Raw genomic sequence first — 115,343 nt, 5'->3', positions numbered from 1 at the left:
GCACATACAGTTCACCGCGGTCGCGCAGCACGAACACCGGCACCTCACCGGCCATGCGCCGGGTCGGAGAGCCCTCGGGCAGGTCGGCCACCTCGCCGAGATCGGTCCACTCGTCGGGTGCGATGTGCGGGACCGCGTCGGCGTGATTGACACTGGTGGCCTGGTGGAACGACAGGTGCCCGCCGAGTATGCCGCCTGCCACGGTCAGGCCCAGTCCGGTCCATCCCGCCGCTGTGCCCGCGACTTCGCGCCCCGTCGCCCGCCAGCGCAGCGACAGCAGGTAGCTGGTCAGAGCGGCGGTGCCGGCGAGCGCGTGCACCAGACCGGTGCGTTGTTGTTCCTCGTGGCCCTGGGCGAAATCCGCCGCCCCGGCCACGGCCGCGGGCACACCGGCCAGCAGACCGAGCTTGATCAAAAGCTGGCTCACCCGCCGTTCGCCCACGCCGCGTCCGGGCAGCGCGTCGACGACACCGGCACACGCGAACGCGCCCATCGGGGCTTGCACCACGGCGGGGTGCACCGGGTGACCGAGCCACACGCCGTGCAACGCGTCCTTCAGCCGCCGACCCCGGAGGGTCCGCGAGACAGCGTCACGCAGCATGCCGGCCGGTTTGTCCAGCCACGTCCATTCGGCGATCCGGTCCATGGCCGAGAGTGAGCGCATGACCGCGGGATTACCCGTCCCAGGGGCGACCAAACTCGACGGTCGTGCCGGAGCGCAGCGACAGCTCGTGCAGCAGTGTCGCCAGGCCACCGGGGGCGCGTCCCCTGGTGCGACCGCTGGTCAGTACCGGGCACTCGTTGGGTTGCCGCGTGATCCGGCCTGCCCGCCGCAACCGCGACCACAACCCGTGGTCCTCGCCGGTGTAGAGGGGCGGAAACCCGTCGGCCTCGACGAACGCGTCGGCGCGTACGCCGAGGTTGGCGCCGTAGACGTGGCGGTGCTGATCGACCGTGATCTTTTCCGCGACCAGCGCTTCGTAACTCGGCCGTGCCCGTACGGCCGACCCGCTCCACCAGCGGATGACCGCCCGACCTGCCACCGCGTGCACCCCACTCCGGGCGTAGCGGACGTGCTGGACCGCCCATCGGGTGGGGACGACGGTGTCGGCGTCGGTGTGCAGGATCCAGGTCCGCTCCGGAGCCGGCGACCGCAGAGCCTGTAGGGCGTGTGCGGTACCTCGGTTGCGCAGCTCGCCGAGCCCGCAGGGAACCGAGTTGGTCAGCACCTCGAAGCGGTCGAAACGGTCCGCGAAGGACAGCGCCAGCCGCGCGGTGGTGTCGCTGCACCGGTCGGCCACCACACACACGCAGGTGCGCACGACACCGACCTCCGTGCTGAGACACCGCAGCGCAGCCGCGAGGCTGTGCAGGCATCCCGGCAGCAGTGCCTGCTCGTCGTGGGCGGGAACCACGATGGTGACCGCCTCGATGCGCCGCGTCACGCTCGCCTCAGCACGTCGATGAGGAAGTCCGGTTCGGTGTGACGAACGAGCACGTCGAGGTCGGGGTGGTCCCGAAGCCGCTGATGAGCGCTGTCGCCGTTGGACGGCGCGTCAGGAGCCTGTGGCCGCCAGTGCACCGCCAGGAGATCCCCGGCGGGACGCAGCGCTCGCACCGAGGCGGCGAGGACGGCGGCGGCATCGTCCTCGGCAAGGTAGTAGAGGACCTCGCTGAGCACGACCAGTTCCGCCGAGTCGCACTCGGACGGGAACTGGTCGGGCAGCCGCCTGCGGCGCACCTCGACGTGGTCCTGGTCCGCGACCCGGTGGCGGGCGCGCGCGGTCGCGGTTCTCGAGGCGTCGGAGGCGGCGAGCCGACCGCAGCGCCCGGCGAGCGCGGCGGTGAGTTCGCCCGTGCCGCAGGCCGGCTCGATCGCCGAGGCGTAGCGCGGTCTGGGCAGGCACGCCAGCGCCACGGCGCGTTTGCGCCACTCGTACCAGGAGCTCGCCGTCCGCCACGGGTCCGGGTCGCCCTGGTAGAGCTGTTCGAAGCGACTGGACGGCGTGCTCACGGATGCTCCTGAAACAGCACCTCGACGCCGCGTCCGAAGTGGGCCAGCGCCTCCGGTGGAAGCACGGCGCCGCCGACGCCGGGCGGCGGGACGCGCTGGGAGACGAACTCTTCCAGCGCGGCGTTCTTGCTGGCCTGCTGTGCGGGGGAGAGCCGGTGCAGCACGGCACGTCGCCACGGGATCACCTCCTCGTTCGGGCGCATCCAGTGCCACATCCAGATCGGATACGACCACATCCGGCTTTCAGGCGGCCTCGTCCTCGCCGTGGCCCGCCCCGCCGCCTGGTGGTCCGGGTGCGGGTCCAGCGGCCACGGCGCGACGGTCGCCGTGGCGCCGGTGAGCAACGCTCGGAGCTGGTCAGCCAGCGTTGCTTCGTGCGAGACCAGTTCCGAATCCGGCAGGCCGAGCCAGGTCACCGGCACGGCGGGCAGCCCGTGCACGCGCAGCGCCGCGTGCAGTTCGCGGCGCCGGGTTCGTGCCAGCTCCGCGCGGTCGGTCGCGTTCAGCCCCGGGTAAGCGGCCTCGCCGTCAGTGGCCACGACGATCCGGAGCTCGCCGGGCAGTCTCCGCAGCTCCTGGAGCACTCCGCCCAGAGCGAGGCACTCGTCGTCGGGGTGCGCTGCCACCACGACGACTCGGTTACCCAGCTCCGGTATCCCGGGCGGCAGGTCCGAGACGGTGCGCATCCACTCGGATTCCGAGGTCATCGGGCGCGGGTCGTAGGTACTCACGTCGCACGCTCACCCGCCCGTGCCAACAGGATGCTTCTACCGAGATCGGCCAGTTCGCGCTCGGCGTGGTGCTGTCGCACGTAGACCTCCAGATCGGCCAGCCGCCTGGTGAACGCGGCATCGCGGCTCAACGGTCCGGGCCCGGTCACTCGGGGCGCCCGTGCCAGCACCTCGCACGCGGCGCGTTCCGCCGCCGAGCGGCATGTTCCAGCGGTGACCGCTCGGTCCGTCCCGGTTCCGGAGGCGTCCACTGTCTCGGCCGCTGTCGCCAGCGTGCTGTCCGCCGCCTCCACCGCCACGTGCATCGCCGCCAGATGCGCGAGCTGGTGCTCGTCGGGAGTACGTGCGGCCAAGTGCTCCGCGACCCGGTCCACGACACCCGCCGTGCCGCCGAGCCACACCGCCGCCACCCCCATCGCCCCGAGCCGGAAGCCCGGTCGCCCGGTGTAGAAGCCGGGCGGGCCCACGCGGTCCTCCTCCCGCACGGGAACTTCGTGCAGCTCCACGTCCCAGGTACGCGAGTCGGCCATCCCGGCTGCGTGCCAGGTCTCGGGCAGCGGCCGAATCCGCGCATCCGGCAGCGCGATCTTGATGACGACATCGTCCGCCGCGCCGGCGGCGCCGTCCGGCCGTGCCACGACCAGCGCCCTGTCCAGCTGCCCCGCTCCGGAGCAGAACGGGATCGTGCCAGTGAGCACCGGCACACTGTCCGGCCTGTCGGTCAGCACGGCGCCCTTGCCGGAAGCGCGAGACGCCCAAACCCCGTACAACGCCCCCGGATCCGGCTTGGCACCGGACTCGTGCAGGATCGCCACGGCGTCGGCGTGGCCCTCCACCAGACGTCCCAGCGCCAGGTCGGCACGCCCGTAACGGCACAGCACGGACCAGCGGTGGGCCGTGTCACCGCCGCCGGGCAGCGGAACCTCCAGCTCCCCGGCCTCCAGCGCCCCGCGCAGCGCCGCGAAAACGTCGCCCCACCCGCTCGAGGTTCCCTCGGACGTGGTCGGTCGCGCGATCCGCAACACTGGGCACCCCCGTGTGAGCCGATGACGTTGCCGCTTTACATCCCCCGCGCGGCAGGAACGTAAACGCCCGTCGTCTCTCGGAACTGTCCGAGGATCGTTCCGATGGTGGACGGAGCATTCCCACTCCGGTAATCGTCCGTAATGATCGTCGAGCCCCGCGCGGAACCACAGCTCGCGGTGGCCCTCGGTTCTCGGAGTCGGAAACGAGGATCATTCCGAACGGTTTCGTTCCTCGGATGAACGAGAACGGGGGTGTGCCGGTGTGTCGTTTATCCGATTCCCGGGTACCGCACCGAGCAGGAAGTGTTTTCCCGAGAGGAACGGATCGGTGTTTCGCGCGGGGGATCGATTCGGCACACGGAGGTCATGATGAGCGGGGATGCCGGGGTTATGTGGCGGCGAGAGCGTCGTTACGCGGCAGAGGTGCCCGAGGCGGGGCCGGGCACCGAACACCGCGTGACGTTCGGCCGGGAGACGTTGGACGAGCCGACTCCTCCGGCTCCCGAAGAACGCGACACGGTTGCCGAAAACCGTGCACTACCCGCCGGCGAAGGAGTCCTGCCGCGGGCCGCCGCACGATATCGATCTCGGGGAGCCCCGAAACCGGGACGCGGATCTCGTCCCGCGCTCGTGCGTTCGGCTCGGGGGTGACGAAATGACGGGTATCGGGTACACGCTCCTGACCGAGCAGTCCGGACCACGTTCCCTCGTCGAGCACGCGGCCTCGGCCGAACGTACCGGGTTCGACTTCGCGGTGATGAGCGACCACTACTTCCCCTGGTTGCGTCCGCAAGGTCACGCCCCGTACGCGTGGAGTGTGCTGGGGGCGGTGGCTCAGGTGACCAGTGGCATCGAGTTGATGACCTATGTGACGGCTCCGATCATGCGTTATCACCCGGCGGTGGTGGCGCAGAAGGCGGCGACGCTCGGTCTGCTGTCCCGGGATCGCTTTCTGCTCGGCGTCGGTGCGGGTGAGAATCTCAACGAGCACGTGATCGGTCACGGCTGGCCGCCGGTGAACGTGCGGCACGAGATGCTTTCCGAGGCCGTGGGGATCATTTCCGCGTTGTTCGAGGGCGGCAGCGTGGACTACGTCGGACATCATTACCGGGTGGACTCGGCCAAGCTCTGGGACCTGCCCGAGCGGAAGGTGCCCATCGGCACGGCTGTGTCGGGGCCACAATCGGTGCGTCGGTTCGCCGCGGCCTCCGATGCCATGATCGCGGTTACTCCTGAGTCGGGGCTGTGTGAGGACTGGGATCGTGCCTCGGACACGACCGGCGACCGCAAGATCGGGCAGTTGCCGATCTGCTGGGGCCCGGATCGGGATGCGGCAGTGGAGCGGGCGCACGAGCAGTTCAGCTGGTTCGCCGGTGGTTGGAAGGTTAATTCCGAGCTGCCCGTGCCGGATTCGTTCGCCGCGGCGACCAAGTACGTCCGTCCCGAGGACGTGGCCTCGGCGATCCCGTGCGGCCCGGAAGTGGGGCCGATCGTGGAGGCGGTTTCGTCCTTCCGGCAGGCGGGGTTTACCGATGTGGCGCTGGTGCAGATCGGGATGGACAACGATCCGGCGGGCTTTTTCGCCTTCGCCAGGGAAGAGCTGCTGCCCGCGCTACGAGCCGCGGGGCGTTGACGGTTCCCGGAGCGAAAGAGCGGACTCGGCCGGAACGCGGCCGTGGCGGCCAGTGGACTCGCTCGCCCGTGCCACACCCGGTGGTGTGCGTGTTCGTCCCCGTCGTGCCTTCTGTTCCCGAAGCGCGGGCAGGCCCGGGCTCGTGCTTCCCGGTGCCTGTGCATCTCGTGCTTCCCGGTGCCCGCGCACGAGTTCCTCCCCGCGCACAACGTTTCCCTTTTGGCGGCACGGCACTCACCCCGGTCGGCTCGGCCCCGCAAGGTAGAGGGACGCCGTCCTCGGCTTCTCACACCCGGCACGCCGCGCTCGGCGGCTCGCGGTGCACACGGGAAGAGGTGATCGTGAATGCTCTGGGGAAAACGTGAAGACATGATCGTACACGCGGTGGAACCGTTCAACGTAGAACCACCGCGTGCGGCGCTCGCGGCGAGCATCGTTACCGACACCAGCACGTTCTTCGTGCGCAATCACGGTCCGATCCCGGAAACCGAGCCTCGGGAATGGCGCTTGCGGGTGCGGGGCGAGGTGGAGCACTCGCTGGAACTCTCGTTGTCCGAGCTTCGCTCACGTTTTCCCGTGCGCGAGACGGTGGCCACCATCCAGTGCGCGGGTAACCGACGCGATGGGCTGATGCGGGTGCGCGACATCCCGGGCGAACTCCCGTGGGGAGCCGGTGCGGTCTCCACCGCCACGTGGACAGGCGTACGACTCCGGGACGTACTGGCCGCCGCCGGGCCGACGGCCCACGCCGAACACGTCGAGTTCGAGGCACGCGACGTTTCGCATATCGCGTCGCCACCGCAGCGTTTCGGCGGGTCGGTGCCGATGTCCAAGGCGCACGGGGATGAAGTGTTGCTGGTCTGGGAGATGAACGGAGAGCCACTGCCCGCCGTGCACGGCGCTCCGCTTCGGGTGGTGGTGCCTGGTTACATCGGTGCCCGCAGCGTCAAGTGGGTGGATCGCATCACCGTGATGCCGCGTCCTTCGGACAATTTCTTCCAAACCACCGCATACCGACTGCTTCCTGCCGAAGCCGATCCGGGCATTCCCGGGCACGAGATGGGTTTTTCGCTGGGTCCGCTCGCGGTCAATTCCGATGTCCTCGTCCCGTCCGAGGACGAGATTCCCCGCGCGGGGCCGAAAACGATTCGCGGCTACGCCCTGGCGGGAGAGGCCCACGGGCTCGCCAGGGTGGACGTCTCCACAGACGAAGGCCGGAACTGGACTCAGGCGACAATGGAGAAACAGGCTTCCCCCTGGGCATGGCGTCACTGGCATCTGACGCTCGATCTGCCACCCGGACAGGTCCCGATCAGTGCCCGTGCCTGGGACACCAGTGCCACCGTGCAGCCGGAAGCTCCCATCCAGCTCTGGAACCCCAAGGGTTATATGAACAATGCCTGGGCCCACAGATGGCTGTGCGTCCGGCGGTGAACCGGGACATTCCACCTCCGCCGGAAAAGCACGTGGCATACCGCCGGCGAATTCGTGCCCACGGTTCGCTCGACGGTTCCACGCGCTCAAAGTGCCCGGTGATCTCCAAAACGGCCAACGGTCAGGGGGCCACGGGGGAGGGAGTCGGAGCGGCGCGATGTGGTTCGTCCGTACTCGCGAAACGCTTTCCGGGAGGGGCACTCGCCCCTGATCGAGCACTCGCGCCGAAAAACGGCGTCCGGGCCGCTGGCAGGCGGAGCGGTGGCGAAACCGTCTTTCCGTCGTGGTTTCACGGTTCCGACAGCGGGAAATACCTGTTCACGAGACGGTTCAACAGTGCCGGGAGGTAGCGGTGGAGCAGCCGGAGAGTGTCCCCGCACAACAGCAGCAACCGCCGGGCCGCACCGATGAGATGCGGCCGACACCTCGTGACGAGATGCGACATTACCGGGGTAATGGGCTGCTCGACGGTAAGCGTGCCCTGATCGTCGGCGGGGATTCGGGGATCGGTCGTGCGGTGTCGGTGGCATTCGCCAAGGAAGGCGCCGATGTCGCGATCGCCTACCTCGCCGATCTCGAGGACGACGACGCCGAGCACACGGCAGGTCTGGTGCGTGCGCAACAGCGCCGGTGCGTCCTGTACAAGGGCGATATCGCCGAGGAAACCTACTGCGCGGAGTTGCCGGGGCGAACGGTGGATGATCTCGGCGGGTTGGACGTGCTGGTCAACCATGCCGGGGTCCAGTCGTATCGGGAGGACTTCACCACCATCGACACCGCACAGTTCGATCGCACTTTCAAGGTCAACGTCTACGCTCCCTTCTGGCTGATCCGTGCGGCGCTCGCCCATCTCCCGAACGGTGGGGCTGTGATCAACACGGGCTCGGTCAACGGACTGCGCGGCAACAAAGCTCTCATGGACTACTCGGCGAGCAAGGGTGCCGTGCACATCCTGACCAAATCGTTGGCCCAATCGTTGACCAGCAGCGGAATCCGAGTGAACTGTGTGGCTCCGGGGCCGGTGTGGACGCCCTTGATCCCCGCGACGATTCCCGCGGAGAAGGTCGAGGGGTTCGGGGAACAGACGCCGATGGGGCGAAAAGCCGACCCCGACGAGATCGCGCCGTCCTACGTTTTCTTCGCCTCCGATCGGCTCTCCAGCTATTACACCGGCGAGGTGCTCTCGCCCGTCGGAGGGGAAACCCACCCCGGCTGAGCCGCACCGGCACCGTTTCGGGTGCCGATCGCCGGCGGAGCAGTGTGACCGAGTACCGGATGCGTTCGGCAGGGTGGGTACGCGAGGGATGAGCTCGGTCAGCAGGCTGCGGAGTTCTGCCGTTGACGTCTCGTCCAGCAATGCCGAGGGGTGGGCGTGCGGCAGGGGACGGGTACGGGACTGGTAGGAGGTCGGGGTCTTCGACCAGCTCCACGAAGTGCTGCTGGCCGAGCCGCGCGCCGCCGACCGGATCGACTGGCCGTCCGGTGGGAACACCGGGCCTCCGTAACTCGTTGACACGGCGAGACTTAATCGCGACTGCTCATGGGTGAGCAAGGGGCGGCGAGTTTGACCGGTCCTTGATCAGGGTAAGGCGACGGCACGTCCTAGGGCCGTTGAACGGCCCGTGTACCGACTCGGCGAAGGAGAGGCCGACATGAGCATGATGGACAAGCTGAAGGGACTCGTCGGTAAGAGCCCGGACAAGGTCAAGCAGGGGATCGACAAGGCGTCGACCTTCGCCGACCAGAAGACCGGCGGCAAGTACCACGACAAGATCAGCAAGGGGACTGAGCAGGCCCGGAACTTCGTCGACAAGCAGGACCCGCAGTCCCAGAGCGATCAAGAGGGTCGGCAAAGCCCCGGTCAGCAGGGATCCGATCAGAGCGGCGACCAGTCGCAAGGTGGCCAGTCCCGCCAGTAACGGGTTTCGCGGAAGGGCCGGGGAGTTTTACCTCGTCACACCTGTGCGAATTCGGACGAGACCGAAGGCGAAGTCGAGGCCCTGAACCCTCCCCGGCCCTCGCTTCCATCCGAGGCCATCACGTGTCGAGACACGGGGCCTCTCGCCAACCGGCGGACGGATCCGGATAAGCCTCGCATGTCTGGTCGATCTCGATTCCCGTGTCGCTGAGCAGTGCGTCGTCCGGGGCACTGCCAATCGTCGGGGGATCGGCGTCATAGGCGAGCACGCCGGTCTGCTGTGCCCGATCGCCGTAGTGGTGGGCCCAGGACAGCGGTGCTCGAAGTCGCCACTCCGAACTGGATTCGGGCCGCTGAGGCGGCGACATCGCCGCGAACCACGGTCCACCGTCACCGATCGAGAACCCATTTGCCGCAGGCTCCCACCACAGCACGGAGCACGGCCTATTCGCCCACGAAGCACGTCCGCGAGCACTACCGCGTCAACGAGTTCGACCTGTCCGACGGCCTGGTGGGTCACTGTCCGTTCGTCGTAGACACGCGCCCGAACACCCCGCTCGGCCGGCTCCTCGTCACTAGTGAGCTCCACCCAACCGCACTTGGACCCATTACCCGACCAAAGTTGCCTGACTTCCCGCCGGACCAGTTATTCCTGGGAGCCGGGAACCGGCGTGGAAGTCCGTGACGACCTTCTAGCACCGCGTCGAGCGGAGGCCGCCGGTCTCCGGCCCGCGCAGCCGAGAGGGCATTCCCCGATCTCGGTGCTCGCATCTCCGCGTGCCTGTTTCGGAAGTGTGTCGAAGCGGCTTGGCTTTCTCCTCCGGAGAAGCCCTTCACCACGATTAGTGCCGCTCTGCTCGCTGGCCATTGGCACAGGGGCGAAAACGGTCGAGCCCCGAGCGCGGTCTCGAAGGAGTGAGCAGTGTAGCCGAGGTTGGAGATCGATCCACCGGGTCGATCAGGAACGATGCGTCGTGATCGGGCCGGTGGTCGCGGAGCTGCCCGAGGTCGTTCACGTGGTCGGTGCCTTTTTGGGCGACCTGTCCCGCACGAGTGATGCACGCTGCTCGGTGAGCCCTCACCCTGGAGCTCGAAGAGCACGAGCATCACGTTCGGCGGAACTGCCCGGGGCGTGGTGGTGCGTTCTCGGGAAGAAGGAACCGATGACCTCGTCCACGCCTGACGATCCGAACCTCGGTCGTGAGCCGGATTCGACTCCCGGTCCCGATCCGGACTCCACCCCCGCTCTCGACTCCGGTGGCGGGGTGCCTCCGGGAGACACACCTCCGGCGGAGGGAGGGCTTTCGGGTTTGTCACACCAGGAAAAGGGCCCGACCCGTTGGACGCCTGTGGTGACTCTCGTCGCCATCGCCGTCGTGGTGCTGGCGGTCGCGGGTTTCGTGGCCGGGCATCTGCTGGGGTTGTTCTGAGCGTGTCCGGCCGTTTTCGCGTCCCCACCGGCGACCACGCCGACGAGGACCATGAGCAGCCACTGTGGCGAGATACCTGGTCGAGGACTTGGTGGGGCGGGTAGAACCGCGTGTGGAGGCAGGCGCGCTACTTACCGTGGCGAGTACTCGAAGGACTGCCAGCTCCGCCGAACCGGAGCGCGGTAGGACTGTGCGGCCAGGGTGGCGGCACGGGTACGAGCTCAGGTCAAGGGGTGTTCAACGGCTCACACGTTGCTCGAACGGCCGTTGCCGCTATCGATGCGCGTTGTTGTCAGGACACTCGGTAATGAAACGTCATAACAGTCGGCACAGCATCGTCTGAGGCCGAGAGCACTAAAGAAACCCTTTTTGCCAGGTATTTCGATACTTTATCGAACTAAGGTCTTGCCTCTAGGGGTGATCGCTGTCATAGTCCGTGAAACGTTTCATAAAGGGAGGGTCCGATGTCAGCACCGGTGGCAACCGAAGCGGCTCTCGAGCTCGATGACGTCTTCAAGTACTTCGGGAAGGGGGCGTCGCTGTGCTCGGGCTCCTCGTGCGTGGCGGGCGGCTCGGTACGAGGGGGCCTTCGACTCCACGGTGGAGTCGAAGGCCAACGGAGTCTCGGTGACCTGTCAGGGGCCCGTCCCGTTCCTCGGTCTGTCGGTTGCCGAGAACACCTTCACCGGGCGTCGACAGGGATAAGTCGCGGCCCGGCGCTTGTCCGGCAACTCGCCGCCGGCCACACGGGCGGGGAAAAAGCACCGGACCAGATCTTTCCGGCTGTTCGATGACCTGATGGCCGGGAAGATACGCGGTCCCGTATCCACATGTGTTCACTCGGGTTCGGAACGCTGTGCTTATTATTCCTGTATTGCGTAGAAGGTTGTGCGGGTGTGCGCATTTGACCGGGATTAGATTTTCCGTCGAAACAGTTTTTGAGGCCCAATGGTAACCCGCCGTCCGGTGTGGTTCCTCTGGTTTCTTTTGTTGCGAAATCCCTGATCGGCCGTGCTGCGTGCGGTCTGCATGGTGGCTGCGATGGTCCGAATTTTTCGAGGTGGTGGCGATGCGGGTCGTATTTGGACGTTTCAATTCCTCCTGTTCGGCCCGAAGTTCGCGATGAGGGCCGTCTCCCGAGATGATTCGTAAGAAGTGACGAGCGAGAAGGAAATACTGCTCATGGCTGAGATGTCGTCCGAATCGGACGGTGTGTCCCGCAGGAGATTTCTCCAGGCCACGGCCGCCGGTGCCGCGGGTCTGGCTATCAGCGGCACAACGGTTGCTCTCGGTGCCGAAGCCGCGGCGGCCACTGCCGCGGACAGGGGCTCGTTGGGCGGCTTGTCGGTCGCGGGACGGTTCGACCACCCGCTGGGTGTGGACAACCGCACGCCGCTGCTCGCCTGGCGGCTGGAACGGGGAACCCAGCACGCTTACCGGATCCGGGCCGCGAGCAGCACGGCGAAGCTGCCCGAGCCGGATCTGTGGGACACCGGATGGGTGCGGTCCGGCACTTCGACCGGAGTCGCCTATGCCGGTAAGCCCCTCGGCGCGCGGCAGCAGGTCGTCTGGCAGGTGCGGGTCACCGACGCCCAGGGCACGGTCTCGGAGTGGAGCGCTCCGTCCAGGTGGGAGCTCGGGCTGCTGGACCGGTCCGACTGGTCACCCGCCAGTTGGATCGAACATCCCGGCCGCGAGAACACCGATCCACTGCCCGTCTTCGCCCGTGGTTTCACGGTCGACGGCGGCAGGACCGTGGACCGGGCACGGCTCTACCTGGCCGGTCTCGGTGCCTATGACGTCACGCTGAACGGCAGGCGTGTCACCGACGCGGTACACCTGCCCGGCGACTCCAACCCGCAGCGGTCGGTCGAGGTGGGAACCTACGACGTCACCGAGCTGCTGGAAAGCGGGCCGAACGTCCTCGGCGTCCAGCTCGGCAACGGCATCTTCAACGCCGTCGAGGTCACCAATCCGGCCGTGGGGCGAACCGAGGCCTACAACAAATTCACCAGTGAGATCGTGCAGCCGACGACGCTCGCCGCGGCGACCGGAGCCGGTGACACGAGCATCAAGGTGGCCGATGTCGACGGTTTCGACGTCGGGGCCACGGTGAACATCGACACCGGCAACGGCGGCACCCTTCTCGAAAGCCGTGTCATCACGAAGGTGGGCACCGCCGGTGCGGACGGCAGCGGCATAGGTTTCACCGAGCCCCTCGCTCATGAACACGATGCGGGTGGCACCGTCACCCACTCCGGCACCGCCAACGAGACCCGTACCGCGATCACTCCGCGGTTGCTGGCGCGTCTGGAAGTCGGCTACACGGACGGATCCACCGACACGGTCGTCACCGACCGGCAGTGGCGCACGGCGCTCGGCCCGTCGGTCACCGACAACTGGTACGCGGGCACCGACTACGACGCGCGCCGCGAACAGCCCGGTTGGGACGAGCCGGGCGCCGACCTGTCGGCCGCGGCCACACGCAGGAACGGGGAACCGCTCGGCTGGATCGCCGCGGGCATCGCCCCGCCGCCCAACCTGGCGACCGATCTCGCCTGGCGGCAGGGCGATCCGGTCAGGATCGTCGACACCGTCGCTCCGGTGGCCGTCACCGAGCCGAAACCCGGAACCTGGGTGTTCGACTTCGGACAGAACTTCTCCGCACTGTTCGAACTCCGGGTCGACACCTCGGTCCCGGCGGGAACCGTAATCAAGATGCGGCCCGCCGAGTCGCTGAACGACGACGGCACCGTCGACGCGTCCAGCATGGGCAGCGACGAGCACATCTACGACACCTACACCACCGCTGGTGCATCGCAGGGCGAGAAGTGGCGGCCGCAGTTCGTGTACCACGGCTTCCAGTACGTCCAGGTCACCGGACTTCCCTCGGGCCACCGGGCGACGACCGGGATGCTGACCGCGCTGCCGATCCGCGCTTCGATGGACGTCTCCGGCGACGTGTCCACCTCCAGCGACATGGTCAACCGCATCCACCGGATGAGCACCTACTCGATCGCCAGCAACACGCAGTCGATCTTCACCGACTGCCCCAATCGGGAGAAACTGGGCTGGTTGGCCGACGTGCTGCACTCGATCCAGGCCATCGACCGCAACTTCGAGATGTCGGCCTATCTGCCGCACATGCAGCGGGTGATGCGCGAAGCCCAGCTCGCCTCGGGACCCAACGCGGGTATGGTTCCCGCACACGTCCCGGAGTTCCCGGTGTTCGGCGGTGGCTACCGCGACGACATCAACTGGGGCAGTTCGGTGATCGTCTTGCCGTGGTGGCTGTGGCAGCACCACGGTGACACCGCCACGATGGCCGAGTACTACCCGGACATGGTCGGGTACCACGATTTCGTCCGCACGGTTCAGGCCGGTGCGGACGGCGGTACGAACCTGGTCCGTGGCGGGCTGGGTGACTGGGTGGCCGCGGACGACCGCACTCCCAAGTTGCTGACGGGCACCTACGCCTACTACCGGATGACCGACAAGCTGGCGCGGATGGCCGACGCGCTCGGCAAGAGCGCCGACGCGCGGCGCTACAGCGACCTCGCCGCGGACATCAAGGCCGAGTTCAACGCCCGCTTCTTCAACGACACGCTCCGGGCCTACACCAACGAGGGCAACGGTGGCACGGTCGGCACCCAGGCCGACGACGCGCTGGCGCTGGACGCGGGGCTGGTCCCGGACGGGCAGGAGAAGCACGTTCTCGACGACCTGGTCCGGCGGATCCACGCCTACCACCCGTCCGGTGGGGGACCGCACCTCAGCGGCGGAACGATCTCGCTGGGTCCCACTTTCCGCGCGCTGACCGACGGTGGGCGCGCCGACGTGGTCTGGGACGTGCTGCACGAGACCACCAGACCGAGCTACGGGGCCTTCCTGCGGTCCAGTGAGATGAACCCTCACGGCATGACCACCGTTCCGGAGCACTGGCACGCCCCGGAGAACAGTTCGTCGCTGAACCACATGATCCTGCTGCAGATCGACGAGTGGTTCAGCACGGGCTTGGCCGGCATCCGGCGCGCATCCGGCTCCGTCGCCTACGGGAAGGCCGTCGTCAAGCCTCGGCTGGTCGGCACCGAGGAGCACCCGCTGACTCACGTCGAGGGGCACTACGACGGTCCGCGTGGCCGGATCAGCAGCTCCTGGCGCCTGAAAAGCCAGGGAAGTCGGGATTTCGAGCTCGACGTCGTCATCCCGGCCAACTCGGTCGGTGAGATCCACGTTCCGACGATCCGTCCGCAGGCGGTGTGGCTCAACGGTCGTCATGTCCGTGCTTCCAAGGAAGTGAAGTTCGAGTCCTATACGGATGGCTGCGCCGTCTACTCGGTCGGACCGGGTAACTACGGCTTCAGCTCACAACTGCACCAGGGTGGAGGTCACCGATGAACGAGGTATCCAGACGAACCATTCTCGCGGCGACGGCCGGGGCGGGCGTCGCGGCCGCCCTGCCGTGGAGCCTTTCTGGGGGCGGCAAGGCGGCCGCCGCGCAGGGGCCCCACGCGGGGGCCTTCGCCGAGGGGTTCGCCGTCCCGCCCCGTTCGGTGCAGGGCAGGTTCCGCTGGTGGTGGCCGCACGGCCTGGTCGACCCGACGGAGATCGCGCGGGAGATCGATCGGATCGCCGACGCCGGGTTCGGCGGTGTCGAGATCGCGGACGTGCACCACAGTGTCGAGGAGCCGTTGGACCCGGCCGAGCACGGTTGGGGAACCCGACCGTGGGTCGCGGCGGTGGAGGCGGCGCTGGGCAGGGCGGCCGAGCGCGACGTGACCGTCGACATCACGATCGGACCGTCGTGGCCCGCCGCGCTGCCGACCGTGACGCCGCAGAGCACGGCAGCCGTGAGCGAGTTGGCGCACGGGCTCGTGAAGGTCGACGGTGGCAGCTACGAGGGTGAGGTGCCCGGCCCGGCGGTCGAGCCCGCCTCTGGTGTCACCGAACATCGGCTGCACACGGTGCAGGCAGCCCGGCTCGCCGACGGCGCCGCGATGGAGAAGCCGTACCGGTTGGACCCGGCGAGCGTCACCGACCTCATGGACTCCGTGCGCGACGGCCGCGTCGGGTTCACACCCCCGGACGACGGCACCTGGCTGATCATCGCCACCTGGCTGCGCGGCTCGGGGCAGCGCCCGGAAGGCGGCCCGCACACCGAGCCGGCGTCCTATGTCGTCGACCACTTCAGCGCGGCGGGCACGCATGCCGTGATCGATTTCTGGGAAGGGGAGATCCTCAATCCGCGCATCCGGGAACTGATCCGGCGCACCGGCGGGGCGATGTTCGAGGACTCGATCGAGCTGGAAACCGAGGCGACGCTGTGGACTCCGGCGATGCTCGACGAGTTCCGGCGGCGCAAGGGATACGACCTGCGGCCGTATCTGCCGGTCGTGCTGCGGATGCACGAGGACGGCGTGTTCTCCTACGACGGCGTGACCGACCGTCGGGTGTCCGACGATCTCAACGACGTCCGCTCCGAGCTCTACATCGAACACCACCTGCGCCCGCTGCGGGAATGGCTGCACGGGCTCGGGCTCGAACTGCGCATCCAGCCGTACGGTCTGGAGACCGACGCGTTGGCGAGTGCCGCCGTCGTGGACACGCCGGAGGGCGAGTCGTTGGGGTTCAACAACCTCGACGACTTCCGCTCGCTGGCGGGTGGCCGCGACATGGGCGGCAACAAGCTACTCTCCAGCGAGGCCGCCGCCGTCTACGGCGGCTCGTACAGCACCACGTGGGACCACGTCGTGCGCACGGTTTCCCGGGAATACGCCGCGGGCGTCAACCAGGCGGTGCTGCACGGGTTCTCCTACGCCAACGCGCCGGGAGCCCGCTGGCCCGGCTTCGCCGCGTTCACCCCCTACGACGGCGGTGTCGGCTACAGCGAGTCGTGGGGACCACGGCACCCGATCTGGCGCCACGCCCCCGACATCGCGGGATTCATGGCACGTTCGCAGTTCGTGCTGCAGACGGGGACGTCGCGGGTCGACGTCGCCTTCCTCCGCCAGAAGGGCTACGCGGGCACCGGCTTCGGCGCGGCCTGGTTCACCCCCGAGGGCATTCCTCGCGGCTGGACGCACCAGTTCCTCAGCCCGCGCCTGCTCGAACTTCCGTCGGCGCGAGTGGCGGACGGCAGGCTGGCACCGGACGGCCCCGGGTACAAGATGCTCGTGTTCGAGGGCGACGCCTTCAACGGGAAGGTGGAGACGATGCCGCTGGCCACGGCGCGGCGGTTGCTCCAGTTCGCCCGCGAGGGCCTGCCGATCCTCGCGGTCGGTGGTTGGGACTCGCCCACGGTTCCCGGGATTCCCGAACCCGGTGAGAACGAGGAACTCTCCGAGGTCATGGCGCGGTTGCTCGCGCAGCCCTCGGTGCGTCGTGTCGACAGCCGTGCGGGGATCGCGGACGGGGTGGCGGCGCTGGGTCTGCGGCCGGACGTGCGCTACGCCGAGTCCTCTCCACTGCTGCACGCCCGACGCCACGAGGACGACGCCGAGTACTACTACTTCGTCAACGGTTCCGAGGACGAGGCGGTGGATCACGACGTCACCTTCGCCACCACCGTGTGGCCGGTGATTCCGTATCGTCTCGACCTGTGGAACGGCAGCGTCGAGCGGGCTTTGGTCCACGAGGCCGAACGCGGCGCCGTCCGGTCGCGGGTGCGCCTCGAACCCGGCGCCGCCACCGTGATCGTGCTGGCCCGACCGAACTGGCTCGGTGACGGTGTCGCGGCGGGACGCGGCGTGCGGTCCACCGAGGCGGACGCGGTGAAGGAGATCGACGATCGGGTGGTGGTGCGCGCCGCGTCGGGCGGGACGTACCGCTCGACGTTGGCGAACGGCCGGACCGTGTCGACGCGGATCGCCTCGGTGCCGGACGAGATGCCCCTCACGGACTGGACGTTGACCGTCGAGGACTGGCGCCCAGGTGCCTCACCGACCGAGACGGACATCCGCAGGCACGAGAGGGCACTCGATTCCCCGGTGCCGTGGACGGAACTGCCCGGTCTGGCGGACGTGTCCGGAGTGGGGCGGTATTCGGCCACGGTGCATCTCGGACCCGCCTGGACGGGTGGGCACGGCGCGTACCTGCGTCTCGGGGAGGTCACCGACACGTTCCGCGTCTCGGTGAACGGAAACGAGCTGCCGCCCGCCGATCAGCAGACCGCGGTCGTCGACGTGGGCGGTTTCCTGCGGGAGGGGCGCAACACGATCGAGATCGAGACGGCGTCGACGCTGATCAACCGAATGCGCGTCTTCCGTCCGGACGTGTACGGCGTGGTCGACCGTTCCCGTTACGGCCTCGCCGGTCCGGTTCGCCTCGTCCCGTACGGCCAGGCCCGCCTGATGTAGCCGTCATGGCCGCGTGCGCGACGACGGGTCGCGCGGTTTCCGGATCGATCGGATGCGTTTGCTCACCCTGCCTACGCCGGAGTCGAACGCGAGGACGAGGTAGTCCTCGCGTTCGACTATTGTCCGCACGGGAAGGGTGGTGTCACCTCGCTTAACAAGGAATCACTCCGGTGGGCGAGACCAGCGAGCAGGCAGAGCGGAACGAACTCGTTATAGGTATTTGTGCCTCCGCGAATGACGCCGACGGCAACCGGCTCTCGTCGTCGACTTCCCGGTCGACTGGCAGCACTTCTTGCTGAATATATCGACAACCCGCTGCCATACCCGGAATGTGGCGGCGAGATTATCGAATTCTCGGACTCGATGTACCGCACCCCCGTGACGACCTCGGTGCGAGGCTACTTCTGCTGGAGGTTTCGATCAGCCAGGGTAACCCCGGTGCCGGTCTGGATGGTGCCCGCACCTGTGCTTCCTCGATGATCGCAGGTCAATATTCGGCTTACTCGGCAAGATCCGTGACAGTCACCGGACATCCCCGTTCTGGTAACCGTCGCGATCATCGGCCCGGCCGAGTAGACACGTCGGCTTCCGACGCTGGGGACGTGGTTGGCAACGTGCGAACCGTGCTGCGTTCGTTGGTGGAGGATCAACCGTCCCGATCGTGTTTTGTCGATGAGTGCGGCGAGCGCGCTGTGCTCTCGTCGGGGAGAAACCTTCCGGAGTACTGAGTTGCCTCGTGTTGAGTAGCCGATAGTTATAGGCCATGCGCTCGAAACACCCGCCACATTGAAAACGGCTGCGTGTGAGGCCGTTCCAACACGTTGAGATCGGCCGCGTCTCACCCTCACGCCGGTAGCACTCGGCGGTTGATGCTGAGCAGACTCGAAGCCATGGTCAACACCGAAGACGCGTGGAAAACGCTCCAGCAGACCACCGACCTCATCAAGGTCGCGGATACGAAGGCCGCAGCTGTGCTGGCCGCGAATGGTGTGCTCGGCGGTGTACTGGTGCGAGCTCTCTCCGCGCCGAATGATTGGGCGGCCAGGTGGCTCTACGCGGTCCTGCTACTCGTCAGCCTCGGTTTGGCGACCCTGAGCATCGTCGCCGCGCTGTGGGTGTTCACACCTCGGCTGAACACTGGGCACTCACGGTCGCTTCTCCACTTCGACAACATCGCTCGTTGCTCTCCGGCATCGGATGGTTTCGCGCTGGCATACCGGGATCTGCTGGAGGACGGTGAACAACTGCAGCTGTCGCTCACACAGCAGGTGTGGGCGACCAGCCGGATCGCTCGACGCAAGTTCCGCGCCGTCACACCGGCCATCTGGGCCTTCGGCACATCGCTCCTCACCGCGCTGGCGGCAGGCTGGGCAGGGCTGTTCGAGTGATCTTGGGCTTTCCCGGACCACCTCTCGGCGATCAGGAGCTACACACTTGGATGTGAGTGCTGTCAACGACTTCCGGGGCCCACGTGGTTTCCGCTCTCTCGTGCCGAGCGATGCCTGGGCAGCACTGGTACAGCAAGGTGTTCGCAGCACGCACCACGCGCGGGAGCGCGTGCTGCACCAGGGTCAAGCAGGCGGGTGGGTACTGCTGTGCCTGTCCGGTCGGTTGAAGGTCGTGTACTCCGAACCCGACGGCCGCGAGCTCGCGCTCGCCGTCCGCGGTCCCGGTGACGTGATAGGCGAGTTCTCGGGGCGAGACGGAGGTCCGAGGTCGGCCACGGTGCAGGCCATCGAACCCGGCATCACCTACAGGCTCCCCGACGAGCGGTTCGGCGAGCTCCTCCAGCGTTTCGACCTGGGGTCGAAGCTGGACGCTTACATACTGGGCAAAGTGCGTGAGAGCTCCGCGCATTCTTGGCAGCTGGCTCACCGCACCGCCTCGGCGCGTCTCGCCGACTTCCTCGCGGCGCTCATCGACGTCGCGGGGCCTGATCACCCTTGTCCGGCCACCATCGCTATGTCGCAAGAAGAGCTGGCCTCAGGGCTGGGTTTGGCGCGGTCGGCCGTCACACCGGTGCTCGCCGAGTGGAAGGCGGCAGGGCTCGTGCGGATCTCCCGGGGAAAGCTTCACGTGACCGATGTCACCTCGCTTCGTGCTTGTAGCGAGGCCAATGTGTCCAGTTCTGGACAGAACACCGCGAGATGACCGGGCAGCCTCACTTCCGTCAGTCGCACGCGAAGACGCGAAGAAGGAGCACTGGTGGACCGAGAACTCCCCACCGACAACCGCTCGATCGGTGAGCACACCGGCATACTCGCGGTGGACGTTCGTCACTTCAGCAGGCACAACGACGTCCAGCAGAAGATGATCGCAGAGCAGTGGTTGCCCGATGTCCTCGAACAGGCCGCGAGCCGTGCCGGTATCGCGGAACTCTGGCAGGGACGTGGGTTCCGAGCCTTCCGCGGCGACGGCTACCTCCTCGGCTTCTCTCCGGACCTGGTGGCCGCCGTGGTCGACAGGTTCTTCGACTCGCTGCAGGCGGAACTGCGTCGTCGTGCCGCTGAGTTTCGGGCGGCGGAAGTCGAACTCCGACTGCGCACAAGTCTGCATCTCGGCCCCGCGCAGTCGTTCGAAGCGCTGGTGGCCGATTCCTCTGTGGTTGACTCCCCGTCGGGCAAGGTCATGGTCGACACGGGGCGCATGGTCGACGCGGCCCCGGTTCGCTCGTTGCTCGATCACTCGGACTCGAACGTCACGCTCGTGGCGTCCGTGCTCTCCCAAGCCGTCATGGAGCACGTCGTGAGGGCGGGGCGAACCACGCGGCAACCCAGCGAGTTCGTCGAGGCACCGCTGGAGATCGATTCCAAGGATTACACGGGAACGGGGTACTTGCGCGCACCGGTGCTCTCCGGTGAGCTGTTGAGCTCCGGTCTGCTGCACGGGCAACCTACCGACCTGGGGTCCGCGAGTTCCGACGAGCGAGAGACCGATGTCGACGGCGGCGACGTGTCGAACGTGCTCACCGGTACCGCCGGGAAGGCCGTGCAGACCCGCGACGTGCACGGCGGGATTCACGACACTTCGGTGCGCGAGGTCAGCCGTGGTGTCGCGGCCACCGACCACGGTTCGATCTCGATCGGTCGCGATCTCGACCAATCAACGCAGAAGCAGGAGTTCTCGGGTCAGTTCCACACGAGCGGCGACTCGAACTTCGGACTGGCGAGTGGTCGCTGCGGCGAGAACGAGTCGGGGGAAGGGTGAGTGCCGTGGACCAGTACGACGTCGATGCTTTCGCCGTGCTCGACTCGCCCCACCCGCAGGAGGATTCGACTCCTGCCGAGATACCGGTTATGAAAGAGGAGGTTACTTACCGGACGAGTACCTCGGCGTCCGGAGGGGGAGCAGTTGGCATCGGTCGCGATCTCGACCAGTCCTACGGCAAGACCGAGATACGTGACTCCATCGTCTTGCTGAAGGACGGTGCGGAACAGTTCGCCCAGGTGGGGGTGCAGGAGCGCAAAGGGCGTGGTCTCCAGGACCGCGAGGCTCTGCAACGACTGGCGGCGACCTACGTGCCACCGCCGGGGCTGCTCGACGTGCCGATCGACGGTGAGAGCGAAACGGCCTTCGAGACACTGCGCCGACGTCGGGTCCTGCTGATCGGAGCTCAGGAGATCGACTGCGGCCAGTTCGCCGCTGCGCAACGGCTCGGCTACGAGTTGCAGGAGAGGCATTCGGAGCTCGTCGTCCGGGAAGAGCTGAGTGACCCGGATTTTCGGTTGCGGGCCGACGCGTTGTTTGTCGAGCAGGAACCCGCCGTTGTGCTCGTCGACCTCCGCAGGTCGAGCCAGGACGATCTCCTGGAAGTCCAACGCGATTTGGTCGAGCTCACCCAGCAGATCGAGCGCTACCGGAGTTACTTGATCCTGCTCGTACCACCCGACCACATGAGCCGGTTCGAGAAACAGCTCCCCGAACGGATGCACATGCTGGGTAAGCCTTCCTCGGTCGAAGTGTTCGAATGTCACTTGGTGGGGGAGGACGCTCGTGCGCTAGTCGAGCGAACCGAATCGGCTTCGGGTCTGGAGAGTCTGTGGCCGCCGAAGGTCGCGGAACTCGCGGAAGCCGTCTCGAATCGCAGCAAACACGGCGACGATCCGGAACGTGTTTTCCGGGACCTGCTCGACAACGAGCTGCACGGTCGAACTGACGAACTGCGGGCCAAGATTCACCAGCGGCAGGTGACGGGGAACTCAGAGTGGATCGCTCTCCTGCTCGCAGCGTCCGCCCTGGAGAGCGCTTCGACCGAGCACATCGTGGCAGCCTCCGATCGGATGCTCGAGTACAACCGTGCCGAGGTGGAACAATCCGTTCCGCTGCTGCGCTTGAGCCCGTTCACCAGGCTGCGCGGCCTCGACGACGAGAACTTCGACGTCGGAAGTCGGGAGTTCCGACCTCCGGGATTCGGAGCTCAGGTGCTCCGCCACTTCTGGCGGGAGCATCCGGATCTCCGGAAACCGATGTTGGACTGGATCGGGAAGTTGCCCGGCGAGATCCGCGACTTCGAACGCCACGAACTGGAGCTGCTCGTCGACCGGGTCGCTGATCTGGCCGGTGTTGGAGGCGCCGAGCTCCCGCTCAGGCTGGCCCGCAAGTGGTCGATGACCAAGGCGGGCAGGGAATCGGGTGGAGCCCAGACGTCTAACAGCGCCTCGGACCGCTCTCGACGCTCCATCGCGGTGCGCCTGCTGACCACCACGGCCACGGATCTGTTCCTGGGCAAGAGCGTTCGGCAGAGGCTCTGGGCCTGGTCGAGGGAGGGGAGCGCCGATCTTCAGCTGGTGACAGCGGAGGTGTGCGCGGGTATCGGGCACTCGTTCCCGCGAGTGGCGTTGACCCGGCTCAAACACCTGGCGAACGCGGAGAACGGCTTGGTTCGGGAATCAGTGCGGGAGGCTGTTCAACAGATCGGTATCCAACTCGGTGGTTCCCAGTTCCTGCGGTATCTATCGGAGTGGTTCGACGGGGCCTCGCCAGCACGTCTGCGCCTCCTGTCGGAGGCTGTCGCGGAGGTGCTGCGGGAGCAGAACGGTGAGGTCGATGCCCAGCTGGCGACGTCCTTCTGGCAGCGAGCTCTCGGAGCCATGCCTCCGGAGGACAGCCGGACTATCGTCCAAAGCTGGCTCCGAGCAGCATCCGCGGTTTCCCCAGCTCAACGGGATTCCATGGTGGAATCGCTCGTCCAGGCCACCAGCTGCGACTCGATCAGGATCGCGCAAGTGGAACACGCCAGCCGGATCGAGCGCGCCTCGCTCGACCTGAGTTCTCTCAGAGACGACTCGTTGACCTCGGTGGTGCACCAGCTTTGGACACGGCTGGACGAAGTGGACCCCGTCTGGCGATAGGAGGGAGTGAACGTGCCGGTGTCCCAATGGAAGCGGCTGCTGTTGCACCGCTGGGAAGCTCGGGAAGGTGTGTCCTCCTCGAACGATGAGCATTCCTTTGAAGGTCCGTGTTCGGGCCGCTCCAGCACGGACGTCCTTTCACTACCCAGCGCGGACGAGCCACTGCATTTCGATGTGAGTCTCTCGCTGGAGGCATATTGGGGCGGGAATGTACCCGCTCCTTCCGCCCTGATGGACATCGCTTGGGCTGGGCTCATCCATCGAGCTGCGGAAGTGAGCAGGCAGCACGCATTGACCGCCACCGAACGATTGCGGGTTGAGCTCAACGCGGCCCTCGTCGTGTGGTGGCGGGTGGGTGGAACGAACGTGTACGTGCGCGGGCAGTGCTCGTCGCGGCGGTCGCCGCTCGTGAGGAGGCGACGCGTCGGCACGTCGCGTTGTCGTGGCAGAACCAACAACGCAGTAATCAGGAGGAGCGGATGTGCTCGGTGCTCCTCGACCCGCTTCGGGCCACGGCCTCCTGGTTCCTCGACAACCAGGACAAACCCGAGCAAGTGGTGGCCGTCGCGCAGCAGTTCCACGAACTCCGCGAGGTCATGAGCACTGCGACGCGATCGGAATCCGTGGGTCAGCTCGTCGACAAGCTATTGGCAGCCACTGATGAAACGGTACACCTTCGTGTGATTTCCACTTTGCGAAAGGTGTTCATCAATTACAACAGGGAGGACTTGGCTGCTCGATTGGACGAACGTGGAACAGGTGAAACAAGCGACCATTAGGATCTGTTGGAACTAGTGAGCCGAGCGATCGGGGGCAGGTTGCGAACCTGTCCCCAGCGCGTGCATGAAGGCTCTCATCGATGTTGTTCTTGTCTGCGTCTCGCGCGACCTGGTTCGCGGAATGGTTTCGACGATGCGGGGGCGTAGGGACTAGCGAGAACACGAGTGAGCAGGGACCCGAAGATGATGATCTCGGCTTCCGTCATATCGTGCGTCAGCGTTCGTTCGCCTGCCGCGTGGCCGAGGTGGCTCGTTGGTGGACGGCCTGCCCTTTCGAGGTCAGGCTGACACCGGTGGCCCGCCGATCATTGTTGACTTTCTCGTGGCACAGCCGGCCGGATGCGATGACCTGGTTGCTCTAACGCACCATGCGTCTGGCTGGTGATGTCGAGCATCTCGGCCAGGTCCGTTGGATCATCGGGCCGTGTTTCGTACGGCTCAGTTCTGTCAGTGCGGGGTGTTCTCGCGGAGCAGGGCGTGTCGTCGTTCGGGAGGGCGACCGGGGCAGGAGGAGCACTTGTCCTCGCCGGGAGCCCGGTAGAGCAGGCAGCACGAGGTTCGCTTGGTGAACAACCGGGACGCGTTCTCCCGCGAGTCGATCTCGGTGTAGCGCGGTGCGGGCATCGGGGCGTTCATGGCCGCGACCAGCGGTTCGGCCAGGGCGGTTGCCCGCTCTGGCGCACCTCGTGCGCGTCCTGCCCAGAGCAGACACCCGGCGATGGCGTCGGTCGCGATCGCCCAGAGGGGGCGTTGTCGTATCCCGGCGGTGGCGGCCACCGAGGCGATGCTCCGTTCGAGGGTCCGCCGCAGCTCTTCGGCCAGTGGTTCCAGCCGGTCGCTGCCGGAGAGCACGTTCACCGAGGTGATGCCGGACAGCCTGCTGTCCGGCTGCCAGTGCAGCCGCAGATCGTCCAACCGGGGCGACAGCGCCTCACCGGTGACGACGTACGAGGCGATCGATGGTGCTATCAGCCTGCTCGACGTCGAGAACCACCACAGGGTGGCCAGCACGCGCGCGTCGTCGGTGTGCCAGATCCGGCCGCGCAACCGCAGCTGCTCGGCCATCCAGTCGGGATCCTCGACGAGGGAAGCGGGTATTCGCCCGCGGTTCTCATCGGGAAGCAGCCGAGCGTGCTCGTTGGGGTCCATCTCGTCGAGCGTGCGGGTGAGCAGTTGGTTCGCGCGCGTGCTCATGTCTCTCCTGGGGACGACGGCGGATCGCGGTCCGCACGGCAACGGGCGGATCAGTTTCCGAAGAGGACCGTCGGAGCACCCGTGCGGGGATGGGTGCCGATATCGGTGTGTCCGCCGTACACCTCGGACAGCGGCAAGTCGGTGAGCGCCTCGGCGGAAGCGCCGATCGCCACCGTTTCTCCCGCCGCCAGCAGGCGAATCCGGTCGCGGAAATCAGCCACCGGGTTCAGCTCGTGCGGCGCGGTCAACACCGTGGCGGCGCGTCGTGATCGGTCGCGTCCGGCATGGGGCCGGGCGAAGATACATCTCGCCGGGTGGCGCATCGGTCCTCAATCCATCGTCGAGCGATACCTGCGCCGCAGCCGGTCTCCTGGCTTCCGGATCGTCACGTCCGCGCTGCCTTCCCGGCGCTTCGGCCAGTGGCGTCGTGGTGCGGGACGCTCCCCGGTCACAGTGGCGAGGACCACGCCGGACTCTCACCGGCTTCCCGTGCACTGCGGCGAAAGCCGAAGCTACACGCTCGATGCGCGGTGTTGGACCTTCGCATGACATTACCCACTCGCTCACCCCCGGCGGGACTGCCGGATGTGCGAGCCGAGGTTGGGCTTGTGCTGCGTGGTGGCGCTCGGGACAGCGCATGCACCGGCGAATTGACGTCCTCGGCGGAGAGCGCCCCCTATCGGGCAGCGGGATCGATGACCCCCGGGGCGTTACCGGGATCGGTTTGGGTGCGAGCTGGTGCTCGGCTGGCCGGCGGCCGTGGGTGGACGTGACAGCACGGAGGGCGCAGGATCCCGGTGGCGGAACAGGCGAGACCTACGAACTTTCGAACGGACGGGAGAAGCATGTCCCTGAGCGACTTCCCGCGTTATCCCCTGCTGTTCGGGCCCAGCCCGGTCCATCCGCTGGAGCGTTTGAGCGACCATCTCGGCGGGGCGCGGGTGTGGGCCAAGCGGGAGGACTGCAATTCCGGCCTCGCCTTCGGCGGCAACAAGATCCGCAAGCTGGAGTACCTGGTTCCGGACGTCCTGGCCAACGAGTCCACCCACCTGGTCTCGATCGGTGGTGTGCAGTCCAATCACACCCGCCAGGTCGCGGCCGTCGCAGCGAAGCTCGGGTTGCGGGCGCGGCTGGTGCAGGAAAGTTGGGTGGATTGGCCCGATGCGGTCAACGATCGGGTCGGAAACATCCAGCTCTCACGCATCATGGGTGCGCGGGTCCAGCTCACCGATGCCGAGTTCGGCATCGGGTTCAAGCAGAGCTGGCAGAACGCGCTGGATGAGATCCGAGCGGAAGGGGGCACGCCGTACGCGATACCGGCCGGTGCCTCCGATCACCCGCTAGGCGGGCTCGGCTTCGCCAACTGGGCCCACGAGGTCGCCGAACAGGAACGCGAGCTCGGCGTCTTCTTCGACACCATCGTGGTCTGCAGCGTCACCGGTTCCACGCACGCCGGCATGATCGCCGGTTTCGCCGAGCAGCAACGACCCCGCCGCGTCCTCGGCATCGACGCCTCCGCGAAGATCGACAGCACCCGCGGTCAGGTCGCCAGGATCGCGCGCGACACGGCGGAGCGGATCGAGCTGGGCCGGGAACTGCGGGACGAGGAGATCACCGTGCTCGAGGGCTGGGCGGGTGAGCACTACGGGATCCCCGTGGACTCGACGCTGGAAGCGATCCGGCTTACCGGCAGACTGGAGGGTGTCATCCTCGACCCGGTTTACGAGGGCAAATCGATGGCTGGACTCATCGACCTCGTCACCTCCGGTGATATCGGATCGGACAGCAACGTGCTCTACGCACACCTCGGTGGCCAACCCGCCCTGAACGCCTACAGTGCCCTGTTCCGGGACTGACCCACGACTCGGCCACGCCGATCGGCGCTTCGGCCGATTCGCGGAACTCTTGGCACGGTCACTCCGCCACCGACACCCGCTTCACCCTGGCCGTCATGCCCGACACGCAGTACTTGATCGACGAGGGCGGTAGCAGGAGTTGGTTGCTGCTCGCGCTGGACTGGCGGGTCTCCGGTCGCGGCGTGCGGTGGACGCAGGGTGTGCTGAACGAGCACCCCGAGCTGCCCACGATCCTGACCACCCACGACCTGGTGTGGGCCGAGGACGAAGGGCTCGCCCACCTCTCCGACCACAGGCAACGGCTGTGGGAGGGGCTCATCCGCGGCAACGACCAAGTCTTCCTGGCGATCGGCGGCCACTACTGGCCCTGTGGTCGCACCACGCTGACCAACGACGCGGGCAACACCGTGCACCTGCACCTCGCCAACTACCAGACCGCTACTACGGCGGTGCCGGGATGATCCGGCTGTACTCGTTCGATCCGATGCGCGGCATGATCGACGTGGCGACCGAGACGTTCCTCAAACTGCCCGAGCCGTTCCGAGGTTCGCACGCCTGGATGGGCATCCTCGGCTGGGAGGGCCGCGCGGGGGAAGCGGGCAAGGACGGCGGTTACTCGACCGACGACGCGCCGTGCGGCCTCGCGCTGTCCGGCGAGCGGTTTCTGCAGTACGTGGTGTATCCGCACAACCGCGACGACGACCCCACGTGCTGGAGTCACGCCCTGGCCGTCGGGCAGTGGGTGCACGTGGCCGTGGTCAACGACGGTCGACACACCACCGTGTACGTGGATCGCTCGAAGGTCGCGCGCAACGCCGCCGCCCGGTCGAAGGGGATCACCACGCTCGGCGAGCCGTTCGCGCTCGGGGCCAAGCAGAGCGCGGGGCGCTACGGCCAGGGCTTCCACGGCTCGCTGGGTGATACTCGGATCACCGCTCGCGCGCTGCGGCCCGAGGAGTTCCTCAGCGCGGTGGGCTCGGACCACGGGCGGGGGCGCTGATCGGTACGAAGATCGAGGCGCGGCCGGGCCACCATAGCGGCTGAGTCGGAGTCCGCAGCGGTCTTCACCAGGGACGCACGCCGCCGTAGAAGGTGTTCTCGCCGAGCTCGTGCGTCTTGCGCATTACCCTATCGGGGTTGTCACCGGTGTTGCCCTCGATCAGGGTGACCTGCTCGCCCTGGATCTTCTCGACCACACCGATGTGGTGGCTGGAATCGGGGGTAGCCGGTCCGGTGCCGAACAGCAGCACGTCGCCCGGTCTGGCGCTCTCCAGTTGTGCGCTGCCGTAAGCCGTGCCCTCGGTCCGTCCGGCCGTGTAGACGTCGCCCGTGAAGGCGAACTCCTCGTTCTCGACGTCCACGCCAGCCTTTTCCCAGGTCGTCATGGCGAACAGGGCGCACCAGGGCACGCACTGCTCGGAGTACTCGTGGCAGTTCTTGCCGGTCTCTTCGGTCCCGAGCTCGGCCTGTGCCGCCGTGACGATCTCCTCCCGCACGGTGCCGGGCTCGGCCGCGATCACCGGCGCTGCCGCGTCTCCGTTCGGGGGTTCGGGTGGTCCTTCGGGTGAGGGGATTGTGAGCACGGCAGCCGTGATCGCGACCGCCGCCGACAGGCTCGTCACGATTCCCAGTACCGCTCTGTTCCTGCGTGGTCGGCCTGCGGCGGGTGCTCCGTTCCGGTCATCTCGGTGAGTCACGCCCAGCACCTCCCGCTCGGCGTTGACGAGTTCACCACCCGATATACCGTTCTGGGAGTGCGTATAAACGTTCCCCCGGTGCGCGGCCGTGGAACTTCCGGACAAGGGCGAGCCGATGCGCTGCTCGGGGGCAGCTTTCGACGAATTCAGTTTCCCGCTTCGACGGCCCGCCAGAACGCATCGACGCGGAAGTTCCATTCATCCGGTATTTCCTGGAAGGGTTGATGGGCCTCTTTTTCCATGATTTCGAACCGCGCGTGGGGAATTTTCTCGGCCACGGCGCGGCACAGCTCCGGACGCGCGGTCGGGTCGAGACCACCGGCGAGGACGAGCGCGGGTACGGAGATCAGGGGGAGGCGCTCGGTCGTTTCGTGCTCGATGAAGCTGTCGAGGAATCGCTGCACGTCCTCGGGAGTTTGCTTGTGGGGGAAGGCGAGCACTTCCTCGATGAGTTGGTCGACGGTTCCGTCGTTGTGCGCTCGCGCCGTGTAGATGTCGAGGAAGAATCCCTCGAGGAACGCCCGTTCGCTCGGAGCGACCTCCACCAGCCAGCGGACGAACCTGGCCCACGAGCGGAGGTAGGGGTCCATCGCCGGCCACGTGCTCTGCAGCACCAGGCTGCGCACGAGCTCGGGGTGGCGCAGGGCCAGCTCCTGGGCGATGATGCTACCGCCCGAGAAGCCCGCCACGTGGGCGGAGGGAACCTCGACCGCACGGAGGAGGTGCGCCGCGTCGTCGGCCATCGTCTCCACGGAGACAGGGGTGGCGGGCATCGCTGTCCGCCCCGCCCCCCGGTTGTCGAAGGCGATCAGGTGATAGCGGTCCGAGAGCCCGTCGAGCTGGAACTGCCAGGACTCGACGGTATCGCCCAGTCCACCGATGAGCAGGACATCCGGTCCTTGTCCGGTCTGTTCGGCCCAGATGTCGAGCTCCCCTGCGCGGATGTGCGTGCCCATGCCTAGCGCTCCTGTCCGTGGCCGTGCCACTTACGTGGGTGATCGGGGTGTGTGCGGGTGAGCACCGGGTTCGAGGGAGTGGTTAGAAGTCCGGGGCGGATGGTGCGCCCGGAAGTAGTCGAGGACGAGCACCGTCGACACCGTTCCGGGGAACCTCCCAGGACGTCGGGAACGCATCGGCCTGCGGCCAGGCGCAGCCCGCACGCCAGGTGGTTCCCGGCTCTGCTGACGTCTCGGTGAGCGCGTACTGTCCCGTGGAGGTCAGCGGGGACCCCGTGGGTTCCGCGACCGCCTCGCTCGCGGTGGTGGTCGCCCGCTCGTCTCGCATCACGCCCTCCCTCGCCGGGACCTCACGCGGATGACTCCACCGTCCTCCCCCATCGGGGTTCGCGCTCCGCGGTGTGAGCGACAGCCGTGGTTCTCCTGCCGTGCGCTGGTGCAAGCTTGCGGTGGGGCCTCGTTCGTGGATCCTTCTCCGGAAAGGACTGCCGTGCAGACGTTCCTTCCCTGCTCGGAGTTCGCGTCGGTCGCGCGAGTGCTCGATTCCCGACGGCTGGGCAAGCAGCGAGTGGAGGCGTTGCAGGTGCTGCGGGCTCTGACCGTCGCCCACTACGGTTGGCGTCACCACCCCGCCGCGAGCATGTGGGCCGGGTACGAGGAGGCACTGACCCGCTACGGTCTCGAGATCTGCCGGGTCTGGTGCTCGACCGGGCGAGCCGACACCTGCGCCTCGTCGCTGCGAGCGGACCTGGTCAGCGGTCTCGGGCTGGACAGCGTGCGCACGCAGGAGTCGCTGGCCGGGGCGGGGGAGTTGCCACCGTGGCTCGGTGATCCGGTGTTTCACCGCGCCCACCAATCGGCGCTGGTGCGCAAGGATCCCGACTACTACGGCAAGTGGTTTCCCGAAGTGCCGCCCGATCTTCCCGCCGTGTGGCCGGTATCCGACAGGCCGCGCCGCACGCTGTGAGACCGCACTCCGAATGGCGGCGAGCTCTCCTGACACGGCGGCAGCGAGGAGCCGGTGCGGACAACCGGAGTGCCCTCGCGGCGTTGCCTCTCGACCCGGGCCACCGTGTGCACGGTGTGTTGCCCGGTGGACTCGACGGAGACCATTCCCTCGAAGTAGTCGGGCAATCGGTTCGTGTCGGCTAGGTATTCGAACAAGGACGCGGCGTCGGTGCGCACGGTGGCGCTGTGTTGGTAGTCACCCATGGTCGATTGCTATACCGGCCCCAATGCCTCTCTGCCCGTTGCGTAGCAGTAAAACCACGGATCATATTCACAAGGGAGAGTCGGGAACCGCGTCCTGTCGTGCGCCCCGTAGCACGCCGCCGCTCGTCGTCGGCCGCGGAGGTGCGGGAGGTGCGATTGTGGATGAATGGTCCTTCCCCACGAGATCCCGGCGTAGTTCCGGGGTGGCACCGGAGTGTTACGGCTGTTTCGCTGCGAACGCATCGCGGTCGAAATTCGCCGTCACCGGACTCGGTCCGCTTCCGTAGCGCTCGAGCCGCTCGGACAGGGGACGGCGAGAAAGATCGTAAGGCACTGACTCCTTGCTTGGCCGTTCGAACGGGGCGGCATCCCTGGGTCGGTGGAGTCTCGGCGGCCAATACCCACGACAGCCGCGCGTTGATCCCTGGCACCGGCGGATCCGCCTCAGAATCGAGATTGAGTTCCGAAGCGGGCTCTCAGCGATCAGGGAATCGGCTTTATTCGCGGAACGGTCCCAGACGATCGTCCGGTTGCCATTATTCAGAAACGCACCGGCCAAAGCGGTGCCCATCATGCCGATCCCCAGAACTGTCACGGGTAGCCGATTGTTCTCCGTCATCGACAGGTTTCTCCGGTGGGAAATACCACGGCAGGGCAGTAAAGTACCGGCGAGTGGTGGTTGTTCCCACCACTCGCCGGAGAACGATTTCGCGGCGGCGATCCCGGTTGACGGATGGTCGGAACTCATCCGTGCGGCCGTTGATTACGCGCCGCGGAGAACCTGGGAGAGTCGAGCGAAGCTCTCCGCACCGTACCCGGCCTCCGTGGCCCGTTTCGCCAGCGCCGTGGCCGCGTTGAGCACACCGGTCTCGATGTCGCGGTTGTGGGCCGCGTGGATGATGTGGTCCATGCCCGCTGCGGCGGACTGTATGTTGGAGATGTCTCCGGTGAAGCGGTCCTCGTCGATTCGTTCGGCGAAGTCGGACATGATGTCGGGCAGTAGGTTGACGATGCCCTTGGCGTAGGGTGCAAGGTCGACCGCTTCGATCCCTTCGGCCTTGGCCAGTGCGAAACCGTGCACCATGCCTGCCATGCCGGTCCAGAACATGTCCAGCAGGGAAACGTCGTGCGCCGCTGCCCTGCCCGGATCCGTGCCCAGGTGCGCGGCCGTTCCGCCCAGGTTGGACAGCGTCGGTTCGTGGGACTCGTAGAGAGCCTGCGAACCGGCGTAGAGAACGACGGCCGCTGCTCCCCCGATGGTCGGTGCCGGAGTCATGATCGCCCCGTCCAGGTATTCGATGCCGTGCTCGGCCGCCCAGTCGGCCATCTCGCGGGCCCGTGCGGGCGAGTCGGCGGTCAGGTTCACCAGCGTCTTGCCTTTCAGCGCGGTGGCAGCAGGCTCGACGATCGCCCGCACCGCGTCGTAGTCGATCACGCAGGCGATGACGAGATCACTCGCCGCGACCGCGTCGACGACCGTCTCCGACCGGTTGACTCCCTCCGTCACCAGGGCATCCGCTTTCGACGCCGTCCGGTTCCACACCGTGGTGGGGTGGCCGTTGTGCAGGAACGCTCCGGCTAGAGCCTGGCCCATCGGACCGAGCCCAAGGATCGTGACCGGCTCGCGGTTGGCCGCAGTCATTGCTGTGTTCCTCCTTCGCGGCGACCGTTCCAGGGTCGTTCCGCTTCTTCTGCTGTCTTGTTCGGCAGCCACCATCGCTTGGTCCGCACCATCCGAGGATGCTGTACCGCTCACGCTGGCGTAGCCCGCTCAGGAGTCACTCTCGATCCGCTCACGTCCACTGCCCGCGAGCCGGACCGTTCCGGACAGGACGACATGGGGAATCCCATGGGGCCGAACGGAGGTATACAGCCCCGGAAGAATGAGCCCGCAGGAACCGTCGCGAATCCTTCCGGAAGGATCCGGCCGCGCGGATAGTCTGGCGGTATGCGATTCGGAATCCTCGGACCTCTGGCCGTGTGGACGGCGGACGGCCTGCCGGTCACGGTCCCCGAGTCCAAAGTGCGAGTGCTACTGGCAACCTTGTTGGTCCATGATGGTCAGCTCGTCTCCGCCGAACGGTTGTGTCACATTCTCTGGAGTGAGGAGCTGCCGCGAAATCCCACGGCAGCCCTGCAGACGAAGGTGTGGCAGTTGCGACGGACCTTGGACGGTGCGGAATCCGGCGCGGCGACCCTCGTCGAGTACTCCGCGCCCGGATACCTGCTCCGCGTCGAGGATGCCGAAGTGGACGCGAGACGGTTTCAGCGCCTCATCACCGGCTCCCGGCACACCGAAGGCCCCCGGGCGCGCGCCGACGCGCTCGCCGACGCCCTCGGACTCTGGCGCGGCCCGGCACTCGCGGATTTCAGGGACGAGGAGTTCGCGAGTGCGGCGATCACTCGTTTCGAGGAGCAATGGATCGCGGCGGCGGAGGACCACGCCGAAGTGCTGCTGGAACTGGGCGAGGACCGAGTGCTCGTGGGTGACCTGGCGGACCTGACTGCCAGGTATCCGCTACGGGAGCGGTTGCGAGGGCTGCGCATGCGCGCACTTCACCGTGCCGGTAGGTCGAGCGAGGCGTTGCAGACCTTCGACGAGTTTCGGAGCTACCTCGGCGAGAATCTCGGGGTCGAACCGAACAACGAGCTGGTGGCGCTTCGTCAGGCGATCCTGCAGCGGTCCACCAGTCTCGATCCCGTGCCGCCGTCCTCGGACAAGGCGGCGGTCTCCACACCGGGCAACCTCCCCTCCTTGCTCACCCCGCTGATCGGTCGGGACGCCGTCGTAGCGGAGCTTCGTGAGCTGCTGGACGGAAACCGACTGGTCACCCTGACCGGCACCGGCGGAGTGGGGAAGACGAGACTAGCCCTGGAGCTGGCCACGACTCTGACCGAGACCTTCGTGGACGGGGTGTGGCTGGTGGAACTGGCACCGCTGGCCCCGCCGGGAGAGGTGGACGAGGCCGAACTCTACGACGCCGTCGTCAACCAGGTCGCGAGCACCCTGGAGATACGTGGCGAGGCCACTTCGAGCGGCGGACCCGGTGGTGGATTCCCGACTCCGCTGTCCGAGCGGTTGAGGGACGCTCTGCGTACCAAGCGGTTGCTTCTCATCCTGGACAACTGTGAACACCTGGTCGAACCGGTCGCCAAGCTGGTCGAGAAGCTGTTGAAGGCGGCACCCGGTCTGCGAGTGCTCGCGACGAGTCAGGAGGCGCTCGGTGTCGTCGGCGAACAGCTGCACAACGTCCCACCACTAGTGGTCCCGGATGGTCCGGAAAGGATGGAGGAGGCGAGTGCGGTCGAGCTGTTCGTGACGAAGGCGAGCGCGGCCTCTCCCGGCTTCCGGCTCGACCGGTCCAACATGCGAGAGGTGCTCGCCATCTGCGAGCAACTGGACGGGGTCCCGCTGTCTCTCGAGCTGGCCGCGACCAGAGTACGGGCACTGGGCACCCGCGAGGTGGCGGCGCGGTTGGCGAATCGGTTCGAACTGCTCACCGTCGGATATCGCGGCGCGCCCGCGCGGCAGCAGACCCTGCGGGCGACGATCGACTGGAGCTGGAGCCTCCTGAGCGCTTCCGAACGGTCCGTGCTGTGTCGACTCGTCCCCCACATCGGCGGTTTCACCCTCGGTGCGGCCGAACAAACGTGTGCGGACGAGGGAATCGACACTTCGCGAATTCTCGATCTGGTCGCTCGTTTGGTGGACCGGTCCCTGGTCGCGGCTTCGGACGGCACCAATGGACGGCGGTTCCACTTGCTCGAGTCCATTTCGGCCTATTGTGCCGAGCGCCTGCGCGAGTCCGGTGAGCACGCACGGGTTCAGACCCGTTACGTGTGTTACTACACCGATCTCGCCGAACGGGCCGTACCGCAGCTGCGCGGGCCGAACCAGCGAAGCTGGTTGGAGCGCTTGGACGCGGAGGCGGCCAACCTCCGCAACGCACTGGATGTCGCCGTCCGGTACGAGCTCGCCGAGCTGGGACTGCGACTCGTGAACGCGTTGGCGTGGTACTGGTTGCTGCGTGGCCAATCGGGTGAAGGAAGTCGATCCTGCTCCGCGGCCCTCACGATCGTGGGGGACAGCACGGCCGATAACCGTCTTGCCGCGCTCTGCTGGCGGGCCGGTTTCGCGTTCCGCGCCGATGAGGGCGAGTCCCCGCTGGTCGAGTGCGACCGAACGTGGGAGTTGAGCACACGGATCGAGGACCCGCTGCGCAGAGCCACCGCGCGATGGTTCCTGAGATTCGCCCAGCTCGGCTTCGGCGACCGGCAACGGAGTGAGGCCCGGATCGATCGGGCGTTGGAGGACCTTCGTGCCGCTGGAGATCGGTGGGGCGTCGCCGCGGCGCTCAGCGCGCGTGCCACCCAGGCACTCATCAGCGGCGATCTGAGTACTGCTCAACGCGATGGTGCCGAGAGCGCCGCCGCGTACCACGCACTAGGGGACGCCTGGGGACAGCTACAGGCAGGCAACGTGCTGGCTCAGCTCGCTGAGATCAGCGGCGATTACGAGCGGTCGGCCGGGCTGTACAGCGAGGGACTGCACATCGCCACGTCACTCGGTTTGTGGACGGACGTGGCGTTGAAACTGTCCGGGCTGGGACGGGTCGCGCTGTTGCAAGGCGACTACCCGCGGGCCCGGGAGCTGCACGAACGAGCGATGCGCTCGGCCGCCGAGCAGGGTTTCCCCTTCGGGGAGCAGTTCGCCGAGGTGGGGTTGGGTATGGGGGCACGCAGGGAGAACGACCTCGATACCGCGGAGAAGCACCTGTCGCGATGGCTCGACTGGTGCCGCCGCACGGACGGTGATCCGGGTGTCGCGCTGATCCTCGCCGAACTCGGCTTCGTGGCCGAGCAGCGCGGCGACGCCCCCACGGCGTTGCGCTATCACCTGGAGGGGCTCGGCGTCGCGGGCAGGGATCTCCGAGCGATCGCGCTGGTGGTGGAAGGCGTCGCGGGTGCGGTGGCCGCCGCCGAGGAGTGGAGAGGCGCCGCGTTGTTGCTCGGCTCCGCCGAGGCAGCGCGCGAGACGGCAGGCGCTCCGCTCCCACCTGGTGAGCGGGGGGACGTGGAGCGGATCACGCTGACGGCACGGCTGGGGACGGATGCCGGGAACTTCGCCGCCGGTTTTCGTCGGGGCCGGGACCTGGCCCCCGCACAGGCCCTGTCCGAGGCGTTGGGCGAGAGCGCGCTCGCGGGTCACGTGAATGGCCTCTTCGGCTCGGAGCTCTCGGGGATTCGCGGCCTGTAGCTGGACCGAGGGGTTGGATCTATTCGTTTCCGGTCTCGTGCGGGGTGTCTTATGGGATTGGCTGCTCGGGTTCGGCCCCGGTCTCGTTGCCTTCGTACGAGACGCGGATGTCCCTCTCGGAGTCACCGACGACCGTGATGTCTGACAATGCGCCGCTGTCGCCGTATTCGACATTGAATCCGGTCAGTTTCCCGCCCGGTGCGGCGGCCGTGATGTCGTTGGTGATCGCGTGGCGCTCGTACTGCCCGGTGCGGTTGCCGCAGGACCGGTAGAGCGTGCCGGAGTTCTCGACCCGGAAATCGTTGATCAGCATGGTTCCCGGGCCGTTGTGCTGGAAAACCTTGTCCTCGGTTGCCCGCGCCCCGCCACCGTCGATCACCATCGGGTTCGAGGGGCAGGATCCGAAACAGCGGGTGAGCTCACGGCCAGGGGGCGGTGGGGCTCGGCGTGTCCGACAGGAGCAACCACAGCCGTGCACAGCACTGCCAACGGCGTCCGCCGCACCTCCCGCTGAGTAGCCACGGGTGGGGCAGAGGAGTCAGCGAGCGCGGCCTTTGGCACCAGCGAACCAGGCGTGATCGGCTGCGTCCGAGCGGATCTCCGGTGACCGCTGGGAAACCTCACTCCGAGCATCGTTGCGACGTCGGGAGTTAAGCGTGCACCACATTCCGTCGTCAGCCGTAACAGCCGCGTTCGCCGGCGGGTGAGAAGCCGCGTATCGGACTCTCGGCGGAGCTCTGGGGCCACTCGGAGTGTTCGGGCGGGTCCGCTGTGACTGTCGTGGCCGGCCGCGACGCGTTGTAACAGGTCTCGCGGCGGGATGACCGTGGCGGTCGCGCGACCTCCTATAATTCGGCCGTACCGGTGTCGTTCTCCGAAGCGACGCGCGGGAACAGTGATTTCGGGAAAGGGGATCAGTGAGTACACAGGCGGAAACGTTCGAATTCCAGGCGGAATCCCGCAAATTGTTGCAGTTGATGGTCCACGCCATATATTCGAACAAGGACACGTTCCTGCGCGAGCTCGTTTCCAACGCCTCGGACGCGCTCGACAAGGTGCGGCTGGAGTCCTTCCGCGACAAGGACCTGGAGGTGGACACCTCCGACCCGCACATCCTGATCGAGGCCGACAAGGAGCACCGCACGCTGACGGTGCGCGACAACGGCATCGGCATGTCGCGGGACGAGGTCCAGGACCTCATCGGCACGATCGCCAAGTCGGGCACGGCGGAGCTGCTGCAGCAGCTGAAGGAGACGCAGGACGGCGCTGCCGCGCAGGAGCTGATCGGTCAGTTCGGACTCGGGTTCTACGCCAGCTTCATGGTCGCCGACCGGGTGACGCTGCTGACCCGTCGGGCGGGTGAGAGCACCGGCACCCGGTGGGACTCGACCGGTGAGGGCACCTACACCCTCGAGACGGTCGAGGAGGCCCCGCAGGGGACGGCGGTGACGCTGCACCTGAAGGCCGAGGACCAGGAAGACAGCCTGCTCGACTACACCGACAGCACGACGATCACCGGCATAATCAAACGCTACTCCGACTTCATCTCGTGGCCCATCCGTATGGAGGTCGAGCACACCGACTCCGAGGGCGAGACCACGCGGCAGGTCGAGACGATCAACTCGATGAAGGCGCTCTGGGCGCGCCCCAAGGAGGAGGTCGACGAGGAGGAGTACCGCGAGTTCTACAAACACATCAGCCACGACTGGAACGACCCGCTCGAGACGATCCACCTGCGGGCCGAGGGCACGATCGAGTACCAGGCGCTGCTGTTCGTCCCCTCGGTCGCTCCCTTCGACCTCTTCACCCGGGACCACAAGCGCGGCGTCCAGCTCTACGTCAAGCGCGTGTTCATCATGGACGACTGCGAGGAGCTCCTGCCGGAGTACCTGCGCTTCGTCAAGGGTGTGGTGGACGCGCAGGACCTCTCCCTCAACGTGTCGCGGGAGATCCTGCAGCAGGACCGCCAGATCCAGATGATGCGCAAGCGGCTGGTCAAGAAGGTCCTGTCCACGGTCAAGGACATGATGAGCCAGGACCCGGACAGCTACGCGAAGTTCTGGGAGCAGTTCGGTCAGGCCGTCAAGGAGGGGCTGCTCAACGACGTCGACAACCGCGAGCAGATCCTCGAGATCGCCTCCTTCGAGTCCACGCACGATGCGGAGAGCAAGACGACGCTGCGTGAGTACATCGAGCGGATGAAGGACGGTCAGGACAGCATCTACTACATCACCGGTAGTTCGAGGTCCAAGGTCGAGAACTCCCCGCACATCGAGGCCTTCCGGGACAAGGGCATGGAGGTGCTGCTGCTGACCGACCCGGTCGACGAGATGTGGGTGGAGTCGGTACCGGAGTTCGACGGCAAGCCGTTCCAGTCGATCGCCAAGGGCCAGGTCGATCTCGACGAGCAGGACGAGGACGGCAAGGACGGCGAGCGGCAGCAGGAGTTCGCCGACGTGCTGTCCTGGATGTCGACCAAGCTCGCCGAGGACGTGAAGGAAGTACGGCTGTCCTCGCGCCTGAGCTCCTCACCTGCCTGCGTGGTCGGTGACAACAACGACATGGGGCCGACCCTGGAGAAGATGTACCGGGCCATGGGGCACGAGGTGCCGCCGGTGAAGCGCATCCTCGAGGTCAATCCCGACCACCCCCTCGTGAGCGGGATGCGCGACTCCTACGACAAGAACGGGGAGAGCCAGGAGTTGAAGGAGACGGCCGAACTCGTCCACGGCATGGCGCTGCTGGCCGAGGGCGGTGAGCTCCGCGAGCCCGCGCAGTTCACCAGTCTGCTGGCCAACAGGCTCGCCCAAACGCTGTGAGGACTCCGCGTCCCGGGGTCGGAGAGCGGTCGCTCTCCGACCTTGCCCGGGGCGGGTAGGCTGCGGGCGCACGAGATCGTCGGAGAACCACGATTCGAACCCGACACGGGAGTCCGGAGCGGACATGAGCTATCCGCCACAACCCTGGTGGCTGTGCGGTGAGATGTCCGTTTCGCTGTGGCGACTGCCGAAGCGGCTGCTCCCCGCTGTCCCGGAGGGACTGTCTCCGGTGCTGCTGGGGGATACGGGCATCGTCGGTACCGCCTGGGTGCTCTACCGGTCCGGGAGCGTGCTGGAGTACAACGAGCTGCTCGCCGCCGTACTCGTGCGGCGTGGCGCCCGCCTCCGTGCGTGTATCACCCACATCTGGGTGGACAGTGCGGCCTCCCTGCGAGGCGGTCGTGAGTTGTGGGGCATTCCCAAGGAGCGGGCCACGTTCGGGGTCGATTCCGTGGAGCCGTTGCGGATCGAGGCGCACGGGATCGCCTCGGCGTCCCTGCGCGACCGGGTGTCGCTGCCGGGGAAGTGGTCGTTGGGCTACCGGATCGCGCAGTCGATGGCGGGTGGAATCGCGGAGAACCGGGTGCGGGCGCGCGGTCGCGTTGCCGTGCGCACCTCGTCGTGGCACCCGGATCCGCACGGGCCGCTGGGGTGGTTGCGGGGGCGTGAGCCTTTCCGCAGCCTCGCGCTGCACGACTTCGAGATGCGGTTCGGGGAGAAAGCGGATTCGTCCGTCCAGGGGTGATGCGTCCCGGTCGCGGAGCCCGTGTGTCCCCTGCCCGGCCACGAGAGCCACACCCGCTCGACTGACAGCACTCGGTGGGCGGGAGCGGTGTCCGCTCCCGCCCACCGAAGAGTGGCTCCCACCTGAACGGTGTCCCGCGGGGGCGCGCTCGGCCGGTGTGACCGTCAGCCCCAGCCCGCCTGCGCACCCCCGACGCGTTGCTCGGCCAGGTACCGCTGGTGGCCGGACTCGGCGTAGGCGCGCATCGGTTCCTCGGGCAGCCCGCGCGAGGCGCGCCACCGCGCCAGTGCCGGTCGGACGTCGGTCTGGAAGGCGTCCATCAGCACTTCGTTCGCACCGAGCACGTCGTGCTCGGCCTGGGCCTTGTCGAGGGCCGCCCGGTCGACCAGGAGTGCGCGTGCGGTCATCTCCTGCACGTTGAGCACCGAGCGGATCTGACCGGGGATCTTCTCCTCGATGTTGTGGCACTGGTCGAGCATGAAGCGCACCGGGGAGTTCTCGCCGAGACCACCGTTCGCGATGACCTCGTACAGGATGCGGAACAGCTGGAACGGGTCGGCCGCGCCGACGATCAGGTCGTCATCTGCGTAGAAGCGCGAGTTGAAGTCGAACGAGCCGAGTTTGCCCAGCCGCATCAGCTGCATGACGATGAACTCGATGTTGGTTCCAGGCGCGTGGTGGCCGGTGTCCAGGCAGGTCAACGCCCGGTCGCCGAGCGCGCTGACCTGCGCGTACGAGGTTCCCCAGTCGGGGATGTCGGTGTGGTAGAAGGCCGGTTCGAAGAACTTGTACTCCAGCACGAGCCGTTGGTGCGCGTCGAGCCGCTCGTAGATCTCGGCGAGCGACGCGGCGAGCCGGTCCTGACGCGCCCGCAGCGAGTCCTGACCGGGGTAGTTCGTCCCATCGGCCAGCCAGATCTTGAGATCGGTCGATCCGGTGGCGTGCATGATGTCGATGCACCGGAAGTGGTGATCGATGGCCTTGCGCCGTATCGCGGGGTCGGAGTGGGTGAGGCTGCCGAACTTGTAGTCCTCGTCCTGGAACGTGTTGGCGTTGATCGTGCCCAGCTCGACTCCGAGATTCTCGGCGTGGGCCTTGAGCTCGGTGAAGTCCTCGACGTCGTCCCACGGGATGTGCAGCGCCACGGTCGGCGCGAGCCCGGTCATCTCGTGAACCTTGGCGGCGTCGGCGATCTTCTCGTGCGTGTCGCGCGGGGTGCCGGGAGTGCCGAACACCTTGAAGCGGGTGCCGGAGTTGCCGAACGCCCAGCTGGGCAGTTCGATGGACTGGCGGGCGAGCGTTTCGGTGATCTCGTCGAAGCGATGCGGTACGGTCATCGTTCCCCTTCGTTCGGATCGGCGTTGTCGAGTACCGGCGTAGTGCTCGCGTCCTGGTGGTGCTCGTCGAGCGCGGCGAGCTGGTCCTCGAGGTGGAAGACCTCTTCGAGGGTGATCGCGGTCTGGTCGGCGCGTCCGCTCCGGTCTACGAAGAGATCGGCCATGTACTCCTCCCAGATCGCGGCCACCCGTGATTCCGCGAGGTGGGCGTCCGAAGCGGACACGGAGTCCGTCTCGTAGTAGCCGATCAGCAGCCCGTCCGGACGCAGGAACAGCGAGTAGTTGCGTCGTCCCGACGCCTCGAGCTCGCGCAGCATCTCGGGCCACACGGCCGCGTGGCGGCTCCGGTACTCGTCGAGGCGGTTCGGATCGATCCACAGCTGGAAGCACACGCGGGTCACGAGGTCATCACCGGGTCCTCCGCTGTCGCGGTTCCGTAGCGCTCCCGCTCGATCTGCTTCAGGTCCTTACCCTGGGTGTTGGGTGTCCACAGTGTGCCGATGAGCAGGGCGGCGGCCAGCAGGCCGAGGATGAGCAGGCCGAGCCCCTGCAGCCCGATCTGTGCCAGCAGCATCGGGAACCAGACGCTGAGCACGCCGACGAGCACTCGGGCGGCCAGGAACAGCACGCCCTGTGCGCTGGCGCGGTACTGCGTCGCGAACAACTCGCTGGTCCACAGACCGTAGAAGGCTTGCGCGCCGACGCCCATGGACACGCCCCAACCGATCGCGAAGAAGAGCAGGGTGAACATTCCCGGCGGGACGTAGATCAGCGCGGCCCATGCGAGAACGCCGAGCAGGGCGCTGGAGCAGTACAGCCACCGGCGGCTCATCCGGTCGGCGAGCCGCATGAAACCGAGGTAGGTCGCCGCGCTGGTGCAGCCCCACATGAGCACCTGCAGCAGGTACTGCTCGGTCACGGACGTAACGCCCGCCGCTTCGTACACGCGCGGCTGGAAGATCCCGGACTGCCCGGCCACGGTGTTCCACAGGGCGTAGACGCCGAACAGGAACAGCATCGCGGTGAGGTTGGCCTTCTTGGTGAACAGGCCGCGCAGGCTGCCCAGGAAGGAGGGGCGCTCGTTCGGGGCGTTGTTCTTGTCGCGCCAGATCCCGGATTCCGGCAGGCCGCGTCGCACCCACCAGGTGATGGCGGCGACGACGAACAGGTGCGCGAAGATCAGTCGACTGCCGAGCAGGTCGAGCGGAGCCACGACGACGGCCAGGAAGTAGCCGATCATCGGCCCGATCGACCAGGCCAGCTGGGCGGTGCCCACGTGCGCCGCTCGTTCGTGCGCCGGTGCTTCCTCGGCGATGTAGGTCCACGAGGCGGTCACCCCGGCGCCGACGGCGATACCGGTCAGTATGAAGGCGGTCAGCAGCATCCCGTAGGACGTGGCGAACACGGCCAACAGCACGCCCAGCATGTACAGCAGCAGGTCGTAGGTGTAGATGAACTTCCTGCCGTACCGATCGCACAGCGGGCCGCCGATGGCCGCGCCCGCCGCGGCGCCGAACGCGTTGGCGCTGAGTGAGGCGAGCAGGCCGACAGCCAGGTTGTCCAGGCCGAATTGTTCCTGCCACAGGCTGAGGCTCGTGGCGATCGCGATGATCGATCCGGCCTCGATGTAGTTCGACATGGCCACGGCGATCGTCGCGCGCCACCCCGTCGTGCGGTTGTTTCTGGAACGGACCTCCATTGGCCCTCCCATCCGTTGACCCTGGTCTCTCACGCTCCGACTGCGGAAGCAGTAGAGGTAAATCGTTTCAAAGTGATGCGAACCATAGCGGCCTTCGGGGCTGTGAACAAGGCCGTGCGCGAGATTCGTGCGGACGGGTCAGCTCGCTGTTACGCACCGGATACGTGTGTGCGGAGCGGGTGTCGAGTGCGGGTGGTATCGCCCGGGATGCGGGAGCGGTTACGCTCTTTCGCGTGTTGCCGGGGGTGGAGCTGTTTTGATCGGCGGGGTGGTTGTGCCTGCTCGCTCTTGGTGTGCCGAGATGCGGCATATGGGCGTGTTTCGGTACGGCCGAGTCGGTCGTGGATGACCGAGGCGGCCAAAGAAGCTTAAAACGTTTTATTTCAATCTGGTGTATCGGGAATGCTCTTCGGTGAGCGGAGGCGTGCGTGAATCGGTTCCGTCGGTATTCGCTCCCGCGGCCGGGGCAGGCGCGAGCGGCGCTGTTCCGGCGAAGGAGACGTGCGGTGCGACCGGGCTCGTGATGCGGTGAGGTCGTCGCGACCGCCGAGTACGGGTAGGTGTGGCTCGTGCGGGCATCGGCAGCCTCGGTCCGTTCGACCTGGTCGTCGTGCCCGCTTTCCCCTGGGCGCGGGTGCGCCCGGATCGGTTGGTTAGTGCGTCGCGGCCGGTTCGTACGCGCGGGACCGGTGCGCCTGCCAACACGTCACCAGCAACGCCACCGCCGCGAGGACGACGTAGGCATTGCCGACGAGCTGCTGCGGCACATACAGCAGCGGGGAGACGTCGGCCGCGAGCGCGTGGAACGCTACCTTTCTGCCCGCGACGACGATCGCCACTGCGAACAGGAACCGGCTGATGCTGCGGGTCCGCACCGCGGAACCGAGCAGGATCAGCAGACCGGGAATGGCCCAGACCCAGTGACTCGACCAGGTCGTCGGCGATACCAGTAGCGCGAACACCCCGGTCAACGTCATCGCCACCGGCGGTTCGACCCGGCCGAGCGTGCGTGCGAGCACGACGGTCAGCGCGAGGCACAGCACCGCCCAGAGCCCGTACTCCACCACCGGTTGCGATACCAGCCGGGCGAGCACACCCATGATCGACTGGTTGGTGTCGGCCGCATGACCCATAACGGAGGAGGCCGGACCATAGCGGAACCAGTAGTCCACCGATGCCTCGAAATCGATCGCGAAACCGGTCAGCGTGCACACCACGGCGGTGATGGTGCAGGTCACCGCTGCTCGGAAATCCCTGCGGAACAGGAAGAACAGCAGGAAGGCCGCTGGCACGAGCTTGATCGCGGCGGCGATGCCCACCAGCAGGCCACGCGGCCATCGCGGATTCCGCACGAGGCAGTCCGCGGCGACCAGCCCCATCAGCAGGAGATTGACCTGTCCCTGGGCGAAGCACGCGTAGACGGGCTCCAACCACAGGGGAAAGGGGAGCGCGAGGGCCGCGACGGCGAAGGCGCCGCGAGGCCCCACGCCGGGCCACTGGTGCCGCACGATCAGGTAGAGCGTCATGCCGATGGCAGCCAGGTCCGCAGCCCACATCAGGAACGCTCCCACCGTGACCGGCGGTAGTGCGAACACGCTCAGCGGCAACAGCGCGAACGGGGGATACACCCAGGGCAGCAGATTGCCGCCCCGGAGCGGGGCCCAGTCCTCGATGATGTCGCCGCCGGACAACCAGGTGTGTACGGCCCAGCGGTAGACCTCGAAATCACCCCGGAGGTAGAGTTCCCCACCTTCCCCGCGGAAGAGAGCGGGCAGCAGCACGAACCACACCGAGACGGCCAACAGTGGTATCGAAGCGGCAACGAGGAAACGCGGGTACCGCGTCACCAGGGCGCTCAACCGTTCCCGCGAACCGTTCCTCGAAGCCGGGGTTTCGGGGCCGACCGATGGTTCCGTGGATGTGTGTTTCGAAACTGCCACTCCGATATCCGACCACAATGCCGCGCGCGGCGATCGAGGGGCGGTCCGGAACTGGTCACGGCGCTACTCGATCGAGTGAGATCGCCACGAGTAATGCCCGAATTCCCCGGACTTCGGTCGGCGGGTTCCACGGGACTGCGCGACGGGGAGGTGTTGAACGGGCGAGTCCGTCGTCGGTCGGTTGCCAACGGGATCGTCCTGGTCCCGACCGGCATCCGGTCGACCGGTGACGCAGCGGGACGTGAGAAGCCTGTTGCTCAGGCCGAGCGAAGGTGTTCGAGCAGGTTCCGGGCACGTTTCAGGGAGTGCGCGCGGTTGCCGAGCTCGGACCAGGGGTCACCGTGCTCGCGCAGCCTGGCCGGGATGTCGCGCACGGTGAATTCCCACGGTGTCACCTCGGGAAGCTCGTCCCACCCCAGTGGAGTCGCCACGGGAGCGCCTGGCCTGGCACGTACGGCGTACGGCGCGACAGCGGTCTGTCCGTACGCGTTGCGCAGGTAGTCCACGAACACGCGGTTTCCGCGCTCCTCCTTGCGCTGCTGCACGGTCAGTGTCTCGGGCTCGCGCTCCGCGAGGACCGCGGCCACCTGTCCGGCGAAGTCGCGCACCTCGTCGAAGTTCTCGTGTCGCCGCAACGGAACCAGCACGTGGAAGCCCCGGGAACCGGTGGTCATGACGAAGGAGGGCAGTGAGAGCTCGTCCAGCAGGTCACGGGTGGAGCGGGCCGCGTCGCGCAGGGTTTCGAGGTCGTTGCCCTCCGGGTCGAGGTCGAAGATCAGCCGGTCCGGGAAATCCAGCGCGTCCACCCGGGACGGCCACACGTGCGGTGTCAGACAGGCCTGATCGCTCAGGTACACGAGAGTGGCCGGCTCGTCGCACACCGCGTGCACCGTCACACCGCCCTCCTTCTTGGGGGTGGAGAAACGGCGAATCCAGTCGGGCGCGTGTTCGGAGACGTTCTTCTGGAAGATGCGCTGCCCCGTTATTCCGTCCGGGTAGCGTTCCGCCGCCAACGGGCGTTCTCTGGTGTAACGCACGATGGTGTGGCCGACTTCCCGGTAGTACTCGGCGATGTCGCCCTTGGTGAACCCGTCCTCGGGGAAGAGCACCTTGTCGGCCTTGGACACCGCTACCGAGTGTCCCGCCGTACGCAGGGTTCGCTCACTCATGTCCCACGCTCCCCGGTGACTTCGGAAGGCCGCTTGTCCCGGCGCAGCCCTTGGTAGCTGGGGTGGCGGAGCTTGCCGTCCCGGGTCCACTCGGTGAAGGAGATCTGGGCGACCAGCTCCGGTGCCACCCAGTGCGCACCGTGCTCGTGCACTTCCGCCGCGAACGGGTTGTGCGCCCGCTCCAGCCGGTCGAGTCGCTTGCGCAGGTCCTCCAGGGTGGCCTTGTCGAATCCGGTGCCCACCTTTCCGGCGTAGGCGAGGCCGTCGCCCTCGTAGTACCCGACCAGCAGTGCACCGAGACCAGGACGGCTCCCGGTCGGTTCGGTGAACCCACCGATCACCAGTTCCTGGCTGGCGACGCACTTGAGCTTCAACCAGCCGCGGGAACGCCCGTGCTCGTAGGGGGCGGTGGCGTCCTTGGCCAGCGTTCCTTCCCACCCCCGCGCGCAGGCCCGTTGGTGGTACCGCTCGCCGTCGGTGTGCTCGTACGGGGTCCACCGCAGTGGGTCCGTGAACTCCACCGCGCCGCTCAGCAATTTCTTGCGCTCCCGCAACGGCAACCCGGTGGTGTCGTAACCGGCCAGGTGCAGCACGTCGAACAGGTAGCACCGAATCGCGATGTCCGACGGTGTCGATTCCTCGTCGACGAGCTGCATTCGTTGTTGCAACCGGGCGAAACTGGTCAGTTCACCGTCGAACGCGACCACCTCGCCGTCCAGCACGCAATCCGGTTCGACCAGGCGAGGGATCGCTGCCACGAGTTCCGGATAGGTTTGGTCCAGCGACTTGCGGTTGCGGGAGAGGACGTCGACCCGGTCACCGCGCCGCACGATCAGGCAACGCTCGCCGTCCAGCTTGGGTTCGAACAGCCAGTCGGCGTGGCTGAACGGCTCGTGCACCAGGGTAGCCAGCGTGGGTTCGGACCATTCGGGGGAAGGCTGTCCCCGGAGCTTCTCACGGGACTCGGCACTCAACCTCTCGAAGAACCCGTTCATTCCTGCTGCCCTCCGTGAGCGGCTATCGTGCTCAGATCCGCACCGCTTCGCACGGAACGGGGCTGTTTCTTGAGTGGTTTGCGTCGCCGATCGGCCCCCTCGTCGGCCGTCTTGACCAACAACCACTGGTCCTCGGTGCGTCTGCTCATACGCAACAGCGTGAAACCGCCGCGCAGCTTGTGGCCCTCCAGCCAGATGTCGATCCGTCCTCGGTCCAGCGGCTGGGCGGCGTCCTCGTCCCCATCGGTGCGCGGGCTGTACGAGCCGCTGTCCCACACCAGGACGGTTCCCGCGCCGTACTCCCCTTCGGGGATGACCCCCTCGAAGTCCGCGTAATCGAGCGGGTGGTCCTCCGTTCGGATTGCCAGTCGCTTGTCCCGCGGATCGATGGACGGTCCCTTCGGCAGCGCCCAGGACTTCAGCACCCCTTCCGCTTCCAGACGGAAGTCGTAGTGCAGCGAGCTGGCGTCGTGCTTCTGCACGACGAATCGAGGTCCGGAGTTTCCCTCGTTCGTGCGAGTGCCACCGTGCGGCTCGGTGGTGCCGCCGAAGTCACGCCTGCTCCGGTACTTCCGTAGTTTTCCCCGCATACATCGGGTTTACCCGGCACGCGGCGGTGACAAACGATGTGTCCGACGCCCTGGCTCGGTGTTCTCGGCGCGTGCGACGTGACGACATGATCACCTGGTAGGGCTCGCACCGGGTCGCTGTGACAGGCATGATCGTAATGTGGCCGTGGTTGTTCACGCGCGTCACACCGCTGCGGTCACCGGGTACCGGCCGAACATCGCGACATCCGTTTTCGAGGTGGTTGATGCTCTACTGGATCGTGCTCGGTTCGCTGGTCGCGGTGCTCGGCGTGCCTGCCTCGGTCGTCGTCGTGGTGCTGTGGCGCAGGCAGCGCCGGGTTTCTCGGCAACCGGAGCCCGTGCCGTCACCGAGCACGCGGGCCCAGCGTCGGGTGCGGCGCACCAGGGAGCGTGAGGCTGGTGACGAGGAGGTCACCGATGTGCTGCCCATCGTGGACGGTCGTGGTGATCGGCATGGCACGCGGTAATCGCCTGAACCGGTGAACGCGGCGTGCGCGTCGATCCGCTGTGCCGCCGGGATGGGTGGGTTCCAGTCGGGAAGCAGCAGGATCCATCGGCACCGGGGACGTAATGCCGGGCTCATCGGAGGGGGAGCTCGACTTCGTGTTCGTCTTCGGTGCGGGATCCGTGGATGCGTCGCTCGGTTTCGGTGATGGTGACGTCGTTGATGCTGGCCTCGCGGCTTCGCATGAGGCCGTGTTCGTCGAATTCCCACATTTCGTTGCCGTAGCTGCGCCACCACTGCCCCGCTGTGTCGTGGCACTCGTACTGGAAGCGGACGGCGATCCGGTTCTCGTGGAATCCCCACAGGCTCTTGCGTAGCGCGTAGTCGAGTTCGCGTTCCCACTTCCGGGTGAGGAAGGTGATGATCTCCTCGTGGCCCCGCAGGAAGGTGTCCCGGTTGCGCCACGTCGAGTCCGGCGTGTAGGCCGTCGCCACTCGGTGGGGATCGCGGGTGTTCCAGGCGTCCTCGGCGGCCCGGACTTTCCGCAGGGCCGTTTCCCGCGTGAATGGCGGGTACGGCGGACGGGCTTCCGACATGACGGATCTCCTCACGTGTTGAGAACGTGCGTTCTCTATTGATGATGCCCTAAAATAGGAAACGACCGTTCTCGACGTCAAGGAGTCACGGATGCCGGCCCCACTCACCGAGGAACGCGATCGTCTGGACCGTGCTGCGCTGCTCGACGCGGCGGAGCGGCTGTTCTACGAGCGAGGTATCCAGGCGGTCGGGATGGACGAGGTGCGTACGGCCTCGGCGCTGCCGTTGAAGCGGATCTACCGGTTCTTCCCGGCCAAGGAGGAACTGGTGGTGGCGATGCTCCGGCGGCGCGACCAGCGGTGGCGGGACGACCTGGCCGCGTTCGTGGAGCGCGTTTCGGATCCGTGTGAGCGGGTGCTCGCGGTGTTCGACTGGCTCGCCGAGTGGTTCGTCGAGCCCGGTTTCCGGGGGTGTGCCTGGATCAATGCCCACGGCGAGCTCGGCTCTTCCTCGGAGGCGGTGCTGGCCGAGGTTCGGTCGCACAAGCGGGCGTTTCACGATCAGCTCGCGGAGTGGGTTCGGGCCACGGGTGTGGCGGTGGTCGAACCGGTGTTTCTGCTGTTCGAGGGGGCCGTCGTCACGGCGGGTGTCAGTGGTGATCCCGCTCCGGCGCGTCATGCTCGTGCGGCTGTCGCCGAACTGCTCGGCACGCCGTGATTCCTCGGGTGGCATCCGCTTGCCCGACCGGGTCATTCCTTCGGTTGATCAGGCACGAACACTGCCTCCCGTGGTGATCATCGTCACCGTTCCGAGGGAGGTCGGACCCATTCGCTTCCGTCTCCGCCGCGCCTGGCACGTTTTCGAATGTTTCCCCGGTGAGGAGTGGAAAAGGGCTTACTCGCCGTGGCGTTGACGTTCTGCCGTGTCGAGCTCCCTCTCGTGCCTACGACTATGTGGACACTGCTTGTGTTGCGCCGCTTTGATCAACTAGTTTGCCCTTTCGGGTGACTGTTGATCGCCTGATCGGGCGATCGGCTGTGGTCGTCCGCCGGCTGGGCAAGAGCATGCTCGGCACCGCGCTGGGGGATTTCAGTGCGTGGGCACTGACTGATCCGACGCGGACAGGAACGTGTGACATGCGTCGAAATGGTGGTGTGTGGTGACAGGTACGGACCCGGTCTCCGGTCAGCAGAACGATAACGGGCAGTCGCCGCTGAGTCTGGGCACGGCGGCCGCGCGGAATCTGTCGACGACGACGAAGACTCCGCCGCAGATGCAGTCGATCACCTCGCGGTGGTTGCTGCGCCTGCTCCCCTGGGTGCAGGCCACTGGTGGTTCTTACCGGGTGAACCGACGGCTGACCTACCAGCTCGGGGACGGGCTGGTGACCTTTTCCAACACCGGCTCGACGGTGCGAGTGATCCCGGGCGAGTTGTGCGAGTTGCCCGCGCTGCGAGGATTCGACGACACCTCGGTGCTGGAGGGCTTGGCCGAGCGATTCGAGCAGCGCGAGTACGCCCCGGGCGAGGTGATCGCCGAGGCGGGAAGCCCGACCGACGAGATCGTACTCATCGCGCACGGCAAGGTGAACAAGCTCGGTACCGGGCCCTATGGGGAGCAGACGACACTGGGAGTGCTGGCCGGTGGTGAGCACTTCGGTGGCCAGCTCCTGGCGGACGGCGAGGCCACGTGGGAGTTCACCGCCAAGGCCGTGACCCCGTGCACCGTGCTGACGTTGTCCCGGCAGTCCGCCCAGGAGGTGGTGGACCGTTCCGACGCGCTGCGCACCCACCTCGCGCGGGTCGGTACCGCTTCGCAGGGCGCGCACAACGCCGACGGTGAGTCCGAGGTCGCGGTGGCCTCCGGACACGCCGGTGAACCGGATCTGCCCGGCACGTTCGTCGACTACGAGCTCAAGCCCCGCGAGTACGAGCTCAGCGTGGCCCAGACGGTGTTGCGCGTGCACAGTCGGGTCGCGGATCTGTACAACGAGCCGATGGACCAGACCGAGCAGCAACTTCGGCTGACCATCCAGGAGCTGCGCGAGGAGCAGGAAAAAGAGCTGGTCACCAACCCCGATTTCGGGTTGCTGCCCAACGCCGACCTGCGCCAGCGCATCCACACCCGCACCGGTCCGCCGACCCCGGACGACATGGACGAGCTGCTGTCGCTGGTGTGGAAGGACCCCGGATTCTTCCTGGCCCACCCGCGAGCCATCGCCGCGTTCGGGCGCGAGTGCAGTCGTCGTGGGTTGTACCCGGCCAGCGTGGACATCGGTGGGCACCAGGTACCCGCCTGGCGGGGTGTGCCGATGTTCCCGTGCAACAAGCTGCCGATGAGCGGCTCCCGGACCACCTCGATCATGTTGATGCGTACCGGCGAGGCCAACCAGGGTGTGGTCGGGCTGCACCAGACCGGTTTGCCCGACGAGTACGAGCCGGGCCTGTCCGTGCGGTTCATGGGTATCAACGAGAAGGCGTTGATCTCGTACCTGGTCTCCACCTACTACTCCGCGGCGGTGCTCGTGCCGGACGCGCTGGCCGTGCTGGACGACGTCGAGACCGGTAGGGAAGGCTGAGCCCGTGGCGAGCCAACCGTTCGAGCTCCCGGAGTTCTACCTGCCCTGGCCCGCCCGGTTGAACTCGCACCTGGGGAGCGCGCGCGAGCACTCCACGGCGTGGGCGCGCCGGATGGAGATGGTCACCCCCGGTGGCGCGGCGGGCAGCAGCGGCGCGTTCGCCTGGGACGAGGCCACGTTCGACTCGGCCGACTACCCGCTGCTGTGCGCCTACACCCATCCGGACGCCACGGCGGAGGACCTCGATCTGGTCACCGACTGGTACGTGTGGGTGTTCTACTTCGACGACCACTTCCTGGAGCACTACAAGCACACCGGCGACCTCGCCGGAGCCCGGCAGTATCTGGCCGGACTGTCGGCGTTCATGCCGACCGATCCGGCCGAGCGTCCGCCGGAGCCGACGAATCCGGTGGAGTGGGGCCTGGTCGACCTGTGGAACCGCACGACCTCGATCATGTCGGCCGACTGGCTCGTCCGGTTCGCCGAGGCCACGCGCAACCTGCTCGAGGACTGCGTGTGGGAGCTGACCAACATCAACCAGGGACGGGTGCCCAACCCGGTCGACTACATCGAGATGCGCCGCAAGGTGGGTGGGGCGCCCTGGTCCGCCGGGCTCGTCGAGCTCGCCGCTCGCGCCGAGATCCCGGCGTCGGTCGCCGTGAGCAGGCCGATGCGGGTGCTCACCGACACGTTCTCCGACGGGGTGCACCTGCGCAACGACCTGTTCTCCTACCAACGCGAGACCCAGCAGGAAGGCGAGGTCAACAACGGTGTGCTGGTCATGGAGACCTTCTTCGGGACCGGTCCACAACGGGCCGCCGAGCTCACCAACGATCTGCTGACCTCGCGATTGGAGCAGTTCGACAACACCGCGCTGACCGAGGTGCCCGCGCTGTGCGACGAGCACGCCCTGGGGCCGGACGAGCGGGCCAGGGTGCTGGCCTACGTCAAGGGGCTGCAGGACTGGCAGGCCGGTGGTCACGAGTGGCACACCCAGTCCAGCCGGTACATGAACGAAGGTGTCACCACGACACCCACCGCCACGGGCCTCACCGGTCCGAGCGGGCTGGGTACCTCGGCGGCCCGGGCGTTCACCCGGCTGCGGCCCGGCGTGCGGCGCCGGGCCCAGCAGCAGTCCCACATCCCGTTCCAGCAGGTGGGGCATCTGACGCTGCCGGAGCTGTACATGCCGTACTCGGTGCGGATGAGCCCACACCTGGACAACGCCCGTGAGCACGGTGTCGACTGGGCCCGGCGGATGGGCATGTTCGACTCGGTGCCCGGGGTGGAATCCCACGGGGTGTGGGACGAGCGCCGGTTCATCGGTTTCGACTTCGCCCACTGCGCGGCGATGATCCACGCCGATGCGGGCTCGGAACAGCTCAACCTGTCCGCGGACTGGCTGGCCTGGGGAACCTACGGCGACGACTACTTCCCCGTCGTGTTCGGAGCGACCCGCAATCTGGCGGCGGCCAGGGCGTGCAACGACCGGTTGTCGGCGTTCATGCCCGTGAACGGCGAGTCCACACCGGAACCGAGCAATCCGATCGAGCGGGGACTGGCTGATCTGTGGCGACGTACCGCCGGGCCCATGCCCACCGCGGCGCGGCGTCAGTTCCGCACCGCGGTGGAGGAGATGACCGCCAGTTGGTTGTGGGAACTGGACAACCAGGCCCAGCACCGGGTGCCGGACCCGGTCGACTACCTCGAGATGCGTCGCAAGACGTTCGGCTCGGACATGACGATGAGCCTGTCCCGGCTGTCGAATCTCGACGTCGTGCCCGCCGAGGTGTACCGGAGCACGGTGGTCCGGGAGATGGAGACCGCCGCGCAGGACTACGCCTGCCTGACCAACGACTTGTTCTCCTACCAGAAGGAGATCGAGTTCGAGGGCGAGGTCCACAACCTGGTCCTGGTCGTCGAGCGATTCCTCGACGTCGATCGGTGGCAGGCCCGCGACGTGGTGGCCGAGGTGATGAACGCCCGGATGCGGCAGTTCCAGCAGATTCTCACCGAGCAGCTACCCCGGGTGTTCGAGGAGTTCGGACTCGACGAGTCCGCCCGCCGGGTGCTCATCGGTCACGCCGAGGGTCTGCAGGACTGGATGTCCGGAATCCTGGAGTGGCACCGCAGGTGCGTGCGCTACACCGAGGCCGAACTGCGACGTCGTCACGAGCCGGGGGCTGCCGCGATCGGGACATCATCGCCCCGCGGTGCTCCCGATATCGCACAGCCACAGGGGGTGCTCCCGACACGGCAGCGCCTGGCCGGCCCCACCGGCCTGGGAACGGCGGCTCGCATCGCCGCGCCGAGGGGAACCACGGACCGGCCTTCACCCGAAGCCGGGTGACCGGTTCCGTGGCTGCCCGCTTTTAGATCCGACACGCGAGGGGGAGAGACATGACCGAGATCGCTACGAGCGCGTCCGACGAACCGGGATCCAACGGACAGGGACAGCTCAGCCTGGGCACGGCCGCGGCCCGCAATCTGGCCACCACCACGAAGACGCCGCCGCAGATGCGGGCGATCAGTCCTCGGTGGCTGCTGCGCATGCTGCCCTGGGTCGAAACCACCAGCGGTTCCTACCGGGTCAACCGGCGGCTGACCTACGAGCTCGGGGACGGGCGCCTGACGTTTTCCAACACCGGTGACAGAGTTCGCGTTCTGCCACCGGAGCTCCGCGAGATATCCCCCTTGCGTGATCTCGACGACGAGACGGTGCTCGAAGCACTGGCGGAGCGGTTCACCCAGCACCACTACGCCCCGGGCGAGAGCATCACCACCGCTGGTGAATCCGCCGACGAGCTGATACTGCTCGCCCACGGCAAGGTCAACACCAGTACTCCGGGGCCCTATGGTGGCGAGGTGTCGCGGGACGTGCTCGCCGACGGGGAGTACCTCGGCGAGCACGTGCTCACCGGCGGTCGGGACACCTGGCCCGCCACGGCCACCGCGCTCACACCGTGCATCGTGCTGCGGCTGTCCCGCCGCGACGTGGACGAGCTCACCGACCGTTCCGAACCACTGCGTGCCCACCTCGATCGGGTGCGCGGCCACACCCCGCCCGAGCACAACAAGCACGGTGAAGCGGCCGTGCGACTGGCGTCCGGCCACGAGGGTGAGACCGAGCTGTCCGGTACTTTCGTCGACTACGATCTCAGTCCTCGTGAGTACGAACTCGCCGTCGCCCAGACCATCCTGCGCGTGCACACCCGGGTCAACGACCTCTACAGCCAACCGATGAACCAGCTCGAGCAGCAGCTCCGGCTGACGGTCGAGGAACTGCGCGAGCAGCAGGAATCGGATCTGGTCAACAACCGCGAGTTCGGGCTACTGCACAACGCCGACCTGCGCCAACGGATCCAGACCGCGGGCGGCCCACCCACCCCGGGCGATTTCGACGAACTGCTGTCCCGGCGCCGCAAGTCGGAGTTCTTCCTGGCCCACCCGCGCACCATCGCCGCGTTCGGCCGCGAGTGCAACCGCCAGGGCGTCTACCCGGACAGCGTCGACGTGGACGGCACCCGCGTGACCTCCTGGCGCGGCGTTCCGCTGCTGCCCTGCGACAAGATCCCCATCAGCGAGAGCAACACCAGCTCGGTCCTGGTCATGCGAACCGGGCAGAAGCACCAAGGGGTGGTCGGGCTGCACCAGACCGGTATTCCCGACGAGTACGCACCCGGCCTCAACGTGCGGTTCATGGGCATCAACGACAAGGCCGTCACTTCGTATCTGGTCAGCGCGTACTACTCCGCCGCCGTGCTCACCCCCGACGCGCTCGGCGTGTTGGAAAACGTCGAGATCGGGCGCTGAAAGGAACACTCACATGGCCACCCCAGATGTGTTCCCACACGCGGTTCCGGCAGCGGAGGCTTACGAGGCCCTGGGCGTCGCGCGCGGCCGAGTCGATCCCGCGCTGCGGTCCGCGGTGGACACACTGCCCGAGGACATGCGTCGTATCGCTCGATACCAGTTCGGCTGGACCGATGAACACGGCCTTCCCAGCGACGCCTCGGGCGGAAAGGCGTTACGCCCCGCGCTGGCCCTGCTCGCCGCCGAGGCCGTGGGTGGCAGCACCGATGCGGTGCTGCCCGCCGCTGTCGCCGTCGAGCTCGTGCACAATTTCTCGCTGCTGCACGACGATCTCATCGACACCGACGCCACTCGTCGTCACCGCCCCACGGCCTGGACCGTGTTCGGGTCGGAGGCGGCGATCCTGGCAGGCGATGCCCTGCTCTCGCTGGCTTCCGGGGTGCTCGCCGACAGTGGGAACCCGGCTGCCCTCGCCGGTGTGCGACTGCTCAACGACACTGTCCAGGAGCTGGTTCAAGGCCAGGCCACGGATCTGGCCTTCGAACAGCGCGGTGATGTCGACGTCGACGGATGCCAACGCATGGCCGAAGCCAAAACCGCCGCGCTGCTGGCTGCCGCCTGCGAACTCGGTGCCCTGTTCGCGGGGACCGAGCCGCGGCGGGTCGAGCACCTGCGTCGCTTCGGTCACGATCTCGGGCTGGCCTTTCAGCACGTCGACGACCTGCTCGGCATCTGGGGCGATCCCGAGACCACCGGCAAGTCCGCCTATTCGGACCTGCACGCCCGGAAGAAGACCCTGCCAGTGGTGTTCGCGCTGAACTCCGACACCACCGCCGGACAGCGGCTCGCCACGCACTACCACCAGCCGTCGACCTCGGAAGTCGCGCTGACCGACATCGCCGATCTCGTCGACGCGGCGGGTGGCCGCGCCTGGAGTCACGCCCAGACCGACCGGCTGCTCGCCCGAGCGCTGGGCCACCTCGACGCGGCCGCTCCAACCGCCCGAACCGACGAGCTGACCGCGCTCGCGCACCTCGTCACCCGACGCGATCACTAGACGATATTCGGTGATCTTGTGGTGGGTTCGTGAACCGGCACTGTTCCGGGAACCTCGACACGCAGTTCCACCAGCGGCACACCGTATCGGGATGGACAGTGGGCAGAAACGCGGCAAGCGGCCCGGCACGAGGCTTTTATGCTCGGAAGACGGTTTGCTTTATATCACGTCCACATACTGCGAGACTGTCGAGCACGCCGGCGGATACGAGCAGAAAACGGGTGGTGTGATCGGTGATCGTCGATCTGTCGGATGTGTGCACCAGCGCTGGACTGCATAGAAAAATCAAGGTTTATTTTGGTTTTCCCGATATGTACGGAATGAATTGGGATGCCTTCTGGGATGCCATAACAGGGCTGGTCGAGCTGCCTGACGAGATTACGTTTGCTGGGTGGGGGCACTTCGAAAACGTATTGCCGAACGATGCTCGAATCATGCGTGATGTATTCGATGAATACATGACGGGCCCGTATCACTCTCACAAGGTGATCAGGTTCGAGTGACGCCACGGTGAGGGTGCCCCGAAGTCTGATTCCGGTTCGGCCGGGTACGCCAGCAATAATCGAGCGGCTCCAGCGACACTCGGGGTAGCCCCATCCGCATCGGTGGAAGTGAACAACGAAACCACAGCCTTCGCCGTGGCGACTCGGTTGCGGGGGATCAAGTGAGCTTGATCTGACGGTTGACGTCCTTGTAGAGCAGGTAGCGGAACTTGCCGGGGCCACCGGCGTAGCAGGCCTGCGGGCAGAAGGCGCGCAGCCACATGAAGTCGCCCGCTTCGACCTCGACCCAGTCGTCGTTGAGGCGGTAGACCGCCTTGCCCTCCAGGACGTAGATACCGTGCTCCATCACGTGCGTCTCGGCGAAGGGGATCACGGCACCGGGATCGAACGTGACGATGTTGACGTGCATGTCGTGGGACAGGTCGTCGGGATCGACGAATCGGGTGGTCGTCCACGCGCCGTCGGTGTCGGGCATCGGAGTGGGGGTGACGTCCTGCTCCTGCACGGTGAAGCCCTCGGGAACCGGGTGCCCGGGTAGTGGCTCGTAAGCCTTGCGGACCCACTGGAAGCTGGCCGTCTCCTCGGACTCGTTGGTCACCGACCAGTCCGCGCCCGCGGGCAGGTAGGCGTAGCCGCCTGGGGAGAGGACGTGGGTCTCGCCCTCGAGCACGACGGTGAGTGCGCCGGAGAGCAGGAACAGCACCGATTCGACACCGCGCTCCGGTTCCGGTTCGTCGCTGCCGCCGCCGGGGGAGACCTCGACGACGTACTGGGCGAACGTGGTGGCGAACCCGGCCACGGGCCGGGCCAGGATCCAGGAGCGGGTGCGGTTCCAACCGGGCAGGTTGCTGGTGACGATGTCGCGCAGCACGCCGCGTGGGATGACGGTGTAGGCTTCCTTGACCACGGCCCGGTCGGTGAGCAGCGTGTCCTGCGACGGGAGGCCGCCTTGCGGTGCGTGGTACGTCGGTGCGTTCAAGGTCCGCTCCTGTCCTCGTCGAACTTCGCGTGCCCGGTCGCTCCTCCGGTGCGGAGCGCCGTTGGCATGCCGGGTGCCCACCGGGGTCCGGGGAGAGATCGTTTCCGTCGGTGGCCGTGATCTTTGTGACAGTTTGTTCCGTTATTCGGAATAGTGATTCCGTATGAAGGATACTTTAGTTAGTCCCGTCAGTCGGGTCAACGCGCGTCCCGTCGGGTGATCCATGGACGGCAGCGTCGTCGGTCCAGGTGTGCGGGACGCCGGTGCGATCGAGGAGGGATCATGATCGGCGAGGCCGAATCGGAGCTGCGTCGCTGCGTGGAGCTGGCGGAGGAGGCGTCGCGGGCGGGTGACGAGCCTTTCGGGTCGGTCCTGGTGGCCTCCGACGGGCGCCGTCTCGCCGAGGACCGCAACCGTATCGTCACCGGCGGTGACGCGACGCTGCATCGTCGCTTCGTGGCCGGAGGCGGCTGAATCCGCCGCACGATCGGACCTCACCCGATCGACGTGCGGAGCGGGTGGGTAACCGTCGTGCTGCCGGTGGGCCCGCCACGGGATGCGGGCGAGGGCCGCTGCTTCCGGAGCGTCGCTCGGGAATTAGGGTTACCGGATGGTAGAACGCCAGGTGTCGGCGACCAGGACGGTCGCGACCACACCGGACAGGATCTTCGAGCTGCTCACCGATCCGGACCGGCACTCGCTGTTCGACGGTTCGGGCACGGTGCTACGGGCACAGCAGGGTGGCCCCCAGCGGCTCGAACTCGGCTCGAAGTTCGGCATGGACATGAAGATGGGCGCCTCGTACAAGATCCTGAACACGGTGGTGGAGTTCGAGCAGGACCGCCTGATCGCGTGGCGACACTTCAACGGTCACCGCTGGCGTTGGCGGCTTCGCCCGGTTGGGGAGCGAACCGAGGTGACCGAAACCTTCGACTGGTCGACCGCTCGGATTCCGCTGCTGATCTCGCTGAGTCCGTTCCCCCGGCGGAACAGAGCGGCCATCGAGAAGTCGTTGCACCGCCTCGGTGAGCTGTTCCCGGGCTGAGTCGTTCCCGTCCCGAGGCGGTGCGGCCTTCGAGCTCTCGCGTCCTCGGCGGCCCGAGCCGGTTTGCCCGACTCAGCCCGGCACACCTGTCCGGACGGCCTCGACGTCCTCGGCCAGCAGCCGGGTCAGATCGGCGGTGGAGGTGTCCGGCGAGACCGACAGTCGCGAGGCCTGGTGGTCGACCATTCGCTCGAAGGTCTTGCGCGCGGTCCGGCCGTTGCCGAAGGTACCGTCCTTGGGCATCGCCTCGAAGTAGTCCTCCAGTGCTTCGGCGGCGCTCTCGTCGAGCTGGTAGTCGTGCTCGGCGCACTGCTGGCGCACGATCGTGACCAGTTCCTCGGCGGTGTAGTTGGTGAACTCTATGGTCCGGCTGAAGCGGGACTCCAGCCCGGGGTTGGTGGCCATGAACTCGCGCATCTCCGCGGAGTAGCCCGCCGCGATCACCACCACCTCGTCCCGGTGGTCCTCCATCAGCTTGACCAGGGTGTCCACGGCCTCCTTGCCGAAGTCCGGGCCGGAGCCACCGGAGGAGGAGCTCAGGGTGTACGCCTCGTCGACGAAGAGCACTCCGCCCAGCGCCTTGTTGAACTCCTCGGTGGTCTTGATCGCGGTGCCACCGACGATGTCGGCGACCAGATCGGCGCGCGAGACCTCGACCAGGTGCCCGGAGGCGAGCACCCCCAGCTCGGCCAGCACCGCGCCGTAGAGCCGGGCCACGGTGGTCTTGCCAGTACCCGGTGCTCCCGCGAAGACCAGGTGCCTGCTCATTGGGGGCGCCGACAGCCCGGCCTCCTGGCGCCGCTTTGCCATCTTGTTCAGGTTCACCAGCGTGGTGACGTCGTGCTTGACTCCCTCCAGCCCCACCAGCGAGGTCAACTCCCGCATCGGCTTGCTCTGCTCGGTGCCCGCCTCGGCAGTGCCGGTCTCGGGGCCGCCGACCTCGGCAGGGTTCCCGCCGGAGGGGGAGTCGGAGTTCCCGTTCCCGAGGCCGTACGCGTCCGGGAAACCGTTTCCGGAGCTGGTGAATCCCTCCACCGTCAACGCCTCCGAGGGAACCGTGCGACGCAGGCCCGCACCACGGTTGTCGGTGGCCGTGCAGTCGCGCAGCACCACGCTCTCCGTCGAGCGCACGCTGATACCGTCGGCCTCGTTCTCGGCGAACTCCGATTCGGACACCTCGGCACGGGCCGAGGGGTCCACCCGCACGCCACATGCCCGACCGGAACGGGCCCGGCAGCGGTTCAGCACGATCCCGCCCCGTTCCCCGGTGTGCACCCCGTCGCCACCGGCACGATGGACGTCGCAGTCGGTGAACGTGGCGTCCGCGGCACGCAGCACCGCTACCCCGGAACCGTTCGTTTCCAGCACGCTGCACCCGTTGACCGTCGCCGCACCGTCGTCCGCGACGAGCACGCCCACCTCACCGGCCCGTTCGATCTCGACGTTGTCCAGCCGGGCCTTCGCTCCCTTGGTGACCTCCACGGCCGCTCCCGTGGAGCCGGTGATCCGCAGCCGCCGGGCGGAGGGTGTGGCGCCGCTCGTGGCGCTCAGTCCCGTCCCCTGGCACTCGGTCACGGTGAGCCGCTCGAACTCGGTGCTCGACTCCGCCTCGACGAGGACTCCCGTCCCGCGCACCCCCGTGATCGTGCAGTCGCGGAGGATTCCGGCCGAGCCACCGGTGATCCGGATGCCGTGGTGGTTGGTGTGTTCGACGGTGCACCGCTCCAGCGTGCCGCGGCCGGTGGAGGCGATCAGCAGTCCGTCCGTCTCGGATCGCTCGACGGAACAATCGGTGAGCTCCACGGTCGAACCGGTGGCGAGGTAGCAGCCGATGCCACGACTGTCACGCGCCGCCAGTCCGCTCAGCGTGGCCGATGCTTGCTCCTCCACGGCCAGCGCGGGCTTGCGCGCGCCGATGATCGTGATGTTCTCGCCGTCGATGCGCCCGCTGCCGTTCAGGCACAGTCCGTTGCCCGCCGCCTGCTCGACCGTGCACGAGCGCAGCGTGAGTACCCCCTGCTCGGCGGCCACGATCCCCGACGTTCCCGGCTCGGGGAAGGTGCACCGCTCGACCGAACTTCCGAGGGGCGAGGTGATCACCACACCGGCGCCCTCGGAGTTGCGCACCGAGCAGTCGCGCATCGTCAGGCCGCCCCGACCGTGGCCGTGGACCGCCGCCCAGGCAGTCGCCTCCAACCGGCACTCGGTGATGGTCAACCGGTCCGATCCGGCCACGGCCACGGGACTTTCCGGATCAGTGGAGCGCAGGGTCAGTCCGCTGAGCTTCGTCGCGACGTCGCCCGATATCACCGGCCCCCGCGCGGAGCTGATCTCGACGGTGTCCGGCCCGTCCTCGGCGACGAGCGTGACCGGTCTGCGCGGCGCCAGGCTCTCCTCGTACTTCCCGGGTGCGATGTGCACCGTCGCTCCCTCGGGAGCCGAGTCCACCGCTTCGGCGATCGACGAGTGGCAGCCGGGAGCGTCCGGCGAGACGATTATCATCAGCTCTCCTGCTGGCTGAGCCCCGGTGTTCGCACCGGTTTGGTGGAGTGTGTCCTTCTCGTGCCGAGGTGTCGCGTGTCCCGGGCGGCTCGTTCTCGTGCCACCGCGATCAGGCGGGCATGAGTCGGCCCTCCAGCCGTGCGGTGGCCAACTCCACACGGGAGCGGCAGCCGGTTCGGGTGAACAGTTTGGTCAGGTGGCTTTCCACGGTCTTCTCACTGGCCTGTACCGCCATCGCGATCTGACGGTTGGTGTAGCCGTCACTGACCAGATCGATGATTCGGTTCTCGGTGCTCGACAGCGGTTCCCGCGGGCCGCGTGAGCGCGTCAACGCGATACCGCGGCTGCGCATCAGCTCGCTGAACACTCCGCGCCCGTACGAGGATCCGAACTGTTTAACCAGGTCGTAGCCCTCGTGTAACCACGGTCGCGGTTCCTCGAGCAGTCTGCCCATCGCGGCGCAGCCACGGGCGACCCGATGGTTGTCCCCACGCCGCTTGGCCGACTCGATTCCCTCGCGCAGGCGTGTCGGGTCCGCCTCCACCATCCCCCGCGCGAGCAGCGCCGCCTCCCTGGCCGAGGCGGTGCGGTGGCGGGTCTCGAAGGCTTCCAGCTGTTCGAGCATCCGCTCGGCGCCCTCCTGATCACCGAGTCGAACACTGTAGTCGATCAATCGCTCCAGCAGCCGTTCCAGACCTGCCGTACTGCCACGGTCGCGGTGGTGCAGGTATTCCCGCCATCCCTCCGCGACCGCCTCGGCGGTGTGACCTCGGCGGTGTCGCAGACCGCAGCGCACCCAGGCGAGGAGGTGGCCGCAGGCGAACCTTCGCGGCAGCCGGGCCAACCAGTTCTCGGCCCGCCGGAAGTGGCCTCGCGCCGCACAGATCTCCGCCGCCACCACCCGCGTCAGGTGCAGTGCCAGCGAGCCTCGGGGATGCGATCGGTCGGCCTCCAGCGAACGGGACACCGACAGCGCCTCGTCCCACTCACCGGCGTAATAGGCACGCAGCACCCGCTGGTAGGCGTGGGCGGAACCGCCACCGCGACTTCCGGGGCGGTGCCCGAGGACCAGTTCCAGCGCCGTGGCGTGGTCGAGCATGCTTCCCGCGTCGCGCAGCCGCTCGATGTCGGGGGCATCTCGCTCCGCCGGGTGACACTGTTGCCACCGCGAGAGTGCTCGTAGGAACCGCTCGTGCTCGCCCTCCATCGCTTGGAGCAGCAGCAGTACTTCGTCGAAAGCGATCACCGGCCGTGCCTTGTCCCGTGCGGCGGGGAAGGTCGCTACCAGAGTGTCGAGTGTGGTCATCGCTTCGCGCGTTCGCCCGCGAAACAGCGCGGAGAAGAGCCGGCGCACCTGTTCGGCGTTCTCGTCCCGCGTGCTCATCAGGTCGAACAACCGTGTCGAATCGTGGATCCCGACCGTGTGCCCCTCGTGCAGCTGCACCAGGAACCAGCAGACCGCGAGCTCGGCCAACATCCGCTCGTCGTCGTGCCCGTACGGACCGGTTCCCGCCGAATCGACCTCGCGGCGCGGTGTTTCCAGCAGCGTGGGCAGCACGGTCCCGAGATCGTCGGCCAGCTCCCTGAAGTTCCCTCGGGACAGCTGCAGTCGGGTCATCGTTTCCAATGACCTCGGCAGCCGCCGGTCCGACGCCCGCATCCGGTGCACCGCCGCGCGGTACCGTTCGGCGGCCCGCTCCGGATCGGTTTCCACGGTTCTGCCCGCCTCGTGGAGCAGGATCTCCAGGCCGCGCTCACCACCGAAATCCGGGCCCGCCTCGACGAGATGATGCGCCAGCGCCGAGTCATCCACCGCGCCCCCGCGTTCGCGGCGGTCGAGCATGTGCCGAACCAGCGCGCCGTGCACGGGCCGGGACGACCGCGCCCCTTCGCGGCCCAGCGCCGTTCCCAGCGCGGGTACCGACAGTCGCAGTCGACCGTTGTCCTCGCGCAGCACTTCGTCGTGCACCAGCCGGTCCAGCACGCGTCCGCAGGCGTGCAGCTCGACGTCGGCTACTTCGGCGAGCACCGGCAGATCGTTCACGTCGAGCTCGCCGAGCACCGCGACGCACCACACGATCCGGCCGCCCTCGGGGCCGCACTCGTGCACCGGGCGCAGCAGCTCGTGGTCGCCGGGCAGCGCGATCGGCTCCCAAGACGAGCGCAGGCACAGGTGTTCGTCGATCACCGTGAGACGGTCCTCGCGGCGGAGCGCTCGCACGAGCGAGCGCATCGTCGCCGGGTTGCCGAACAGCGGCCCCAAAGTCGTGCGCAACGCCTCCGTCGTGGTCGGGTCCACGGCCGCCTGCCCACCGGCCCACCGCGGCAGCAGCGCCGTGATGTCGTCGTCCGACAAGGGCGGGAGATCCAGCACGGAGTCGGACAGGTCCACCAGTTGTTCGTGGGCTCCACGGGAGGCGTTGCCGAGCGTGGCCAGCACCACGCCGCCCACGGCCCGAACACCCTGGGCCAGCGACGACAGTGCGGAGACCGACTCCCGATCCACGTGGTCGACGTCCTCGATCACCAGCACGGTGCGTTTCCCGCGTGCCAGCCGCGTCAGCGCGCGGGTCAGTTCGTGCACCAGGGGCAGCGGGGTGGAACGCGTCGGACCTTCTCCCGTGGGGCCCTCGCTCGTGGGACGCAGCCGTGCCGCCGCCGCGACCGCCTCCAGCAGCTCGGGTTCGCGTTGGTCGCCCACTCTTTCGCGCACGGCCTCCAGTAGCGCGTCGAACATTCGCGGCGCCGGGACGGCGGCCGAGACCGAGAGCACCCGCACGTCGTGTCGAAGCCAGTTCCGCGAGGCGGCATCGAGCAGTGCGCTCTTTCCCGAGCCGCTCGGTCCACGTACGACGAGCAACGCTCCGGTTCCGTCGGAGGTGTGAACGGTGCTGTCGAGCCGGGCCCACTGCTCGTCTCGGCCGAGGATGGGGGTGTGCTCGCGAACCATTCGCCTTTCTTCCTGGTGTAGGTGGGGCCGATGTGCGGTCACGTTCGTCGGAAGGGCTACGCCCGCACCTCTTTGTTATCGAGGATGTGAATGTCACACCAGTGTTGCTAATCATGATGCCCTAGATGGAGGGAGATCCCTCGCGTGGAGCACAATGGATCACCATGAGATCGAGGCACGTCCTCCTGTCCGAAGTTCCGTCCCACATCGCGCGAGCGAACTCGGAGGGCGTGACCGCCGAGAACCGTCGTCGCGCGGAAATCGGTGATCGACGTGGTTGACTCCTCGCGATGGGAGCCGCGTCCGGCGCCCTCCCCGGAACAGGGGGAGCGGTCTGTGACGTCGATGTTCGGCAGGCGGGCGCTAGTCGAACGACTGTGCTCCGGCGCGCTGTCCGGCTTTCCGCCGCTGACGCTGCTCACCGGGGAAGCGGGCAGCGGGCGTTCGGCAGTGCTCGACGCCGTTGCCGGCGAACTCGCCGCGGCAGGGGCCCGGGTGGTGTCCATACGCGTCGGGGAGCACGAACGGTCCACCCCGTACGGGGTGCTCTACCGTCTGCTCACCGCTGTGGAGGAGCGCGGAGGTCGGGAGCGGGAGCCCACTTCCACACGGGACTCGGTGCTCGGTCTCGTCGCCAGGCTCAGTGCCGACACCGGTCGGGCCGGAGATGTATCCGACCGGCTCGCGAACACCGTGCTCTCCTCGGTGCGCCGGTACGCGCCGCTGACCGTGCTGATCGACGACGCGCAGTGGACGGACACCGCCACCGCTTCGCTGCTCGACCGACTCACCCGTCTGTTCGCCGGGCAGGGGTGTTCGATCGTGGCGACGTGGCGAATCGGGCACTCCACCGGCCAGGACGGACAGCGGCCTCCAGCCGAGCCGGCTCGGCTGGAGGCCGACGGGTTCGCCCGGTTCGTTCCGCTGCGCCCGCTGACCCGGGCGCAGAGCGCGGCCTTCCTCGCCGATTCGGTCCGGGCGGTACCCGACGCCGAACTCGTCGACCGGCTGCACACCGCGAGCCGGGGCAACCCCGCCGCCCTGCGTTCGATGATCGAGGTGCACCGGCAGGCAGGGGTGTTGCGGGTCGTTGACCAGCACGCCTACACGCGGCCTGCCGTGGAGTGGCCGTCGCTGTCCGAATCGCACCCGTTGCTCGCCCCGATTCACGAAACCGGTTCGGTGCGCTGGTCGGTGGCCCGCGCGATGGCGGTGTTGGCCCCGCTGGACGAAAACGCGGTCGGGCTGGCCGCCGAGGCACTCGACCTCGATCCGGAAACCGTGCGTGCCGCGCTGGATTCGCTGGTGACCGACCGGGTGCTGGTCGGATCTCGCGGAGCCCGGCAGCGGTGGCGGTTCCGGATCCCGGCGGTTCGGGACGCGCTCGAGTCCTCACTGGGTCCCTACGAGCGCCGCAGACTCTGCGCGCTGGCCGCGACCGCCGTCCAGGACGGCACCGCCGAACCGGCCGACGAGAACTACCTGCCGGACCGACTGGCCGACGCGGGCAAACTGGTCGATTCGCGGCGTTCCGCCGAGCTGTTGCTGACGCGCAGCGTGGAGGTGATGTTCACCGACGGGCTGCACGCCGTCCGCTGGCTGCGTGCGGTGCTCGACCGGGCGAGCGATCCGGAACAGCGCGCCGTGGCGGTGCTCACCTACAGCGCCGCCTGCGCGATCCACGGCCGGATGACCGAGGCCGCCGACGGTGCTCGGGCCACGCTGCTCGAGCACGCCGACCGGTTGCCGGTCGAGATGCTGCAGGAAGTCGCGATCGTGTACGTGACCGGTCTCGCCGCCTGCGAGCGCTGGTCGGAGTTGTACCGGCTGGGAGAGGGCGAGCCGCCACCGGTGCCCGGCGGCCCGGCCAACGAGCTGGTCACCCGTGCCTTCTCCCTGATCGTGCAGGGACGCTGGGCCGAGGGTGACCGGCTGCTGGCCGAGAACCAGCGGTTGTGGTCGTCGGCGAATCCGATCACCGCCGACTTCGGCCACATGTTCCGGGGTGGTGCCGGAGTGCTGCTGGGCGATCCGAGTACACTGCGCCGTTCCCTGGCGGATCCGGGCATCTGGTCCGCTTCGGAGTACCCGCAGCACCGCTTCGAGCAGGCGCGCTACGAGGTGGACATGCTGCTCCAGCTCGGCGAGCTGGACGAGGCGATGCGGGTGCTCGACGACCGGGAGCTCGCACTCGAACAACTGCAGACTCCGGACCAGTCGCTGGTTCTGCTGCTGCGGGGCGAGCACTCGAAGGGACTGGACGTCGCACGCCGCAGCATCGCGGACGGTGTCTACTCGGCACGTCCGTTGGCGCCGGTGAGGATGGCCCACGGTGCTGCCGGTGTGCTGACCGGGCGTGGTTGGCTGAGCCGGGCCCGGCAGCTGATCGGGATGGTTCGCGGCAGGCACCTCGGTCACGTGCTCGACCACGCCGAGTCGTGGGCGCTGTACGCGCTCGGGGAGGAGTCCGAGGCCGACGAGCTGCTGCGTTCCGGCCTGCGCTCGGCCGACGAGCAAGGCTTCGTGCTGGGGACCGACTGGATGTGGGCGGATCTCGCCGTCCGCGAGCATCGGCGTGGCGATACCGGCGCTGCCGAGGAGTGCGTGCGTCGGGGCGGTTCGGTGGCCGAGGCGCTGGGCACCGGTCGATCCGAGATCGCCTGGCTGCTTTCCCGCGCCCTGGTGCACGGCGACCGGGACTCGGGGCGGACCGCGGTGCGGCTTGCCCGCGAGCGCGCGATGCCGGACGAAATGGCCTGGACGTTCCTCCGGGCCGCTCGGTCCGGTGTGGACACGGCGCGGTTACTGCCGGAGGCTTACGAGCTCTTCGGCGAACTCGACGCGCTGCTGTGGCGGGCCAGGACGCGCGGGATCATGCGGGAGCACGACATCTCGGTGCCGGGGCGCGGAGTGGCCACGACCGAGAACGAGCGATTGCTCGCGGTGCTGGTCACCGAGGGTTTGGGAAACCGACAACTGGCGACGGTGCTCGGCACCAGCGAGAAGAGCGTGGAGGGCAGGCTCACCCGGATGTTCGCCCGGACCGGTTACCGCTCTCGGGTGGAGTTGGCCGCGGCCATGCTCACCGGTGAGTACACGCCTTGAGAAGCCGTGTGTTCGCCGGCCGCGTTCCCGGTGCCGAGCCCGCCGGTGGGTGGACGGTCCCGACCGGAGTCGGAATCCCGCTCGTTCCCAACGACGGCGGAGCAGCGTGGTTTCCGGAAGATCAACCGCCGTCCGGTCCGCCCGAGGGAGGTGACGGGGCGAGGAAGCTCGCCAACGCGCTCTGCGGGGGTGGTGCCTCTCCCGCGTCGTTCCCCTGCAACGGCCGGATCTCACCCGAGGGGGCGTCCTCGAACACGTCGCGGTAGCCCACCACGTGCTCGGCACGCACCCCGCCCGGGAAGACGATCTCCTTCTGGTCCGGGAAGGGAGAGGCTATGTCCAGGGTGGCGTTGACGTCGATGCCTCCCGGAGCGCGGAAGATGTAGAGGTAGCGGTAGGTCGAGCCGAACACGTGGTCCGGATTCTTCCAGCGCAGTCGGGACATCATCTCCGGATCCCTGGTGGCGCTCATGAAGTTGGTGTCCCGGTGGCCGTTGACGACGTAGTCCAGCAGGTGTCGTCCGGTGCCGTTGCCCTTCGGCAGCAGCCCGCCCTCGGCGAGGATCCGCTCGGGCGGTTTGTTGCTGAAGTGGTACAGCTCCCCGTCGTCCTGGCGCCACAGCGCGTTCGGCAGCGTGAACCCGGTGTCGGCACCGTCCGGGGCGACCGAGCCCGCGCCCTGTGGTGGCGCCGGGGAGGCCGAGGCCACTTCGGGCAGGCTCTCGGTCCGAAACTGGCTGTGGCCGATCGGCTCGTCCGTCAGCTCTCCCCGGTACCACTCGAACACCGGTGTCTCACGCAGCAGTCTGCCGGTGGTGCTGCTGACGAAGCTCCCGTCCGAAGGACCCGCCTCCTCGTAGAAGGCCATCAGCCCCGATCCGCCGTGCCAGGCCAGGAAGCCGGTCTCGGAGTCACCACGCACCTCCCAGGAACCGTCGTGGCTCCGGGAGACGGGCGCGAAGCCGTCACGCACCTCGGTGTACTGCTGCGGTGGTTGGGCGTAAGGGTTGACCGGTTCATCGGGGGTGAGCGGGGCCGGGCGGGGAGGTATCGCCCCCGCGGAGTCGCTACCCGTCGGGAGCGGGATCGATGTCTGCCCATTGTGGAGTCCGGATCGCACCTCCTCGGTGGTGTCCTCCTGGGGCGCGGATGTGTGGGGCTCTTCCGAATCGACAGGGCTGTGATCGGAGTCGGCCCGTTCGTCGTGCTCCCCTCCTCCGGAACCCGGCCGCTCGATCCGATCCGAAGTCGACTCCGGAGTCTGCTCGCCGGGCGACTCCCGGACCCGATCCTCGGCCGTTTCGGAGGGCGGTTCCGTTTCGTGCAGCCCCAACCGGATCAGTCCGTCCCGGTCCACTTCGAGCAGAATCGGCTCGTCAGGCCCGGTGCGCAGCGGATTTTCCCACTCCGCAGGGTTCTCGCCACGGTAGGACGGAGTCAGCTCCCACTCCGGTGTCACCCGCACCAGGTAGCGGGTTTCCTCGCTCCTGTCCGTGGATTCCTCGCTGGTGGAGTTCTCCGCCTCCTGGCTGTTGTTCCAGTCGCCCAGGGTCCGGTTGATGCTGACCAGTCCCTGATGCGGTCGCAGTGGTGCTCCCTCCAGTCCCTGTTGGCGGAAGTCCATCGAACTCATCGCTCCCGCCTGACCGCCGCGTTGCGAGGTCGACTTCGTCTCCCGCCGCTCGGTGTCGGTGTGGGTCAGCGAGCCCTGCTCGATCTCGCCGAGCAGTTCGCGACGGCTCAGATCGGCGTTGATCCGCACCGACTCCAGGCGTCCTCCCGAGAGGTCGACGGTGTGGCCACCGGCCGACAGCGCGTTCCGCAGGTTCGAGCGCAGGTGGCCGACATCGGTGGCGGTGTGCAGTCGGGAGGCGTTGCCCGGACGCAGGCCCGGCCTGGGTGGTTCCAGGTCGGGGTCACCGTGCGCGAGCTTGCCGAGCTCCTCGTGCAACGCCGGTGCGGCGAACGGCCGTACCCGCACCTTCGCCTCCGCCGACCAGGCGGGCTGATCCGCCCGGTTACCCCGGCTCTGCCGGAACGAGCCGTCGGCCCGGGCGATGGGCTCCGGTGCCGGACCGTCGACGGGCAGCACCTCGGAGGCGGGGACGGTGGAACGCGCCGCCCCGTGCAGCTCGAAGCTGCTGCGCCACGGCTCCCCGAAGCGGCGCGGGGCGAGCCGGTCGAACCACTCGCCGAACCGGTTGCTGTAGCTGCCCGGCCGGGCATAGGGATAGACCTCCATGTCGATGGTCAGGTCGTGCAGGAATCGTACCCCGTCCTCTTTGCCGGTGGCGGTGGTGGAGTGCTCGGTGCTCGCGGTGTTCTCGAAGCCGCGTTTGTTGCCGTAGGCACCGGTGAAGCCGTGCATGTGCACGCTGCCGGGGTTTCCGCTGGTCCCGTAGAAGGGAGAGACCCCGAGCATGGTGTTGAAGTCCCACCCATGCTGGTCGCTTCGTCCGGTGGCGCCGCTGTCGCCGTGCGAGTCGGTCATGGTGTGTTCGGACAGCGTCTCCTGGTACCGCCCCGCACCGGGGCGTGCGTGCAGCACCACCAGCTGCTCGACCTTGCCGAAGGGAGTGTCCCCGGTTAGGTGCACATGCCGTCCCCCGTTGAGCATCTCCTCGACGGCGTTGTTGAAACCGTGCCTGCTGCCCAGCTGACTCAGCACATCGTCGACGACTCGTTCGTTGATCGCGTCGAACTTCGCCACGCTCGGTTGTCGCTCCACCCGAGGTTTGCCCAGCGCCTCGTAGGCGAGGTCGAGCATCCGAGCGCGGGCACCGGGTCGCCCGTGCTCGCGGGACCACCCGTCCAACCGCTGCCGCACCTGTTCCAGCAGCTCCCGCGCGGCGCCCATCCGGTAGAGCTCGATCCGTCCGCTGCCCCGCCCCACGTTCGCCGGGGGACGCACCGTGGAACGCTCCTCGTCCGTCGCTCGTGCGGAGACGTCGTTGTCCCGCCGCGCCTGTGGCGTGGGCCCGGAGTCAGTGCCATGTTGATTCTCGGTGTCGGTGCCCGGCCGCTCGATGTTGCTCCGGTAGTGCTCGGCGTCCTCATCGGGCAGCCGTGCTATGTCGGAGTCGTTCAGCCTGCCGACCTGGTGCAGTTCCGAGGCGGGGACCCACACCTCGACGGCGTCGGGTACCCGTACCCACTTGCTCTGCTCGTCCGGATCGCCCCGGTGCAGCAGTCGGAAGGGGTCCTGCCAGGATCGCCGCGTCGAGGTCCGCACCTCGTGCACCGCGTCGTAGCGCACCAGGTAGCCCCGGTCCGAGTGGTGGTGCGAAGAACCGCTCTTCGCGGTGTCGGCCTTCGAGGTCTCCGCGTTCTCGGTGGTGTACTTCCCGCCTGCCTCGAAGGACGGGCCGATCAACGCCGCCGGGTTCCCGCTCGAGAAGTAGTGCGTGATGTCGAGCCCGAGCCGGTAACCGCGGTTCCGCTTGCTCTTGGAGTCCAGACCTTGTTCCGCGCGCTCGTCGGTACCGCCGAAGCGGTGCGCGTCGTCCCTGCCGACCACCCGCGGGGTGTCCAGCATGGTGGACAGGTCCGCCCTGGCGGTCAGCTCCCGGTTGCCCACCATTCCACCGGAGTTGTGGCTCTGCAACCAAGTGGTGTCGCGGTGCAGCGCGGCTCGTTCGAACCGGGCGGCACGAGCATCGGTGCTGGTGAAGGACTCGATCTCGTCGAGCGCGGCGTTGCGTTCGTCGAGTGCGCCGCTGCTCCGGTCGCGGCTGCCGGTCATCCCGTGATTGACGGACTCGTCGAACGCCGCGGGCCTGCCACCGACGAACGGAGCCATCAGGCGAGCAGACCACCGTGACCCCGTGATCGCACCGAGCATGTCCGTCATGGTGCGGCGCAGCCCCGGCACGGGTTTGAGCGTTTCCAGCTCGAATCCCGCGGGGAGGTGCCCTTCCCGGTCATGGCGCGGTGCCCGGCCCCGTTGCCAGGAGCCGGTCGTTCCGCTCCGGTGGGTCTCCGCTCCGGTGCTCCGGTTGTTCCGCCCGGTGCTCCTGGTGTCCGCTTCGGAGCGCGGCTCGTCGAAGCGGGTCCCCGTGCGTTCGGGGGCCGACACCCGCACCTCCGAGCTGATCCTGCTCGTGCTGTCCGGGTCCGGCCGGTCCGACCACCGACCACCGAGCCGCACCTCGAACTCGGTCGGGTAGCCGAACTCGTGTACCGGCGAGCTCTCCGACGACCGCTCGTAGCCGCTCAGATGTGAACTGGTCTCGCCCCGACTGTTCGAGGTCTCCACGGCGGCTTGCAGTCCGGAGAAGTTGTTGTGCTCGTCCGGCCCGATCGGGTTGGGGATCGAGGCGGGGGTGATCCCGCTGATCCCGGCCGTGGTGGTACTGCCGTGCCCACGTCCGGCGCTGTGCCCGTCGTGCCCCCCGAGCCTGCTCTTGACCGATTCGCCGTCCGTGCTGCCCAGATATCTGGCCCCGGAGCGGTCCATCGTGCCGCGTACGAACACGTCCGGAGCCCCCGAGTGCATCGAGCCCACTGGCAGGCGCAACCCGTCTCCACCGGTGATCTCCCCGGGATGGTTGCGGACGAAGGTGTTGAGCCGTTCGGCGAGGTCGGGAAGGTCCTTGCCCGGCAGCGTCCCGTCGGCGTGCAGCTTGCTCAGCACCGGTCCGGTGATGGCCCGCACCGTCTGTTCCGGCAGCCGGTGGTGGGCGTCGAGCCGATCCGGGACGCGGTGGCGGTCGACCCCGGCGGGAAAGGAATCCCGAGTCGACCCGTCATCGGTGTCGCGTGTCCACACCGTCGCCGTACCGTCCACCCGCAGCAGACACTCGGGTTCGTATCGTTTCGCCGATCGCGGGTTGTGCGGTTCGGCGTTCTGGCGGGTGGTGTGTTCGTCGTCCCGGTTCGGTTCGTTGTCGCCGGAGGCGCTCTCGTTGTCGTGGTGCGGTTCGTCGTTCGGAACCTCACGCTGTTCGTCGCCCACCCGCACCAGGTACCGCATGTCGAGGCGTTGCTTGTGCAGCTGCCCGCGGTAGTCGCTGGTGGTCTCGCGCTCGTGACCACTGGTGAGGGTGTCCTCGTTCCGGGTGCTGCGGATGTGCGAGACACTCGGCCCGGCCAGTGCCCCGGTCAGGCCGGTGATGTCGCCCCCGGCCACCCACAGTCCGCCCCCGCGCTGGCGGGTGTTCGCCTGTCCGGAGGTGGACTCCGCCTTGTCCTTGGCCGTGTGCTTGACCGTCCCCTCGACGTCGGGAAGTCGCTGGGCGTTCGCGCCGTCGGCGATGCCCACCACGATCTCGGTCGGAGTCCGCTTTCCACCGAAGGAGAAGGATTTCCGGACCGGCCCCTCGAATACCTCCTCGCCCAGCGAGTGCAACCAGTCACGCAGCTCCCGGCCCGCTGGATCCCCGACCCGCAGTCCCAACTCCTCGGACACCGCGCGGTGGACGTCACCGAGACCGGAGAGCTCGACGTGCTCTATCTCGCCCGGGTGTCGCCAGGGCTCGGTCGAATCCCGTGCCGTGTTGTCCGGCCAGGTCAGGTGCACCTTCGCGTCGGCGGAGCCGTGCTGGGTCACCTCGTCGCTCCAGCTGAACCTGCCCGGGGTGCGCAGGGTGATCCGGTAGTCGACCGTGTGCTCGGCCGTCCGGCTCGGCCTGCCGTGCTCGGTGAGCGTGGTGGTTTCCTCGTGCGAGTTCCGCGCGGTCAGGTCGGAGTCCCGGGAGTTGACCAGGCCGGCCACCTGCAGGTGCGTCAACAGGTGCAGCCACGGTATCCGGATGTTGAACCCTCCGGTCCCGAGTGGGGAGCGCTTGTTGGTGGAGCTGTGCTCGGCCTTGTCGTGCGTCCGCGAACTGGTGAACTCCTCGGTTTCCTCGCGCGAGTCGTTCCGCGCCGCCGCGCGCAGCCCGACCAGGTCCAGGCTGATCCGCCCGCCGTGCTTGCCTGCCCGGGGGCCCAGATCCACCTCGTAGCTACCCTCGGCCGACTCGTGGAACCTCTTCCGCAGGTTCTCGTCGGAGAAGGCGATCTCGACGAAGTCCCGCAGGCTCGGGTTGCCCCGCAGTCGCTTGTTGCCGGCGAGCAGTTCGAGCACCGACTCACGTACGGACGCGCCGTCGATGTCCTCGGCCACTTTGGGGCGGTCGGCCCTGACCCGGTCGAGCGGGGTCTCGCCTGAGCTCGTGGTGTTGTCCTGGCGGGGTGGTGCCGAGGCGGAGTGTGAAGTGGGCCGCTCGCTGGTCTCCTGCCGCCCGGTGCTGTCGAGGGTGGTCCGTGTCCGGTCGTTCGCCGCGTCGTGTATCCGATCGAACTCGCCGAGAACTTCGTCGGTGAACTCGCCAGTGGTCGATCGCTGCTCGACGGTTTCGTTCGCGGTGCGGTTCGTGGTCGAGCTGTTCCGGTCCGGTTGTTCGAGGTTCGATTCCTGGTGGAAGGTCTCCAGCTCGATCTCTTCGGGGATGGTGGGCAGGCGATCCGGTCGTGCCCGTGCCGGGGCTACGTGCGGCGTGTGGGCGGTGTCGTTTTCTGCCGGACGGATCCGTGCGGCTCGTCCGGAGCGGGGGCTTCCCGATTCCTCGCGGGGTCGAGTCGAGGAGTCGCTGTCTTGTTCGCCCTGCTCGTTCCGGGATGAGGATCGGTCCCGGGACACTTCTGGGGTGGATCCTTCCGTCTCGTCGTGCGTGGTCGTGGAACCGCTGTCCCGGTTTTCCGTCGAGCCGCGCGCATCGGGGGGAAGGGAGTGGGAACGGTCCTCGGAGGGGAGTGTTTCCGCGTTCCGCTCCTCGGAACCGCGGGGCTCACCCGCATCGGCCCCGTGGTCTCCGGGAGCCAGCAGTTGTTCCTGTGTCCGATCCGGTTTGGTGAGGATGATCCTCGGCGTCGGGGGAGCGGAATCGGGCCGTTCCGTCGCGGGATCGGGGTTCGCGGTGCTCGGGCCGTTCTCGGACGGGAGGTTGTTCTCGGGCCGGGCCTCGTCGGCGGACCGGGGGATGATGTCGGGCCGGGCGCCCTGGCTGTGGGCGGTGTTCTCGATGTGCCAGAGGTGGCGGGGTTTGAGGTGGGGATCGTGGTTGACGGAGTGGCCCATCAGGCCGTCGTCCAGTCGAACGGAGTTCTGTGAGGGGTGGGGTCGACCGGTGCGCAAGTCGGTGGCCCGAGGCGGGTCGCCCCGGTTGAACACACGGCGGGTGTCCGGGCTGTCGAGCGCACCTCGCGGGTCCGGGGACTCGTCCGGGAGGCCGAGGTAGTGGCCGATCTCGTGGGCGTGGATGTTCGGGGAGGCGTGGACGTTCCAGTGTTTCTGCTTGGTGCGCCCCTCACCGCTGACGCGGATGGTGTCGTGGGCCTCGGCCGGGGTGTCGACGAACTCGACGCGGGCGTGGAACTGGTCACCCGAAGGCAGCCGGTTCCCCTGGTTGAACAGGTTGTCCACGGTCTCGGTGAGCCGGTCGCGCAGGTCGCGGAGCTGGTCCGGGGTGATGGTGGGGTCGGGGGAGAGGTGGGCGCGGAAAGTGTACTCCTGCACGCCCTGCCCCGCCACGTCCATGTGACGGAGGTCGTAGCGGATGCGGCCCTCGTAGAACTCCAGGTTGGCGGCCGTGCTGTGCATGCGCACGTCGCGGACCTCGGTGGCGACCTCGTGGGCCGGAGTGTGTTCGCGCTGCTCGCGCCACTGCTCGGGATGGACCGGAGTGCTGTCGGGCTCGAACCAGTCGGCGGTGGAGGCGGTGCTGTGCTTCCACGACCTGTCCCACGGGTCGGTTTTCCCGCCGTCTGTGTTCGAATCGTTCTCCTGGAGGGTCGAGTCGTCGGATCTGTCGGAAGAGTTCGTGCCCTCGTCCACGTCCAGGGGAGCGGGACGACTGCCGGAACTACCGGAATGGTCCCGGTAGGTGCGCGGGTCGTTCCACTCGCTGAAGGTGTGCGGGTTCGACGAGTCGGGGGCGAACAGCGCGCCGGGGTTGATCGTCCCGTCGGACGGCGGTGCGCCCGGTGGCACCGAACCGGGCGCGGGTGCGCCGTTGCCGCTGGGATCACCGCTGCCGTTCGGGTCGGGACCGTTCCCACCTGCCCCGTTCGGGCCGAAGTTGCCCATGTCGAGCGCGTGCGGGTCGAAGCCGCCGGTGGTGTCGTTGAGCAGCGCGTTGAAAACAGGGTCGTTGAGCAACTCGTCGAACTCGTTGGGAATGTCCGGGGCGAAGGTTCCGGACGCGAACAGATCGTTGCCGTTGCCGGTCAGGTTGGTGGTATCGAAGCTCAGCGAGTTCGGATCGTTCGGATCGATCGAGAAGGCGTTGGGATCGTTCTGGTGTATCGCGCCCACGTTGTTGAGCAGGTTCTCCAACCGCGCACGGCTTTCGGCCCGTTGCTGGGCCGTGTCGTTGTGCTGGACCAGCAGGTCCTCGTAGTACTCGCGCACTTGTGCGTCGGCATCCTGGAGTGACTGCGGATTCTGAGTCGGGTTCCAGGGTTCGGGAAAGAACAGTGCGCTGGGGTCGGAGGCGATCACTATGGCACGTCCGCTCGGCATCCAACTGTTGTTGGTGGCCAGTCCCCATCCGGCGGGGTTGCCCATGAAATCGGCGTCGAGAACCTGCTGGATACGTTGCGGTGAGCCACCCAGGATCTGGGTCATCTCGCTTCCGACCTCGACGTTCATGTTGGACAGCCAGTTGTCGAACGATACCGGGACGTCGCTGGTGGAGGGGTCGAGCACGTGCAGCTTCGGGCCGTTCGGGGTGCTGACGATGACCGAGGGCGCGACGTGGTAGCTCCAGTTGACCTGTCCGGACAGGCCGGGCAGCGCGTCGGCGGAGTACGGCGTTCGCACCGACAGGTCCGGATTGATGCGTGCCACGAAGATCTTGCTCGGCGCGGCCCCCATGCGCTGCAGGTCCAGTGCCCACAGGTGGGCGCGGATGTAGCAGCCGTCCTCGGGGTGATCGGTGCGGATGGTGGTGCGACCCCGTGCGTGGTGCTCGAAGGTGGACCGCTTGAGCTGGTCGTGCCAGTACGATGCCTGCTCCATCGACACCGGATCTGTGGAGTAGGAGCCCATGGCGTGCAACACCTCGTGGTAACGCCAGGGTGCCGCGCTCATCAGATCGGAGCTCAGTTCGCTGCCCGTCTGCGTCCGGTAGGCGTCCTGGATCGCCCACAGCGCGCGGATGTCGCGGCCGACTCCGTGCAGCATCGTCATCGCGTCGTCGAATCGACCCGCCGAGTTGTGTTGGACCAGTTGACCGGCGAAGTTCCACACCGACTGGTTGTACGCGGGGTGATACCCCATCCCCGGCGGTGCGGAGGTCGACGGCGCTCCTGGCTGGGCCGGGCCCGTCACGTAGTCGCGTGGCAGCCCCAGCAGGTCCATCGCCCGCAAGTAGTTGGGCCGGTCGAGGTTCAACGCCAACGGCATCCACAGGTCCATGCCGCCGGTGCGCGCCCGGAAGCTCTCCTGCAGCGACTGGCTCGCGGCGGGATCACCCCGCAGCTGGTGGAGCTCGCGGAGCACCGCGTCGGTGTCTACCGGGGTGGTGGACAGCAGACCGTACAGCACCTCTGCCCGCTGGGCCGACTCCGCCGTGGGAGCCGGTCGTGTCGGTGCCGAGTCGCTGTCGGCGGTGTCCCGGAGACCGTTGCTCCGGGAGAACTCGCTCGTGCGGTTGGGATCACCGGTGGTGTCCACGGGCGCTTGACGCGTCGTCCCTGACTCGGACGTCGGACGTGTGGGCTGTGAGGTGGTGCTCGGACGCCCGGTAGTACGAGGAGTATCGCCCCGGTTCGTCGAGTTGGAGGATTCGGTGCGAACCTTCGACGGGTTGTCGTCGTTCGGAGTGGTGCTCCTGCCCGGGGCCGCGGTCTCCGTGTGGTTCGACACGGACGGCCCGGTGCTGCCGCGCTGGCCGGTGTTGTTCCACTGTGAACCGGAGCCGCTCCGGTCGCCCGGGGGAGCCACGGTGCCGGCCGATTCCGACTTGTTCTCCGGAGTCTCGTCCAGGCCGGTGGTCTTCTCGGTATTCGGGAGCCGGCTGGTTTCCGCGTTCGGATCGCTCTCGGTGGGGTGTGGTGTTGCCTTCTCGGCTCCCGGACCTTCGGAAGTGGTGCTTACCGGGGAACCGTCGAGGTCCGTGCGGGACGGTGTGGGCGTGACTTCGCCATCGGTGGTGCGCCCCGAAGGAGTGGTGTCCCCCGACGAGGTGGTGCTGCGGGGAGATCCGGCCGTGCGGTCAGCGGTGTCCGAGCGCCCCGGAGTCGTGTTGCCGGTGTTGGTTCCGTTCCCGCCGCTGGTGCTCGACGGTGTGGACGAGGTATTGCCCCCCTGCTGGGTGACCACGGGTGTCGGACCCTGTTCGGTGGTGTTCCGCGTGTTCGGTGTGGCGGCTTCCGATCGAGCGGTGGTGTCCTCCCCCAGTTCCGGGCCGGAGGTCGAACGCGATCCGGTCTCCGCTGTTTCTTCCGGTACGTGCGTCGTTGTTCGCGACGACTGGTCGAACCGGGAGTCGGTCGGCTCCGCCCGCTGTCTCGACTGCTCCGCTCCTTCGGGACGCGTGCCGGAATCGGTGTGCTCCGAATCCGTGTCCCGATTCGGTGCGGGTGTGTTCGTCGCGTCCGTACGGTCCTGCTGCCGAGATCCGGTGGTGTCGGTGTCGCGCTGTGTGCCGGTCGAGCCGTCCTGCTGGACATCGGTGTTCGAGGTGGTGCTCGTCGTTACTTCCGTGTCGTCTGCGAGTCCGGAACCTTCTCGAGGTACGGCGGTTGACTGCGGGGACTGGGCGCCGGGATCGCTGTGCTGGTCCTGGAGCCGGGTGGAGCTCGGGCCGTTCTGCTGTGCGGTGTCCTCCGTGTCGATTCGCTCTCCGGCCACGACGGCGGGGTCGGTTTCGTCGTGAACCGTGCTCTGTTCGTGGCCGAGCGGAGATTGTTCGGGGGAGTCGTTTTCTGCGGCGGATGCCAGGGAAGTGTCATCGCCGGTGCCCGTGCCGCTGTTGTCGTTTTGCGGGGTGTCGTTCTCGGGATTCCGTTCGACCCCGCTATCCGTGGGGGTTTCGTTCCGCAACCCGAACTCGTCCCGGGCATCGAATTCGTTCCTGCCCGGAGCGTCCGATCCGGTGTTGTTCCATCCGGTGTTGTCCTGACCGGTGGTGTCCCGATCCGCGCTGTGCCACTCAGCGGTGTTGTTCTCACCTGTTCCGTAGCGCTGTTGACCGTTCTCGACGGGGGTGTCGTACTGCGCGCCGGCCCCCGAGTCGTCGCCCACCACCTCTCCGAATCCGGCTGTTCCACCGTTGGTCAACGGAGTAGTGATTCCGTTCCCGCTCCGCTCCTGGAAGTTCCCCGAAACGTCCCACCTGTTCTGGGTCGGACCGGACCTAGCGTCCTCCCGGTACGAGGCGTTCCCCTCATGTGAGCCGCTCCGCTCACTCGTGGACCTTTGCGAGTCTTCCGTCCCGCGGGCTGTCCCGGAGTTCAGCCGATCCACGCCGTCCGGCCCCAGGCCGAAGGTGTTTCGGGTCGTTTCCGTCGCACCGAGCGTCGTGCCGCTCAACCAGCTCCTGTCACTTGCCCCGTCGTCGAGGGCATCCTCATTGAAGGAACTGCCGTCGAGGGTGCTGCCGTCGCTGTCCTCGCCGGGCCACGTGGACTCGCTCCCGACGACGGCTCCGTCTTCGCCCGTTGCCTCCCCCGGAGCACCGATCGTCTTCGGCAGGTCCTCCGACCCGGGCAGGCCCTCCGTCCCGGGGGGGTCGGTGGCGACGTCGTCGAAGTCCCCCAGCCCGTCCAGCCCGCTGGTGTCCGTCCCTCCGTCGTCTCCGCCGTATGAGCCGGTCCCACCGTTACCGCGTTTTTCGAACCCGTCGGCCATCGACGAGGTGAATGAGAAGGGGTTCCACTCCTCCGAGCCGAGCGCGGAGTTGGTCGCCCCGTCGGCGGCGAACCCCGCTCCTCCCTGGCCGACGATGTTGGCCGCGTCGAAGCCGAGTTTCCCTCCGGTGGTGTCGAGGAAGTCCTTCGCGCCCTGCCCGAGGACGCCCTCGGCTCCCTCCGCGCCCGGACCGCGGACTACCTTGTCGACGCCGGCACCGCCGACATCACCGATACCGCCCCGTACGAACCCACCGAGCCCTTGGAAAACGCCGTACACGGCACCGCCCATCGCGCCGCCGAGCGCGCCGCCGAGCACCGCGCCCTTCGTGAAGTCCTCGTTCCAGTCGGTGCGCACTCCGGTGAGCATCTGCATGCCCTGGATCGCCACGTCCAGACCGACCTCGAGGGCGACTCCCGCCGCCGCACCGACGATGATGTTCTGCAGCACCGTGCGGAAGAGCGACGTGATCACCGCTCGTGCCGTGGCGGCCGCGGCCGCGGTGATCGCCTGCCCGATCCCGGGCAGCCAGGAGAAGGCCAGCGTCGCGGCCACGATCACCAGCTGCACGATGATGCTGATCTTGACGTACTGGATGTCGGCCGCGGTGTTCTTCGCCAGCTCCGAGTGCTTGGTGGTCTTTTCGCGCAGGTCGCGCAGCAGCGGCCGCAGCGTGTCGGTGACGTACTTCCCGTAGGCGTCGCTGAACTCGCCGTGCATGGTGGTGCCGATGTCGTTGGCCGAGCGGTCCACCGCGGCTTCCAGCCTGTCGATCGCCGCGGAGATGTCCGCCCAGGCCACGCTCATCCTGCGCAGCCCGTCCTCGTCCCCCTCGGGCCAGCGTTGGCCGCCGACGATCTCCAGTGCCTTCTGGAGTCCCTCCGGGAGTTCTGTGGGCATGGGAGACGATTCCTTAGCGTGCGCGGGTTACAACTCATAACGGAACTGCGTGGCCGGCCGGGTAGCCGTCACGTGAGTCGGCGCCTCGCTGCGTTGGAGGGCACCTCGAGTAGCGGCGCTCGCGCCGGGTCCGGTGACGCGGCGGCTCCGCCGGGCCGTGCTCGGTGGGACCGCCGTTCCGGAAAAGCGTTATCGGACCCGTGCGATCACGAGGATTCCTCGTCGTCCGGGGGAAGCATGTGCCCCGTCATCTTCGAGCGGTATTCCTCGACCTGGCTCCGGTACTGCTTCATGACGTCGCCGTAGGAACTGTCCAGCTCCTGGACGTTCGATATGACGTTGGGCAGTCCCACGTCGGCGAACTCGGTGAGGGAGTCCCGCAGCTTCCGCAGGCTTTCCCGCGTCTGGTTCGCCTCGTCCAGGTAGGACGATTCGAACTGTTTGCCGATCTCGTCGTCGCTCCAGCAACCGTGGTCCCGCTCCAGCTCGTAGTTCAGGCTTCGCAGCGATCCCTTGAACTCCTCGACTGCCTGCGACAGCCGTCGCCCCGCGTTCTCGGTGCCGGGAACGTCGAGGTACGTCTCGGAAGTCATGTCCGTCTCCGTGGTGTTGTCGGGGAAGGGGCGGGTCAGGTCCGGTCCCAGCCGTCGTCCTCGGTCCTGTCGGAACTCTTCGACGGCGAATCGCCGTTGGCCTCGCGCACCAGATCCAGCGACGGTTCCATCACCTTGCCGAGTACGTCGGCCAGATCCGCCTGCCCGGAAGCGAGGTCGTTGAAATCCGTACCGCCCATCGGGCTGCCCATGAGCTCCTGCATGGTCTCCAGACTCTGCCGACGCGCCTTCTGCAGCGTCTCGGTGATCAGCGCGGATAGCTCGGCCGGTGGCATCGAGCGGTACCCGGTGGTGTTGAATTTCAGCTCGGTGAGTTCGCCGTTACCGTCCAACGTGACCGTGAACAGCTTCTTCGGCGCGTCCACCACGGTGGTGGTCTCGGCCAGCTTGCGCTGGAACTCGGCCAGCTTCCGTTGTTCCTCCTCGAACACCTCCAGTGCCGAGCTCAGATCGGGCATCTCGCGCCGGAAACCCTCGGATGTCATGTGGCCTCCTGATAGTCGGAATTCGGATGTCGGTCAACGCCCGAGCACGCCGCCGGAGCCACCGTCCCCGCCCCAGACGTCCTCGTCCTCGTACCGCAGGGTGTTCCGATCGCGCTCGCGGTCGTCTCGATCACCGGTGCCTCCCGTGGGGGGCACCGAGCCGCCCGGTGCTCCGCCGAGCCTTTCCGGGCTCGCGGGCAGGCCGGTGCGTCCGGAGTTTCCCGTGGTGACGGTGGAGGGAACTTCGGCACTGTTCGCGAGGCGTCCGGTGCTGGTCGGGGCGGCACCGCCGGTGGCGGCCCTGGCGTTCTCGGCCGAGTACGCGGTCGTGCCACCGAGCTCGCCCGCGGTGCTCATCCAGGCAGCGCTGGTTCCGTAGGCACTCGACGGGCTGACCACGGTCGACACTCGGGAGGGAGCCGTGGCACCGGGGGATACGCGCTTCGAGCCCCCGCTGTTCGCCACGTCGCCCTGCGTGGTGGGCGTGGCGTGGCCGGTGGGTGCGCTCGGGGTGGAGTACTCGGGCCGGGACACCGGAACCCCGGTGCCGAACGTCGCGGCACCGGTTTCCGGTTCGTTCCCGGCCCCGGGGAGATCCGAAGCCGATTCGAGCTCGGTCCGGTATTCGGGTTGTTCCGCACCGCCGCGTTCCCGACCGCGAGCGTTCGTGGCGCCGACGGGCATTCCGGGAGCGGAGAGCACGCCCGGGACCTCGGTGCTCGCCAAACTCACCTCGGCCCGCTCATCGCTGTCCGGAGCGGCCTCGGAAGCCCGGTTTACGTCGCCGCGGCCCAGCACGCCGCCTGCCTGCCCCGCACCGGCTAATGTCGTCGGTGCTCCGGTGCTTTTCACGAACGTTTCCGAAGAGCTCTCCGAACTCGTCGGGTGCGTCGTGGGCTGTGCGCTCTCCGAGAAGGATTCCGCGCCGCCGATCAAACCGCTTCGCAGTGTGTGGTCGGTGTCCGAGGACGCCGACCGGGTATCGGTGGCTCCCGCTCCGACGGGCCCGTAAGTCCTCGTGGGGGTGGCGGCACCGACCACACCGGCTCCGGTCGTGGTGTTCGTGATCGCATCCGTTCCCGCAGTGACACCGGAACCAACCTCGTCACCGGTGTCCCGGTGAACCGCGTCGCGCACCTGGTTGCCCCGCGTGCTGTGCGGCGGGGTTTCGCGCAACTGCCCACCGACCTGCTGATAGATCCTCGCCAGGTCCCGCAGTACGAGTTGGGCGTGCTCGTTCTGCGCCTGCTCCTGGTGCTGGAGTTGTTGTTGCCCCTCCGGTGTTCCGGCCATGGCCGGATCGTCGGCCACGGCCTGTCGTCCGTTCTCGCGCTGGGAGTGCAGCTCCCGCAGCTGCCTTCCGGCGTTCGACGCCGCGTCCCCGAGATGACCGTGCAACGCCGAGTAGCTCGGCGCGGAAATCGTTTCGACCAGCTGCTCCACGGTGTCCATGATCCGCCGCGCCGTGGTTTGGAACCGCTGCGCGCCCGGCCCCTGCCAGGCGTCCTCGACCCTGCGCAGCTCGCGTCGGAACGCGTCGTTGGCCGTGCGCAGTCGTTGCGCGGTGTTCTCGAAGTGCTGTCCGTCCCGGTAGAACTGCTGCGGATCCGCGGCGGCCACCGCGGCGACGGCGGTATCCAGCGTGTGGTGTTCTTCCACCCGCGGTACGTCGGATCGGTCCGATTGCTCGGCACCGTTCGGCGTGCTCATGCGATTCCTCTCCAGACGTGCTGCCGAATCGGCGCGCTAGGTCTCGTGGCCCAGAACTGGTGGCGCGATTGCCTCGTCGTTCGTGGACCACGCGCCGTTGTCCTCGGTCAACCAGGTCGACCGTTCCCGGTCCTGTTGGCCGCCACCCCCGGCTCCGGCCCCTCCGCCGCCCATCATCGGCGGCATCATCGGCATCCCACGGCCGCCGGAAGCGGGCGTGCCCGGCTCCGTCGCCGCCGAACCGCCTCCGGGGCCGACGGTGGGTTGTGTCGAGCTCGGCGGCGTGGCGCTCAGCCCACTGGTCGTGGCATTCGTTCCGAGCGTGTTACCCACGTTGTCGGGGACAGAGCTTCCACCACCTACATCGCCCATACCGCCGCTACCACCCCCGGTGAGCGCCGTGCCGGTCTCGGAACCGAGGTCGGGCAGGCTCGGGCTGTTCACGTCTTCCGAGGCGACGCTCGCCGCGTTCCGCTGTGGTGCCAGGAAGTCGCTGAGGCTCCGGCTCTGCTGGTCTCCGCCGTCGAGCGAGGCCATCGCCTCGTCCCCGGCGGTGCTGCTGGTATCCACCACGTCGTCGATCACGTCGCCGACCTCGTCGAAGCTCAGCGGCTCACCGTCCGCGGCGGCTTGTCGCAGGCTCTCCTCGCCCGCCGCGCGGGCTTGTTCGGTGACGTCGTCGAGGATGTCCTGGGCCTGTTCGCTCTGGGCTGCTTCGGGGCCGAGCAGTTCGTTCAGGGATTCCTGCCCGGCCGTGCGGGCCTCGTCCGTCATGTCGTCGATGATGTCGGCTACCCGCCCCTGCTCGACCGAACCGCCACTGGTGTCGATGCCCTCCTCGTTGAGCGCGTCGATCGCCCCCTGTCCCGCGTTCTCCGCGGAGCCGCCGGTCTCGTCGAACGCATCCGACACCCGAGAACCCCCGGTCGCGGCACGATCATCGCCGGAGGAGCCCAGCGCATCCAGCGCGTCCTCACCGGCCGAACGACCCTTCTGCAGCACGTCGTCGACCACTCCGCTCATGTCCCCCGCGGTGATGGGGCCGCCGTCCGAGGTGAGTTCGTCCAGGCTCTTCTGCCCGGCGGTGCGGGCCTGTTCGGTGACGTCGTCGAGGATGTCCTGGGCCTGTTCGCTCTGGGCGGCTTCGGGGCCGAGCAGTTCGTTCAGGGATTCCTGCCCGGCCGTGCGGGCCGCGTTGGCCATGTCGTCGACGACGCCACCGGCCTGCTCCCGCCCGATCTGCTGCTCGGCAGCCTCGGATCCCTCCGGGGCATCGGCACTGAGTGCTTCGAGGGCATCCTGCCCGGACTGCTTCGCCGCGTCGTCGGCGGCATCCAGCGCTTTGCCCAGCTGTTTCGGTTCGAGTGCGTTCCCGTCCTGTCCGGACTCGCCGTTGCCCGAACCGGTCGCGTCCGTACCGTCATTCGCGGACCCGTCGGTGCCCTCGTCGCCGGTGAGGTCTTCGAGGGCCTGTTGGCCCGCTTGGCGGGCTGCGCCGGTGGCGTTGTCGAGTGCCTCGTCCACGGCGTTCTGATCGATCGCGGCCTGATCGCTGCCGGAACCCGGGTCGCTCTCGGAACCCCCGACTCTCTCGGAACTCCCGCCGCTTCCGGCCGGGTCGAAGCTGCTGGTCGGTATGTCGCTGCCGCTGCCGCTGCCGCTGCCGGTGAGGTCTTCGAGAGCTTGTTGGCCCGCTTGGCGGGCTGCGCCGGTGGCGTTGTCGAGTGCCTCGTCCACGGCGTTCTGATCCATGGCCGGTTCCTGCTGCTGTCCGCCGTTGCCGCCGGTCTCGGAACCGTTGTCGTTGTTCCTGCTGCCGCTGTTCCTGCTGCTCCTCGAAGTGCCGGAGCCGCCGGTACCACCCAGCACACCGCCCCCGCCCGCACTCTGGTCGGTGCCCCCGCTGCTTGATCCCCCGGTGTCGTCACTGCTCTCGAACCGGGACATGGCTTCCCGACCCGCGTCTCGGGCCTCCTCGGACGCGTTTCGAGCCGCGTTCAGTGCCGCTTCCCCCGAACCGCTTCCGTCGCCACCGCCTGCGCCGACGTCCCGCGGGCGCTCGCTCGATCCGGTGTAGCCCGAACCGCCGTTCGCCAGCTTCGACACGGCTTCCTCGCCTTTGTCTTCGGCGTCCTGCCGAGCCTGCCGGGCCAGTTCTTCCTGCCGGGCGCGCTCCGCGGCGAGTTCCTCCTCGCTGCGTTCGCCGTTCCCGTTCGTGCCACTTTCGGACAGCGACTCAGCGGTCTCGCTGCCGTACCCGTTGCCGTTGGTGTACTGGTTGCCGTTTCCGTACTGGTTCCCGTACCCGTTGTTGTTGCCGTATCCGTTCTCGCTTCCGTACCGGTTGCCGGTCCCGTATCCGTTGCCGTAGCTGTTGCCGCTGCCGTACTGGCTGCCGTACTGGCTGCCGTACCCGTTGCTGTTCCCGTACTGGTTCCCGCTCCCGTAGCCGTTCCCATTCCCGTAGCCGTTTCCGGACCCGGTGCCGGGGAGGGAAGTGGTCAGCGGAGTCAGTGAACTGCCCGATGCCTGATAGGTCTCGGCGACGGTGGCTACCACTTCGCGCGCGTTGTCCAGAATCTCCTTCGCGATCTTCTCGGCGGATCGGGCGGCAGCGGCGGATCCCTTGACCGAGGAGCCCAGCGAGGCGAAGGCTTCGGCGTAGGCAGCGGCCTCGGCATAGGCCTTCACCAGCGGGATGACCGCGTTCTTCCCTCGTGCGGCCATGTCCCCCGTCTCGGTGATGCCTTCCCGGTAGCGGCCGTCGCGCAACGAGGTGACCACTTCTTCGGCCGATTCCAGCAGCTTTTCGGAGTACCGCTGGAAGGCCTTGCCCGCTTCGCCCTCGAAGGAATCCTTCAGCTTGTCGACCTGGTTCCGGAAGGACTCGTGCGCGGTGGAGAGTTTCTCGGTCATGTTCCCGAAAGCCGTGCCTGCCGTACGCAGGCTGCCCGCGTCACCGCTGAGTGCCTGCACGATCTGGGACATGGAGAACTGGGTGTAGTCCTCCAGCGGAGCCGGGGGAGTCGAGCCCCGTGCTCCGGTGGAGTCGCCGCCGGAGTACTCGGTCCCCTCGGAGCCCTCCGCTTCCACGTTCTCGTCGGAATCGGAAATGGTCTCCTCGGAACCGTCGAGGTAGTCCTGCGCGTGTTCGGACTCCTCGTTGGTGTACTTCTCCTCGCGTTCCAGGACGTCCTCGGAGTCGCTTTCGGAGCCGTCCACCCTGTCGTCGAAGTAGTCCTGATTGATCCAGACTTTGTCGTAGTCGCCACCGTCCTCGGCGAGCTCTTCGGGGGAGTAGAAGTGCCGGATGCCGTTGTCGTCGGTGTGCTCCTCCTTTCGCTTCTTCTCCTCCTCGGTGAGCTCGTCGTCCTCGCCTTCCTCCGTGTTCTCGCCGTCCTCTTCCGTGGCCTCGTCCTCCTGGTTCTCCCTGCTCTCGTTCAGGGCTTCCCTGTCCTCCTGGTAGTCGAGGCCGTAGTCGGTGTCATTGAGGGAAACCATGGGCGTGTTCTGCTCCGGTTCGGATGCGGCGGAGTCCCCGTGGAACTACGAATAACGGCTCTGGATCTCGGGGAACTCGGAGGACGGATAGGCAGTCGGTCGGGAAGGCGACTCAGACGAAGCCGTTCTGCGAGTCGGACCCCTTCGGGGCCATCGGTAGCGTGGGGTTCTGGCTTCGCAGCTGGTTCACGGAGCTCTGCAGTTCCGCGTTGAGCTTGTCCAGCTGTTCGCCGTTGTTCCGGTCCGTTTGTTCGATCTCCGTGGCGATGTTCTTGAGCTGCTCGGAGACCTCCCGCAACGTCCGCTGCAGGTCGTTGCAGTGTTGGTGCAGGGTGTCCCGGCGTGCGGCGATGAGCTGGTTGAGCCAGGAGCCCACGGCGAAGTCACCCGCCTTCGGGTGCACGTCGTTGAGTTCGGAGAAACCGTTGACGTCGTCGGCGATGTCGCCGATGGCATTGCCCGCCTTGCGGACCTCGGACGCGTCGAGTGAGGTCTGGCTGCCTTGGGTGCTCATTCGGGATGGTTCCTCGGTTGCGTGCGGTCGAGGGTGTCGTGGCTCACTCGGAGAAGGTGCGAGGACGCGCGGTACCGGGCGGTGCGGTCACCGCTTCCGGTGCCGCGCGTGTTCACCGATTAGCGGCGGGATCAGCCGAAGTTGCTCGCCAGCTTGCGGTCGGTCTGACTCATGTCCTCCTGCGCCTGGTTGGTGGCCATCCGCAGTCGGGTGAGCATCTGGTTCATCGCCTCGAAGTCCGTGCGAATCCTGCTCGCGAGCTGGTTGTAGTTCTCCGAGCTCTGCGAGTCCCAGTCCTGCAGGGCGTGCTGCGTCTGCTGGCGCAGCTCGTCGACCTGTTGCTGAATCTGCTGGGTGACCCGTTGCATGTCGTCGACGCCCTGCTGCAGCGCGGCGTACTGGTACTGGATCTCGTCGGCCATGGGAGGGCCTCCTCGTACGTGCGGAATGCGGGTTTAGAAAACAGGGGTCAGGACATGAAGCTGGACAGCCCCGGGGTCTGTACCCGGCCGATCTCCTGGGCGGTCACGGAGTCCTGATCCTGGGTCTCGCGCCCGGTGCGGTTGACCTCCTGGGCCATCCGCTCCAGGTTCTTCACGATGTCCCTGCACGCCTGGTCCCACTGCTGGTGGACGTTCTTCAGGCTCGTCATCATGTCGCCGCGGTTGGCGCCTGCCAGCATGTCGATGCTGCTCGCGAGCGACGTCTGCTGACTGGTGATCTGGCCCGCCACCTCCTCGTGGCGATTGGAGAGCTGGGCCAGGCTGGACTGCGTGAGCCTCGTCTGTTGCGTGGCCATGTGACCTCTCTTCCGTGTGCGCCGGACGGAGCGGTCCTCCGCCGGCGGAATCCTGCTTTAGCCGATGTCCCCGTGGCGGCGGGAGTCAGTCCATCATCGATTCGCTCCGCGCGGGCCGCTGTGAAGCCGTGCTCGATTCGAAACAGGGATATCCTTCACGGGGCGTCGTCGCCCGTGTTTCCCGGTTTTCGGGTCACCGTCGCGGTGCTGGGATCCAGTGATGGGCCGGAGGGCAACAGCGACAGCAGCGATCCGGGGACAGCCACCGGCTCCGTCCCGCCGTATCCCAGTACTCCCGCCACGTCCGGTGCGGCCAGTGGGTACTTCACCCCGAGGCCGGTGATCAGGTAGTTCGTCCCGCCCGCCACGCCGGGTGCGGGCAGATCGCGGGCCAGTACGCCCCGCCCGGCCGGGATCGTGATCCGTTCGGCCACCGCATCGCTGCCGGTCCGCGCCGTGGTGGAGCCGTGATCCCGCGGGGCCACCGTGATGGTGGGGGTGTTCGACTGTCCCGAACCGAGCCGGAACGAGGCGCAGGGGCGGGTTTTCCCGCCCTCGCTGAGCTGCCGCGGCGTCGGCGGCACCGCCGGATACCCCTCAGGAGTGCTGTCGGTTTCCGAGATCGGTGTGGTGGACAGGGCCTCGGGCCCGATCCCGACCGGCTGTGCTCCCGAGGAAGGGGTGGTGAGTAGCAGGCTCGCCGCCAGCGGGGTCAGCGAGGAGAGACCGTCGGAGCGCATCACGTAGAACGAGGACTCCGAGTCCAGTGCCGGGTTGCGCATCTCGTAGATTCGCCCCACCGTGGCGGATTCGCCCGCCACCTCCGGCGCCCGGGATCCCGCGTTCGGAATCTCCGGGGCGGCGAGATCGGGCCCGCTCGGGATGGTGTTGATCCAGGAGCTGGTCACCGGGAACGGGACCACGTCGCCGTATCCCAGCGCCTCGATCACGGACCGCCCGGTCAGCTTCAGTCGCCTGCCCTGCCACACCAGGTATCCCGTGCCATCCGGTGTGGACACCACGACTCCCTCGTCGGAAGTGAGTCCGCGGCTCGGTTCTTCACCCACCCGGAGGTGGGTGATCGGCACCTGCTCGCCGGACGGTTTCGCGGCCGTCCGCGCGCACACCACCCACGGTGCCCGGCTCAGGTTCTTCCGTTCCGGGATCGAGTCCGGCGCGCCGGGAATACCGATCGGGGTGCCGCGCGGTGTTCCCCGCAGCGAGTTCCGCGAGACCAGCTTCGGGTCGCCGCCGGACTGGTCACGGGCCAGCAGCGCCGAGGAGTAGTTCAGCACCGGGCGCAGCGCGCCGTTCAGGTACAGGTAGCGGGCTCCGGTCTCCTTCTCCACGACGATCGTGCCCTCGGCCTGCCACGAGGTCTTGCCGCCGGGAAAGATCATCCCCACGATGCCGAAACCGGCCACCACCAGCGCACCCAGCAGGGTTCCGATGACCGTGCCCATCACGAAGCGGCGGGTCGGCGTGGTCTGGTCGTCCGGGCTCGCCCGCATCAGCGCGGATACCAGGCGTCCCACCACGAAGAAGTAGGCCTGCACCTGGTCGCGTCTGGACTGCATGGTTCTCCCAGGGGTGGTTCGCTGTCGGTGATCTCGGAGGAGGTGCCCGATCTCTTCGGAAGTTCTCGCTCGCCGGTCGGTCGCGAACGCTAACCGGCCAGGCCGCGTACGAACATGTAGACGTCGAGCGCCGCCAACAGCAGCGGGACCAGCGCCAGTGCGGAGAACGTCTCTAGCAGGTCGACCGCCCGCCCCCAGTACGGGGCCAGTTTCCGGCCGGGCAGGGCTCTACTGGCCACCACGAGCAGCAGTGCGAGCACCAGGGCGGCAGTGAAGCCGTACCAGAGCCGGGCGAACGGATCCAGCCCCAGCGCCAGGACCACACCGTCCAGCGCGAGTGCGTAACCCGCTGTGATCAGTAGCGGCCAACGCTGGCGTGCGCTGTCGACGTGTCGGGAACGCAGCAGGAGCAGCAGTGCCGCCACGGCGGTGGTGATCATCGACCACATCCCGCCGGGGACGAGCAGCGCCGTGAACAGCACCACCGCTGTCAGCCCCAGCGCCGCGTACAGCCCGGTCATGTACCGGTCGGCCGCCGCCGAGCGCTCCACCACGACCTCGTGCGGGAAGGGGTCGGTGTCCTGGCCGAACTCCTCCGAACTGGTGGGCAGTGGGGGCAGGCTCAACCCGGCCAGGCGGAAGGAGGACGTGGGCACGAAACCGAGTGCGAGCAGCACCAGCATCAGGCCGATCCCCGCGGCCTGGCCGCTGTCCAACGGGGACGCCGCGTCGATGACCGCGGTGATCCCCAGCGGCACGACGGTGAACAGCCCGCTGACGAACAGCAACGCGGCCTCGGCCGTTCCCACGAGTCCGATGGCCAGCCCCGCCACCACCAGCATCGCGGCGCAGGCGATGCTCGCCGGTGCCTGCGCCTCGGGTGAGGACAGCAGCGGCAGGCACCAGCCGCACAACCCCGCGTAGGGCAGCGCCAGACCGGCCAGCACGACGGCGGTGATCGTGTCGGCCCGAGCCCGTGCCAGCGCGGTGGCCGTCAGCAGCAGCACGAGCGCGGTGCCGCCCGCGATGATCGTTCCGGTGATCCCGGACCCGCCGGAACCGAGCACCACGAGTCCGACGAGCAGCGCGGTCCCGCCGAAGGCGAGCAGCATCCACCGGCTGAGTCGCTGGGACCACGGATCGGAGCGGCGTCGTGCCTGCTCGGCGATGCCGTCCACGAGGTCGTCGAAGTCGATGGGCGGCAGACTGTCCGCCCTCGGTCGCAGATGGACCGTCTCGCCGTCGAGCAGTCCCAGTTCGGCGGTGGTGCGTTCCTCGTCGAAGGGGGGCTTGCCGAACCGCTGCAACACCCACCCCTCGTGCTCGACTCCCTCGTCGGCGAGTTCACCGCCCGCGTGGCGCAGGATGGCGGGCAGCAGGTCGATCAGGGCGACGTCGGTGGGCAGTGCCATCTCGACCGATCTGTCCTTGACGATCAGGCGTAGTCGGCAGAGCTGATTTGTGACATCCTTGGTGGCGTCGTCCACGTTGGTGTCCGGTTTCCTTCCTGGCTGGCTGGCTGGCTGGCCGAGACCGTGACAACGGCGGAAGGTAGTCACTCGCGCGCGCGGATTGGTGCGTTCGGGTGGCTCCGCCGCAACACCAAGGGGAATCCCGCACCAACGAGGAGACGCGCGTTGAGCACGACGCTGTTCCGCAGGCCGGCCCGTCGCGTGGGGCCTGCGATGCCCGCGGACCAGGTGGAGCTGCAGGAACCACCCAGCGTGCCGGAGCCGCAGAGCAACAGCCTGAGCACGGTGCTGATGTATCTGCCGATGGCGGTCATGGCCGGCGCGATGATGATGATGATGCTTTCGTCGGCCCGTTCCGGGAGCATGATGACCTACATCGGTGGCGGCCTGATGGGCGTCGCCATGGTCACCATGGTTCTCGGCCAATTGGCCAGGGCATCCACCGACCGCAAGCACCAGCTCACCGGTGACCGCCGGGACTACCTGCGCTATCTCTCGCAGATGCGGCGCAGGGTGCGCGACGCGTTGGGCGAGCAGCACCGCGCGGCGATCTGGAAGCACCCGGATCCGCGGTCACTGTGGTCACTGGTGCGCAGTTACCGCCTCTGGGAACGCCGCGCGGCGCACGAGGACTTCGGGGAGGTCCGGCTCGGGCTGGGGCAACAGCGCTCCGCCGTCAAGCTCGTCCCACCGCAGACCAAACCTGTCGAGGACCTCGAACCGCTCAGCGCCTACGCCCTGCGCCGGTTCCTGCGCACCTACACCACGTTGCCCTCCTCCCCGATCGCGGTGTATCTGCGCGGCTTCGCCCGGATCCAGCTGCGCGGCGAGACCGAGGCGCAACGTTCCCTGGTGCGGGCGCTGCTGTGCCAACTCGTCGCCTTCCACTCCCCGGCCGACCTGACCGTGGCCGTGTGCGTCGGGAACGAGCGGCGCGAGGAGTGGCTCTGGACGAAGTGGCTGCCGCACGCCCAGGACGACGGCCGTCGCGACGGGGCCGGGCCGCTGCGGTTGATCTCGGACAACGTCACCGACCTGGAAGAGCTCCTCGGTGGAGCGGACTACACCGAGCGCCCCCGTTTCGAGCCCTCCACCCCGATCACCAGCGGTGAGCCGTTCGTGGTGGTCGTGGTCGACGGGGTGAACATCCCGGCCGGGCACCGCTTCTCCGGGGGTGGCTACCGCAACACCGTGATCGTCGACATCGACAGCGCGCTGACCTGGCAGGCGGACCGTTCGGTGCTGCACCTGGAGGTCGACTCCGCCGAGATCCGCACGGTCGACTTCGACCGCGCGGGCCGGGAGAGCACGAGCTCGCTGTGCGGGCCGGACGGAGTGGGGGTGGTGACGGCTTCGGCACTGGCGCGCGACATCGCGCCGCACCGGATGGGCACCAGCGGCGACTCCGGCGAACCACTGACCACCGACTACGAGCTGACCTCGCTGCTGGGCGTGTCCGACGCGCGCACCTTCGACGTCGACCAGCTGCGCCGGGACCGCTCGGCCTGGCAGCGCATGCGGGTGCCGATCGGCATCGCGGGCAACGGCACCCCGATCGAACTGGACATCAAGGAGTCAGCCGAGGACGGCATGGGCCCGCACGGGATGCTGGTCGGTGCCACCGGCTCCGGCAAGAGCGAGCTGCTGCGGACCCTGGTGCTGGCACTGGTGACCACGCACGCCTCGGACGAGCTCAATCTCGTGCTGGTGGACTTCAAGGGTGGTGCCGCCTTCCTCGGCTTCGACCGGCTGCCGCACACCTCGGCGGTGATCACCAATCTGGTCGACGAGATCGAACTGGTCGACCGGATGCAGGACGCGCTCACCGGGGAGATGAACCGGCGGCAGGAGCTGCTGCGCTCGGCCGGGAACTACAGCTCCCAGCGGGAGTACGAGAAGGCGCGCCGTTCCGGGGTGCCGCTGGATCCGATGCCGAGCCTGTTCGTCGTGGTCGACGAGTTCAGCGAGATGCTGGTCAGCAAACCCGAGTTCATCGACGTGTTCGCCATGATCGGCAGGCTCGGCCGCAGTCTCGGCGTGCACCTGCTGCTGGCCTCGCAGCGGCTCGACGAGGGCCGCATCAGCAAGGTGGAGACCCACCTGTCCTACCGCGTCGGGCTGCGCACGTTCTCGGCGATGGAGAGCCGCAGCGTGATCGGTGTGCCGGACGCCTACGAGCTGCCCACCACGCCGGGCAACGGTTACCTGCGTTCGGACACCCAGACCCTCTCCCGGTTCAAGGCCGCCTACGTGTCGGGTGTCTACCGCACTCCGCGCAGGCAGCGCAGCAAGGAGGTCATCGAGGAACAGCTGGTGCCGTTCGGCGGTGACTACGTCGAACCCCGCGTTCGGCGCACCGTCGAAGCCCCGCCGGAGCCGGAAGAGGACAGCGGGCCGCAGACCTCGCTCGTGGACGTGCTCATCGACCGGCTTAGCGATCACGGTCCGGCGGCGCACCAGGTTTGGTTGCCGCCCATGCGGGTATCGCCCACGCTGGACGATCTGCTGCCGCCGCTGCTGGACTCCCCGGACACCGGCCTGCGGTCGGCCGAGCGCTCCACCGAGGACGGACTGCGGGTGCCGCTGGGACTGATCGACCTGCCCGCCCAGCAGCGTCGCGAGCTGCTGACGGCCGACCTCTCCGGAGCCCAGGGGCACGTCGGCGTGGTCGGTGGCCCGCAGAGCGGCAAGAGCACCGTGCTGCGCACGATGATCGCCGCGCTGGCACTGAGCCACTCGGCCGCCGAGGTCCAGTTCTACTGCCTGGACTTCGGCGGTGGCTCGCTGGCCCCGCTGCGGGACCTGCCGCACGTGGGCAGCGTGGCGGGTCGTCTCGACCGTGATCGGGTCACCCGCACCGTCCAGGAGATCGTCAACCTGCTCGAACGTCGGGAGGTCGCCTTCCAGGCCAACAACCTGGACTCGATGTCGGCCTACCGCCGTGCCAAGCGCGCGGGGCGGTTCGTCGACGAGGACCCGTACGGCGACGTCTTCCTGTTCATCGACGGCTGGTACACCGTGCGCAACGAGTTCGACGAGCTGGAGGACCGACTCGGCGAGATCGCCGCGCGCGGGCTGACCTTCGGCATCCACCTGGTCGTCGGCGCCGCGCGCTGGTCGGACATGCGCCCGTGGCTGCGCGGCGTGCTCGGCACGCGGCTGGAGCTGCGCCTGGGCGATCCGGTGGAGTCCGAGGTCAACAGCAGGCTCGCGGCCAAGGTCCCCGACTCGCCCGGACGTGGTCTGACCACCGACAAGCAGCACTTCCTCACCGCCCTGCCCCGGGTGGACGGTCGCGCCCGAACCGACGACCTCGCCGACGCGGTGACCGACCTGGTCGAGGCGGTCGCGGTGCCCGGCGTCCCGCAGGCGCCCCCGGTGCGGCTGTTGCCTGTGGAGGTGCACGCCTCCGAGCTGCCGGAACCGCTGGCGGGCAGTACCGGTCTGCCCAGGATCTCGCTGGGGATCGACGACGTCGACCTCGCGCCGCTGTGGCACGACTTCGACGTCACCCCGCACCTGATGATCTTCGGCGACACCGAGACGGGAAAGACGAACCTGCTGCGCCACATCGCGCGTTCGGTGCGGGCCCACTACCGACCCGACCAGGCGCGGCTGATGTTCGCCGACCTGCGCCGCGAACTGCACGACGCGGTGCCGCAGGAGTACCAGCTGGGCTACTCGGTCTCCGGCGACACCTTCGCCACCACCATCGAGGAGACCGCCGGGCTGCTCACCGACCGGCTTCCCGGTCCGGAGATCACCCCGGACCGGCTGCCCAAACGGGACTGGTGGACCGGTGGGCGGCTGTTCATCGTCGTCGACGACCACGAGCTGGTGCAGACCGGCATGAACAACCCGGTGCAGGCGCTGGCCTCGCTGCTGCCGCAGGCCGCCGACATCGGTTTCCACCTGATCATCGCCCGCAGCACCTCGGGAGCCGGAAGGTCCATGATGGACCCGGTGCTGCGGCGGATGTGGGAGTTGGGCACCCCCGGTCTGCTGTTCTCCTGCCCCAAGGACGAGGGAAAGTTCCTCGGTGAGCTGCCGCCGAAGACGCTCCCGGTGGGCAGGGCCCAGTTCGTCAACCGCAAGCGCACGGTGCGGCTGGTGCAGACACCGCTGGCCGAGCCCGTCGTGCCCGCCCAACGGTGAGCACTCCCCGGCCACAGTTCTTCCCTACCGGGGGTCGCCGGGCTGGGGCTTACCTTGCCGAGACGTGCGAGCGCTCCTCGACGGTGCGGTCAGCGCCTGCGCCGTCGACCACGCGCACCACGCGGTGACGGCGCCACCCGCGCCGCCATCCGGCCGGTCCCAACCTCGCCCCGATCGCGGCCAGGCTGATCAGCAGCGTCACCCCCACGGTGCTGATCAGCACCACGCGCATCGGCGTCGGATCGTCTCGCGGCACGTCCGGGTGTGCCACCCGGACGGTCCCGGCACCGGACTCGGTCTCCTGCTGCCCCGCGTGCAGCACGCTGGTGACAGCGGAGTACGGGTCCACCACGCCCCAGCCCGTCGCCTCGTCCGGTACCTCCGTGCCGGGATGCCTCGCCGTGCTCGTCAGACGGTGCCTGACCTGCGCCGCGGTCAGCTCCGGGTGGTAGGCACGCACCAGCGCCGCCGTTCCGGAGACGAACGGTGCGGCGAAGCTGGTCCCGCTGTCCTGCCAGTGTCCCGGGCCGCCCGGTCCGACGCTGACCACATCGACACCTGGTGCGACGAGGTCGATGAACTTCCCGGTCTGGGAGAACTCCGCGCGTTCGCCGGCGGGGTCGATCGCGCCGACGGCGATCACGCCGGGGTAGGAAGCGGGGTAGGGGACCGGGTTGCCCCGCTGCGCCTCGTTGGCTGCCGCCGCGACGATCAGCACGTCACGCGACAGCGCGTACTCGACGGCGTCGCGCAGCGCCGCGTCGTCGTAGTTCGTGCTGGCCGAGATGTTGATGACCTGCGCGCCCGCCTCGGTGGCCGCGCGGATGCCGCGGGCCATGGACTCGGCCGAGCCGCCCTCCTTGGACCGGGTGTCGCGGACGGGGAGGATCGTGGCGGCCGGGGCGACTCCGGTGAAACCGGTTCCCTCGGCGGGGCGTGCGGCGATGATCCCGGCGACGAACGTGCCGTGCCCGAGGCAGTCGGTGTCGGCGGTTCCCCCACCGTCTGAGAGGACGTCGACACCGTCGAGTACGGCTCCGGCCAGCTGCGGTGTCGTCGCGTCGACCCCGGAGTCGACGACCGCCACCGTCACGCCCGCGCCACGGGTTAGTTCCCGGACCCGCTCCGGTGCCAGCATCTCCTGTGCCCAGGGACGTGCCCGCGCCGTCTTGACCGGCGGGCGGCGGCACTGCTCGGTGGCCGACCGTGCCGCGAGCTCGAACCCGCTCGCCGTTCCCCTTGGGGACGTATGACCAGCTGCGACCGCCTGCGGAGCACACGCGAACAGCAGCGCGCTCAGCAGCAGCACGAGATCGGTGAGCACGCCTGGGCGTCGAGCGGGCATGGCTTGCTCTCCCTACCGCGGCTTCGCTGCGGCCGCGCTCCTCGTCGAGAACCGTGTCGGGCGGCGTCGACTCATCGTGCGGTGGTCGCGACGCCTGCCGGGTGGTCCGGTCGCGCCGCTTCGGCTCCGGAAGCGGAGGATGGTGCTTCGGCGTCGCCGCGGAGTTCGGTCGGCACCAGTCCCACCGGGGAACTCATCCGGTCCAACTGGTCCCGCTCGGAGAGCACTCGTGGTTCGTTGCCGTGTCTGCGTCGCAGCGCGCGCCGGAGTTTGGGCAGCACGGCCAGATCGGCCTCGTCGAGCTCACCGTGGTCGGCCCGCTCGTCCGGCCGCAGTTCCCGCAGCAGCAGTGCGGGCCGACCGGTCTCCTCGTCCGCCGTGGCGAGGACCTTGAACCGGGAATCGGAGGAGAACACGACCTCCTCGGGCAGCGAGTTCCGCCCGAACAGCGAAACCCGGCGTGCCGAGTGCGACCAGATCACCACGTCCCCGTTCACCGAGCCCCCGTGCTCGTCATCGGTCGTCAGGTCGTCCGCCGCCGTGGCGCTGAGGAAGCCGGGTTCGGACAGCACCACGCCCGGCTCGTAGCCCTCGACGTCTCCGTCCGGGGAACCACCGAAGCGGAAGGACGGGCCACGGTGCACCGGCAGCCGCCGCAGTCCGGAGAGCAGGCAGGCCACGTAGTCCCGGGCGGCTTCGGTGTTTCCGGTGCGCAGCAGCCGGTTCACCGCGTTTCCCCCGTTCGCGCCGCGTCCGGTGTAGAGGATGACCGCCACGAAGTCGGCCTTGGCCTCGTCGGCCTCGTTCTCCCGCAGCGCGGGGTGGGTGGCCAACACCGTGTTCACACTGGGCAGCACCTCGCCGAAGTCGTCACCCACCGCCCGGGCGAAGCGCGAGCGTTCCTCGGACGTGCTGCGGTGGTCGTGCGGTGTGCCGCTGCCACCCGCCCGCGCGGGCACGAGCCTCGGTCGCGCGGGTTCCTCGCTCGTCGGGGAGTCCGGTTCCCGATCGGACAGCGCCGCCGGTGGAGTGTCGGCCGGTTCTTCGGTACTTCCCGCGTGCGGTGCCTGGGCGGGATGGCCCGAGGTGTCGGACGGGGAAGGTCGGTCGGCCTGCTCGGCCAGCAGTTCCGGAGGTGGCTCGGAGACCGTGCGCGGCCGGTGGCTCGGCATCGGCGTGCTGTGGAACACCGGCCGCTGCTCGTCGTCCGTGTCCCGGAAGGATGCCTCGTCAGCCGACGTGCCTTCGTCGGTCAGTGCACCGTTGGCCGAGGTGCCGCTTTCCACCGCGGGGATGTGCGCCGTGGTTTCGTTCGGGGTTGCGTCAGGGGCGTCCGCCTCGGGGATTGGGGCGCTCGGGGCACCCGGAGCACCGTCGGCTGTGGAGATCGGCGGGTATGCCGGACCACTTCCGTTCGGTTCACCCGCGATGGCGGTGAGTTCTCCGCGCGTCCGTCCGTCGGCGATGCCCAGGATCAGCAGCCGGATCCTGCCGCGTTGTCGAGGGGTGAGCCCGTCGAGCAGTTGTCGCAGCACGTTCGGGGCTTCCGGCGGAACCGGCACGTAGGGCGATCCGACCGAGACGGTCATCCGGTGCTGCTCGAAGGCGATCTCGTCCGCGGCGCCCCTGAACCCGGACTGGGCGAACGGCAACAGCGCCAGTCCACCCGGCACGACCCTGGCCACCATCTCCCCCGGGTCGGGGGCGGCGGGTCCGGCCTCGGCGCGTCGATAGACCAGCTGGTTGAACCTCACCCAGCCGCGCGGCGCCCGCGCGGTCAGTGCCACCCGTGCGGCGCCGGTGGCCGAGTGCCACAGCGACACGGGAAACGGTTCCCAGGGGGAGTGCGGATCCCGCACCACCGACCGTTCGCCGCCCGAACCGTCGTGCAGCACGGGACCGGTGGTCGCCAGTACGTCGCTGCCCAGCCGTTCGGCGAGTTCGCGCAGCCGCGCCGGTGCGGCCTCCTCGACCGTGGTCGGTACGAGCTCCCAGGGCCTCCGCAGTCCCCCGGACAGCCGGGTCAGCATGGACGCCAGTCGTGCCGCGGGGATCGGCGTCGCACCGGGAGAGCCCAGCAGCAGGCGGGGGTGGTGCGGGGACTGCGGCACCGCGAGGTCCTCCTCCCGAGGACCTGGCTCCTGTCCGTCCTCGCGGATCCGCAGTCCCGCCGGAACCGGTTCGGCGAGCAGCCCGGAGTCGGCCACCGGACCGGCGGGCAGCTGCTTCTCCCACAGCGGTGTCGGATACCGCACGACGTGCGGTCGAGGTGGGTGACCGGCGCGATACAACCGCCATCGCCCGCCGGTGACGTAGAGCGACCCGCCGGGCACCAGCTCCAATCGCCCGTCAGGGACCAGCACGTCCGTGTCGAGCTCTGTGGCGAGTTCCTCGGCCACCGAACCGCCTCGGGGACCGGGGCGAGTCAGGCCCCCTACCGCGATCCAGAGTTGGCTTGGTGCTCCGCGTCTCGCCGCGGTGGACGCCGGTGCCAGGGCGGGAAGCATCGCGCGGCGGCAGGCGTGCCACAACGCGTCCAGGAAGCCTGCCTCGCGTATCGCCGCCGTCGTGGCCAGCACGGCACGGCTGTCCCGCGAGGAGGGGATCGTGGCGAAGAGTTCGCGTTCCAGCTCGTCGGAATCGTGCTGCTTGCGCACCGCGGTGTTGCCGCCGAGACTCTCGACGTGGAGACCCTGGCCGTGGGGGCGGCTCGTACTGCTCGCTTCCTGGTCGGGCATCAACCTGCTCTCGTCGGGCACGATCCGTCCTGAGGTTCGTCTCGCCACACTCCCGGCCGGGAATCCGGCCCGGCTCCACCGGGGAACGGTCCCGCTGCGACAGTCTGCCGCGCGTGCTCGCGCGCGCAACGGCCCACCCGGGCTCCGCCGATGTCCCCAGGGACATCCCTCACCGCTCGGTTCTCGTCGTGCTGGTTCGCCGGGTGTGGGACGGGAAGACGGTGGAACTACTGGAAGGAACTATTCGAACGGGGTGGGATCACCCGCGCCGTAGCGGGCTATCTCGGGCTCGTCCTCGGAGAAGTCGACCACGGTGGTGGGTTCGGTCCCGCAGTCCCCGGAGTCGATCACGGCGTCCACCTCGCGGTCGAGCCGCTGTTTGATGTCCCACCCGTTGGTCATCGGTTCCTGCTGGTCGGGCAGCAGCAGGGTGCTCGACAGCAGGGGTTCGTCCAGCGTGTCCAGCAGCGCCTGGGCGGTGACGTGGTCGGGGATGCGCACGCCGATGGTCTTCTTCTTCGGGTGCAGCAGCCTGCGGGGAACCTCCTTGGTGGCGGGCAGGATGAACGTGTAACTGCCCGGTGTGGTGGCCTTGACGGCGCGGAAGGTCGCGTTGTTGATGTTGACGAGCTGGCCGAGCTCGGAGAAGTTTCGGCACACCAGGGTGAAGTGGTGGTGCTGGTCGAGTTTGCGGATCGTGCGGATGCGTTCCAGCCCGTCCTTGTTGCCCACCCGGCAGCCGAGCGCGAAGCAGGAGTCGGTGGGGTAGACCACCAGGCCGTCCGAGCGGAGGATCTCGGCCGCCTGGTTGAGCGCCCGCCGCTGCGGATTGCGTGGGTGAACCTCGTAGTACTGCGCCATGTTCCGACCCTAGATCCGATGGTTCCAGCACGAAATCCGACCGCTTTCATCGGGGAACTCCGAACCGCGACCCTCGACAGCCTCTGGTGACCCCGGAACCAGGCCGCCGTCCATTCTTTCGAGGGAATCCGAGATTTTTTCGGAACCGCTCGTGGGGTTTTCGCGGGGGCTCGGGTCCCGCGTGGACCCGTAAGGCTGCGAGTCCCCCCTCGGTCTCGGGTGAGCGGTGCGTTGGACACAGTTCTCCCGGGTTCGAGGGGGAGGTGAAGCTTCTCGGTATACCGGAATTGTGACTTCGGAGCTTCACCCCGCGAGCCGGATTAAGGGCTCGCCGAGCCGGGGGTTACGCGCATTGCCGGGATGATGGCCGGGCTACACGAGCATGAGCGCCAGGGCTTACCAAGGACACGGCCGGGTTCGCCTAGATCGTGCGTTGCCTGACGCGCGGACTTCACGCCCTCTGACGGCGGTCCGCACGGCTGTGAACCGTGGCCAGGACTTGTAGCCCTACCCACACGCTGCCTGGGGTGCGCGTGGTGGGAAGCGTATTCCGTGCTACGCTCGGCACTGCTATTTGTAATCTTGGCGGATACAAAGTAGCACGGGGCTCCCTGGTTTCGATCAGGGGGCTCCTCTTTTTTCGAACGAGAAAACAGATGTGAAAGAAATTTCGAATTCCCGTCGATGGCGTGACACTGGTCGGCCGGGGTTCAGCCCAGCTCGGTGCGGATCTGTTCGAGTTCTCCTGACAAGGTGGAAGGGATATTCCGCGGAATCTCCGCCACGGTTCTCCGAAGGATGCTTTCCGTCCGTCCCGAGGAAACCTCTCCCAGCATCTGGTGTACATCGGCGATGACTCGTTCGGCCTCCTGCCAGGCACCCACTCGCAGGCTCAACCGTAGGGCGTTCGCCGCCGTGATATGGGTGGCCCACCGCAGGTGTTCTTTTCCACGAGAGAGTTCCCAGGATTCGAGCATGTCGCGCAGCGCGTCGTGGGAGTGCCCTAGTCCGTCGTGGACGTGGCCGCGCTGAACCGCGAGTTCTCGTTGGTCCACCCACCAGGTCCACGAGGGATCGCGGTGGGTGAAGCTCTCGGTGAGTTCCGAGCGTGCCTTGTCGAAGACGTTCCGAGCGTGCCTTGTCGAAGGCATCCAGGGCTGCTGGCGATTCGAGGGCGGCCAGTGCCCGGGCCTGCCGGATCTCGAACAAGGCTCTTACCCGGTTGGGGAGGTTCGCCTCGCTGAAGCGCCGCACGATGCGCAGTGCTCCGTACGGATTGCCCTGATACAGGCTGACCAGGGCGTCGTTGGACATCACGAACCACTCCATGCTCGTGTCCCCCGCTATGACGGCCAGGCGCAGGGCTTCCGCGTTGACCCGGTGCGCCTCGGTGAACCGTCCGGCGTCGATCAGACACCAGCCCGCTACCTCGGCGAGTTCCGCCGCGGTCGCTTCGAGATCACGTTCGACTGACGCGCGGTAGCTGCCCTGGTGTCCAGGATGCGTTGGGTGCGTCGGAAGGCGCGCAGTGCCAGCGGAGCGACCTCGCCGCCACCGAGGCTGCCGTCCAGCGCGACCAGACGTTCGATCGTGGCTCGCAGCTCGCTCACCGTGTCACTGTCAGCCGGGGCATCTGTGATCCGCTCGGAAATCGCGTTGTCGGCAGGCAGGGCTCGTGCGGAAGGAGTACTCCGAGCAGCGGGAGTGCTCGCTCGGTCGAAACCGAGCTCCGAGTCCTCCGTCACCCCGAGGACGTTGCGCAACGCCGCTCGGTAATCCCTGTTCGGCCGCGCCACCGCTCCGCGCTCGTAGCGGGCCAAAGCGTGCGCGTCCAGTGCGCCCGAACTGCCCGTGTTGGCAGCGAGCCACCGATTCGCCTGCTCGGCCAGCTCGGCACGGCTCATACCCGCGCCCGGAGTGCGCGGGGACGGAGTGGCTTCGCGTGCCTGTCGAAGACGGTGGTTGCGGGGCACGACCGTGATCGTGCCACCTCTCGCCCTCAGGTGGGATGAAAAAGCACCCTCGGAGCGAATCCGAGGGTGCGATGCGGTTCGACCGGTGGTCAGTCGAACCGGTTGGTCTTCACAGCGTCGATGAAGGCGGACCACTGCGCGGGGGCCGCTGCGAAGTGACCGGCCGCACGGTCTTTGCTGTCGCGAACACCGACGCCCTCGGAGGTCATCGCGACCTCAACACAGTTGCCACCGTTTCCGCTGCGCGAGCTTGTCCGCCACGTCGCGCGCGACAGGTCTGTCATTGCCGCCCCTTTCGAAGTCTCGATCTCGCCGAGGTGCATCGTACGGTCCCAGGCTAGCGAGACCAGGCAGGGGCGAATTACGTCGTCACGGGCTTCCCCGGGGCGATCTCGCGTACCAGGTCGATGGACTCGCGCTGCGGCATCGCCGAGGAGCGCAGTTCGTCGAACAAGTTCCGCAACAGCGTCACGTCAGCGTTGTCCTCGATCACGTGCCCACCCAACGGGCCATCCATGTAGGCCACGTCGGGATCGGTTTGTTCCGCGAAGCTCAGCACAGCGAAACCGGATGTCATCGAGGCATGTGCGCCGGTGTCGTACGGGATGACTTGGAACATCACATTCGGTCGTTCGGCCAGAGCCAACAGGTGCTCCAGCTGTTCGCTCCAAACCTTCCTGCCGCCCACCTTGCGGTGCAGAGCCGCCTCGCTGATCACCGCGCGTAGCTCCAGCGGATTGTCCTTGTCGAACAGGCGACGTTGCCGTTCCATGCGTGCGGCCACGCGTTTCTCGACGTCCTCGGGGTCGGTGATGTGTCCGCCCGAGGTGTGGATCGCCCGCGCGTAATCCTCGGTCTGCAACAAACCGAGGATCAGTTCCTGCTCGAAATTGCACACCAACGCGGCGTCACTTTCGAGACCGACGAACGGCTTGAACCACTCGGGGAGACGGTAGGTCGACCACCAGCTGCGCTTCGATCCCTCCCGGCGCGCGTCCTCCAAAGTCTGCCGAACTTCGTGGGGCGCATCGTAGAGTTCCAACAGGGCGGCCAGCTCCATCTTCTTCATGCTGGCCTGGCCCTTTTCCCAGTTTCGGATGGTCTGCGGCGACGCGCCCATGTGCTCGCCCACGTTGGAGACGGTAAGTCCTGTTTTCTCGCGAAGCTCGGAAAGATGCGCGCCCAACCGTCGTCTACGTGCTGTTGGTCCGAGTGCCATAGCAAAGCACTGTAGTCGATCAGCTATCTCACAACTATCACCTAAATGAGCTACGTAGCTGCGTTGTTCAAATCTTGAGTCAAAGATTTCAGTTCGCTAATGTAACTGATCGTGAGCACAGCGCAATCACCAGGGCTGATCAGTGTCGTGCGATCCGGCCGCGATCTGGGCTGGACCGCCGTGGAACGGGGGTGCCGCGTGGAGATCGGTGAGGGGACCGGGCGGGTGGTCGTGTCGTGGTTCGTGCCGGACGGCGACACGCACCAGCACGCCACGTTGGACGCGTTGCCGACCGAGGGCGGCGGGGTGAGCACGCTTGGCGGGCACGACTACGCCGAAGCCCCCGCCTACCAGGACCGCCGGATGCGCCACATCCGACCGTTCTGCGATCGCTGCTTCACCGAGTACCTGAAGCTCCACCGGGCCCAGCCGAACTGGAAGGGATAATCATGGAAACCACCGAACGACAGCACTACTGGCTGCCCGTGCCGGACAGGACAGGGTTCAAGTGGCACCGGCACGCCTTCCGGGGCAAGTACTGGGACGGCCGAGCCTCCGACACCTCGGTGTGCGGCAAGTCCTGCGCCATGGCCAAACCCAGCGAACTCGACTGGTTCCAAGCTCCCACCTGCCCGGACTGCACCGAACTCCTGATCGCCGAACAGTCAGACACCGGAAGTACCGAACAGCCGCGCACCGCGAGCCCCGAGCAATCGGACACCGGCAGCGCCGAGGGGGAACAGTGACCAGACAGCCCCGCGAGCCGAACCGCTTACGCGGCTACGTCCCCGCCTTCTCCGGCGAGCTGCACGAACCACCGAGGAAACGAACCACGGTGCCGCACTCACTGCTGGAACGGATCCTCGATGGACTGGAACGGCTGTGAGCGCCGGGAACGAGCTGATCCGGCATGGTGTGAACTGCTGTGATTCCGGTGGTCAGGAGGAAGGCGCCGTCTCCCCGCTCGCTCTGCTCCGGCAGTACCGCTCGGACGATCTCGACGGGTGTCAGCAGGAACATCGGGAGACTCTCCTCCAAGGCGGCGGAATCCTGCGGAGGAGCGGGCTGGAAGGTACCGTCACGCTCACGCGGCCGTCGGGACCGGACCGATTTTCGCTGATGGGGGCAGCACCGTGCGGAGCACGCGGTGATCCTTCCGCCAACGGAGGTGCGGAGCTTCCGAGGCCGCTTCGGTGGAGCGCGGAACTCCGGTCCGTGGAGGTGCGGGGTGAGTGGGGACGCTTCGGAAACTGGTTCAGCCGGTTCGGCCCGGCAGCCCCACCCGGTGCGCTTCGACGTCGAGTATCCGGACAGGGAGCTCGACCGTGTCGGCACGGCCTTCAGGTTGATTCTGGCCGTGCCGATTCTCGTCCTGCTGAGCAGTGTCGGCGGCCAGGCGATGCGACTCGGCGAGGGATCGGCGGAGGTGGTGCTGTCCAGTGCCGGTGGGATGCTCTTCGTTCCGCCGCTGCTGATGCTCCTCTTTCGGCGCAAGTACCCGTACTGGTGGTTCGACTGGAACCGCGAGCTGCTGCGCTTCACCAACCGGGTGATCGTCTACCTGGCTCTGCTGGACGACCGGTATCCCTCCACCGACGAGCACCAAGCGGTGCACCTCGATTTCGACGCTCCCGAGGACCGCACGCTCAACCGGTGGCTCCCGCTGGTGAAGTGGTTACTGGTCGTTCCGCACTACGTCGTGCTGTTCTTCCTGGACATCGCGGCGGTCGTGGCCGTGGTGGCCGCGTGGTTCGCGATCGTGTTCACCGGTCGCCATCCGCGGGGGTTGTTCGACTTCCTGGTGGGAGTGGGTCGGTGGCACAACCGTGTCATCTCCTATGCCTGGATCCTCGTCACCGACCGGTATCCGCCGTTCCGGCTGGCACCGTGATCGGTGCGGCCTGCGACGCGGGCCCGCGAGACAACCGGTCAGGACGGCAGTCCCGGTTCAGCCGAGCTCGGCGACGGTGATCCCGCTGCTCGGCGGCGTCGCCTCGTTCATCGCGACCAGCGCGGCCGGGATCTCGTCCAACCCGACCCTGCTCCCGATCAGCCGATCGAGGTCGATGTGGGATCCGGTGACCAGCCGCAGCATCTCCGGGTACTCGTGGGCCTGCAGCCCGTGGGTGCCGAGGACGCGCAGCTCGCGGGCGATCACCTCGTGCATCGGCACCGGCGGCAGGCCCTGTTCGGGCGGCAACAGCCCGAGCTGCACGTGAGTGCCCCGCGTGCGCAGCGAGGAGATCGAAGCCGCACAGCTGGCCGGGTGCCCCACGCAGTCCAGCGACACGTGAGCACCCCCGCCGGTGAGTTCCCGGACCGCCTCGGCCGTGTCAGGAGTGCGGTTTCCGTTCACGGTGTGTTCCGCGCCCAGCTCGGCGGCGAGCCGCAGCGCCGCATCGGAGAGGTCGACGGCCACCACCCGGGCGCCGGCTGCCGCTGCGATCGCCACCGCCGAGACTCCCGCGCCGCCGCAGCCGTGCACCGCGACCCACTGGCCCGCGCGCACCGCCCCCTGCCGCAGCACCGCCCGGAAGGCGGTGGCGAACCGGCAGCCGAGCGCGGCGGCCGAGGTGGCGGGCAGTTCGTCCGGCAGCGCCACGAGGTTCGTCTCTGCCCGGGGCACGGCCACCCGCTCGGCGAACGAGCCCCAGTGGGTGGCGCCGGGCTGGAACTGGTACTCGCAGACCTGCTGGTTTCCGGTGGCGCACTGGTGGCAGGTGCCGCAGGCGCAGACGAACGGCACGGTGACCCGGTCACCGGGGTGCCAGCCGCGCACCGAGGAACCGACCTCGACGAGGCGCCCGGCCAGCTCGTGACCGGCCACGTGCGGCGGGGTGACGTCGGGTTCGTGGCCCCGCCAGGCGTGCCAGTCACTGCGGCACAACCCGGTGGCCTCGACCGCTACGACCACCCCGTCCGGTGCTACCCGTGGCTCGGGGACATTGCGCACCTCCGGGGTGATCCCGAACTCGTCGAACACAACAGCGCGCATCACTGCCCCTCAAGAACCGCTCCGGCTGTCGCGGCCAGCTTACTGATGCTTGCTTGTCGTGTTGTCGAGGGACGCGGGGCTCTTTCGGTTCCGAAGCACGGGAGCCACGTCACCGGCTCGACCGCCCGCGGGTTCTCCCGCGTCGCGCTCTCGCGAGGAAGGCCCGACGTTGTGTTACCTACCCGATGTCGGGCCTCCCGGAGCGAGAGCCAGCGGGAGGTTCCGCCAACCGAGCGGCCCGACAACCCGACCGGAAAACTTCGATCAGTAGCGCGCTGCCGACTAACGACCGACCCGATACTACGGGAGCTCACAGGGCGGCGACCGCATCCGGAACCGGGGTGCTCCCCTCGGCCAGTTCGAGCGTGTGACTACTTCCCCGGCCGGTGGCGAGCAGCTCCGCCAGCACGGCGGCCACGTCCTGCCGAGATACCCGGCCGCGTGGAACGGGCGGGTCGGAGAGTGTCACCAGCCCGCTTCCCGGGTCGTCGGTCAGCGCTCCGGGGCGCAGGATGGTCCAATCCAGATCTCTGGAACGCAGGTCCTGCTCGGCGCTGGTCTTGGCGTCGATGTAGGCCTTCCAGACCTCTCCTGCGTCGGGGTCCGGCGGCTGTCCGGCGCCCATCGTCGAGATCTGCAGGAAACGCGGCACTCCGGCGTCCTCGGCGGCCGCCGCCAGCGACACCGAACCGTCACGGTCCACCGTGTACTTCCGCTCTACTCCGCTGCCCTTGCCCGCGCCCGCGGCGAACACGACCGCGTCGGAACTCCGCAGGGCCTCGGTGATCTCGGCACGGGAGCTGTGCTCCAGATCGAGTTCGATCGGGCGGGCACCCGCGGCTTCCAGAACGGGGGCGTGCTCCGATTTCCGGATCATCCCGAGGACCTCGGTTTCCCGCTCGTGCAGCAGCGCGGTCAACCGCAGCGCGATCTTCCCGTGTCCGCCCGCTATGACGACACGCATGTCGTACCGTTCCTTTCCACACCGAGGACGCCGCCGGACGTGTTCTGTGTCCACGCGGTTTCCAAGGAGCCGGTTCATCGGGGCCCTTCCGGGCCGGTTCAGCTCACCGAGGGAAGCATCCGCTCCGCCAGCGGCTCCGAGGAGGCAGGGTTCTGGCCGGTGTGCAGGTTGCGGTCGTCCACCACGTTGGGCTCCCACGGCTGTCCCTCGGAGAACTCGGCCCCGAGAGCCACCAACCTGTCCTGCAGCAGCCACGCCGCCTTGTCGGCCAAACCGGCCTGCTTCTCCTCTACGTTGGTGAAGCCGGTGAGCCGGTATCCGGCGAACGGGCTGGTGCCGTTCTCGTCCTCGGTGGCCAGCAGGGCGGCCGGGGCGTGGCAGACGACGCCCAGCGGCTTGCCCGAGTTCAGGACCTCGGTCAGCAGCCGAGCGGACTCCGCGTTTACGGAGAGATCCTCCATGGGGCCGTGACCACCGGGGTAGAACACCGCCGCGTAGTCGTCCGGCCGCACGTCCTCCAGCCGCACCGGTCGCCGCAGTTCCTCGGCCGATTCCAGGGTCGCGGCGACTTGGTCGGCCTTTTCCTGTCCACCGTTGGCCTCCGGTGCGAGGCTGGACCGGTCGACCGGTGGGACGACCCCGCCGGGCGTGGCCACGACCACCTGGTGTCCCGCGCCGGTGAACACGCGGTACGGAGCGGCGAACTCCTCGGCCCAGTAGCCGGTCGGATGCCGCGTCCCGTCGGCCAGCGTCCAGTGGTCGGCGCCGGTCATCACGAACAGAATCCTCGCCATGCCGCAACACTCCTCGTTCCGGGATCTTTCGTCGGTCCGCTCAGCGGGACAGCTGAAGGGTGGGGCCGATCGTGGGTTGGTCGGACCAACAGGGTTTCCACGATGGCCCGCGGGGAAACGGTGGATCCGACGGTGGCATTCCCGGAGGGGAGTTCGTGGCCTCTCCGGCCCCGGTGCGCCGGGTGCTTTCTACGTCGCTGAAACTTGCGGAACCTCCGCCGAACACCGGTTTTCCGGCCAGGTGGGCAGGTGGTTCGAGGAGTGGACGCGCGAGCCCGTTTCGTGAGAGCTCGCCATGGGGTCGTCCAGGCGGACGGGGACATCCGGAGTCCGCTACATCACGAGTGCGTGGTCCGTGACGTAGCGGACCGATTCCGATCGCTCGGACGTCACCGCTGACCGGCTCCGAGACGAGGTGTCGGGACGGAGCGAGTCATGGTCAAAGAAGACGGAAACCCCTGAAACCGTGGCTCGGCCCCTGCACCGCGAGGCGCGGCAACGGGCTCAGGTGCAGTTCCACCACGAACCCCAGCCGTTGTCGTAGGTGCTGCACCAGTAGCGACCGCTGCTGTTCACGTACACCTCCACGACCCGGACGCCCGTGCTCGTGTTCTCGCCCACCCCGGTTATCCGGTCGGCCCGGCCGTTGCCGGGCATCTCGTGCCAGCGTCCCGCGTTCGGCCAGGTGTGCCAGATCTTTCGCGTGGGGGAGATCCCGAAGCACTCGTTCACGTCGGTCACCCAGTCGACGAAGACGACGTCCGTGCCGTCCCGGAATCGTCCGGTGTACCCGAAGCACGACTCGGTGTAGGACAGCGTCCCGGCTCGTGAGCTCGAGGTCCCCACCTCGTGCACGGGAACTCTGGTGAACCCCTCAGCCCGGTCAAGGAAACCCGCATCGGCCGCTGCCGGACGTGCCGCCGTGAAAGTGGCACAGACCAGCACCATTCCCAGCAACGCTGGAAGTATCGTGCGTAACTTCTTCCTCATGTTCGTTCTCCTCGCGAGGACGCTGATCATCGGATCCGGAACGTCCACTCCGGAATTCCTCGTCTGAAGTGGTGTTCCGTTCGCAGCGTGGCAACGGTTCCTTCGCGAGGAGGGAGAATCGGGTTCTTTCACTCGAAAAGACCAGGGGAGAACGAGAGTTCGACATCGTGATGCGACCTCTTCGGTTTCGGGTGTGCTCCGGACGGCGGAACTCAGGGCAGGAAGTTTTACTCCGAACAAGCGGAACGCGCGATGCTGCAGAGCTTCTCGGTGGGACTCGTCCGATGACGGGAGCGCGGGAACTCCGCAACAGCTTCCACGCCCAATACCGAGCCGTGGGCCGGGAGTATCCGCCACCGGTCAGCTGGATCGGATCCCCACGGCGGCGTAGCCGTTGGAGTGCCGGGCCGCCTCGTCGGTGACGGGCTCGATCGGTCGCCAAGCGGCGCTGGGGACCACGCCGGGTTCCAGCAGGGTGTATCCCGCGAACAGCTCCCGGACCTCCTCGGGATCGCGGAACGTCACGTGCGGGGTGGTGGTGCCCGACATGACCCGGTCGATGCCCGCTCGTTCGGCGTCGGTCATGGCCAGCTGCGCGCCGTTGGTGACGGCCAGCGCGCTTCCGGGCGCGCACGCCTCGCGGTAGGTGGCCAGCATCCCGTGGGGGTCCCGGACCGAGATGATGTCCAGGATAGCCACTGCCAGCACCGCCACGGGCCGGGTGAAGTCCAGCAGCCCGGCCACTCCGGGAGCGGTCAGTACCTCTTCCGGACGCCGCAGGTCGGCCCGCGTGATGGTCGCCAGCTCTGTCCCCCGCAGCATGTGCTCGGCGTGGCTGACCGCGACCGGTTCGATGTCGACGTAGGCCACCCTGGCATCGGGGTTCGTCCGGTGGGCGATCTCGTGCACGTTGCCCACGGTCGGGATGCCCGATCCCAGGTCGAGGAACTGGTCGATGCCCAGCTCGCACAACTCGCGTACCGCCCGTCCGAGGAACGAGCGGTTGTGCTGGGCCCACAGCGTGTTGCCCGGGTAGACCCGGAGGAACTCCTCCGCCGCGGCTCGGTCGGACTCGAAGTGCGCCGAGCCGCCGAGGAAGTAGTCGTACATCCGCGCGATGTTGGGTGTCTGCTCGTCCACCTGCGGTGGCTGCTGTCCGGTCCCCGTCTCCAACGGTGGCTCCTTCCTCGGCCGTCTTGGTAACCCGGCGGGACCGATTGTCCACAGTGAGCGATCATGACGCCACGGTGAGCCGTCGTGCTGTGCCGGTTGCCGCCAGGGGCGCGGCGGTGGGTGTGGTTTCGGCGCCGGGATCGTTCGGGCTCGTGTCGGATCGCTCATCCGGGGGCGCGGCAGAGCACCTCACCGTGCGGGAGGGCGAACCAACCGTCGGGGTGCTCGGCCCACTCGCTCCAGGCCGCCGAGATCGCGGCCAGTTCCTCACCGGTGGCGTGGCCGCCCGCCACGGCCTGCTCGGCGATGCGCGAGTTCACGATCCGCTCCGCCCACATGCCGCCCCACCACGCGCGCTCCTCGGGGGTGGCGTGGCACCAGATCGACGCGCTCGGCGTCACCTCGACCGCGCCCGCGGCGTGGGCCCAGGCCAGCAGCCGACGCCCGGCGTCCGGTTCGGTGCCGTTGTCCCGCGCCACCGACCGGTACACCTCCCGCCAGCGCTCCAGCCTCTCGTCGGCGGGCCACCAGATCGCTCCGGCGTAGTCGGTGTCGCGGGCGGCGACGATCCCGCCGGGTCGGACGACCCGCAGCATCTCCCGGAGCGCGCCCACCGGATCGGTCAGGTGCAGCAGCACCTGGTGGGCGTGCACCACGTCGAAGGTGTCGTCGTCGAAGTCCAGCTCGTGCACGTCACCCAGGCGGAACTCCACGTTGTCGGTCCTCGCCGCAGCGGCTTCCTCCCGCGCGCGGGACAGCACCGACTCGCCCGGGTCCACTCCCACCACCCGGCCGGGCGCCACCCGTTCGGCGAGGTCGACCGTGATCGTGCCGGGGCCGCAGCCCACGTCGAGCACGTTCTGTCCCGGCCGGAGTCGTTCGACCAGGTAAGCGGCGGAGTTGTCCACCCTCCGCCAGCGCTGCGAGCGAACCACGCTTTCGGCGTGGCCCTGGCTGTAGACCTCGTCGGATGCGGACACGGCTGCGGACGTCTCCTTCCGTGGCGCTGCCCGGTGACCGTGCCGCGGCGGGACGTGATCAGACGTTCGCCGACGATCGCGCTGCCGTGCGAGGGGGACCGCGAAGCGTTCCGACAGCTCCCGAGCGCGCCACCATTGAGTTTTCCCACGATGTGGATAGATGTGACCATTTCGCGAGACCAGATTAGGGGGTGTGGCGAGGCGATCACAAGCAGCCGGGCGGCTCGGCTTCACGTCCGGTGAGATCGCCGCGACGGCGGACGTGCGTGCGGCGATGGTCGGATGCGGGCCGGTGGTCTCCTCCGTATGAGCATAGGGCGAGTCGAAGGATGTACGGCTCGAAACGGGTGGATCTCAGTGGCGCGTGACGGTATCCGCGCACCGCAACTAAGGTACCAGATCTGGTACCTGATATGTATAATCCGCGGTGTGCCAGCTTTGAACGTGGAATTTACCGAGGAAGAGATGGCCCAACTCCGCGACGCTGCCGGGAGGGAGGACAAGAGCCTGCGTTCGATGGCCCACGATGCGATCGTTTCCGAGTTGCGTCGTCGAAAGGTCACCGCTGCCGCCACGCGAGTGGCGGGTATCTCGGCGGGATTGAACGAGCGCCTGGCCGAGAAGTGAACGATATCGAGTACCTGGACGTGTCCGACGTCCTTGAGACAGCACGTATCACCCTTGGAACAGCGCCGGGCGTGCGAGACTACGGCCTGCTGGAAAGCGCGGTGGACCGTCCGCGCGCTTCCGTGTTCGGTGCGGACGCCTACACCGACGTCTACAGCAAAGCTGCCGCACTGCTGCACTCATTGGCGAGCAATCACGCTCTTGTGGACGGCAACAAGCGAACAGCATGGGCAGCGGCAATGGTGTTCCTCGCCATCAACGGGCATCCGTTGCGAACAGCGCTCGACGAGGACAGGGCCGAGGACCTGATGTTGCGGGCGGCGCGCAGCCTGATCGGGCTCGACGAGATCGCCGGCGCGCTCGACCGGTTCACGGAGTGAGGAATGCGACCTCTCGCCGTTGACGCCTCGTTGTCGAAGTGCGGTGGACGTGAGTTGAGGGAGCGCGTGGCCGGTCCACTCATGTGCGGGAGCTGCATCGTCGCCTCTTCGCGTTCCGGCGTCGATTTCCCGGACCAGCGGGTCCCCGAGCACGCTTTCCGAGGATCAGTCGAGCAGCAGCAGCGTGTCCCAGCCGCTGGCCGGGAGGCTGCGCGTGGCGTAGGCGTGCAGGGCCAGCGCGATGCCCGCGGCCCCCTCCAGGAGCCCGGGATCGGGCACCTGGTTCGTGGTTCGCGTGTTCCGGTAGCCGAAGGGGGCCGTGCTGTCGAACCGCTCCAGCAGTTGGTGGGCGGTCTCGTCGACCACGGGGCCCAGTCCGGCCTCGGGGTGACGGATCTCGAAGAGCAACAACAGGTACAGGGCGCTCGCCCAGCCGTGGCACAGACCGCTGTCCACGATGCCCCACTCCTCCAACGGTCGCCGCGTGACCGCGCGCACCGCCTCCACGGCGAGACCACGCCACCGCTCGACCCCCAGGGCCTGCCCCGCGAGGTCCAGCGCGCGTGCGATTCCGGGAGCTCCGTAGCACCACGATGGACGGTTCGCCGCCGGGACCGGGTGGGCCCCGGGGTCGGTGTAGTGGCCCAGCCCCAGGTGCGGGGGCCAGTAGGGACCCGCCCGGTCCTGCAACCGGTGGTGCACCAGCCACTCGGCCACGTATCGGATGGTTTCCGCCTGATCCGGTACCCGCACCCCGTCGCGCCACGCCACCGACAGCAGCGCCAGCGGCCCGGACACACCGTGCGCCAGGCCCAGGTTGGCGTGGCCGTGCGCGAACTCGGGCCCCTCCACCAGCGATGACGAGGCGTCGTACCACCAGCCGGGAACCGAGGTCCCCTCTACGGTTCTCGGGTGTCGCAGCGTTGTCAGCGCGCGCAGGGCCGCCCGCAACGCCGTGTCGCGGGGGTCTCCGCTCTTCTCCCGCCGATGCAGCAGGTAGCGCCCGATCCCGCTGAGACCGACGACCACGTCGATCGTCTCGAAGGCCACGGGCTCCGCGGAGCCGGCTTCGAGCTCCTGCGCCGTGGCGAGTCGCTCGGAACGAGCGATCAAGTGCTCGTCCAGCCGGTCGAGGATCGACCCGTAGTCGCCGTGTCCGGAGGCGACCCGCGCCGCGCTCGCCGCCGCGCCCACCCCGTCGAACGCGCCCCGGAAGCTCGTACCACCGGTGTCGCCGACCGCGCGCCGCAGGTGCTCGTGCGCGATCGCGCGGAAGCGCCGCCGGGTGTGTCCCAGCTCGGCGTGCAGCACCGCGATCCCGGCGTGGCCGTGGCTCAACGAGTGGGGGAACCACGGTGGGACCGACTCGCCCCGTGAGTCGTCCACCGCCGCGGCGGCCACGGCCTCCGGATCGGCCAGTCGTTCGGCCAGTTCCTCGACGACCCGGGCGGCCCGCGTGGACGACCCACTCATCACTGGTGCCTGAGTCGGTCACGGTGCCTGCGGACCGCCGTGCGCAGGATTCCGTACGACTCCGGTTCGGCTCGTGTCCCCGGCCCCAGCAGCCTGTTGGCGTGCATGTGCAGCACGCTTCCCACGGCGGTGGAGTGCGCCGGAGCGGGGGTGCTCGAGTCGAGCTTCAGTGCCACCCCGTACTCGCGCACCGCCGGTCCCAGCCGCGCCCAGCAGGCGAGCAGATCGTCGGCGCTCCCCAGCTCGCGCAGTGCCTGCCAGCGGCGTGCCGGATCGACCAGTTCCGCCGCCGCACGGCTGGTCTCCGTGGCGACGCGGTGCTCCGTCTCAGCCGGGTACTGTCGCAGGACCCACTCCTGCCAGTCCCAGTCACCCAGGCCGTCGAGGAGCTCCACATAGTTCATCGCGGCGAGCGTCGCCAGCGGAATGTCCGGGCCACCGCGGGAGCGGTTCCGCAGCTGTTCGAGCACCAGGCGGCTGTCGGCCGCGAAGAGCCGCTCCGCGGCTTCCAGCGCTTCCGGACCGCCGTAGCGGGAGGTTTCCGGTTCGTAGGTGTCGAGCACGAACCCGCCGATGGTGCCGTCGGCGCACGCCCTGCTCGACCACTCGTGCAGCACGGGCAGCACGTGGTCCCGAACGTCCTGCGGTGCCGCGTGCACGCGGAGCCGAACGTGCGGATCGGGATCGGCGTAACGCACGAAGAACCACCGGTCGACCTCGGCGGGGATCCGCCCGAGCAGCGGGGCGATCTCGCGCTGCAGCAGCGCGTCGTGGTGCTCACGGGCGGCGTAGATCCTGGCGTAGAGCCACTCACCACCGGGGGTGTGCCGTTGCGCCGTCTCCGGGCCGGGTGGCGGGTCCGGTATCGCCGAGCGCGGGCGCGTCGACAGCATGGGCACCACGACCTCGGTGGCGTGCCCGCCGCTCCAACCGCTCTCCGAGCCGTGCGTGCTCGGCTGTTCCCGCACCACGTCGCTTCTGCCCTGGCGCAGCTGGCCGCGCAGCAGTCGTTGGTGCAGCGGCACGGTCAGGTCGAGGTCGAGCTGCTGGTCCATCACACCGGCCCGGATCCGGTCGGGGACGCCGAGCCGTTCCCGCCACTCCCGGAGCGCGCGTTGCCACCGGTCCCACGGCAGGTCCGGGTCGCGGAGCGCTGGGTCGGCCCGCCAGCGTTCCAGGGCCAGGATCGATCTCCCGCGGCTGACCCGCGGCAGGTGGGGCAGTGCCTCCAGCCGTCCCCACTGCCAGGGGGTCCAGACGCGGGTGCCGCTGGCACCCAGCGCGATGAGCAGCCGTGCGAGGTCCGGCGTCTGGCTCGTCAGGTTCAGCAGGTGGGTGCGGGTGACGGTCACCTCGCGCCCGGTGCTCAGCGACACCAGGTACAGGCGGTCCGGACAGGCGCCCACGGCGAGGTCCTCCGGAGCGAACGCGTCCTCCGCGTCGGGGAAGCACCCGACCGCCACCGCACGGGGCATGAGCCGATTCATCCGCGTGATGTTGCCCGCCCGCTCGGTGCTCGGCTGGAAGAAAACCTGGGCGTTCAGCGACGAGTCCTCGGCGGTTTCCTCGTAGAGCTCGCCGAACCGCTGCTCGGCGCCGAGCACGTGGGCGAACCTGCCCGCCATGCCGCCCGCCCGGGCCCCACCGCCTGTCACGACGATGCGGAACTCACCGCTCCGCAGGGCTTCGACGGAGGGAGCGAGCGGCTGCACGCACAGATCCAGCGACGGTTGGGGCGGGGCTTCCTCGCCGTGGCCGAGCGTTTCGACCAGGTGGTCGTCGAGCACGAGCTCGCTGCCCGCCGCGTGCACGGCGGTGGCGAGTGCCTGGTCGCGCTCCCGGGAGTACTCCGGTTCGGATTCCGGTGCGGTGCCGTCGTCCTGCCGGAAGTGGTGCCGATCGGGCGGTCCGAGGCCGCGGTGCGGATCGAGCAACCGGGGGAGGGGTACGACCTGGTCGGTACCGTAGCGGTCCAGGAACCTCGCGTGGTACTCGACCAGTGGTGCGGCTTTTCCGGGTGGCCCCAGTCGCCACAGCACGTCGGCTGCCCGGGTGGCCTCCTCCGCGAGCTCTGCCGGAAGGTGGAACCGCGCGTCCATGTCCAGGTCGACCTGGGCCGGGGGACGGTCATGCGTGTGCAGCCCGCCCATCTCGGTGACGAGGCTTCGCCAGGCAGGGCGACCGCGGCCGAGCTCGGTCGACTCGTACTCGGAGAGCAGCTTTTCCGCGTAACCGAGCCGCAGCGCCGTCGACGTCCGCACTTCGGAGATCCGTCGGTTCACGTATCGGAGCTGGTCCGGTTCGTCCTGTCTGCCGAGCAGGTCGGTGAGCAGAATTTCCCGGTCTACGAGCTGGATGAGCAGACGCTCGATGTCGGACGCGTTCGCTTCGGGAAACTCCCCTTGAACACGATCGCGCAGCTCGCCGAAAAATACCGGAATCCTCGCGTTTTCCACCGCCGCGCGAACCACCGCGGTGTGGGCTACGGTCATCTCGTGGGGGAGTGAATCGGTGTGCTCGCGCGGGGTGGATCGCACGTGGGGAAGCACCAATCGGTTACCACGTACCGTGCACAGATTGTTGGTGGCGACCTGAATGCGCTCCCGAACCGCGTTGTC

83 protein-coding genes, 3 pseudogenes and 1 riboswitch (2 of these 87 cut by a window edge) are annotated in these 115,343 nt (G+C 67.9%); of the genes and pseudogenes, 36 read left to right on the top strand and 50 right to left on the bottom strand.

All coding sequences use genetic code 11. The features are described from left to right. The 5 genes in view from J2S53_RS06795 to J2S53_RS06775 are tightly spaced (at most 10 nt apart) and all read right to left on the bottom strand, a layout consistent with a single transcriptional unit that may run on beyond the window. Positions 1-664, bottom strand: the 5' portion of a protein-coding gene (locus tag J2S53_RS06795; RefSeq protein ID WP_456240281.1) for a Rieske 2Fe-2S domain-containing protein. Its footprint begins 233 nt before the window's first position; 664 of the gene's 897 nt are visible here — the first part of the coding sequence; its start codon is at positions 662-664; its stop codon lies beyond the left edge, outside the window. 10 nt (positions 665-674) lie between these two features. Continuing rightward, a complete protein-coding gene (locus J2S53_RS06790) occupies positions 675-1,445 on the bottom strand; it encodes a glycosyltransferase (RefSeq protein ID WP_456240280.1) in 771 nt (256 codons plus the stop codon). Then, positions 1,442-2,014: a class I SAM-dependent methyltransferase gene (locus J2S53_RS06785; protein WP_456240279.1), complete on the bottom strand. Its 573-nt coding sequence runs from the start codon at positions 2,012-2,014 to the stop codon at positions 1,442-1,444. Before J2S53_RS06785 ends, J2S53_RS06790 begins: the two co-directional genes overlap by 4 nt. Next, positions 2,011-2,745: a PIG-L deacetylase family protein gene (locus tag J2S53_RS06780; RefSeq protein ID WP_456240278.1), complete on the bottom strand. Its 735-nt coding sequence runs from the start codon at positions 2,743-2,745 to the stop codon at positions 2,011-2,013. The genes J2S53_RS06785 and J2S53_RS06780 overlap by 4 nt, the downstream gene beginning before the upstream one ends. Continuing rightward, a complete protein-coding gene (locus tag J2S53_RS06775; protein ID WP_456240277.1) occupies positions 2,742-3,767 on the bottom strand; it encodes an acyl-CoA dehydrogenase family protein in 1,026 nt (341 codons plus the stop codon). The genes J2S53_RS06780 and J2S53_RS06775 overlap by 4 nt, the downstream gene beginning before the upstream one ends. Positions 3,768-4,425: 658 nt before the next feature. On the opposite strand from J2S53_RS06775, the gene J2S53_RS06770 reads away from it, so the two are divergent. The 5 genes and pseudogenes from J2S53_RS06770 (at position 4,426) to J2S53_RS06750 (ending at position 8,756) form a co-directional block, all read left to right on the top strand. Then, positions 4,426-5,403, top strand: a complete 978-nt coding sequence (locus J2S53_RS06770) for a TIGR03557 family F420-dependent LLM class oxidoreductase (RefSeq protein ID WP_456240276.1) — start codon at positions 4,426-4,428, stop codon at positions 5,401-5,403. A gap of 369 nt (positions 5,404-5,772) precedes the next feature. Beyond that, the gene (locus J2S53_RS06765; protein WP_456240275.1) at positions 5,773-6,837 is read left to right on the top strand and encodes a sulfite oxidase; all 1,065 of its coding nucleotides are present in this window, start codon (positions 5,773-5,775) and stop codon (positions 6,835-6,837) included. A gap of 412 nt (positions 6,838-7,249) precedes the next feature. Next, a complete protein-coding gene (locus tag J2S53_RS06760; protein ID WP_456242722.1) occupies positions 7,250-8,053 on the top strand; it encodes an SDR family oxidoreductase in 804 nt (267 codons plus the stop codon). Between the two features lie 148 nt (positions 8,054-8,201). Beyond that, positions 8,202-8,336: pseudogene (locus tag J2S53_RS06755) on the top strand (IS5/IS1182 family transposase); the annotation flags it as partial. A 153-nt stretch (positions 8,337-8,489) separates the two neighbouring features. Then, a complete protein-coding gene (locus tag J2S53_RS06750) occupies positions 8,490-8,756 on the top strand; it encodes an antitoxin (RefSeq protein WP_456240274.1) in 267 nt (88 codons plus the stop codon). Positions 8,757-8,874: 118 nt separating this feature from the next. Here the strand turns inward: J2S53_RS06750 and J2S53_RS06745 are convergent, their stop codons facing one another. Continuing rightward, positions 8,875-9,123: a hypothetical protein gene (locus J2S53_RS06745; RefSeq protein WP_456240273.1), complete on the bottom strand. Its 249-nt coding sequence runs from the start codon at positions 9,121-9,123 to the stop codon at positions 8,875-8,877. Positions 9,124-9,918: 795 nt separating this feature from the next. Here J2S53_RS06745 and J2S53_RS06740 point away from each other — a divergent pair. From J2S53_RS06740 to J2S53_RS06705, 8 genes are all read left to right on the top strand, one after another. Then, a complete protein-coding gene (locus tag J2S53_RS06740) occupies positions 9,919-10,185 on the top strand; it encodes a DUF6480 family protein (RefSeq protein WP_456240272.1) in 267 nt (88 codons plus the stop codon). A gap of 1,182 nt (positions 10,186-11,367) precedes the next feature. Next, the gene (locus J2S53_RS06735; RefSeq protein ID WP_456240271.1) at positions 11,368-14,583 is read left to right on the top strand and encodes a family 78 glycoside hydrolase catalytic domain; all 3,216 of its coding nucleotides are present in this window, start codon (positions 11,368-11,370) and stop codon (positions 14,581-14,583) included. Beyond that, positions 14,580-17,540: a glycosyl hydrolase gene (locus J2S53_RS06730; protein WP_456240270.1), complete on the top strand. Its 2,961-nt coding sequence runs from the start codon at positions 14,580-14,582 to the stop codon at positions 17,538-17,540. Before J2S53_RS06735 ends, J2S53_RS06730 begins: the two co-directional genes overlap by 4 nt. An 890-nt stretch (positions 17,541-18,430) precedes the next feature. Beyond that, positions 18,431-18,928, top strand: a complete 498-nt coding sequence (locus J2S53_RS06725; RefSeq protein ID WP_456240269.1) for a Pycsar system effector family protein — start codon at positions 18,431-18,433, stop codon at positions 18,926-18,928. A 52-nt stretch (positions 18,929-18,980) separates the two neighbouring features. After that, entirely contained in the window at positions 18,981-19,691 is a 711-nt protein-coding gene (locus tag J2S53_RS06720) for a Crp/Fnr family transcriptional regulator (RefSeq protein ID WP_092973700.1), read from the top strand. A 54-nt stretch (positions 19,692-19,745) separates the two neighbouring features. Further along, a complete protein-coding gene (locus J2S53_RS06715) occupies positions 19,746-20,747 on the top strand; it encodes a hypothetical protein (RefSeq protein WP_456240268.1) in 1,002 nt (333 codons plus the stop codon). 5 nt (positions 20,748-20,752) lie between these two features. Then, entirely contained in the window at positions 20,753-22,891 is a 2,139-nt protein-coding gene (locus J2S53_RS06710) for a hypothetical protein (RefSeq protein ID WP_456240267.1), read from the top strand. Between the two features lie 383 nt (positions 22,892-23,274). Further along, complete coding sequence (locus tag J2S53_RS06705; RefSeq protein WP_456240266.1) at positions 23,275-23,670, top strand: hypothetical protein; 396 nt, start codon at positions 23,275-23,277, stop codon at positions 23,668-23,670. A gap of 447 nt (positions 23,671-24,117) precedes the next feature. Here J2S53_RS06705 and J2S53_RS06700 read toward each other — a convergent pair whose 3' ends face one another. Next, complete coding sequence (locus tag J2S53_RS06700) at positions 24,118-24,864, bottom strand: (2Fe-2S)-binding protein (protein ID WP_456240265.1); 747 nt, start codon at positions 24,862-24,864, stop codon at positions 24,118-24,120. A 50-nt stretch (positions 24,865-24,914) separates the two neighbouring features. After that, positions 24,915-25,187 (bottom strand): hypothetical protein, encoded by a 273-nt coding sequence (locus J2S53_RS06695; protein ID WP_456240264.1) that lies wholly within the window; start codon positions 25,185-25,187, stop codon positions 24,915-24,917. A gap of 20 nt (positions 25,188-25,207) precedes the next feature. Then, a riboswitch (cobalamin riboswitch) is annotated at positions 25,208-25,378 on the bottom strand. Positions 25,379-25,709: 331 nt separating this feature from the next. Here J2S53_RS06695 and J2S53_RS06690 point away from each other — a divergent pair. Next, on the top strand, positions 25,710-26,720 hold the full coding sequence (locus J2S53_RS06690) for a 1-aminocyclopropane-1-carboxylate deaminase (RefSeq protein ID WP_456240263.1): 1,011 nt from the start codon (positions 25,710-25,712) through the stop codon (positions 26,718-26,720). 125 nt (positions 26,721-26,845) lie between these two features. After that, positions 26,846-27,720: pseudogene (locus J2S53_RS06685) on the top strand (LamG-like jellyroll fold domain-containing protein); the annotation flags it as partial. 64 nt (positions 27,721-27,784) lie between these two features. On the opposite strand, the gene J2S53_RS06680 reads toward J2S53_RS06685, so the two are convergent. The 3 genes from J2S53_RS06680 to J2S53_RS06670 all read right to left on the bottom strand — a co-directional run bounded on the left by J2S53_RS06680 (position 27,785) and on the right by J2S53_RS06670 (position 29,701). Continuing rightward, a complete protein-coding gene (locus J2S53_RS06680; RefSeq protein WP_456240262.1) occupies positions 27,785-28,417 on the bottom strand; it encodes a CHAP domain-containing protein in 633 nt (210 codons plus the stop codon). Positions 28,418-28,563: 146 nt separating this feature from the next. Next, positions 28,564-29,373 carry an alpha/beta fold hydrolase gene (locus tag J2S53_RS06675; RefSeq protein WP_456240261.1) on the bottom strand — a complete coding sequence of 270 codons (810 nt, stop codon included), beginning with the start codon at positions 29,371-29,373 and terminating at the stop codon, positions 28,564-28,566. Between the two features lie 82 nt (positions 29,374-29,455). Then, positions 29,456-29,701, bottom strand: a complete 246-nt coding sequence (locus J2S53_RS06670; protein WP_456240260.1) for a hypothetical protein — start codon at positions 29,699-29,701, stop codon at positions 29,456-29,458. Between the two features lie 162 nt (positions 29,702-29,863). On the opposite strand from J2S53_RS06670, the gene J2S53_RS06665 reads away from it, so the two are divergent. Further along, complete coding sequence (locus J2S53_RS06665; protein WP_456240259.1) at positions 29,864-30,340, top strand: MSMEG_6728 family protein; 477 nt, start codon at positions 29,864-29,866, stop codon at positions 30,338-30,340. A gap of 462 nt (positions 30,341-30,802) precedes the next feature. On the opposite strand, the gene J2S53_RS06660 is transcribed toward J2S53_RS06665, so the two are convergent. Both J2S53_RS06660 and J2S53_RS06655 read right to left on the bottom strand, forming a co-directional pair. Continuing rightward, positions 30,803-31,204 (bottom strand): NAD(P)-binding domain-containing protein, encoded by a 402-nt coding sequence (locus J2S53_RS06660; protein ID WP_456242721.1) that lies wholly within the window; start codon positions 31,202-31,204, stop codon positions 30,803-30,805. A 144-nt stretch (positions 31,205-31,348) separates the two neighbouring features. Then, complete coding sequence (locus J2S53_RS06655; protein ID WP_456240258.1) at positions 31,349-32,227, bottom strand: NAD(P)-dependent oxidoreductase; 879 nt, start codon at positions 32,225-32,227, stop codon at positions 31,349-31,351. A gap of 306 nt (positions 32,228-32,533) precedes the next feature. On the opposite strand from J2S53_RS06655, the gene J2S53_RS06650 reads away from it, so the two are divergent. Continuing rightward, positions 32,534-35,842 (top strand): AfsR/SARP family transcriptional regulator, encoded by a 3,309-nt coding sequence (locus J2S53_RS06650; RefSeq protein ID WP_456240257.1) that lies wholly within the window; start codon positions 32,534-32,536, stop codon positions 35,840-35,842. A 49-nt stretch (positions 35,843-35,891) separates the two neighbouring features. On the opposite strand, the gene J2S53_RS06645 is transcribed toward J2S53_RS06650, so the two are convergent. Next, the gene (locus J2S53_RS06645) at positions 35,892-36,224 is read right to left on the bottom strand and encodes a pectate lyase (protein ID WP_456240256.1); all 333 of its coding nucleotides are present in this window, start codon (positions 36,222-36,224) and stop codon (positions 35,892-35,894) included. Between the two features lie 535 nt (positions 36,225-36,759). Here J2S53_RS06645 and htpG point away from each other — a divergent pair. Together htpG and J2S53_RS06635 are read left to right on the top strand one after the other, a co-directional pair. Beyond that, the gene (gene htpG / locus J2S53_RS06640) at positions 36,760-38,661 is read left to right on the top strand and encodes a molecular chaperone HtpG (RefSeq protein WP_456240255.1); all 1,902 of its coding nucleotides are present in this window, start codon (positions 36,760-36,762) and stop codon (positions 38,659-38,661) included. A gap of 124 nt (positions 38,662-38,785) precedes the next feature. Further along, on the top strand, positions 38,786-39,406 hold the full coding sequence (locus J2S53_RS06635; protein ID WP_456240254.1) for an acetoacetate decarboxylase family protein: 621 nt from the start codon (positions 38,786-38,788) through the stop codon (positions 39,404-39,406). 164 nt (positions 39,407-39,570) lie between these two features. On the opposite strand, the gene rhaI is transcribed toward J2S53_RS06635, so the two are convergent. From rhaI to J2S53_RS06600, 7 genes are all read right to left on the bottom strand, one after another. Beyond that, positions 39,571-40,743, bottom strand: a complete 1,173-nt coding sequence (gene rhaI, locus J2S53_RS06630) for an L-rhamnose isomerase (RefSeq protein ID WP_456240253.1) — start codon at positions 40,741-40,743, stop codon at positions 39,571-39,573. Next, on the bottom strand, positions 40,740-41,144 hold the full coding sequence (locus tag J2S53_RS06625) for an L-rhamnose mutarotase (RefSeq protein ID WP_456240252.1): 405 nt from the start codon (positions 41,142-41,144) through the stop codon (positions 40,740-40,742). Before J2S53_RS06625 ends, rhaI begins: the two co-directional genes overlap by 4 nt. Continuing rightward, positions 41,141-42,442 carry an MFS transporter gene (locus tag J2S53_RS06620; protein ID WP_456240251.1) on the bottom strand — a complete coding sequence of 434 codons (1,302 nt, stop codon included), beginning with the start codon at positions 42,440-42,442 and terminating at the stop codon, positions 41,141-41,143. The genes J2S53_RS06625 and J2S53_RS06620 overlap by 4 nt, the downstream gene beginning before the upstream one ends. A gap of 653 nt (positions 42,443-43,095) precedes the next feature. Beyond that, positions 43,096-44,244, bottom strand: coding sequence for a glycosyltransferase family 87 protein (locus J2S53_RS06615; RefSeq protein WP_456240250.1), 1,149 nt, complete (start codon positions 44,242-44,244; stop codon positions 43,096-43,098). 395 nt (positions 44,245-44,639) lie between these two features. Continuing rightward, a complete protein-coding gene (gene ligD, locus J2S53_RS06610) occupies positions 44,640-45,551 on the bottom strand; it encodes a non-homologous end-joining DNA ligase (RefSeq protein ID WP_456240249.1) in 912 nt (303 codons plus the stop codon). Then, positions 45,548-46,546 (bottom strand): non-homologous end-joining DNA ligase, encoded by a 999-nt coding sequence (ligD, locus tag J2S53_RS06605; protein ID WP_456240248.1) that lies wholly within the window; start codon positions 46,544-46,546, stop codon positions 45,548-45,550. The genes ligD (J2S53_RS06610) and ligD (J2S53_RS06605) overlap by 4 nt, the downstream gene beginning before the upstream one ends. After that, positions 46,543-47,136: a DNA polymerase ligase N-terminal domain-containing protein gene (locus J2S53_RS06600; protein ID WP_456240247.1), complete on the bottom strand. Its 594-nt coding sequence runs from the start codon at positions 47,134-47,136 to the stop codon at positions 46,543-46,545. The genes ligD (J2S53_RS06605) and J2S53_RS06600 overlap by 4 nt, the downstream gene beginning before the upstream one ends. 224 nt (positions 47,137-47,360) lie before the next feature. Here J2S53_RS06600 and J2S53_RS06595 point away from each other — a divergent pair, with 224 nt between their 5' ends. Continuing rightward, positions 47,361-47,603 (top strand): hypothetical protein, encoded by a 243-nt coding sequence (locus J2S53_RS06595; RefSeq protein WP_456240246.1) that lies wholly within the window; start codon positions 47,361-47,363, stop codon positions 47,601-47,603. Between the two features lie 112 nt (positions 47,604-47,715). On the opposite strand, the gene J2S53_RS06590 is transcribed toward J2S53_RS06595, so the two are convergent. Continuing rightward, positions 47,716-48,177: a nuclear transport factor 2 family protein gene (locus J2S53_RS06590; RefSeq protein ID WP_456240245.1), complete on the bottom strand. Its 462-nt coding sequence runs from the start codon at positions 48,175-48,177 to the stop codon at positions 47,716-47,718. Positions 48,178-48,268: 91 nt separating this feature from the next. On the opposite strand from J2S53_RS06590, the gene J2S53_RS06585 reads away from it, so the two are divergent. From J2S53_RS06585 to J2S53_RS06560, 6 genes are all read left to right on the top strand, one after another. Continuing rightward, positions 48,269-48,835: a TetR/AcrR family transcriptional regulator gene (locus tag J2S53_RS06585; RefSeq protein ID WP_456240244.1), complete on the top strand. Its 567-nt coding sequence runs from the start codon at positions 48,269-48,271 to the stop codon at positions 48,833-48,835. Between the two features lie 556 nt (positions 48,836-49,391). Beyond that, positions 49,392-50,696 (top strand): family 2B encapsulin nanocompartment shell protein, encoded by a 1,305-nt coding sequence (locus tag J2S53_RS06580; protein WP_456242720.1) that lies wholly within the window; start codon positions 49,392-49,394, stop codon positions 50,694-50,696. 4 nt (positions 50,697-50,700) lie between these two features. Further along, the gene (locus J2S53_RS06575; RefSeq protein WP_456240243.1) at positions 50,701-53,046 is read left to right on the top strand and encodes a family 2 encapsulin nanocompartment cargo protein terpene cyclase; all 2,346 of its coding nucleotides are present in this window, start codon (positions 50,701-50,703) and stop codon (positions 53,044-53,046) included. Between the two features lie 50 nt (positions 53,047-53,096). After that, positions 53,097-54,509, top strand: coding sequence for a family 2B encapsulin nanocompartment shell protein (locus J2S53_RS06570; RefSeq protein ID WP_456240242.1), 1,413 nt, complete (start codon positions 53,097-53,099; stop codon positions 54,507-54,509). Positions 54,510-54,522: 13 nt separating this feature from the next. Beyond that, entirely contained in the window at positions 54,523-55,566 is a 1,044-nt protein-coding gene (locus tag J2S53_RS06565; RefSeq protein WP_456240241.1) for a family 2 encapsulin nanocompartment cargo protein polyprenyl transferase, read from the top strand. Between the two features lie 233 nt (positions 55,567-55,799). Next, a complete protein-coding gene (locus J2S53_RS06560) occupies positions 55,800-56,069 on the top strand; it encodes a barstar family protein (RefSeq protein WP_456240240.1) in 270 nt (89 codons plus the stop codon). Positions 56,070-56,226: 157 nt separating this feature from the next. On the opposite strand, the gene J2S53_RS06555 is transcribed toward J2S53_RS06560, so the two are convergent. Further along, positions 56,227-57,048 (bottom strand): bifunctional allantoicase/(S)-ureidoglycine aminohydrolase, encoded by an 822-nt coding sequence (locus J2S53_RS06555; RefSeq protein WP_456240239.1) that lies wholly within the window; start codon positions 57,046-57,048, stop codon positions 56,227-56,229. A gap of 282 nt (positions 57,049-57,330) precedes the next feature. On the opposite strand from J2S53_RS06555, the pseudogene J2S53_RS06550 reads away from it, so the two are divergent. After that, positions 57,331-57,504: pseudogene (locus tag J2S53_RS06550) on the top strand (nucleoside deaminase); the annotation flags it as partial. Between the two features lie 154 nt (positions 57,505-57,658). Then, positions 57,659-58,093 carry an SRPBCC family protein gene (locus J2S53_RS06545; RefSeq protein ID WP_456240238.1) on the top strand — a complete coding sequence of 145 codons (435 nt, stop codon included), beginning with the start codon at positions 57,659-57,661 and terminating at the stop codon, positions 58,091-58,093. A gap of 72 nt (positions 58,094-58,165) precedes the next feature. Here the strand turns inward: J2S53_RS06545 and J2S53_RS06540 are convergent, their stop codons facing one another. Both J2S53_RS06540 and J2S53_RS06535 read right to left on the bottom strand, forming a co-directional pair. Next, positions 58,166-60,595, bottom strand: a complete 2,430-nt coding sequence (locus J2S53_RS06540) for a right-handed parallel beta-helix repeat-containing protein (RefSeq protein ID WP_456240237.1) — start codon at positions 60,593-60,595, stop codon at positions 58,166-58,168. Between the two features lie 109 nt (positions 60,596-60,704). Continuing rightward, a complete protein-coding gene (locus J2S53_RS06535; protein WP_456240236.1) occupies positions 60,705-63,545 on the bottom strand; it encodes an AAA family ATPase in 2,841 nt (946 codons plus the stop codon). A gap of 345 nt (positions 63,546-63,890) precedes the next feature. Between J2S53_RS06535 and J2S53_RS06530 the strand changes: the two genes are divergently transcribed. Beyond that, entirely contained in the window at positions 63,891-66,650 is a 2,760-nt protein-coding gene (locus J2S53_RS06530; protein WP_456242719.1) for an AAA family ATPase, read from the top strand. A 121-nt stretch (positions 66,651-66,771) separates the two neighbouring features. On the opposite strand, the gene J2S53_RS06525 is transcribed toward J2S53_RS06530, so the two are convergent. The 10 genes from J2S53_RS06525 to eccD form a co-directional block, all read right to left on the bottom strand. Continuing rightward, on the bottom strand, positions 66,772-79,386 hold the full coding sequence (locus J2S53_RS06525) for a protein-glutamine glutaminase family protein (protein ID WP_456240235.1): 12,615 nt from the start codon (positions 79,384-79,386) through the stop codon (positions 66,772-66,774). 206 nt (positions 79,387-79,592) lie between these two features. Further along, positions 79,593-79,979: a hypothetical protein gene (locus J2S53_RS06520; RefSeq protein WP_456240234.1), complete on the bottom strand. Its 387-nt coding sequence runs from the start codon at positions 79,977-79,979 to the stop codon at positions 79,593-79,595. A 35-nt stretch (positions 79,980-80,014) separates the two neighbouring features. Beyond that, positions 80,015-80,485, bottom strand: coding sequence for a YbaB/EbfC family nucleoid-associated protein (locus tag J2S53_RS06515; protein ID WP_456240233.1), 471 nt, complete (start codon positions 80,483-80,485; stop codon positions 80,015-80,017). 33 nt (positions 80,486-80,518) lie between these two features. Further along, positions 80,519-82,195 (bottom strand): hypothetical protein, encoded by a 1,677-nt coding sequence (locus J2S53_RS06510; protein ID WP_456240232.1) that lies wholly within the window; start codon positions 82,193-82,195, stop codon positions 80,519-80,521. Between the two features lie 36 nt (positions 82,196-82,231). Further along, a complete protein-coding gene (locus J2S53_RS06505) occupies positions 82,232-85,696 on the bottom strand; it encodes a WXG100 family type VII secretion target (protein WP_456240231.1) in 3,465 nt (1,154 codons plus the stop codon). A gap of 112 nt (positions 85,697-85,808) precedes the next feature. Further along, positions 85,809-86,210 carry a type VII secretion target gene (locus J2S53_RS06500; RefSeq protein ID WP_456240230.1) on the bottom strand — a complete coding sequence of 134 codons (402 nt, stop codon included), beginning with the start codon at positions 86,208-86,210 and terminating at the stop codon, positions 85,809-85,811. A 131-nt stretch (positions 86,211-86,341) separates the two neighbouring features. Continuing rightward, positions 86,342-86,632, bottom strand: coding sequence for a WXG100 family type VII secretion target (locus tag J2S53_RS06495; protein WP_092973106.1), 291 nt, complete (start codon positions 86,630-86,632; stop codon positions 86,342-86,344). 47 nt (positions 86,633-86,679) lie between these two features. Then, positions 86,680-87,009, bottom strand: a complete 330-nt coding sequence (locus tag J2S53_RS06490; RefSeq protein WP_092973104.1) for a WXG100 family type VII secretion target — start codon at positions 87,007-87,009, stop codon at positions 86,680-86,682. Positions 87,010-87,164: 155 nt separating this feature from the next. Next, the gene (gene eccB / locus J2S53_RS06485) at positions 87,165-88,586 is read right to left on the bottom strand and encodes a type VII secretion protein EccB (RefSeq protein ID WP_456240229.1); all 1,422 of its coding nucleotides are present in this window, start codon (positions 88,584-88,586) and stop codon (positions 87,165-87,167) included. Positions 88,587-88,675: 89 nt separating this feature from the next. After that, positions 88,676-90,145, bottom strand: a complete 1,470-nt coding sequence (eccD, locus tag J2S53_RS06480; protein WP_456240228.1) for a type VII secretion integral membrane protein EccD — start codon at positions 90,143-90,145, stop codon at positions 88,676-88,678. Between the two features lie 78 nt (positions 90,146-90,223). Between eccD and eccCa the strand changes: the two genes are divergently transcribed. Beyond that, a complete protein-coding gene (gene eccCa / locus J2S53_RS06475) occupies positions 90,224-94,213 on the top strand; it encodes a type VII secretion protein EccCa (RefSeq protein WP_456240227.1) in 3,990 nt (1,329 codons plus the stop codon). Positions 94,214-94,262: 49 nt separating this feature from the next. Here eccCa and mycP read toward each other — a convergent pair whose 3' ends face one another. The 7 genes from mycP to J2S53_RS06440 form a co-directional block, all read right to left on the bottom strand. Continuing rightward, positions 94,263-95,558, bottom strand: a complete 1,296-nt coding sequence (gene mycP / locus J2S53_RS06470; protein WP_456240226.1) for a type VII secretion-associated serine protease mycosin — start codon at positions 95,556-95,558, stop codon at positions 94,263-94,265. Between the two features lie 71 nt (positions 95,559-95,629). Continuing rightward, a complete protein-coding gene (locus J2S53_RS06465) occupies positions 95,630-98,317 on the bottom strand; it encodes a hypothetical protein (RefSeq protein ID WP_456240225.1) in 2,688 nt (895 codons plus the stop codon). A gap of 219 nt (positions 98,318-98,536) precedes the next feature. After that, entirely contained in the window at positions 98,537-99,157 is a 621-nt protein-coding gene (locus J2S53_RS06460) for an L-threonylcarbamoyladenylate synthase (RefSeq protein ID WP_456240224.1), read from the bottom strand. 710 nt (positions 99,158-99,867) lie between these two features. Next, a complete protein-coding gene (locus J2S53_RS06455) occupies positions 99,868-100,308 on the bottom strand; it encodes a hypothetical protein (protein ID WP_456240223.1) in 441 nt (146 codons plus the stop codon). Between the two features lie 273 nt (positions 100,309-100,581). Next, complete coding sequence (locus J2S53_RS06450; RefSeq protein ID WP_456240222.1) at positions 100,582-101,130, bottom strand: helix-turn-helix domain-containing protein; 549 nt, start codon at positions 101,128-101,130, stop codon at positions 100,582-100,584. Between the two features lie 89 nt (positions 101,131-101,219). Further along, positions 101,220-101,414 (bottom strand): DUF397 domain-containing protein, encoded by a 195-nt coding sequence (locus J2S53_RS06445; protein WP_456242718.1) that lies wholly within the window; start codon positions 101,412-101,414, stop codon positions 101,220-101,222. Between the two features lie 77 nt (positions 101,415-101,491). Next, positions 101,492-102,349, bottom strand: a complete 858-nt coding sequence (locus J2S53_RS06440; RefSeq protein WP_456240221.1) for a helix-turn-helix domain-containing protein — start codon at positions 102,347-102,349, stop codon at positions 101,492-101,494. Between the two features lie 111 nt (positions 102,350-102,460). Here J2S53_RS06440 and J2S53_RS06435 point away from each other — a divergent pair, with 111 nt between their 5' ends. The 4 genes from J2S53_RS06435 to J2S53_RS06420 all read left to right on the top strand — a co-directional run bounded on the left by J2S53_RS06435 (position 102,461) and on the right by J2S53_RS06420 (position 104,240). Then, complete coding sequence (locus J2S53_RS06435; protein WP_456240220.1) at positions 102,461-102,796, top strand: hypothetical protein; 336 nt, start codon at positions 102,461-102,463, stop codon at positions 102,794-102,796. 2 nt (positions 102,797-102,798) lie between these two features. Then, entirely contained in the window at positions 102,799-103,095 is a 297-nt protein-coding gene (locus tag J2S53_RS06430; protein ID WP_456240219.1) for a hypothetical protein, read from the top strand. After that, on the top strand, positions 103,092-103,235 hold the full coding sequence (locus J2S53_RS06425; protein ID WP_456240218.1) for a hypothetical protein: 144 nt from the start codon (positions 103,092-103,094) through the stop codon (positions 103,233-103,235). The genes J2S53_RS06430 and J2S53_RS06425 overlap by 4 nt, the downstream gene beginning before the upstream one ends. Positions 103,236-103,577: 342 nt before the next feature. Beyond that, entirely contained in the window at positions 103,578-104,240 is a 663-nt protein-coding gene (locus J2S53_RS06420) for a DUF4389 domain-containing protein (protein WP_456240217.1), read from the top strand. A 57-nt stretch (positions 104,241-104,297) separates the two neighbouring features. On the opposite strand, the gene J2S53_RS06415 is transcribed toward J2S53_RS06420, so the two are convergent. From J2S53_RS06415 to J2S53_RS06390, 6 genes are all read right to left on the bottom strand, one after another. Then, entirely contained in the window at positions 104,298-105,344 is a 1,047-nt protein-coding gene (locus J2S53_RS06415; protein ID WP_456240216.1) for a zinc-dependent alcohol dehydrogenase family protein, read from the bottom strand. A 310-nt stretch (positions 105,345-105,654) separates the two neighbouring features. After that, positions 105,655-106,308 (bottom strand): SDR family oxidoreductase, encoded by a 654-nt coding sequence (locus J2S53_RS06410; RefSeq protein WP_456240215.1) that lies wholly within the window; start codon positions 106,306-106,308, stop codon positions 105,655-105,657. 98 nt (positions 106,309-106,406) lie between these two features. Next, a complete protein-coding gene (locus J2S53_RS06405; RefSeq protein ID WP_456240214.1) occupies positions 106,407-107,102 on the bottom strand; it encodes a type 1 glutamine amidotransferase domain-containing protein in 696 nt (231 codons plus the stop codon). Positions 107,103-107,606: 504 nt separating this feature from the next. Next, a complete protein-coding gene (locus J2S53_RS06400; protein ID WP_139235112.1) occupies positions 107,607-108,092 on the bottom strand; it encodes a hypothetical protein in 486 nt (161 codons plus the stop codon). A 360-nt stretch (positions 108,093-108,452) separates the two neighbouring features. Next, positions 108,453-109,202 carry an SAM-dependent methyltransferase gene (locus J2S53_RS06395; RefSeq protein WP_456242717.1) on the bottom strand — a complete coding sequence of 250 codons (750 nt, stop codon included), beginning with the start codon at positions 109,200-109,202 and terminating at the stop codon, positions 108,453-108,455. A gap of 227 nt (positions 109,203-109,429) precedes the next feature. Further along, complete coding sequence (locus tag J2S53_RS06390; protein WP_456240213.1) at positions 109,430-110,245, bottom strand: methyltransferase domain-containing protein; 816 nt, start codon at positions 110,243-110,245, stop codon at positions 109,430-109,432. Positions 110,246-110,674: 429 nt separating this feature from the next. Between J2S53_RS06390 and J2S53_RS06385 the strand changes: the two genes are divergently transcribed. Beyond that, positions 110,675-110,872 (top strand): hypothetical protein, encoded by a 198-nt coding sequence (locus J2S53_RS06385; RefSeq protein WP_456240212.1) that lies wholly within the window; start codon positions 110,675-110,677, stop codon positions 110,870-110,872. A gap of 5 nt (positions 110,873-110,877) precedes the next feature. Next, complete coding sequence (locus tag J2S53_RS06380) at positions 110,878-111,252, top strand: type II toxin-antitoxin system death-on-curing family toxin (RefSeq protein WP_456242716.1); 375 nt, start codon at positions 110,878-110,880, stop codon at positions 111,250-111,252. Positions 111,253-111,417: 165 nt separating this feature from the next. Here J2S53_RS06380 and J2S53_RS06375 read toward each other — a convergent pair whose 3' ends face one another. After that, entirely contained in the window at positions 111,418-112,725 is a 1,308-nt protein-coding gene (locus J2S53_RS06375; RefSeq protein ID WP_456240211.1) for a lanthionine synthetase C family protein, read from the bottom strand. Continuing rightward, positions 112,725-115,343, bottom strand: partial view of a lantibiotic dehydratase gene (locus J2S53_RS06370; RefSeq protein ID WP_456240210.1) — the 3' portion only. 462 nt of this gene lie beyond the right edge of the window; only the last 2,619 of its 3,081 coding nucleotides appear in the window; its start codon lies off the right edge, out of view — the gene reads right to left on this strand; it ends in the stop codon at positions 112,725-112,727. The genes J2S53_RS06375 and J2S53_RS06370 overlap by 1 nt, the downstream gene beginning before the upstream one ends.

Source organism: Actinopolyspora lacussalsi, assembly GCA_030803735.1.
Classification (GTDB): domain Bacteria; phylum Actinomycetota; class Actinomycetes; order Mycobacteriales; family Pseudonocardiaceae; genus Actinopolyspora; species Actinopolyspora lacussalsi.
Note: the sequence above shows the minus strand (reverse complement) of the source record. Positions and strands in the feature narration are given on the sequence as shown.

What these genes read in the sequence shown, in the direction of transcription:
- J2S53_RS06455 (WP_456240223.1), bottom strand. Translation starts at nt 100,308, where the DNA reads ATGCCTTCGACAAGGCACGCTCGGAACGTCTTCGACAAGGCACGCTCG.
- J2S53_RS06505 (WP_456240231.1), bottom strand. Translation starts at nt 85,696, where the DNA reads ATGGTTTCCCTCAATGACACCGACTACGGCCTCGACTACCAGGAGGAC.
- J2S53_RS06405 (WP_456240214.1), bottom strand. Translation starts at nt 107,102, where the DNA reads ATGGCGAGGATTCTGTTCGTGATGACCGGCGCCGACCACTGGACGCTG.
- J2S53_RS06660 (WP_456242721.1), bottom strand. Translation starts at nt 31,204, where the DNA reads ATGACGGAGAACAATCGGCTACCCGTGACAGTTCTGGGGATCGGCATG.
- ligD (WP_456240248.1), bottom strand. Translation starts at nt 46,546, where the DNA reads ATGAACGGGTTCTTCGAGAGGTTGAGTGCCGAGTCCCGTGAGAAGCTC.
- J2S53_RS06745 (WP_456240273.1), bottom strand. Translation starts at nt 9,123, where the DNA reads ATGTCGCCGCCTCAGCGGCCCGAATCCAGTTCGGAGTGGCGACTTCGA.
- J2S53_RS06535 (WP_456240236.1), bottom strand. Translation starts at nt 63,545, where the DNA reads ATGGTTCGCGAGCACACCCCCATCCTCGGCCGAGACGAGCAGTGGGCC.
- J2S53_RS06580 (WP_456242720.1), top strand. Translation starts at nt 49,392, where the DNA reads ATGCAGTCGATCACCTCGCGGTGGTTGCTGCGCCTGCTCCCCTGGGTG.
- J2S53_RS06725 (WP_456240269.1), top strand. Translation starts at nt 18,431, where the DNA reads ATGGTCAACACCGAAGACGCGTGGAAAACGCTCCAGCAGACCACCGAC.
- J2S53_RS06520 (WP_456240234.1), bottom strand. Translation starts at nt 79,979, where the DNA reads ATGACTTCCGAGACGTACCTCGACGTTCCCGGCACCGAGAACGCGGGG.
- J2S53_RS06675 (WP_456240261.1), bottom strand. Translation starts at nt 29,373, where the DNA reads ATGGGCACGCACATCCGCGCAGGGGAGCTCGACATCTGGGCCGAACAG.
- J2S53_RS06545 (WP_456240238.1), top strand. Translation starts at nt 57,659, where the DNA reads ATGGTAGAACGCCAGGTGTCGGCGACCAGGACGGTCGCGACCACACCG.
- J2S53_RS06565 (WP_456240241.1), top strand. Translation starts at nt 54,523, where the DNA reads ATGGCCACCCCAGATGTGTTCCCACACGCGGTTCCGGCAGCGGAGGCT.
- J2S53_RS06735 (WP_456240271.1), top strand. Translation starts at nt 11,368, where the DNA reads ATGGCTGAGATGTCGTCCGAATCGGACGGTGTGTCCCGCAGGAGATTT.
- J2S53_RS06375 (WP_456240211.1), bottom strand. Translation starts at nt 112,725, where the DNA reads ATGAGTGGGTCGTCCACGCGGGCCGCCCGGGTCGTCGAGGAACTGGCC.
- J2S53_RS06600 (WP_456240247.1), bottom strand. Translation starts at nt 47,136, where the DNA reads ATGCGGGGAAAACTACGGAAGTACCGGAGCAGGCGTGACTTCGGCGGC.
- J2S53_RS06730 (WP_456240270.1), top strand. Translation starts at nt 14,580, where the DNA reads ATGAACGAGGTATCCAGACGAACCATTCTCGCGGCGACGGCCGGGGCG.
- ligD (WP_456240249.1), bottom strand. Translation starts at nt 45,551, where the DNA reads ATGAGTGAGCGAACCCTGCGTACGGCGGGACACTCGGTAGCGGTGTCC.
- J2S53_RS06670 (WP_456240260.1), bottom strand. Translation starts at nt 29,701, where the DNA reads ATGCGAGACGAGCGGGCGACCACCACCGCGAGCGAGGCGGTCGCGGAA.
- J2S53_RS06540 (WP_456240237.1), bottom strand. Translation starts at nt 60,595, where the DNA reads ATGATAATCGTCTCGCCGGACGCTCCCGGCTGCCACTCGTCGATCGCC.
- J2S53_RS06440 (WP_456240221.1), bottom strand. Translation starts at nt 102,349, where the DNA reads ATGGCACTCGGACCAACAGCACGTAGACGACGGTTGGGCGCGCATCTT.
- J2S53_RS06690 (WP_456240263.1), top strand. Translation starts at nt 25,710, where the DNA reads ATGTCCCTGAGCGACTTCCCGCGTTATCCCCTGCTGTTCGGGCCCAGC.
- J2S53_RS06430 (WP_456240219.1), top strand. Translation starts at nt 102,799, where the DNA reads ATGGAAACCACCGAACGACAGCACTACTGGCTGCCCGTGCCGGACAGG.
- J2S53_RS06510 (WP_456240232.1), bottom strand. Translation starts at nt 82,195, where the DNA reads ATGAGCACGCCGAACGGTGCCGAGCAATCGGACCGATCCGACGTACCG.
- J2S53_RS06410 (WP_456240215.1), bottom strand. Translation starts at nt 106,308, where the DNA reads ATGCGTGTCGTCATAGCGGGCGGACACGGGAAGATCGCGCTGCGGTTG.
- J2S53_RS06620 (WP_456240251.1), bottom strand. Translation starts at nt 42,442, where the DNA reads ATGGAGGTCCGTTCCAGAAACAACCGCACGACGGGGTGGCGCGCGACG.
- mycP (WP_456240226.1), bottom strand. Translation starts at nt 95,558, where the DNA reads ATGCCCGCTCGACGCCCAGGCGTGCTCACCGATCTCGTGCTGCTGCTG.
- J2S53_RS06500 (WP_456240230.1), bottom strand. Translation starts at nt 86,210, where the DNA reads ATGAGCACCCAAGGCAGCCAGACCTCACTCGACGCGTCCGAGGTCCGC.
- J2S53_RS06460 (WP_456240224.1), bottom strand. Translation starts at nt 99,157, where the DNA reads ATGGCGCAGTACTACGAGGTTCACCCACGCAATCCGCAGCGGCGGGCG.
- rhaI (WP_456240253.1), bottom strand. Translation starts at nt 40,743, where the DNA reads ATGACCGTACCGCATCGCTTCGACGAGATCACCGAAACGCTCGCCCGC.
- J2S53_RS06760 (WP_456242722.1), top strand. Translation starts at nt 7,250, where the DNA reads ATGCGGCCGACACCTCGTGACGAGATGCGACATTACCGGGGTAATGGG.
- eccB (WP_456240229.1), bottom strand. Translation starts at nt 88,586, where the DNA reads ATGCAGTCCAGACGCGACCAGGTGCAGGCCTACTTCTTCGTGGTGGGA.
- J2S53_RS06695 (WP_456240264.1), bottom strand. Translation starts at nt 25,187, where the DNA reads ATGCGCCACCCGGCGAGATGTATCTTCGCCCGGCCCCATGCCGGACGC.
- J2S53_RS06750 (WP_456240274.1), top strand. Translation starts at nt 8,490, where the DNA reads ATGAGCATGATGGACAAGCTGAAGGGACTCGTCGGTAAGAGCCCGGAC.
- J2S53_RS06590 (WP_456240245.1), bottom strand. Translation starts at nt 48,177, where the DNA reads ATGTCGGAAGCCCGTCCGCCGTACCCGCCATTCACGCGGGAAACGGCC.
- J2S53_RS06700 (WP_456240265.1), bottom strand. Translation starts at nt 24,864, where the DNA reads ATGAGCACGCGCGCGAACCAACTGCTCACCCGCACGCTCGACGAGATG.
- J2S53_RS06645 (WP_456240256.1), bottom strand. Translation starts at nt 36,224, where the DNA reads ATGGTGATCGACGGTGGCGGGGCGCGGGCAACCGAGGACAAGGTTTTC.
- J2S53_RS06395 (WP_456242717.1), bottom strand. Translation starts at nt 109,202, where the DNA reads ATGTACGACTACTTCCTCGGCGGCTCGGCGCACTTCGAGTCCGACCGA.
- J2S53_RS06740 (WP_456240272.1), top strand. Translation starts at nt 9,919, where the DNA reads ATGACCTCGTCCACGCCTGACGATCCGAACCTCGGTCGTGAGCCGGAT.
- J2S53_RS06570 (WP_456240242.1), top strand. Translation starts at nt 53,097, where the DNA reads ATGACCGAGATCGCTACGAGCGCGTCCGACGAACCGGGATCCAACGGA.
- J2S53_RS06595 (WP_456240246.1), top strand. Translation starts at nt 47,361, where the DNA reads ATGCTCTACTGGATCGTGCTCGGTTCGCTGGTCGCGGTGCTCGGCGTG.
- J2S53_RS06655 (WP_456240258.1), bottom strand. Translation starts at nt 32,227, where the DNA reads ATGACTGCGGCCAACCGCGAGCCGGTCACGATCCTTGGGCTCGGTCCG.
- J2S53_RS06490 (WP_092973104.1), bottom strand. Translation starts at nt 87,009, where the DNA reads ATGGCCACGCAACAGACGAGGCTCACGCAGTCCAGCCTGGCCCAGCTC.
- J2S53_RS06635 (WP_456240254.1), top strand. Translation starts at nt 38,786, where the DNA reads ATGAGCTATCCGCCACAACCCTGGTGGCTGTGCGGTGAGATGTCCGTT.
- J2S53_RS06770 (WP_456240276.1), top strand. Translation starts at nt 4,426, where the DNA reads ATGACGGGTATCGGGTACACGCTCCTGACCGAGCAGTCCGGACCACGT.
- J2S53_RS06415 (WP_456240216.1), bottom strand. Translation starts at nt 105,344, where the DNA reads ATGCGCGCTGTTGTGTTCGACGAGTTCGGGATCACCCCGGAGGTGCGC.
- J2S53_RS06515 (WP_456240233.1), bottom strand. Translation starts at nt 80,485, where the DNA reads ATGACATCCGAGGGTTTCCGGCGCGAGATGCCCGATCTGAGCTCGGCA.
- J2S53_RS06585 (WP_456240244.1), top strand. Translation starts at nt 48,269, where the DNA reads ATGCCGGCCCCACTCACCGAGGAACGCGATCGTCTGGACCGTGCTGCG.
- J2S53_RS06650 (WP_456240257.1), top strand. Translation starts at nt 32,534, where the DNA reads ATGCGATTCGGAATCCTCGGACCTCTGGCCGTGTGGACGGCGGACGGC.
- J2S53_RS06525 (WP_456240235.1), bottom strand. Translation starts at nt 79,386, where the DNA reads ATGCCCACAGAACTCCCGGAGGGACTCCAGAAGGCACTGGAGATCGTC.
- J2S53_RS06530 (WP_456242719.1), top strand. Translation starts at nt 63,891, where the DNA reads ATGTTCGGCAGGCGGGCGCTAGTCGAACGACTGTGCTCCGGCGCGCTG.
- J2S53_RS06400 (WP_139235112.1), bottom strand. Translation starts at nt 108,092, where the DNA reads ATGAGGAAGAAGTTACGCACGATACTTCCAGCGTTGCTGGGAATGGTG.
- J2S53_RS06765 (WP_456240275.1), top strand. Translation starts at nt 5,773, where the DNA reads ATGATCGTACACGCGGTGGAACCGTTCAACGTAGAACCACCGCGTGCG.
- J2S53_RS06495 (WP_092973106.1), bottom strand. Translation starts at nt 86,632, where the DNA reads ATGGCCGACGAGATCCAGTACCAGTACGCCGCGCTGCAGCAGGGCGTC.
- J2S53_RS06445 (WP_456242718.1), bottom strand. Translation starts at nt 101,414, where the DNA reads ATGACAGACCTGTCGCGCGCGACGTGGCGGACAAGCTCGCGCAGCGGA.